We start from the raw sequence: 113178 nt of genomic DNA, 5'->3' as shown, positions 1-113178 counted from the left end.
CGCTGAACACGATCAGCAGCACGATCAGACTGGCAAAGGCCAGCAGCTTTTGTTGCGCAGCGCCGCCCATCAGCGATTTGCGCGGTCCGGTTGCAGTGCCTGTCCGTTCACTCATGCCGCCATTCCTTCGCTGTCGCGTTTCGTAGCCAGTTCCATGATTGCTTCCTGCGTCGTGTCGGCGGGCAGGAACCCGGTCAGCCGCCCCTCGCACATCACCGCGATGCGATGCGACAGCCGCAACACCTCGGGCAGTTCGCTGGAGATGACGATGATCGCCTTGCCGGTGGCGGCAAGCTCGTTCAGCAGCCGGTAGATTTCCGATTTCGCCCCGATGTCGATGCCGCGCGTCGGTTCGTCGAAGATCAGGATGTCGCAGTCCCGCAAAAGCCATTTCGCGATGACCACCTTCTGCTGGTTGCCACCCGAGAGCAGCCGCACCTCTTGCCGGTCGGAAGGGGTGCGGATGGCCAGTTTCGCGATGTAGTCCCGCGCGATCTGGCCAAGCTGCCGGTCGTCCAGCCGGCCCAGCCCGTCGGTAAAGCGCGACAGGCTGGCCATGGCGATATTGGCGCGCACGTCCATCGGCAGCGCCAGACCGTAATGTTTGCGATCTTCGGACAGATAACCGATCCCGGCACGGACGGCATCCTGAGGCGTGCGGATATCGACCGGGGTTCCGTGCACGATGATCTCGCCATTGTCGCGCGGGTCGGCGCCGAAAATCGCCCGGGCGACCTCGGTCCGGCCGGCGCCCATCAGGCCGGCGAAGCCAAGGATCTCGCCCTGTTTCACCGCGAATGACACGTCCTTCAGCTCACGCCCGCGGGTGATACCCCGGACTTCAAGCGCCACCGGCGCGTCGGACAGATCCGGCCTTTCGGCGCGTTCATCGCCAAGCTCGCGACCGACCATCATCGAGATGATCTTGCTGATCGGCGTATCGGCGGCCTCGACCGTGCCGACATATCTGCCGTCCCGCATCACCGTCACCCGGTCCGAGATGCGTTTGATCTCGTCCATCTTGTGGCTGATATAGATGATGCCCACGCCTTCGGACCGCAGGCGGCGGATGATGGTGAACAGCTCGGCAATCTCGGCGTCGTTCAGCGCCGCCGTCGGCTCGTCCATGATCAGGATGCGCGACCGATGCGACAGCGCCTTGGCGATTTCGACCATCTGCTGGCGCGCGATGGTCAGGCCGGCGACGGGGGTGCGGGGGTCCATGTGGATGTTCATCGATTCGAAGATCGCCGCCGCATCGGCGTTCAGCTTGCTTTCGTCCAGACGACCGAACGACAGCCGCGGCTCGCGCCCGATGAAGATGTTCTGCGCGACCGTCAGGTCCCGCATCAGCGCGAGTTCCTGATGGATGATGCCGATGCCAAAGCCCTGCGCCGCCGCCGGGCCGTCGATTTCGACCCGCAGCCCGTCCACCTCGATCGTGCCGCCATCGGGTTGATATATCCCCGACAGGATCTTCATCAGCGTCGATTTGCCGGCACCGTTTTCGCCCATCAGGGCGTGAACCTCGCCCGGGCGGAGATCGAATGAAACCTCGTCCAGCGCGCGAACGCCGGGAAAGGTCTTGGTTATCTTCGTCATTTGAACCAGATCCGCCATGCCGTATCCCTCCTCAGGCATTGCTTCGTGGTATTGACAGTTCAGATCGTCACGCCGCCATCGACAAGCATCGCCTGACCCGAGACAAAGCGGCTTTCGTCGGACAGAAGGTAGACCACCATAGGCACGATGTCCTCGACCGTTGCCAGCCGTCCCATGGGCTGGCGCGCAATGAAGTCCTTTTCAGCCTGCACCGGATCGGCCGCCGACGCAATGCGGCCGCGCAGGCTGGGCGTATCGACCGTACCGGGGCACAGCGCATTGCAGCGAATCCCGCGCGCCACGTAATCGGCGGCGATCGCCTTGGTCAGACCGATCACGGCGGCCTTGCTGGCGCCGTAGGCGGTGCGGTTGACGAATCCCTTCACCGACGAGGCCATCGACGACATGTTCAGAATGCTGGCGGTTCCGGTCTGGGCAGCGCGTTCCAGCATCCCGGGCAGAAGGGCGCGAATGGTCCGCATCATCGCGGTGACGTTCAGGTCAAAGGCGAATTGCCAGTCCTTGTCCTGAATATCCAGAACCGTGCCGTTGTGGACGACGCCGGCACAGTTGAACAGCCCGTCCAGCCCGCCCACACTGGCCGCAAGGGCCTGGATCGCGGCAAGATCGGTGACATCCAGAACCTGCGTCTCGATCCCGTCCAGACCGGCCAGCAGGTCGGCGTTCAGATCGGTCGCCAGAACCCGCGCACCTTCATTCGCGCAGGCGATGGCCGAGGCCCGGCCGATGCCCTGGCCCGCTGCTGTGATCAGAATGGATTTACCCGCCAAACGTCCCGACATCGATTCCCCCCAGTCGCCAGATCGTTGCAAATATGAAGGCACAATTTACCATTGAAGCGAAAACTGCAACCAAAAAATTGCTCGGCCGTCTGCGGAACAGACGGAACCGGGCCATATCCATGCCCTTGTCGCAGCGATCAAGGGTTTCCTGCACCCCGACACGTGGGCGCGCCGGCGGGCGTCAGGGAAGGATCACGCCCTTGCGAATGATGAAATTGCCATAGGGACGTTCTTCGCGGGTCGACAGCACCGCAAAGCAGGCTCGCGCCCGTTCATAGAAGGCGAAGCGTTCGATCCCCTTCGGGGTGGCGCCATGTTCGGCCAGCAGCGGGGTCGAGATGCCGACCGCGACCGGCACGGCCTCCGGGTCGCCGACCACCTGCATGGTGATCACCGGATCGGGCAGGAAATCGTCGATCGGGATCAGCGACAGGACCGCCTGCAAGGCGCGGCGCGCGTCGCAGTCGATCCGCAGCGCCTGACCATGGACCGTCGCCGCCGCGACCGAGGTGGCGGGAAAGTTGGCGTCGCAGATCGCGATTTCGTCGCCATGTCCCATCTGCGCCAGCACCCGCAACAGATCGGGGCTGATCAGCGGATCTATTCCTTTCAGCATCGGTGGCCGTCCTTTCATTTGCCGTCGGGTCGGTGGCGGGGAACCCCTGCCCTAATGCGTCGCCCCCTGTCGCGCGGCCGAGGTCAGCACGACCTGACGGGAATCGTCATCGGTGCGCAGATGCGGCTCTTCGACCTTCATGGTCAGCCGCAGGACGAACTCATCGCCTTCGGTCACCACCTCGACCTCGCTGTTCAACTGGGTCGCGAAGGCCTCGATCAGTTGGCTGCCAAGCCCGGTGCCCTCGGCCCCGGTATCGCCGGCGCCGATCGAGTTGCGGATCTCCAGCATGGCGGTGCCGTCGTCGCCTCGGCTGAGCCGTACCGAAACCCATGCTTCGGTTTGGCCTTCGGGCATGCTGACGTATTTCATCGCATTGGTGAAGGCTTCGGTCGCAAGAAGCGACAGGGGCACCGCCTGATCGGGCACAAGGGTCAGCGGCGCAAGATCGGTATCCAGGCGCAGCTTGCTGCCGTCATTCGCCGTCGCCGTGGCCATTTTTGAAATGATCTCGGACAACAGCCGATCGGCCTCGACCGCGTCCAGATGCTCGGCCTGATAAAGGTTGCGATAGATCGTGGCCAGACTGGACACCCGATCCTGCACCGAGCGCAGCACGCGCCGCGCGTCGGCATTGTCGATGGCGCGCGACTGCATGCTGATGATCGAGGCGATCAGTTGCAGGTTGTTCTTGACCCGGTGATGGACCTCTTTCAGCAGCACGGTCTTTTCGTCGACCGAGGCCTCAAGCTGTTCTTCATCGCGGATCAGGATCCGGGCCATATTGTGAAAGGTCTGGCTGACGTCCGCGATCTCGGCCGGGGCTTCGCGCAGGATCCGCGGCGGGGTGTCGCGATCGCCGACCGCAAAGCGGCGCATCTGGCCGCGCAATTCCCGGATATGCCGCAAAACCAGCCGGTCGACGGCGATATAGGCCACCACGAGCGATGCCGCCCAAAGGATAAGCGGCAGCAAAAGCACCGACAGGGCGGTGACAAAACCGCCCTGCCCGGCCTGTCCCGGGCTCCAGCTGCCAAGCGCATAGACCAGCCCCGGCACCACCGGAACCACCGAATAAACCCGCTGTTCGTCGTCGTTCGACTGGGCGCGAAAGGTCGTATCGGCCTCGGCGACCAGCGACACGAGGGTCCGGTTCACGGGCATGCTCTGCATCGGGTCGATACCCGGCTTGCTGTCCGAGGTCAGAATCTGGCCGCGGTCATTGAACGTCAGGATCCGCGCATCCTGCCCGGCGGTGTTGGTGACATGGGTCGATTCCAAGAGTTCGGTCGTCAACGAAATGGAGACGTAACCCAGCAACTCGCTGTCGCGATAAAGCGGCTGCGACACCACGATGACCGATTCACCCGAAATGATCCCCTTGGCGTTCGGGGTCACCATGGTCGCGGGCCGCTTGATGAAAGACTGATAATCGACTGACCCGGTCGCGTCGAAAGGCCCATCGGCGGTCGAACAGGTGACCTTGCCGTCAAGCGGCGTGAACCCCGCAGACGCATAGGTCGCCCCGCGCTGCTTGAAGGCGCGCAGCGTATCGGAACATTCCTCGGGCCGGTTCAAAAGCTCCAGAATGGCGGGGCCAAGGGCGTCGGCGGTGCCAAGCGCGCTTTGCAGCAACCCACGCTCGCCCGATGCGGCCGCCGAGGTCCGGCCCAGCAGCGCCACCTCACCGGCGCGCTGGACCTCGGCCGCCATATGCATGGTCTGGATGACCGAGATCAGCCCAAGCGGCAGAACCGCGACCGACAGCAAAAGCCCCAGACGAAAGCCCAGATGGCGCGTGAACTCGAAACTGTCGCGCAATCCTGCCAACGACCACATGAACGGTCCTTACTTGGGGAACTGTGTACTGGCCGACATCACTGCCATTGTTGCGGGATCGGTCATTTCCAGCTCTTCGCCTTCCTCAAGCTGCAATAGATCAGCAAGACGGCGGCGTCCACGGTTGGCGCGCGACTTGACGGTGCCGACGGCGACATTCGTCATCTGGGCGGCTTCCTCATAGGAAAAGCCCGAGGCGCCGACCAGAATCAGCGCCTCGCGCTGTTCATCGGGCAGTTGCGCGAAAGCGGCGCGGAAATCGTTCAGCGCCAGCCGGCCGTCGTGTTCGGGCCGCGTCGCCTGCCGCGCGGCATGGATACCGTCGGTATCGGAAACCTCGCGCCGGGTCTTGCGCCGGGCGGAATAAAAGGTGTTGCGCAGGATGGTGAACAGCCACGCACGCAAATTTGTTCCGGCCTGAAACTTGTCCATGTTGGTCCAGGCCTTGACGATGGTATCCTGCACCAGATCGTCGGCCGAGGCGGATTCACGTGTCAGGGACAGCGCAAAGGCGCGCAAGGCGGGAAGATGGTTGACAAGCTCGCCGCGCGGATTCGCCTCGGAACCCGCGTTTTCTGGCCGCGCTGCCGAATTGGTCATTCAACTTACTCCTGCTCGCGCAATTGCTCCAACAAAGCCAGAAACCGGTCAGGGACTTCCTGCACGGCATCCTGCTCATACACGCGGCGAAGGTTCTCGTCGATCTGTCGTTCGATGGCTGCCCGCTTGCGTTCTTCACGCTTGTTGTTCATTTATTTTAAGTCCCGGAAATCTTGTGCGCACCCACCGTAACATGTAGGTGACGGGAAAGGTTCCATTCAAAGAATATTTTTCCGAGGACGTGATGACAGTGCCTAATCAACCCAGCCTGGCCCAATCCATCGGACGAGAGTTGCCCTATTTGCGGCGTTATGCACGGGCACTGACGGGAAGCCAGTCTGCGGGCGACAATTACGCCGCCGCAACGCTTGAGGCCATTCTCAGCGACCGCTCGCTGATGGATGGCGACAATTCCCGGGTCGGTCTGTTCCGTGCTTTTCACGCCATCTGGCAAAGCTCGGGCGCCCCGGTGGTCGAGGAAACCGACAATCGCGCGGCACGCGCGCAAAAGCACCTTCAGGGTCTGACGCCCAACTCGCGCGAGGCGTTGCTGCTGCGCACCATCGAAGAATTGCGCTATGACGAAATCGCCAGGGTGATGGGCGTCGATCAGGCCGAGGCCGAGGAATTGGTGCAGATCGCGCTGAACGAAATGGGTCGCGCCCTGCGCGGCAAGGTCATGGTGATCGAGGATGAGACCATCATCGCCATGGACCTCAAGGGTATCGTTCAGGCCATGGGCCATGATGTGACCGGCATCGCCCGCACCCACGCGGCCGCGATCGAGCTTGCCACGAACAAGCGTCCCGACCTGATCCTTGCCGATATCCAGCTTGCCGACGGCTCATCGGGTATCGACGCGGTGGCCGAGCTGCTGGAAAGCCTTGGCGACATCCCGGTGATTTTCATCACCGCCTTCCCCGAACGGCTGCTGACCGGCGACCGGCACGAGCCCGCCTTCCTGATCTCCAAACCCTATTCCGAGGAGCAGGTGCGTTCCTCGGTCAGTCAGGCGATGTTCTTCGCCTCGACCGAGGGGCTGGGCGCGGCCTGATCGCCGCCACCGATCGCCAAGGCGATATTCAGGCGCAGAATTCAGGCGCAGACGGTTCCGCGATCCGGCGGACCCGCCTGCGCCTTCGTTATTGCCGCGCGACCCGGCCCGACAGCCACCCGGGGGCAAGATCAAAAAGGCCCTCAGCCTTTAAAACCCCAGTAGCTTCAAAAACCTTAGCGCCCGGCGATGCTTAAAGGACAGTGGCCCGACATCACCACGTCGTCGAACCACCATCTTCCTTGTCGAAATATCCCGGGGGTCCGGGGGCAGCGCCCCCGGCTTCTTAATCCACAGCCATCACGCAGCCCGGACCCGGCGTTCCGATCGCTGCGACCGGCACATACTGCGACCACGCGCGATCACGGCTCTGACTGCGCCAGCAGCGCGGCGTTACCGCCTGCCGCCGTCGTATCGGCGCACAGATGCCGCTCCAGCCCGACATGGCCGGCATCGGGCGCTGCGCTGATCAGGGGCAGGATCGGGCCCGGACGCGCGGCCAGCGCCTCGGCATAGGCGCGGGCGCGTTCCGCGTCGCCCCACCAGATCACCCCGGAGATGCCCTGCAATCCGGTCAGATCGGCGGGGGCAAGATCGCCGTCCACCGTCACGGCCACGCCACCCATGCCGCGCACCAGTTCCGCCTGCGCCTTCGCCGCGTCCAGACCGGGCCCAAGGCACAACAGCGGCGCGCGCTGGACCACGGTCAGGCGGTTCAACTCTCCGGTCGGGCCGGGCATGGTCTCCTCGGCGATCACGGCGGCCTTGGGCTGTCCGGAAAGCGCACGGCGCAGCGCCGCCAGATCGGCGGGCTTCGACCACTGGCCGGCCTGCCCGCCCGCTTTCGGTCGGGTAAAGCGGTTGAGATACTCCGGCCCCCCGGCCTTCGGCCCGGTGCCCGAGAGCCCTTCGCCGCCAAAGGGCTGGCTGCCGACGACCGCGCCGATCTGGTTGCGGTTGACATAGATGTTGCCGGCATGAACCCGGTCGACCATTTCCTGCACGCGCCCGTCGATGCGGGTGTGCAGCCCGAAGGTCAGGCCATAGCCGGTCGCGTTGATGTCGTCGACGACCCGGTCCAGATCCGCGGATTTGAACGTCGCCAGATGCAGGACCGGGCCGAAAACCTCGCGTTCCAGATCGGCGATGCCTTTGACGCGGATCAGCGTCGGCGGCACGAAGCTGCCCTTTGCCGGCGCGTCAAGCTGATGCAGCACCCGCCCCTCGGCCCGGGCCGCCTCGATATGGGCCGTGATCCCGGCCTTGGCGCTTTCGTCGATGACCGGGCCCACGTCGGTTTCCACCTGCCACGGATCACCCAGCCGCAACTGGTCCATCGCGCCGGTCAGCATCCGGGTCAGATGCGGGGCGACATCCTCCTGCACGTAAAGGCAGCGCAGCGCCGAGCAGCGCTGCCCGGCCGAGCGGAAGGCGCCGTTCACGATATCCCGAACCGCCTGTTCCGGCAGCGCGGTGCTGTCCACGATCATCGCGTTCAGCCCACCGGTTTCGGCGATCAGCGGCGCATCTGGGGCCAGATGCGCGGCCATGCTGCGGCGGATGATCCGCGCCGTCTCGGTCGAGCCGGTGAAGACCACGCCCGAGACGCGCGGATCGGCGGTCAGCGCCGCACCCACCACCTCGCCCGGCCCGGCCAGCAGTTGCAAGACATGCTCCGGCACCCCGGCCTGATGCAGAAGCCGCACGGCATGGGCGGCGATCAGCGGCGTTTCCTCGGCCGGCTTGGCCAGCACGCCATTCCCGGCCGCCAGCGCCGCCGCCACCTGTCCGGTAAAGATCGCCAGCGGGAAGTTCCACGGGCTGATCGCCGCCACGACCCCCAGCGCCGGCCGATCCAGCGCCGCTGCCCCGGTCGCGTAATAGCGAAGGAAATCCACCGCCTCGCGCAATTCGGCCACCGCGTCGGGCAGGGTCTTGCCGGCCTCGCGCGCCAGAAGCGCGAAGATCGCACCGGCATCGGCCTTATACAGATCGGCCGCGCGGTTCAGGATCGCGGCGCGTTCGCCGGCCGGGGCATCCCATGGGCGCACGGTATCCAGCGCCGCCGCAACCTCAGCCTTGGTGGCTTGCAGCTGGTGGCCCACGATTTCACCATTCGCCGGGTTCGTCACCGCGTCACCGTCAGCCTGCGGCACCGGCGCCGCGCGGTCGCGGGCGTCGAAAATCCCCGCGAGCACCCGGTCGTCGCTCAGATCGAAGCCCTGACTGTTTTCGCGGCGCGGCGCGAACAGCGCCCGGGGCAGCGGTATGCCGGGGTTCGCGACATCATTCCCCAGCGCCTCGACGGCGGTCAGCGGGCAGGCGGCGACCTCTTCGGCGGGAACCTCCTCATCCACGATCTGGTTCACGAAGCTGCTGTTCGCGCCGTTTTCCAGCAGGCGGCGGACCAGATAGGCCAGCAGGTCGCGATGCGCGCCCACCGGCGCATAGATGCGGCAGCGGGTGCCGCGTTCGTCCAGAACCAGATCGTGCAGCCGCTCGCCCATGCCGTGCAGGCGCTGGAATTCAAACGGGCGATCGCCGGCCATATGCAGGATCGCGGCGACGGTATGGGCGTTGTGGGTGGCGAATTGCGGATAGATCCGGTCGGTCATCCCGAACAGCCGCCGGGCGTTGGCGATATAGCTCGCGTCGGTGGTCTGCTTGCGGGTGAACACCGGAAAGCCCGGCATCCCCTCGACCTGCGCGCGCTTGATCTCGCTGTCCCAATAGGCGCCCTTGACCAGCCGCACCATGATCTTGCGGTCCAGCTCGGTGGCCAGCGCATAAAGCCAGTCGAGCACCGGCCCGGCGCGGCGGCCGTAGGCCTGCACGACGACGCCGAACCCGTCCCAGCCGGCCAGCCGGGGGTCGGCAAGAACCGCCTTGATCACCTTCAGCGACAGGACCAGCCGGTCGGCCTCCTCGGCGTCGATGTTGAACCCCATGCCGGCGCGGGCCGCCTGCGCGGCCAGATCGGCGACGACCGGCACCAGCTCGGCCATCACCCGATCCTCCTGCGCGACCTCATAGCGCGGATGCAGCGCCGAAAGCTTGACCGAGATGCCGGGGTTGTCCGCCACCTGATCGGATTGCGCCGCCCCCGCGATGGCCGCGATCGCCCGGGCATAGGCATCGCGATAGCGCGCCGCGTCCGCCGCCGTCATCGCCGCCTCGCCCAGCATGTCGTAGCTATAGGTAAAGCCGCGCGCCTCGGCCGTGCGGGCGCGTTTCAGCGCCGCGTCGATGGTCTCGCCCAGCACGAACTGGCGCCCCATTTCCTTCATCGCCCGGCCGACGGCGGCGCGGATCACCGGCTCGCCCAGCCGCCGCACCGCCGCGTGCAGATAGCTGGCGATCCCGGGCGAGGGTTCGTCCAGCACCCGGCCGGTCAGCATCAGCGCCCAGGTCGATGCGTTGACAAGGCTCGATGCCGATTCGCCCAGATGCTTGCCCCAGTCGCTGGGCGCGATCTTGTCCTCGATCAGATCGTCGATGGTATCGGCGTCGGGCACCCGCAAAAGCGCCTCGGCCAGACACATCAGCGCAATGCCTTCCTGCGTCGAAAGCCCGTATTCGGCCAGAAACATCTCCATCATCCCGGGGCGGGCGCTTTGGCGGATGCGGCGGACCAGATCGGTGGCATCCTCGCTGATCGCCTCGCGCTGGTCGGTGGACAGGTCGGCGGTGGCAACCAGTTGCCGGGCCAGATCGGCCTCGTCCGCGAATTTCGCGGTCTCGATGGCCGACCAAAGCGGGTCGCTTGCAGGGGCGCGCGGGGCATCAGACATGATCGGGGCATCTCCTTTGACGTTGGCTGGAATATAGCGCAGAGTCGCCAGACGATTGAGAGCGAAATTGGAAAAGATTTGGGCGATTCAACCAAAAACAGGAATGATGGCAGTCCGATCGAACTGGATCGTACCGACCGGGCCATTCTGAACATCCTTTCGGCCGAGGGCCGGATCCCGGTCGCCGATCTGGCGCGCCGGGTGGGGCTGTCAAAGACTCCGGTCGCGGCGCGGATCGCACGGCTTGAAACCGCGGGCGTCATCACCGGATACCGCGCCACGCTGTCGCCCATTCGCATGGGTCTGGCCCATGTCGCCTTTGTCGAGGTGCGGCTGTCCGACACGCGCGAGAAATCCCTTGCCGCCTTCAACCGCGCGGTGATGGCGATCCCCGAGATCGAGGAATGCTATATGATCGCGGGCGGCCACGATTATCTGCTGAAGGTGCGGACCCGGGACATTCAGGATTATCGCCGGGTGCTGGCGGAAAGCCTGTCGAACCTGCCGAATGTCGCCGCGACCACGACCTTTGTCGCCATGGAGGCGGTCAAGGAAAACGGCGCGCCCGCGGTCTAGGGGGCGGCGCTTTGCGCCGTTCCGGGTGTGGCGCTCAGCGCCGGCGGATCACATGGTCCGGGCGGCCCGGAACCGACAATTCCATCCGGTCGCGCGGCCCCGTCGCCACGAGTTTGCCGCGCGAGATCACCGTGACTCGCCGCGCCCGCAACCGCAGCGCCTCGACCGGATCGCCCGCGTCCAGCACCACCAGCGAGGCGCGCGCCCCGACCCGCAGACCGAACTCGTCCAGCCCCATGATCCGGGCGTTTTCCGCCGTCACCATGTCGAAGCAATGCCGCATCTCGTCGGGGTGGGTCATCTGCGCGACATGCATGCCCATGAAGGCCACGTCCAGCATGTCGGCGGTGCCCAGCGAATACCACGGGTCCATGACGCAATCCTGCCCCCAGCCGACCGTGATGCCATGGGCCAGCATCTCCTTGACCCGGGTCAGCCCGCGGCGCTTGGGAAATGTATCGTGTCGCCCCTGCAGGACGATGTTGATCAGCGGGTTCGGGATCGCGGCGATGCCGGCCTCGGCGATCAGCGGCAGCAGTTTCGAGACATAATAATTATCCATCGAATGCATCGAGGTCAGATGCGACCCCGCAACCCGGCCCTGCAACCCGTGGCGCAGGGTCTCGGCGGCCAGCGTCTCGATATGGCGCGACATCGGGTCGTCGGTCTCATCGCAGTGAATATCGACCCGCAAGCCGCGATCCGCCGCGATCCGGCACAACTGGCGCAGCGATTCCGCCCCGTCCTCCATCGTGCGTTCGAAATGCGGGATGCCGCCGACCACGTCAACGCCCATGTCGAGCGCGCGGATGGTCTGGTCGCGCGCCGCCGGGTCGCGGAAGAACCCGTCCTGCGGAAAGGCCACCAGTTGCAGATCGATCCGATCCGCCACCGCCTTCCGCACCTCCAAAAGCGCCTGCACCCCCTTCAGATCGGGGTCGCAGGTATCGACATGGCTGCGGATCGCCAGCAGCCCCTGCCCGACCGCCCAGTCGCAATAGCGCAGCGCCCGGTCGATCATCTGGTCCACCGTCGCGATCTTCTTCAGCTCGCCCCACAGCGCGATGCCCTCCAGAAGCGTCCCCGAGGCGTTGATGCGCGGGGTGCCATAGCTGAGCGTCGCGTCCATGTGGAAATGCGGATCGACGAAGGGCGGGCTGACCAGCAGGCCGGTGGCGTCGATGACGCGCCCGGCGGCGGCATCTTCCGGCAGGCTCTCGATCGCGGCGATGCGGTCGCCCCGGATGCCGATATCGGCCTGTCGCCCATCGCTCAGCCTGCCGCCGCGCACTATCAGATCGAACATAGCTGTTCCCCCTGGCCAGATCCGCCGGCACGTTAGGCGCAGAACCGGCCCCTTGCAACGCGGGACGAAATCGCCTTGGCTGGTGCCATCACGAAAGGGGGCGTTCATGCAGGTCTTTTTCAGCGAGGATCACCGCTTGCATTTCCCGCAGGCCGAGCTGTCGGGCGGTCAGTTCGTGACCCCCTACGAACGGCCAAGCCGGGTCGAGTACATCCTGCGGCAACTGCGCGAACGCGGCTTTGACCAGCCCGCCGATCCCGGTCCCTGCGACATGGCGCCGATCCGCGGGCTGATGGACCCGGGCTTTCTGCGGTTTCTGGAAACCGGCTGGGACGAATGGATCGCGGCCGGCATGAAGGGCGAGATGATCAGCGCCACCAACCCGGTGCGCCGCACCCAGATGGCCCGCGAGCCGCGCAACATCGACGGCAAACTGGGCTATTACTGTCTGGCGCAGGAAACCGCGATCACCGCCGGCACCTGGCGGGCGGCGCAATCCTCGGCCGCATCGGCGCAGGCGGCGCAGCGCGCGGTGGCCGAAGGCGCCGGCGCGGCGTTCGCCCTGTGCCGCCCGCCGGGGCACCACGCCACCGCCGACATGTTCGGCGGCTATTGCTTTCTGAACAACGCCGCCATCGTCGCCCAGATGTTCCGCGACGGCGGCGCCGACCGGGTCGCGATCCTCGACATCGACTTTCACCACGGCAACGGCACGCAGGATATCTTCTATGAACGCGGCGACGTGCTTTTCGCCTCGATCCACGGCGCGCCCGAGGACGCCTTTCCCTATTTCCTCGGCTATGCCGACGAAACCGGCGCGGGTGCGGGCGAAGGCGCGAACCTGAACCTGCCGCTGCTGCCCGGCGCCGGCTGGGACCAGTGGGGCAGCGCGCTGGACACCGCTATCGCCCGCATCCGCGACTTCGGCCCGCAGGCGCTGGTCGTGTCGCTGGGCGTCGATGCGTTCAAGGACGATCCGATCAGCTTCTTCAAGCTGGAAAGCGGCGATTTCACCCGTGCCGGCGCGGCCATCGCGCGGCTGAACCTGCCGACGGTTTTCTGCATGGAGGGCGGCTATGCGATCGAGGCGGTCGGCATCAACACCGTCAATGTGCTGGAGGGTTTCCTGAATGGCTGAGGTCACCGTAGCCGCCACCCAATTCGCCTGCGACTGGGACCTGCCCGCCAATCTGGACCGGGCCGAGACCGCCATCCGCGAGGCCGCCGCCCAAGGTGCGCAGGTGGTGCTGATTCAGGAACTTTTCGCTGCGCCCTATTTCTGCATCACCCAGGATCCGCGCTATTTCGGACTGGCCGCCCCGGCCGCCGAAAACCCGCTGATCGGCGGTCTGGCGGCGCTGGCGCGTGAACTGGGCGTGGTCTTGCCGGTATCTTTCTTTGAACGCGCCGGCCAAAGCCATTTCAATTCCATGGCGATGGTCGATGCGGACGGCAGCATCCTTGGCATCTATCGCAAAAGCCACATCCCGCAGGGACCGGGCTATGAGGAGAAATATTATTTTTCGCCCGGCGACACCGGCTTTCGGGTCTGGGACACGGCGGCGGGGCGGATCGGCGTCGGAATCTGCTGGGACCAGTGGTTCCCCGAATGCGCCCGCGCCATGGCGCTGCAAGGGGCCGAGATGCTGCTTTACCCGACCGCCATCGGGTCCGAACCGCCAGCCCCCGGCTATGACAGCCAACCGCATTGGGAAACCGTGATGCGGGGCCATGCGGCGGCGAACATCATGCCGGTGATCACCTCGAACCGGATCGGCACCGAACCGCAGGACGACCGCGAGGTGACCTTTTACGGGTCGTCCTTCATCGCCGACGAGCGTGGCCAGATCGTCGCCCGGGCCAGCCGCGACCGGGCCGAGGTGATCACCGCGCGCTTTGATCTGGACCAGATCGCCGCCCTGCGCCGCAGTTGGGGGCTGTTCCGCGACCGCCGGCCCGAGCTTTACGCGGATATCTCGGGCTACTGAGCCCGAGCCTACTGAGCCTGAGCCGGCCGGTTATTCGCCCACCACCAGCAGATCCTGCGGCGCGACGGTCAGGCGCACGGTCTCGCCCACCGCGGGGGGCGGGCGCTGCGAGCTGTTGAACGTGTCGAGGACAAAGGGGACGCCCGCCGCCTCGGACCGCAGCCGGATGACCGAGCCGAGGAAATCCACCGCCGTCACCCGCGCGTCGAAGTCGATGCCCGCGCCCTGCCCCAGATGGATCTGCTCAGGTCGCGCGGCAAGCGTCACCCGGCCGGCCGGCAGCGCCCGGCCCAGCACGCCCTCGGCGCCGGCAAAGCGCACCCGACCCTGCGACGGCTCCACCACCTCGGCGTCGATGACGTTCAGCGTGCCGACGAAATTCGCCGCGAAACGGGTCGCGGGGCGGTTATAGATCTCGTGCGGGGTGCCGATCTGGTCGGCGACACCCTGATTCATCACCACCACCCGGTCCGAGATCGACAGCGCCTCTTCCTGATCATGGGTCACGAAGATCGTGGTGATGCCAAGCTCGCGCTGGATGTTGCGGATCTCGGTCCGCAGGCTGACGCGGATCTTGGCGTCCAGCGCCGACAACGGCTCGTCCAGCAACAGAACCTGCGGGCGTGGCGCGATGGCGCGGGCCAGCGCCACGCGCTGCTGCTGGCCGCCCGAAAGCTGATAGGGATAGCGCCCGCCCATGCTGGGCAGCCCGATCAGCTCCAGCATCTCGGCCACGCGGCGGCCACGGTCGGCCCGGTTCATGCCGGCGATGCGCAGCCCGAAGGCCACGTTGTCGGCGACGGTCAGGTTCGGGAACAGCGCATAGGCCTGAAACACCATGCCGATGCGGCGCTGGTTCGGGCGCAGCGCGGTGACGTCTCTGTCGTCGATCACGATCCGGCCGCTGTCGGGCTGCTCGAACCCCGCCACCATGCGCAGGACGGTGGTCTTGCCGCAACCCGACGGCCCCAGCAGCGAGATGAACTCGCCCTTCTCGACGGCCAGCGAGAAATCCTTGACCACGTGATTGGCGCCGAAGGATTTTTCGAGATGTTCGAGGTTCAGAAAGCTCATTTGGGCTGGGCCCCCGGTTTGTAGGTGAAGCGGGTCACAAGCTGGATCAGACCCATGCAGGCCCAAGTGATGGCAAAGGCGATGACCGCCAGCGCCGCCGGCTCATAGGCGCGGTTGGCGCCCATCAGTTGCAGGTAGGGGCCAAAAGCTGGCCGGTTCAAAAGCGCCGCCATGGTGAATTCGCCGATGACGATGGCGAAGGTCAGGAAGGCGCCCGACAGCACCGCGACCAGCACGTTCGGCAGGATGACCCGGCCCAGTATGGTGATCCAGCCCGCGCCCAGCGACTGCGCCGCCTCGGTCAGGGTGGCGACGTCGATGGCGCGCAATCCGGTATCGACGGCGCGGTACATGTAGGGCAGCGACAGCATCGCATAGCCGAACATCAAGAGCATGTTGGTGCCGTTTGCCGAGCCGGTCAGCGGCAGCCAGCTGGAGGTGTTGTAAAGCCGGATGTAACCGAAAACGACGACGATCGCCGGGATGACCAGCGGCAGCAGGGTGATGAACTCGATCCACGGCCGCCAGCGCGGCAGCTTCAGCCGCACCCAATAGGCGGTGGGCACCACCAGCAGGACGCCGAAGACGATGGTCGCGATCGCCATGACGATCGAATAGGTGAAGGTCGCCTGAAACTGCGGATCGGCAAAGACCTTGCGATAGGCGTCGAAGGAATATTCGCCGCGCCGCATCCGCAGCGAAAACTCGAACGTGCCAATCAGCGGCAAGGCAAAGTAAAGCGCGCCGAGGATGAAGATCGTCCAGGACCAGAACCGGCTCATTTCACCCACCGTTCCGAGCGGCTGCGCAGCCAAATGTAGATGGCGTTGGCGATACCGGTCACCACGATCATCCCGAAGGCCATGGCATAGCCCAGATGCGGATCCTGAAGCACGTCGCCGCGGATCTGCGCGAACAGCATGATCGGCACGATGGAAAGCTGCGAGCCGGTCAGCGCATAGGCGGTTGCGACCGCGCCGAAGGCATTGGCGAACAACAGCGCGAAAGTGCCCAGAAGCGACGGGAACAGGATCGGCAGCGCCACCATGCGCCAATATTGCAGGCTGGTCGCGCCCAGCGATTGCGCGGCCTCGCGCCATTGCCGCCTGAGCCCGTCCAGTGCCGGGGTGATGATCAGGATCATCAGCGGGATCTGGAAGAACAGATAGGTCAGCGTCAGACCCCAGAAGGACAGAAGATTGAAGCCGAGCGCATAGATGTTGATGCCGAACCATTCGCGCAGCAGCATGGTGACCAGACCGACCCGCCCCAGCGTGGCGATGAAGGCGAAGGCCAGCGGCACGCCGGCGAAATTGGCCGCGACGCCCGAGAAGGTCAGCAGCGGTCCCCGGGTCCGGCCGGGCAGCCGCCCCAGCACCACCGCCGCCGCCATCAGGAACCCGATCAGGCAGCCAAGCAGCGATGACGCCAGCGACACCTTGATCGAGGTGGCGAAGCTTTGCACGATGCGCGGCGCGGCGAGGTTGCGCAGGTTGTCCAGCGTGAAGCCGCCATCGGCGTTTCGAAACGCGCCGACGACGATATTCATCGTCGGCAGAAGCAGGAACAGCAGCGCAAACAGAAGGAACGGCACCACGCCCAGCCAGTTCAGGCCGGGAAGCGCGCGGCTGGGGGCGGATCGCTGAGCCAAACGATATGCTTTCGTGAATGCCCGCCCCCGATCAAGACCGGGGGCGGGACGGATCGGTTCGGATGGGGGCTTATTCGGTGACGGCGGCGCCGACGACCTTGTCCCAGCCCTCGGTGACGGCGGCCTTGTTCGCGTCCTGCTGTTCGATGGTCGGGAAGACGGCCCTTTCATAAGCGGCGGCGGGCGGCATCTTGTCCAGCAGTTCCTGCGGAACCTTGCCGTTGGCGGACAGGTCGTTGAACCGGATCGGGTGGCAGTAGCCCTTGAGCCAGCCCAGCTGACCCTCGTCCGAATACAGGTATTCCATCCACAGTTTCGCGGCGTTCGGATGCGGCGCATAGGCGCTGATCGCCTGCACGTAGACGCCGGCCAGCACGCCCGAGGACGGCACCACGACCTCCATCGGGGGGTTGCCGTTCAGCGCGTCGCGCCAGGCCAGAAGGTTATAGTCCCATGCCATCACGATCGGGGTCGCGCCCTGGGCGATGGTCGCCGATTTCGCGGTGACCGGGACGAAATTGCCCGCCTTGTTCAGTTCGGCGAAGAATTCGAGCCCCTTTGCGGCCGAATCCTTGCCCGGCTCGGCGCCCTTGGCCATGCCCGAGCCCATGATCGCCAGGATCGCCTGGTTCGAGGACCGCGGATCGCCGGTCAGGGCGACCGAATTGGCGTATTCGGGTTTCAGCAGGTCGGACCAGTCGGCCGGCACGTTTTCAACCAGATCGGTGTTCACGCCAAAGGACATGACGCCGTAATAATCGCCGTACCAGAAGCCTTCGGCATCCTTGGCATCGTCCGGGATCGTGTCCCAGGTCGAGACCTTGTAAGGCTGGATCAGCCCTTCGGATTTGGCCTGCGGACCAAAGGCGAAACCCACGTCGATCACATCGGGGGCCTGCGGACCCTTGTTGTCCTTGTTGGCGCGGATCGCCTCGAGCTCGTCTCCGGAACCTGCGTCGGGGTTCAGCTCGTTCACGGTGATCTCTGGGTATTTCGCCTTGAACCCGGCAATCACGTCGCCATAGCCGCACCAGTCATGCGGAAGCGCGATGGTGGTCAGTTGACCTTCCGCCTTGGCCGCGGCTTCCAGCGCTGCCATGTCCTGCGCCTGAGCCGCCGAGGTCAGCGCCAGAACGGAAACAGCGCCGACGGCTAATAGTTTGAATTGCATGAGATCGACTCCAATTTTCGGTCCGCCCGGGATGGGCCCGACACGCACTTACCGGCAGATTGTAACGGCTTTGTTTCACATGGCCGCTGCCCGTCCAGAATCACGGGTCCTTTCGAAGGTTCGCCGAACCGAGCCGTCCTTGTCAAAATCTTTCGGCGTTATCAGCCGTTTCGCAACCGGGGGCTGAACACCAGAAGCGAGAGGATTTCGAACAGGATCGTCGCGCCGGCCTGCACGGTGTTGGTGGTGGCGTCATACTGGGGGGCGACCTCGACCATGTCGCCGCCGACGAAGTTCAGCCCCTTGAGACCGCGCAGCAGGGCCTGCGCCTCGCGCGTGGTCAGGCCGCCGATCTCCGGCGTGCCGGTTCCGGGCGCGAAAGCCGGGTCGAGGCTGTCGATGTCGAACGACAGATACGTCGGGCCGTCACCCACGACCTCACGCGCGCGGCGGATGATTTCGGGGATGCCCAGCGTCTCGATTTCCTCGGCATGAATGACGGTCATGCCCGAGGCATACGAAAACTCCCACAGATATTCGGAGGATCCGCGTATCCCGATCTGAATGGTGCGCGCCGGGTCCAGCACCCCGTCCAGAACGGCGTTGCGCATCGGCCCGCCGTGGTGGAATTTCGTGCCGTCGGTGATGCCCATGGTGTCGCAATGCGCGTCGATATGGATCAGCCCGACCGGCCCGTCCCGGCCGACGGCGCGCAGGATCGGATGGGTGACCGAATGATCGCCCCCGACCGAAAGAGGCACGACACCCGCATCCATGATCCGGTTGATATGCGCCTCGATATCGCGGTGGCTTTGTTCCAGATCATAGCGGCTGACAAAGGGCACATCGCCGATGTCACCGACCCGCAGATCATAAAGCGGCGCGCAGTCCAAAACATGCTCATAAGGCCCGATCCGCTCGATCTCGCGCAGCGCGCGGGGGCCAAAGCGCGCGCCGGGGCGGTTCGTCACCCCCAGATCCATCGGCAGCCCGGTCAGCGCGACCTGAAGATCGCCGAAATCCGGCGCGCTGTGATCAACCGGATGATGTTTCGCGTTCAGCAGCGTCGGAACGCCCGACCACGGCATGGCGCGGGTACCGGCCTTGTTGAACACCATTTCGGCGACGCGCTTGAACGGCGGATGCGTGATCCTGCCCGAGTTCTCGCCGTCGAAACGCTTGCGCAACTCGTCCAGGGTCGGTTTGCGATCGGCCATGTCATCCCCCAATTGCTTTCGGCGACTATCGGCCCCGGATCGACCCGGATCAAGCCTTGGCTTCGCAGCCCTTGCACAAGACGCGACCATCGCGCCCTGCGATCGTGGTGACGCCTGTCCTTGCCACCGGCGCAACGCTCTGATTTGTCTTGGAGCGCGCGCGGGAGATGAGGGAAAAATGACCGGCATCGGCTTTCTGGCACGTTACAAGGCGGCGATCTTCGATCTGGACGGAACGCTGATGGACAGCGAACCGGCGTGGGAGAAGGCCAAGCGCATCGTCGCGGACCGGTATGGTCTGCGGCCCACGCAGGCGCAGCTTGACGCGACGGTGGGGCGCAGTCTCGACGATTTTCTGGCCGAGGTGTTCGGCACCCGGAACCACGATGAGATGCTGGCCCGGCGCGAGGAAATCTTTGTCGAGGCCGACAGGCTTCTGCCCGGGATGCGCGTGCCGGTGCCCGGCGCCGCCGATTTCCTGCGCGCGGTGGCGGCGGCGGGGCTTCGCGTCGCGATCTGCTCGTCCTCGGCCCGGCGGCATATCGAGGGCGCGGTCAGGGAGCTGGGCGTCACGGCCGAGGTCAGCCTGATCGTCTCGGCGGCGGAACTCGCGCGCGGCAAGCCCGATCCGATGCCTTATCGGGTCTCGGTCGAGCGGCTGGGGCTTTAGTCCGGCGACGCTTTCGCGGTCGAGGATGCGGTGCCGGGCGCGATGTCGGCGAAGGGTGCGGGACTTTACACCGTCGCGGTGGGACCGGGATGCACCGGGCCGGCCTTCGGTTTCTGCGATCTGCAGGCCGAGAATTACGGCGACCTGCGCAGGCTGCTGACCGCTTAGCCGCCCGTCAAAGGCGGGCGGCGCATGCCGGGGTAATCCTCGGCCCGGTCCCAGGCGTGGCCCAGTGCCAGAACCGCCGCATCCGCCCCGATCGGCCCGGCAAGCTGCATGCCCATGGGCAGCCCCTCGGCCCCGAAACCAACCGGCATCGACACGCAGGGCAAACCGGCCAAAGTGACCGGCAGCACGACCTCCATCCACCGATAATAGGTATCCAGCGCCTTGCCACCGACCTCGGCCGGGTAACGCAGCGCCGCGTCGAAGGGCCAGACCTGAGCGGACGGCAGGGCGATGAAATCCACCTCATCGAACAGCCGGGCGACGCGGGCGTACCAGTCGCTGCGGATGGTGCTTGCCTCATAAAGCTGGGCGGTGGTGATCGACTGCCCCAGCTCGATTTCCCAGATCGCTTCGGGTTTCAGCAGCGCGCGCTTCGCGGGGTCGGCGTAAAGCGCGGCCCGTGACCCGGCGTTCAGAAACGCCCGCAGAACCCGCCACGACTCCCACAGCCGTTCGGCGGGAAAGGGCGGTGCAAGATCGACGATCCGGCACCCCATCGCGCCCATCCGGTCCAGCGCGGCGCGGCACAGCTCGACGATCCCCGGCTCGCAAGGGTAGGCGCCGCCCCAGTCGCCCAGCCACCCGATCCGCAGACCCGCGACCGGCGCGTCAAGCAGCGCCGGATAATCCTGCGCCGGCCGGTCAAACGGCGCACCGGCCGCCGGTCCCGCCATGACGGCCAGCAGATGGGCCATATCCTCGACCGTCCGGCCCATCGGTCCCTCGGTGGCCATCGTCGCCATGAATTGCTCGCCCGGGCCGCCCGCCGGCACCAGCCCCCAGCTTGGCCGGAAACCCCAGACGTTGCAGAAGGCCGCCGGGTTGCGCAGGCTGCCCATCATGTCCGAGCCGTCCGCAACCGGCAGCATCCCCGCGGCAAGCGCCGCCGCCGCGCCGCCCGATGAGCCACCGGCCGAACGTTCGGTGTTCCACGGGTTGCGGGTCAGCCCGAACACGTCGTTGAACGTGTGCGAACCAAGCCCCCATTCCGGCGAATTGGTCTTGCCGATGAAGATCCCGCCGGCCGCCCGCATGCGCGCCGCCACCAGATCATCCTCGTCCGGAACGAAATCCGCGAAGATGGGCGAACCCCAGGTCGTCCGCAGCCCCTTGGTCGCCAGCAGATCCTTGGGCGCAAGCGGCAACCCGGAAAGCCAACCCGTGGCGGGGCGGTCTGCCGCCGCCTCGGCCTCGGCCATCAGCTCGGCCCGCTGGCGCAGGCTGACGATGGCATTCAGCCGGGGGTTAAGTTCCTCGATCCGGTCCAGAAAACCCGCCATGACCGCGGGCGGGGTCAGCCGCCCGTCGGCGATCAGCCGCGACAGCTCGGACGCGGAAAGCGCCGTGATATCCTTGCCATCCTGCATGACTGTTCCCCGCTTCCAGATCCGGCCCGTGTCTGGTTATTCCACCGTCCCCATGTCCGCGCAACCTTTGCGGCGGCCGCAAGGTCGGCCACCGCTTTCACCATCATATCTATTCGTCGTTGCCGGTGAACGGCCGCTGTCCTAATCTGCCAGGAAACACATACAACCCGGGGAGAAAAATGAACACGTTCAAGATGAACCGCCGCACGCTTATCGGAACCGGCGCCGCCGCCCTGACCCTTGCCGGCCTTGCGCGCGGCGCCAGCGCCCAATCACCGATCAAGGTGGCGGGGATCTATACCGTCCCGGTCGAACAGCAATGGGTCAGCCGTCTGCACCTTGCCGCCGAGGCGGCCAAGGAACAAGGCATGATCGAATACACCTTTGCCGAGAATACCGCGAACACCGATTATCCCCGCGTCATGCGCGAATATGCCGAGGCCGGGACGCAACTGATCATGGGCGAGATTTTCGGGGTCGAGCAGGAAGCGCGCGAGGTCGCCCCCGATTATCCCGAAACCGCCTTCCTGCTGGGCTCGTCGCTGCCGCCCGATGCGGGCATCGCCAACCTATCGGTCTTTGACAACTATATTCAGGATGCCAGCTTTCTGTCTGGCATCATCGCCGGCGCGATGACCAAATCCGGCAAGATCGGCATGGTCGGCGGCTTCCCGATCCCCGAGGTGAACCGGCTGATGAACGCCTTCATGGCCGGGGTGCGCGAAACCCGTCCCGACGCCACCTTCCAGATCAGTTTCATCGGCTCGTGGTTCGATCCGCCCAAGGCCAAGGAAACCGCCTTCGCGATGATAGAGGCCGGCGCCGACGTGATGTATGCCGAGCGGTTCGGCGTATCCGACGCGGCCAAGGAAAAGGGCGTGCTGGCGATCGGCAACGTCATCGACACCCAGAAGGATTATCCCGACACGGTGGTCGCCTCGGCGCTGTGGAACTTCAGCCCGACCCTTGCCGCGGCACTGGAAAAGGTGACCGCCGGCACCTTCGCGGCCGAGGATTACGGCATTTATTCGACCATGCCCAAGGGCGGCTGCTCGCTGGCGCCGCTCGGCACCTTCGAGGGCAAGGTTCCGGGCGAGGCGATGACGCTGGTGGCCGAGCGCGAGGCCGCGATCAAGGACGGCAGCTTCAAGGTCGAGGTCAACGACGCCGAACCCAAAGCATCGTGACCAGCGGCGCGGACAATACCCCCCCGGCGCTGCGGCTCCGGGGGATTACCAAGCGTTTCGGCCCGTTGGTGGCGAATGACGATATCGACCTTGACCTGAACCGGGGCGAGATTCTGGCGCTGCTGGGTGAAAACGGCGCCGGCAAGACCACGCTGATGAATATCCTGTTCGGCCAGTATACCGCCGATCAGGGCGGCATCGAGGTCGACGGCCAGCCCCTGCCCCCCGGCAACCCGCGCGCCGCGCTGGCGGCAGGGCTCGGCATGGTGCACCAGCATTTCACCCTGGCCGAGAACCTGACGGTTCTGGACAACATCCTGCTTGGCACCCGCAGCCTTTGGTCGGCGGGGCTTGGCCGGCGCGCCGCACGCGCGCGGCTGGCCCAACTTGGCGCGGATTATGGCCTTTCGGTCGACCCTGACCGCCGCATCCGCAGCCTGTCCGTGGGCGAGCGTCAGCGGGTCGAGATCCTCAAGGCGCTGTGGCGCGATGCCCGCATCCTGATTCTGGACGAGCCGACCGCCGTGCTGACCCCGCAGGAATCGCAGGCGCTGTTCGCGACGCTGCGCCGCGCGGTCGCGCAAGGCATGTCGATCATCTTCATCAGTCACAAGCTGAACGAGGTCACGGCCGTCTCGGACCGGGTCGCGGTGCTGCGCCACGGCCGCAAGGTGGCCGAGATCGCGACCCGCGACACCGACCGCCACCGGCTGGCGGCGCTGATGGTCGGGGCCGAGATCGCCGCGCCCGACATCGCCCCGCATCCCTCGGGCCCCGCGATCCTGCGGCTCGACCGGGTCAGCACCGAGACCGGGCACGGCACGCCGCTGCGCGAGGCGACGCTGGACCTGTGCGCCAGCCAGATCACCGGGCTGGCCGGGGTCTCGGGCAATGGACAGGCGGCGCTGGCCGGGCTGATCGGCGGCAGTATCCGCGCCACCTCGGGGCGGATGACGATCGAGGGCGCGGCCCCCGCGGCATGGTCGCCGCGTGCCGCCCTTGACGCCGGCGTCGCCCGCATCCCCGAGGATCGCCACGCCACCGGCACCATCGCCGATTTCTCGCTGACCGAGAATGCGGTGCTGGAATCCCACGCCGCGCCGCCGTTCAGCCGTCGCGGCATTCTGGACCACGCCGCCGCCCGCGCCTTTACCGAAGGGCTGATCAAGGCCTATGACATCCGCTGCCCCGGTCCCGACGCGCGGATCCGGCTGCTTTCAGGCGGGAACATGCAAAAACTGGTGCTGGGCCGCGCGCTTGCCCCCGATCCGCGCATCGTGGTCGCGAACCAGCCGGTGCGCGGGCTCGACATCGGCGCGGTCGGCTTTGTCCAGCGCCAGTTGATCGCAGCGCGCGACCGCGGCGCGGCGGTCCTGCTGATTTCCGAGGATCTGGACGAGATCATGGCCCTGTCCGACGTGATCCACGTCATCGCCGGCGGCCGCATCTCGCCGCCTTTCCCGCGCGGCACGATGTCGGCGGCGGAGATCGGGCTGTGGATGGCCGGGCACGGGTTCGATCATGCGGCTTGAACCCATCGCCAACCCCTCGGCCGCGCGGCGTCTGGGGCTGCCGGCGCTGGCCATCGCGGCGACGGCGGCGCTGGGCATGATCCTTGCCGCCGCGGCGGGCGCCGATCCGCTGGCCACGCTGGGCCTGATCGTGAAGGGCGCGGCCGGTTCCAAACTCGCCGCGCTCGAGACGCTGAACCGCGCCACGCCGCTGATCTTCACCGGGCTTGCCGTGGCGGTCGCCTTTCGCGCCCGGCTGTGGAACATCGGCGCCGAGGCGCAGCTTTACGCCGGCGCGCTGGTCACGGTCCTGCTGGGCACCGGCGCGCTGCCCTTGCCGCAGCCGGTGCTTTTGCCAGTGCTGGCGCTTGCCGCGATGGCGGCGGGGGCGCTGGTGCTGCTGGGGCCGGTCATTCTGAAAACCCGCTTCGGCGTCGACGAGGTGGTGACCACGCTATTGCTGAACTTCGTGATGCTGCTGTTCGTCTCGATGCTGCTGGAAGGCGTGCTGAAGGACCCGATGGGCATGGGCTGGCCAAAATCCGCCCCCCTGATCCCCGAGGCGCGGCTGCCCCGGATCGTGACCGGGTTGCGCCTGCACTGGGGTTTCGCGCTGGCGCTGATCGCGGCCGTCCTGATCTGGCTGGTCCAAAACCGCACCACGCTTGGCTATCGGATGCGGGCCGTGGGCCTGAACGCCGAGGCGGCGCGCTTTGCCGGCATCCCGGTCAACCGGGTGCTGATCCAGACCGCGATCCTGTCCGGCGGGCTGGCGGCACTCGCCGGGTTTTCCGAGGTGGCGGGGCTGAAAGGCAACCTGACCTTGGACCTGTCGCCGGGCTTCGGTTACACCGGCATTGTCGTCGCCATGCTTGCCATGCTGAACCCGCTGGGCGTCGTGGTCGCGGCGCTGTTCGTCGCCGGCATCCAGACCGGCGCCGACAGCATGAGCCGCGCCGCCGGCGTCCCCACCTATCTGGCCGATCTGCTGCTGGCGGCGGCGCTTTTGTTCATGGTTCTGGCCATGCGACTGACCCGCTATCGGGTGAGGGCGGGATGAGCGCAATCTGGGACATTCTGATCACCACCAGCTTCTGGGTGGCGATGATCCGCATCGCCTCGCCGCTGATCTTCGCGACATTGGGCGAGCTGATCTGCGAACGCGCGGGCGTCCTGAACCTCGGGATCGAGGGGATCATGGTCGCCGGCGCCTTCACCGGCTGGTTCACCGTCTATCTGGGCGGCGATCTATGGTTGGGGGTGCTGGTCGCGATGCTGACCGGCATGGCCTTTGGCGTGATCCACGCCACATTGACCGTGCCCTTCGGCCTGTCGCAGCACGTGGTCGGGCTGGGGGTGACGATGCTGGCCTCGGCCAGCGCCTATTTCACCTATCGCCTCGCCCTGCCGCAGGTGACCGATCCGCCCCGGATCGTGCCGTTTCAGCCGTGGCCGGTGCCGGGGCTGTCCGAAATTCCGCTGATCGGCCCGGCGCTGTTCCAGCAGACGCCGCTGACCTATTTGGCCTACGGCGCCGCGATCCTGGTGGCGCTGGTCCTGTATCGCACGCCGATGGGCCTTGCGGTCCGGGCAGCGGGCGAGAACCCGCAGGCGGTGGCGGCGCAGGGGCTGTCGGTGACGGCGGTCAGGATGGGCGCGGTCATCGTCGGATCGGGGCTGATGGGCATCGGCGGGGCGTTCCTGACGCTGTCGGCCTTTTCGTCCTTCTTCTTCGAGATGGTGAACGGCCGCGGCTGGATCTGCATCGCGCTGGTCGTCTTCGGGGCCTGGAACGCCGGCAAGGCGGTGCTGGGGGCGATCCTGTTCGCCGCCTTCGACGCGCTTCAGATCCGGCTTCAGCAAACCCCGCTTGGGGCGCAGGTGCCCTATCAGGTGTTTCTGATGCTGCCCTACGTCCTGTCGATCGCCGCGTTGGTCGCCATGTCGCGCCGGGCCAGCGTACCGGCCGCGTTGATGACCCCCTTCAATCGGGGCGAGCGCTGACCGTCTCGACAAAGCCGTATTTCAGCAACCACAGAATCGCGCGTTCGACGGTCTGCCGGGACAGGTGCAATTCCTCCGCCAGCCATGCGGTATCGCGTGACTGACCGTCGCCGAGCCGGGCGGCGACCCGTTCCAGCACCTCGGCCGGCTCGGTCATCCGTTTCAGCCGGTCATAGGCGCGCAATTCGACCATCTCGGCCACGGACAGTGGCGCGCCGGGCCGAAGCCGATACAGGGTCAGATCGGCGGCGATCTGAGCCGAGGGATAGGCCGCGAACATCGACAGCGCCGGCGGTGCCGTGGGGATGAGCGCGCCCCGTTGGGGGTCGGCAACGCCCGAGGCGATGGCCCGGCGACGAACCGCGTCCTGTTCCGCCCACAGATCCTGCATGGCGGGCACGATCGCCGCCCAGTCGAACACCAGACGCGCCCGTTTTCGCCCGGCCGCGCCCATGCGCGCGCGCAAACCCGGATCGCGGGCCAGATCGGCGATCCGCGCCGCCATCAGCCCGATATCGATATGGGCCAGATCCGACGTCAGCGCGGTGTATTGCGGGTAGGCGTCGGTCCCGATCAGATAGCGCACTGCGGGACCTGCGCCGCCGCCTCGGCCAGCGCCAGATACAGCGGGATCGGGTTGAATTTCTCGGTCATCGACATGCGCGACAGGACCAGCGCCACCACATCGCCCGCAGGTATGCCCAGCGTTTTCCGCAGCGCCGGACCGTCCGTCGGCGCGGGCTGAAAATCGTCACAATTGATGCCAAGCGGCAGCACCGGCAGCATCGGCCGAAATTCCGGCCGGCGGCCAAAGCGCCGGGCGTGATAGTCGAGCGCCAGCCCGACCTGATGCTCGATTGCGGATTTGACGGCGCGCGAGGTGCAGATGATGGCATCCCAGGGCTCGCTGGGCTGGGTCACCAGATCGAAGAACTGCGTCATTACCGGAGCGGTCGAGATCGTATGGGTTATACCGCACAGCGCATAGGCCGTTTGCCCCGCGGCCATGCGCGCCCAAAGCAGATGCCCCAGACCCGGCGTCGGATAGTAAAGCGTCCCGATTTCGCGCATGGCGCGAAGATTGTGCATAAGCACGCCGCGCACCGGCCGCGCCTTTCCGGGCGCCGATTCCCCGGCGATGATTTTTGCGAATTGCTCGCGTTCGCTGCTGCGGTTCGTCACCGTTACGAATGCGTCGACATCGGCATTGCGGACGAACCCGCGCAGGAACGACTGTCCCGCCATGCGCCGCCCGTTCAGGCCGCACCCTGCCGGATCATAGGCGTCGGGGGTGAAAAACAAGGCGGCATTGCGCGCCGGATCTGCCAATTTCTGCGCCCTTTCGCCGTGCGTTCAACATTTTACCGGGCGGCGATGTTACCGGGCGACGGGGACCGGGGCAATCCGGCCGCGTCCGGGCGGGCGCGCGTTCGGTATCGCGCCCGCCCGGTGCCGGATTACTTCTGCAACTCGGTCCAGATCGCGGTCATGTATTCCCGCGCCGTGGGCGAGCAGCGGGGCAGGAACTTGCCAGCACCCGCCAGTTCCGCCGGAATGATCACCTCCGGGGCGTTTTTCAGGTCATCGGGCATGAACTCCTCGGACCCTTTGATGCCGTTTGCATATTTCGCAAAGGCCGAGATCATCGCCGCGTTTTCCGGCTCCATGATGAAATCAAGGAACAGATAGGCGTTGTCGACGTTTTCCGCGTCGGACAAAAGCGCGACGCTGTCCATGAACAGCGGGAAGCCTTCCTGCGGATAGCCATAGACGATGTCGGGGTTGGCCAGCCGCGCCCGCATGGTCGAGCCGTTCCAGTTCACGCTGGCCGCCATGTCGCCCGAGGCGAGCTTTTCGTTCACGCCATAGTTCATCGACATCCAGTTCGGCTTGGCCGCCATCAGCACGTCGCGGGCCTTGCGCCACTGTTCCTTGTCCTCGGTGCAGGGCTCGCCGCCCACATACATGATAGCGAGGCCCAGAACATCGTTCATCTCGGGCACGACGTTGATCTTGCCGACCAGTTCGGGCGGGACATCAAGAAACACCGCCGAAGTGTTGGGATTGCCCGAATAGACGCTTTTGTTGATGCCGACCCCGGTCGAGCCCCACAGCCACGGAATCGAGTATTTGCGGCCCGGATCCCATGCCACATCGACCCATTTCGGATCGATGTTGCCAAAGTTCTTCAACCGCGATTTGTCCAGTTCTGCGATCAGGCCCGCATCCGCAAATGTCTGGATGTAGTTGGCCGAGGGAACCACCAGATCAAAGCCATGGCCGCCGGCCTGAATCTTGGCCAGCGCGGTGTCGTTGCTGTCGTAATCGGTCAGCGTGACGTCGACGTCATATTCCTTTTCGAATTTCGCGATCATGTCGGGGCTGGTGTAATCGCCCCAGTTGTACAGGTTCAGCTTGCCCGCAGCCAGCGCAGGTCCGGCCGCCAGAATAAGGGCGGTGCATAGCAGGGTCTTTTTCATATCCTCTCCATCGGTTTTGGGCGGATCTCAGGTCCGCTTGCGGGTCAAAAAGAAAAATGCCGTCAGCAGGATCACCGTCAGGCCCAGCAGCATGGTGGAAATGGCGTTGACCTCGGGCGTGACGCGGCGGCGCATCTGGCCCAGCATATAGGTAGGCAGCGTGTCCTGTCCGGCGGATTTCACGAATTCGGTGATGACCACATCGTCAAGGCTGATGACAAAGGCCAGCATCGCGCCCGCCGCCACGCCCGGCGCCAGAAGCGGCAGGGTGACGTGCCGGAAGGTCTGCCAGCGGCTGGCGTACAGATCGGCGGCGGCGGTCTCCATCGTCGGGTCCATGCCTTCCAGCCGGGCCGAGATCGGCAGATAGGCGAAGGGAATGCAGAAAGCCGTATGGGCGGCGATAAGATAGCCCAAGCCCTGATAGCCGGTGGCGATCTTGATCGAGGCGAAAAAGATCAAAAGCGCCACCGCGCTGACGATCTCGGGCACCATCAGGGGCTGGTTGATGATCATATAGGCCGCGCCCCGCCCCCGCATCCGGCGGTTACGCACGATCCCCAAGGCCGCAAGCGTCGCAAGCGTGGTCGCGATGATCGAGGCCGAAAACGCGATGATCAGCGACCGGACGGTGGCGGATTTGACCGTCTCGTTCGCCCATGCGCTGCCGTACCAGTCCAGTGTCAGCCCCTGCCAGACCGAAACGGTGGGCGAGGCGTTGAAGCTGTAGACGACCAGCGTGATGATCGGCAGATACAGGATCACGAAGACGATGATCGCGACGGTCGAAAAGCCGGGCAGCGTGGTGACGGAAAAGCTGCGCCCGCTCATGATCTGGCCCCCCGGTCCATCGCCCGTACATAAACGGCCAGCGCCAGCGCCACGATCAGAAGCAGCATCATCGACAGCGCAGCGCCCAGCGGCCAGTTCTTGCCCTGGCCGAATTGCAGCTCGATGAAATTGCCGATCATCATGTTCTTGCCGCCGCCCAGAACGCTGGGCGTGACATAGGCCCCAAGCGAGGGGACAAAGACCAGAATCGAGCCCGCAACGATGCCCGGCCGGATGATCGGCAGGACGATCCGGCGCAGCACCGCCAGCCGGCTGGCGTAAAGATCATAAGCCGCTTCCAGAAGCCGCATGTCGAAACGGTCGATAGCGGCAAACAGCGGCAGCACCATCATCGGCAGATAGACATAGGCCATGCCGATCAGCACTGCGGTATCGGTGTAAAGCAGCCGGATCGGTTGCGAGATCACGCCCAGCTTCAGAAGCAGCGTGTTCATGATGCCTTCGTTGCGGATGATCTGGTTGATCGCGATGGTGCGGATCAGCAGGTTGGTCCAGAACGGAATGGTGATCAGGAACAGCCAGATCGTGCGCGCCGCCGGGCTGCGGGTGGCGATGAACCACGCCGTCGGCAGGCCAAGCAGAAAGGTGATGATCGTGGTCAGCACCGACAGCTTCACCGACCGCCAGAAGATCGTCAGATGCGCATCCGCCCATTGCAGCGTGTCATCAAAAATATCGCGGGTGACGAAGATGCTTTCCCATGCCTTGGTGGTGAAGGGCCGGGTCACGCCGGAATAGGCGCCGGGCGTCAGGAAGGAATAGTAAAGCACGATCAGCAGCGGCCCCGATGCCGCGACCAGCAGCACGATCAGCGCCGGGGTGACCAGAAGCCAGCTTCGCCGGTCCGCCTGCACCTGAAGTTGATCGCGCGGCTCGGCCATCATTCGGCCGCCAGAACCTGCGCCGCGCCGGGCGCGACGCCGATGGTGATCGCCGCACCCTCGTCCGGCAATTTCGCCGAGGCAGGCAGGCGCAGCACGATGCGGGTTCCGTCCTGCAACCGCGCGTAAAGATGGCTGTCGGTGCCGAAATAGACCGCGTTGGTCACCGTGGCCGGCATCGCGCCCGGAACCGACGCCCCCGCCGCCGAAAGCGCCAGCGATTCCGGCCGGACCGCCAGCGTCGCCGGACCGTCCGGAACGCCCGGATCGACGGCGATCCTGCCGCCGCCCGGCAGTTCCGCATAGCCGGCGGTGATCTGGGCCGGGATGAAATTGCTTTCCCCGATAAAGCCCGCGACGAAGCGGTTTCCGGGCCGGGTATAGATCTCGCGCGGGGTGCCGAGCTGCTGGACGCGGCCGGCCGACATGACCGCGATCCGGTCGCTCATGGTCAGGGCCTCTTCCTGATCATGGGTCACGAAAACGAAGGTGATGCCGGTCTCGTGCTGAAGCCGTTTCAGCTCGATCTGCATTTCCTTGCGCAGTTTCAGGTCAAGCGCAGACAGGGGTTCGTCCAACAGCAGCACCTTGGGTGCGGGCGCCAAGGCGCGCGCCAGCGCCACCCGCTGTTGCTGGCCGCCCGAAAGCTGCGACACCCGCCGACCGCTGAATTCGCCCAGCCGCACCAGATCAAGCATGGCCTGCGCCCGTTCCCGGGCCTCGGCCGCGGCCCGGCCCAGCATCTTCAGCCCAAAGGCCACGTTCTCGGCGACGGTCAGATGCGGAAACAGCGCATAGCTTTGGAACACGGTGTTGATGGGGCGGTGGTTGGGCGCAAGATTGGTGATGTCCTGCCCGTCCAGCGTGATGCGCCCCTCGGTCGGCGATTCGAAGCCGGCGATCAGTCGCAGCAGGGTGGTCTTGCCGCAACCCGACGGGCCGAGCAGGGTAAAGAACTCTCCCTTGCCGATGCCAAGCGATACATTATCCAGCGCTTTTACGGCATGTTGTCCCTGGCCGAACACCTTGCTGAGTTGCTGACAGTCAATGGCGGTTTGCACCCAGCATCCCCCGTGCATGTTGCTTGGGGACATGCTGCGTCAACAGGCGGCTATTTGGCAAGCATCTTGGCGATATGGCTGAAATCGCGCCGCTTTTCACCACAAGCGCGCGCCGCCGGGTGCACCCGGTCGGTCGGATGTCAGGTCAGCGAAAAGCTGTCGCCAAGATAGACTTCGCGCACGCGCTGGTCGGCGACGATGTCCTGCGTGGTGCCGGACATCAGGACGCTGCCGTCATGCAGGATATAGGCGCGGTCGACGATGCCAAGCGTCTCGCGCACGTTATGGTCGGTGATCAGCACCCCGATGCCGCGCGATTTCAGGTCGTGCACCAGCGCGCGAATCTCGCCCACCGCAATCGGATCGACCCCGGCAAACGGTTCATCCAACAGCAGAAACCGGGGGTTCGAGGCCAGACAGCGGGCGATCTCGGTCCGCCGCCGCTCACCCCCCGACAGCGCCATCGCCGGGGCGTTGCGCAGATGCGCGATCGAGAAATCGCCCAGCAATTCCTCCAGCCGGTCGCGGCGCCGATGCGGGTTGCGCTGAGTGACCTCCAGCACGGCCATGATGTTCTGCTCGACCGTGAGGCCGCGAAAGATCGACATTTCCTGCGGCAGATAGCCGATGCCCATCTGGGCGCGGCGGTACATCGGCAGGGCGGTCACGTCCTGCCCGTCGATGAACACCTGCCCGGCATCGGGGGCGATCAGGCCCGCGATGATATAGAAACAGGTCGTCTTGCCCGATCCGTTGGGGCCCAGAAGCGCCACCACCTCGCCCTGTTTCAGTTCGACCGATACATCGCGGATCACCGGGCGGTTGCGATAGGATTTGCGCAGCCCCTCGGCCCGCAGCCACCCCTGCAGGGACGGCCGTTCCCGCAAACGGGCAGGCGCGTCGCCATCAGCCATCAGTTACCGCCCGGTTGCAGGATACTGCGCACGCGACCCGAGACATTCGCGGTGCCATCGGCCAGATTGACCTGCATGGTTTCGCCGGTCAGGATGTTTTGCCCCTGGGTCAGCGTCACCCCGCCTTTCAGCGTCACGTTGCCGCTTGCGACGTCATAGACGCCGCTTTCGGCCTGGGCCACATCCTTGCCGCTGACCAGCGTGACATTGCCGGTGGCGTCCAGCGACTGGATCCGGCCCCGATCACCCTGCGCGTAAACCACCTTCACCTTGTCGGCCGTCAGCCGCATCGCCCCTTGTCCGATGACGACATTGCCGTTGAAGGTCGCGGTGTTGTCGGCCTGCTGAACCTGAAGGCTTTCGGCAGTGACCTCGACCGGGGCTTTGGTATCGGCCTTGATGCCGCCAAAGGCGACCTGCTGGGCCACGGCGGGGCCGGCGGCAAGGGCCAAGGCCAGGCAAATGATCAAAGGGCGCAGCATTGGGTGCCTCTCGGTTTCGGATCGGGGTTGGGATAACGCCGTCGGACGGGTCAAATCGGTCTGGTTTTCACGGTTGGTATATCAGTCGGACACCGCCATTCAAATCAAGAACATGCGTCGAAGCGCCCGATCCGTCCGCAGCCCCCGGCACCCGCGCCAGCCGCATGCCGCCGGCATGCACGGTGCCATAAGGCGCCTGCATGGCGACCGGACCGTCCGACGTGATCACGGCGGCATCCTTTTGCGCCTGCAGCTGCGGTGCGGTCAGCACATAGCCCGAGGATAAGGTCATCCGTACCGCGCCGCTCAGGTCGATCTGGCCGGCGCTCATGGTACCCTGACCGGCGCTGATATCCGCCGCAAGGCCGTCGGCGGCGCGCCATTCAAGGCGCAGCGTCTCGACCGCGCTGCCGTCGCCCTGATCGGGGATCGCCTTGGCCGCCTCGAGCGTCAGCTTGGCGCCGTCGGGCGTCACCCCGGCATAGCGGGGCGCGGTGATCTGGGGCGCCCGCGCCCGCTCCTCGACGTCGACGGTGGCATAGGGGATCGCGGCGTCGGGATCGGGCTTGCGCGACAGCATGAACAGCGTCGAAAGGATGACCAGCGCCGCAAGCGGCAGAAGCCAGCGCAACAGGGCGACGATGCGCGACCTCAGCGGCGTGGACGGGCTGCGCAATCCGCCGGGCGGCATGGCCTAAACTACCCCGGCGCGCAGGCAGTCGTGGATGTGCAGGATGCCTTGCGGGCCCCCGGTGTCACCGACCACGAACAGACAGGTGATCTTGCGATCCTGCATCTGCGCCAGCGCCGATTCAGCCAGAGCGCCGGGCTCGATCGTACGCGGGGCGCGGGTCATGACTTCGGCCGCGCGGTGATCCAGCAAGCCCTGCATATGCCGCCGCAGGTCGCCGTCGGTGATGATGCCGACCAGACGCCCGTCGGGGCCGGTAACGCCGGTCACGCCAAAACCCTTTTGGCTGATGGTCAGCAGCGCGTCGGCCATCGGCGCGTCCTCGGGGACCAGCGGCATGTCGTCATGCATCAGATCGGCCACCCGCGCCAGCCGCGCCCCAAGCTTGCCGCCGGGATGGAAGGTGCGGAAATGTTCGGGGGTGAACCGGCGATGCTCCATCAGCGCCACGGCCAGCGCATCGCCAAGCGCAAGCGTCATGGTGGTCGAGGTGGTCGGCACGATCCCCTGACCGCAGGCCTCGGGCGCGGGCGGCAGGATCAGCGCCACGTCCGACTGTCGGATCAGGGTCGAATCGGCGCGGCTGGCCACACCGATAAGCGGGATATTGAAGCGCCGGGTATGGGCGACGATATCGGCGATCTCGGGCGTCTCGCCGCTGTTCGACAGAACCATGACCACATCGCCCCCGGTCACCATGCCCAGATCGCCGTGGCTTGCCTCGGCCGGATGGACGAATTGGGCGGGGGTGCCGGTGCTGGCGAAGGTCGCGGCGATCTTGCGGCCGATATGGCCCGATTTGCCCATCCCCGAGACGATGACGCGGCCCTGCGCGCCCAGTATGGTCTCGACCGCGCGGTTGAAGCTGTCGCCCAGACCGTTCGCCGGACCATCGCCCAGACTATCGGTCAACAGGCCCAGCCCCTGCATTTCAGTCCCGATCACCCGCCGGGCGGTCTCGATATAGCTTTCCGCCATGCCTTCTTCCTTCGGTCTTCAGTGGCTGAAGATGTCGCGCTCATCACCCCAGCCCAGAAGGTCCAGATGGGCACGGGTGGGCAGAAAGTCAAAGCACGCCTGCGCCAGCGACAGGCGCCCCTCGCGCTCCAGCCGCTGCTCCAGCTCGGCCTTCAGCCGGTGCAGATACAGAACATCCGATGCCGCATATTCCTGCTGCGGCTCGGTCAGGGCGGGCGCGCCCCAGTCGCTGGTCTGCTGCTGCTTGGAGATATCGACGCCCAGCATTTCCTGTAGCAGATATTTCAGCCCGTGGCGGTCGGTATAGGTGCGGATCAGTTTCGACGCGATCTTGGTGCACCAGACCGGCGCGGTGACGACCCCGAGCGTCTTTTCCAGCGCCGCGATGTCGAAGCGGCCAAAGTGAAACAGCTTCAGCACGGCGGGATCGGCCAGCAACGCCGTCAGATTGGGCGCTTCGTGCTGGCCGCGCGCGATCTGCACCAGATGGGCGTTGCCGTCGCCGCTGGACAGTTGCACCAGACACAGCCGGTCGCGGCGGGGGTCAAGGCCCATGGTTTCGGTGTCGATCGCCACCACCGGGCCAAGATCGAGGCCGTCCGGCAAATCGCCCTGATAAAGTTGAATGGTCATATCGGCACCCTGTCGCGTCAGTTGGTTTTCCGGTCGAATCCGACCCGTTTTGGCGTGGCCAAGGGATTTTGGCCAGCCTTCATTCCAGACCCAGGCAATCGTCGCGCCCGTCCACGGCAATGGTCGCCGCGCCGTCCACGATCGCGGCCGAACGGCGGCGCTGATCCGGCGTCGGACGCGCGGCGTCGCGGGTCTTGGGCGAGGGCAGGACCATCGCCAGCCGCGCCGATTGCTTGGCCGTCAGCTTGTCCGGCGTGGTCCCGAAATATTGCGCCGCAGCCGCGTGAACCCCGAAAACGCCCGGCCCGAACTCGGCCACGTTCAGGTAAACCTCGACGATGCGACGCTTGGACCATGTGGCCTCGACGACCGGGGTCAGCAGCGCCTCCATCGCCTTGCGCGGCCAGCTTCGGCCTTGCCACAGGAACACGTTCTTGGCGACCTGCTGGCTGATCGTCGAGGCGCCGCGGGTCGAGCCGCGGTCGATGACCTTGCGGATCTCGGTCATGTCGAACCCCCAGTGGCGGCAGAAATTCGCATCCTCGGCCGCGACGACCGAGCGGACCATGCTGGGCGCAATGTCCTCGATCGGGGTCCATTCGCGGTCGATGCCGGGATAGTCGCGCTGTCCGGTCAGAATCGTCCATGTGGTGGGCGGGTTGACGAAGGCGCAGGACCCCACGATCAGCACCACCCCCAGCAACAGCCGCAGCGCGAGCCAGCGCAACCGCCGCCAGAAGCCGCGCCGGACCGGTCGAATCGCTTCTTCCGGCGCATTACCGCCCCGGCGACGGCGCGTCGGGGCTGCTGAGGGTCCATCAGCGTCGGTCAGGGGCTCGGCACGGCGGGGCATAAAGCCTCGTCTCATGCCGCCGGGCACCCCGTCAACCCTTGGGCGTCAACCCGTGCCGCGTCGGCCGTTACGGTCGCGAACCCCTATCTGTGGCGGCACTCAGGCCGCAGCCGGCGGCGGGGTCGGCGTGTGATCGTCGCCCGAAAGCGCCTCCCGCAGTTTTTCCTCAGCCTCGTTGCTCAGCGAGGTGCGCAGCACGCGGCCGTGCTTGTGCAGGCCTTGCAGCTTTTCCAGCACCTTGTCGGCGGTCATCTTGCGCACCAGCACGAACAGGGCCGATCCGCCGGGTTTCAGCGACTGCCCGACCTCGCGCATGAAATCGTCATTGATACCGATATCGGTGAACCGCCCCGCAATCGCCCCCGAAGCCGCGCCCACCGCCGCACCGATCAGCGGGTTCAGGAACAAAAGCCCGACCAGCGTGCCCCAGAAGGTCCCGCCCAGCGCGCCCGCTGCCGTCAGGTTCACCGCCTGATGCAGCTTGATGTCGTCCTGACTGTCGCGGGTGACGACAACGGCGTCCTCCATCTCGATCAGATATTCCTTTTGCAGCTTCACGAGTTCGGCGCGAAGCTCAAACGCCGTGGCTTCGTCATCGAAGGCGATCGCGATCAGTTCCGACATGATGATTCCCCTTTGGCTGCATCAGCATATGTCATGGCCGAAACGGTCTGAACCAAAGGCGGTTCCCACGAAACCGTCATATTTCTTGTATAAGCAGCCCCTTGTCAGCCGAATGCCGGCCAAGGCATAGGAAGGCCGACGCAAACAACCCGGATGATTCATGCGCATACTCGTTACCCTGATGCTGATGGCCGCGTTCGTGACCATGACCGTCTCGGCGACGCGTGCGGATATTTCGATGAAGTCCTGTACGTCGCAACTGCGCGCGCAAGAGGTTTGTTATGCCGCCGCGGTGCTGGTCGTCTCGAAAGACGGCCCGAAGAAGGGTGGCGCCTGTTGTGAGCTTGTGCTGACGCGCGACAGTGCACTGAACCCGCCGCAAGCGCAGATCCACCGCTTCGCCGGCGACCTTGCGCCCCGGCCCGGGCTTGTCGTCGCGGTGCCGCGTCCGCCTCCACGCGGCTGACTCCGAATTTTCCCATGTCCAACCCGGCCCCACGGGGTCGGACAACCATGCCTTGCGCCGGGAAGAAACCGGCCGCAATTTCGGAGTTTATCATGACCTTTCAAACCGATAACCACGCCACCCCGCGTCTGATCATCCCGGCGCTCGAGTCGGTCTATGCCACCCTTTCGCCGCTGGTCGTCACCTATATGCGCATCATCGCCGGCATCGCCTTTCTGGTGCATGGCTGGCCGAAGATCACCAATCCGATGGGCGCCGTCGGCATGGTCGAGAGCCTTGGCTTCTATCCGGGCGCGTTGTGGTCGCCGCTGCTGGCCGGAACCGAAGTTTTCGGCGGCATGCTTCTTGTGCTTGGGTTGCTGACCCGTCCCGCCGCCGTCGCCACCTCGATCGTGCTGTGCGTGACGACCTATTTCCACTGGATCGTCCGGTCCGAAGGTTTTCCCGGGGCGGAAAAATCGCTGCTCTGGCTGGGCCTGACCGCCTATTTCGCCGTGCACGGGGGCGGTCGCTATTCGCTCGACCGGCTTATCGGGCGTCAGTTCTGATCGCCGCACCCGCTGAAATGAAGAACGCGGCCCCGGGCGGGCCGCGTTTCGCATTCCGAAAAGGCCGTGCCCGGTCTGCCGGGCGTGGCCATCGTCGGTCACCTGGGCAGCGTCAGCCCGCGTTCCCTTCTTCCGGGGCGGTGCAGCCTTTATAGATCACCTCTTCCTTATCGCCGAGCCGGCTCAGCGTGGCTTCGGACCCTTTCGTCCACAGCTCCAACGCCCCGTCCGCCGACAGATAGCGCGCGCCCGACGCGGACTCGGCGATGGTCATCGGGATCAGCGTATCGTCCTGATACACAACCGCAAAGCTGTCATCGCCGGCGTTGATGAAACTGGCCTGAAACGTGTTGTCCCCTTCACAGGTGAAGGTCACCGTCGACATCGCGTCCTGCGCCATGGCGGCGGCGGGCACGGTCATCATCAGGGCTGCAACAAGAATACGCATCGAATCGTCTCCGTTCATGTTCGCCGTTTTGGCACCATGCATTGGCACCATTCGCCGGCCTGAGCAGGTGTAACGCCCGAAAACCGCCCCGACAACGTCGATAGGGGTGCCGATAACGGGCATGTGTCACATTGCCCCGACGGCGGCGCGAAGCCATACCCCGCCGATCTGCGCCCCCCGGTTACGATGACCGGCCCGACCGGAGCGTTTCGCCCGCGCCGCCGTGACCGCGCATGAAAACGGGGGCCGGATGGCCCCCGCTGATTTCATAACCGGCCGGCAGGGCTATTCCGCCGGGACCGCCGTCGCTTCTTCCGTTTCCATGATCGGATAGGGCAGCAGCGCCAGCATTTCCTTTGGGCAGACCTGAAGGAAATGCGTCTTTTCCTCGTCCCAGTTCTGCAGGATCTCCTCGGCCCGGCGGCTGCCGGTTTCCTTATGATGACGGGTGATCAGCTCTTTCAGCTCCGCTTCCCAATGCTCTTGGGTGACCGGGCAGGTGACCAGCGTCTCGGTGTTGATATAGTCGAGCGCCAGCCCCTCGGGGTCGTACAGATAGGCCATCCCGCCGGTCATGCCGGCGCCGAAGTTGGCCCCGATCCGGCCGAGGATGACCGCCACGCCGCCGGTCATGTACTCACACCCGTTCGAGCCGCAGCCCTCGATCACCACCTTGGCACCCGAGTTGCGGACGCCGAAACGCTCGCCCGCGCGACCGGCCGCGAACAGATGGCCAGCCGTCGCGCCGTAAAGCACGGTGTTGCCGATGATGGTGTTGTCGGCCGCGACAAGCGGGCTGATCATCGGTGGGCGGACCACGATGGTGCCCCCCGACAGGCCCTTGCCGACATAGTCATTGGCATCCCCCGAGACCTCGATCTTCAGGCCCGGCGCGGCAAAGGCGCCCAGCGACTGGCCGGCGCTGCCGGTCAGGCGGATGGTCAGATGGTCGGGTTGCAGCCCGTTGTCGCGCATCCCGAACTTCTGCACGATCATCGACGAGGTGCGGGTGCCGATGGTCCGGTGCGTGTTCCGCACCGCATAGGACAACTGCATCTTCTCGCCATCGCTGAAGAAGCGGTCGGCGTCGCGGATGATCTCGGCGTCCAGCGTGTCCAGCACGGCGTTGCGCGGCTTCGAGCGGTCGTAGACGATCTTGTCGCTGCCGTCGACGGTGATCAGCAGCGGGTTGAGGTCCAGATCGTCCAGATGCGCGGCGCCCCGGCTGACCTGAGTGAGCAGGTCGGCGCGGCCGATGATCTCGTCCAGCGAACGGGCGCCGATTGAGGCCAGAATCTCGCGCACCTCCTGCGCATAGAAGGTGATCAGGTTCACCACCTTGTCGGCCGAGCCGTTGAACATCGCGCGCAGGCGTTCGTCCTGCGTGCAGACGCCGACCGGGCAGGTGTTCGACTGGCATTGCCGCACCATGATGCAGCCCATTGCGATCAGCGCGGCGGTGCCGATGCCATATTCCTCGGCCCCCATCATCGCCGCCATGACGATGTCGCGGCCGGTGCGCAGACCGCCGTCGGTGCGCAGCGTCACCCGCTCGCGCAGGCGGTTCATGGCCAGAACCTGATGCGCCTCGGTCAGGCCCATTTCCCACGGCAGTCCCGCAAACTTGATGCTGGTCGCGGGGCTGGCCCCGGTGCCGCCATTATGGCCCGAGATCAGGATCACATCGGCCTTGGCCTTGGCCACGCCCGCCGCGATGGTGCCGACGCCCGAGGACGCCACCAGCTTCACGGTGATCTTGGCGCGCGGGTTGATCTGCTTCAGGTCATAGATCAGCTGCGCCAGATCCTCGATCGAATAGATATCGTGATGCGGCGGCGGCGAGATCAGCGTGACGCCCGGCGTCGAGTGGCGCAGCCGCGCGATCAGCTTGGTCACCTTCATGCCGGGCAACTGGCCGCCCTCGCCGGGTTTCGCACCCTGCGCCACCTTGATTTCCAACTCCTCACAGGCGTTCAGATATTCGGCGGTGACGCCGAACCGGCCCGAGGCGACCTGCTTGATCTTGGCCGAGGGGTTGTCGCCGTTCGGCAGCGCCTTGTGATGCGCCGGATCCTCGCCCCCCTCGCCCGAGTCGGACTTCGCTCCGATGCGGTTCATGGCGATGTTCAGCGTCATATGCGCCTCGGGCGACAAGGCGCCAAGGCTCATCCCCGGCGTCACGAAACGCTTGCGGATCGAGGTGATCGATTCCACCTCCTCGATCGGCACCGGCTTGCCCAGCGGCTTGATGTCCAGAAGATCGCGGATGTGGATCGGCGGGTTGGCCCGGATCGCGGCGGTGAACCGCTTCCATGTGTCATAGCTGGCTTTCTCGCAGGCCAGCTGCAGAAGCCGCATGGTATTGGCTTCCCAAGCGTGCTTCTCGCCCGAGCGGCGGGCCTTGTAGAACCCCCCGACCGGCAGCAGATCGGCGCCGTCCGAGAAGCCCTTGGCGTGGATTTCCTCGAGCTTTTCTTGAAGGCCGTGCAGACCGATGCCGGAAATGCGGCTGTTCATGCCGGGGAAATATTCCGCCACCATGGCGCGGGACAGGCCCACGGCCTCGAAGTTCAGGCCGCCGCGATAGCTGGACAGGACCGAAATGCCCATCTTGGCCATGATCTTCAGCAGCCCGGCGTCGATCGCGTCGCGGTAACGCCGCATGTTCTCGATCAGCGACCCTTCCAGCAGGCCGCGCCCGATCCGGTCGGCGATGCTGTCTTGGGCCAGATAGGGGTTCACGGTGGTCGCGCCGCAGCCCAGCAGGACCGCGAAATAATGCGGGTCGATGCATTCGGCGGAACGCACGTTCAGCGAACAGAAGGTCCGCAGCCCCTTGCGGGTCAGCCAGCTATGCACCGCGCTGGTCGCAAGGATCATCGGCAGACCGATGTTGTCCGGGCCGATGTTCTCGTCGCTGAGCACCAGATGCCCGGCACCCGAGCGCACCGCGTCCTCGGCCTCGGCGCGGATACGGGCCAGGCATTCGCCCATGGCTTCGGGTCCGGCGCCATCGGCGAAGGTGCAGTCGATCTGCGTCACCGCATCGCCGAACTGCGCCATCATCGAAGCGAATTCGGCATTGGCAACGAAGGGTGTCTCCAGCAGCAGGATCTCGGTCTGCGTGCTCGATTCGTCCAGCACGTTCTTGAGGTTGCCGAACCGGGTCTTGAGCGACATCACCCGGGTTTCACGCAGGCTGTCGATGGGCGGGTTGGTGACCTGGCTGAAGTTCTGCCGGAAGAAATGCGACAGCGGCCGGTATTGCGCGGACAGCACCGCGGGCGGCGTGTCGTCGCCCATCGAGGCCAGCGCCTCCTTGCCGTCCTCGGCCATCGGGGCAAGGACCGATTCCAGTTCCTCGATGGTATAGCCGGCGGCGATCTGGCGACGGCGCAGCTCCTCGCCCGAGAACCGCGATTCCTCGGGCAGGTCGCGCATGATGTCGGAAAGCTGAACGACCTTTTCGATCCATTCGCCGAACGGCTGGCTGGCGGCCAGACGGTCCTTGATCTCCACGTCGTTGTAAAGCCTGCCGTCCTGCATATCGACGGCGATCATCTGCCCCGGGCCAAGCGCGCCTTTTGCCCGCACCGTGGCCTCGTCAACCGGGACCATGCCGACCTCGGACCCCGCGATCAGCAGGTTGTCGGCGGTCACGACATAGCGCATCGGGCGCAGACCATTGCGGTCAAGCCCGCCGCAGACCCAGCGGCCGTCGGTCATGGCCAGCGCCGCCGGGCCGTCCCATGGCTCCATCACCGCGTTGCAATAGGCATACATGTCGGCCCATGCCTTCGGCATGTCGGTGGTGGCCTTGGACCACGCTTCCGGCACCAGCATCGTCTTGGTCATCGGCGCCGAACGGCCCGAGCGCACCATCACCTCGAACACCGCATCAAGGGCCGCCGAATCCGACGATCCCGCCGGGATGATCGGCTTGATATCCTCGGCCATCTCGCCAAAGGCGTTGCTGGCCATGCGGATTTCATGGCTGCGCATCCAGTTGGCATTGCCGCGCAGGGTGTTGATCTCGCCGTTATGGGCCAGCATGCGGAAGGGCTGGGCCAGCCACCATTGCGGGAAGGTGTTGGTCGAATAACGCTGGTGATAGATCGCAAAGGCGCTCTCGAAGCGGTTGTCCTTGAGGTCGGGATAGAACTCGGCGACCTGCTCGGCCAGCATCATGCCCTTGTAGATGATCGACCGGCAGGACAGAGAGCACATGTACAGACCGGCGATCTGCGCCTGAATCGCCGCCCGCTCGATCCGGCGGCGGATGACGTAAAGTTCGCGCTCGAAGGTCTCGCGGTCGATGTCCTTTTCGCAGCGGATCAGGATCTGCTCGATCTCGGGGCGGGTGGCGTTGGCCTTTTCGCCCAGAACGGCGGTGTTCACCGGGACATGCCGCCAGCCATAGATGTAATGGCCCATCCGCAGCACTTCGGTTTCGACGATCGTCCGGCAACGCTCCTGCGCGCCGAAATCGGTACGCGGCAGGAACACCTGCCCGACGGCGATCAGCTTGTCGTGGTCGGGCTCATGCCCCGTGCGGCGCACCTGATCGTAGAAGAACGGCACCGGGATCTGGACATGGATGCCCGCCCCGTCACCGGTCTTGCCGTCGGCGTCGACCGCGCCGCGATGCCACACCGCCTTCAGCGCGTCGATGCCGTTTTCCACGACCTTGCGGCTGGGCTTGCCGTCGATCGAGACGACAAGACCCACGCCGCAGGAGGAATGCTCATCCTCGGCCCGGTACATGCTGTTTTCCGCCATCCATGCGCGGCGGGCCTCTTCGGCGGACGTCCAGTTCTCATCAACAACGGCCATGGGCTTCTCCTAGTCGGACGTGGCGAGGCTTGGGGGCTGGCTTAGCAGCCCCTTGCAATCGGGGTTGAACACCCGGGCCGTCGAGGCCGGGAATCTGGCAAGTTTCTCGGCTGCGCGGGTGGGGCGGGGCACAAGACCGCCGCCGCAATTCGGACATTTGCCCAGTGCGGTGGCGCAATCCGGGCAGAACGTGCATTCGAAGGAACAGATCAGCGCCTCGGCACCCGGCGGAAGCGCGATGTCACAGCATTCACAGGATGGGCGCATCTCAAGCATTATTACCTCCGGGCATGTTCACCATCTGCATGTCGCAGTCGTATTGCGGGGTCGTATCGCCAAATCCGCGCTCACCGGGTTTGATGAAGGTGACCGGGCTGTCGTTGGTGGTCTCGTTCAGGCCGGTCCAGTCCTTCGCGCGCTCGATGCCGCCGTAAAAGCGGCCGTCCTTGCGGCTGATGAACTGGTTGCCCGTACGCTCCCACAGCACCTGACCGGCGCTGTCGGAGGTGGTCAGCGAAAATTCGGTCTGCTCCAGCGTTTCGCCGTCGATGACCATGGTCTTGCCGGTCAGCTTGTCATAGCCGACGTGATGCAACCTTTCCCCGGTCTCGGACTCGGTCCAGAAATCGAAATCGTCGCGCCCGGTGCTGAGCAGCGTCGAGAACGAGGCTTCATCGGCATTGCCGGACGCCAGCCGGTCTATGATCCCGGTACGGGGATCCTGGGTTTCGATCCAGCGGGTTTCCTTGTCGATCAGGCTGATATGCTTTGGACCGTCGGGCCCGAAATAGGTGGTGCGCATGTCGCCCGGATTATCGCCCGCGCAGGTATAATGCTGCGCCACCGTGCAACTGCGCGACTGGACGGTCATGTTCAGGGTGCAGCCCTCAGGCGGGGTGAACACGCCCGCAGACACCGCGCCCGGCGCCACAAGCGCAAGGATCAGGGCGGCAAAACCCGCCGCCGGCCCGAGGTCGATGGATACGTTGCGCATCATCTCTGCCTACCCCCTTTACTCGATCCGTTTACTCGGCCGCGAACCGGGCCGCGCCGGTCAACTGTGCCGCGATCTGCTCGGCCGCCTCGCGCCCGTCGCGGATCGCCCAGACGACCAGACTTGCGCCGCGCACGATATCGCCGACCGCATAGACGCCCGGAAGGCTGGTCTGATGGGTCTGGTAATCGGCCCGGACCGTGCCCCAACGGGTGACTTCCAGCCCGTCGACGCCCCAAAGACGCGGCAGATCCTCGGGCTCGAAGCCAAGCGCCTTGATCACCAGTTCGGCGGGTTCGTCGTAATCCGCGCCTTCGATGATCTCGGGCGCCTGCCGACCCGAGACGTCGGGCGCGCCCAGCCGCATCTTTTGCACGCGCACCGCCGAAATCACCGGCTGTTCGACGCCGCCCACGTCGATTTCCTCGTCGCGGCGGGCCTCGCCGGTCACATGACCCGCGAAGGACAGGGGCGCCGAGAGCCATTCGAATTCAACGCCTTCCTCTTCGGCGTTCTGAACTTCGCGCTGGCTGCCCGGCATGTTGGCGCGGTCGCGCCGATACAGGCATTTCACCGATAGCGCGCCCTGACGGATCGCGGTGCGCACGCAATCCATCGCGGTGTCGCCACCGCCGATGACCAGCACGCGCTTGCCGCGGGCATCCAGTTCACCGTCCTCGAAATCGGGGACGGTGTCGCCGAAGTCGATCCGGTTGGAGGCGGTCAGATAGTCCAGCGCCCGCACCACGCCCGGCGCGGCGGCGTTGTCGATGTCCAGATCGCGAGTCTTGTAGACGCCGGTGGCGATGATCACCGCGTCATGCTTGCCGCGAATGGCGTCAAAGCTGAGATCCTTGCCGACATTGCAGTTCAGGACGAATTCGACACCAGCCTCGGCCAGTTGTTCGTTCCGGCGGGTGACCACGTCCTTTTCCAGCTTGAAGCCCGGGATGCCATAGGTCAGCAGGCCGCCCGCGCGATCGTGGCGGTCATAGACCGTGACCTGAAACCCCTGCCGGCGCAGATAGTCGGCCGCCGCTAGGCCACCCGGGCCGGCGCCGATGATACCGACGCTTTCGCTGCGCTCCTGCGCCGGACGACCCGGCTTGACCCAGCCGTTTTCCCACGCGGTGTCGGTGATGTATTTCTCGACCGCGCCGATCGTGACGGTGCCGTGGCCGGATTGCTCGATCACGCAATTGCCTTCGCACAGCCGGTCCTGCGGGCAGATGCGGCCACAGATTTCGGGGAAGGTATTGGTGGCCTGCGACAGGTGATAGGCCTCCTCCAGCCGCCCTTCGGCGGTCAGCCGCAGCCAGTCGGGAATATTGTTGTGCAAGGGACAATGCGACTGGCAATAGGGCACGCCGCACTGGCTGCAACGGCTGGCCTGCTCGGCCGCTTTCGCCGCCGCGAACTCACGATAGATTTCGTGAAAATCGTCCGAACGTTCGGCCGCATCCCGCTTTTCCGGCATCTGCCGCGGAACGGTCACGAATTTGAGCATGCGTTGCGTGGCCATGAGCTGCGCGTCCTTCCAAAATCAGGCAGAATCCCCTCACCCCAATAAACCATGGGGATTTCGATTAAAAGTCAGTATTGCTGACCTATATAGGGATTATTTTCGAGACTCGAGGCTAGGTCGTCAAAATTCTGAAGATTTTAGGTCAGCACAAGTTACCCAAATACCAGCAACGCTATGATACTCAAGGATCCAACGATAATCCGCCACCACCCGAAAAGCGCATAGCCATTGCGCGAGACATAGCCGAGCAGCCAGCGCACCACCACCACGGCGGCCAGAAAGGCGCAGATGAACCCGATGACGATGTCGGTCAGCGCCGCGCCGTTCAGGATGTCGCGGTTCTTCATCAGGTCATAGGCAAACGCCCCGACCATGGTCGGCATCGACAGATAGAACGAAAACTCGGCCGCCGAACGCTTGTCGGCGCCAAGCGCCAGCGCACCGACGATCGTCGCGCCCGAGCGTGACACCCCCGGGATCATCGCAAGACACTGGATCACCCCGATCTTCAGCGCCATCAGCAGCGGAAACTGTTCGGCATCGGTATAGCGGGGCGCGATCGCCAGCCGGTCGACCCACAGCAGCACGATGCCACCCAGAACCAGATTGACCGCGATCAGCATCGGGGTCTCGAACAGGACGGTCTTGATGAAATCATGCGCCAGAACGCCCACGATCACCGCCGGCAGAAAGGCGACCAGCACCGCCAGAATGAACCGCCGCGCTTTCGGATCCCGCGGCGCCGATGTGAACAGCGTCCAAAGCCGGTGCCCGTAGACCCCCAGAATGGCAAGGATCGCGCCAAGCTGGATCATCACCTCAAAGGCGCGACCGGGGCTTTGAAAGCCCAGAAAATGCCCCGCCAGAAGGATGTGCCCGGTCGAAGAAACGGGGATGAACTCGGTCAGCCCCTCAAGCAGCCCCAGAAACGCGGCCGTCAGCGCCTGAGAATCGCTCACGAATCTGAACGCAGGTTTTTGGCAGAGGCCTTGATTTCCGCATATTGGCCCGAGTCGCGATAGGGCCATAGATATTCGGGCAGGATCGAGTCAGAGGCGACCGGAGTGATCCCGAACGGCTCAAAGCCGCCGGTGACGGCCAGCCGGGCATCCTTATCGTCGACCATTTCGGCGAAGGCGGCCGGGGCGATATGTTCGGTCGGAAGCGGCGGGGCGTTGTTGCCGTCGCGGGCCACGTTATCCCTTGTCTGCAGCCGCACCTGATCGCGGGTCAGGATCTTGTTCTTGAACAGCTTGCCGGTCACCGTCGAACCGAAATCCAGCGCCCCGCCGATGATCCCGGCCAGCCAGCGCGGCAATCCGATCACCAGCCGCCGATGCCCGGTCACGGCAAGCACCTGATCGACCACCTGCCGCATGGTCATCACGTCGGGGCCGCCCAGTTCATAGACGCCGGCCGGCACCTTGCCCTGCAATCCGGCCGAAACCGCGCGGGCCACATCCTCGACATAGACCGGCTGAACCTTGGTGCCGAGACCCGGGACCAGCATCACCGGCAGGTTGCGCGCCATCGTCCCCAACCGGTTATAGAAGGTGTCGCCCATCCCGAACATCACCGTCGGGCGCAGGATCACCGCGTCGGGCCGCGCCTCGCGCACCGCGATCTCGCCCCGGCCCTTGGCCGCGGCATAATGGCTGTCGCTTTCGGGGTCGGCGCCGACGGTCGACACATGCACAAAAGCCGGGACGCCCGCCTGCCGGGAAAGCCGGGCGATGCGGCCCGCGGCCTTGTCATGGACCGCATCGAAGGTGTTGTTGCCCGCCGGCAGCTTCACGTCGACGCAGTTTACCACCGCATCCGATTCGGACATCGCCGCAAGAACCGAAGCATCGTCGCGCACGTTGCAGAAGATCGGGCTGACCTGCCCGACCGCGCCATAGGTGCGCACGAAAAGCGCCTCGTTCGGGCGACGCACCGCGATGCGGACCCGGCACCCCTGCTGCGCCATGATCCGGGCCACTTGCCGCCCCAAAAACCCCGAACCGCCGAAGATGGTGATCAATGTGGACATGGGAGCGCCCCTTTTTCGTTACGGCATTTGCCTCTCTGATAGTCCAATCCGCCCCGCGCGGGCAAGGCGGAATGGGTCGACCGGCCTTGCAGCTCCGCCGATCATCAAAAGAATGCATTTTTCGATCGGCGCCCGTTGACACCCCCGAAGCGCCCGTCTAAATGCACCCCTCACGGCACCTGCCCAGGTGGCGGAATTGGTAGACGCGCACGGTTCAGGTCCGTGTGCCGCAAGGCGTGGAGGTTCGAGTCCTCTTCTGGGCACCATAGCCGATTGACAAACACCTGCTTTTGCAGGTGTTTTTCATTTTCGGTCCCTGATTTTCCCCGATCCCGTCCGTTAGCGTGGACGCTTTCGGCATAAATCTGCTGCTGATGTTACGTTACGTCACTTAACCGCCGCCCCCTGTCGAACCCAGTGTCGACTCGCTTTCCGACTATGTATAGGTTTTTCGCGTAAATTTTATGCAAAATCCGTATTTTTTTGGTTGCCACGAAAAGGATCGGCAGGGATGGCCCGCGTAGACCTCATCAAGAACGGTAATTTCGAACAGAGCCTGGTCGGAACCTGGACCTACGTCGATCCGGAACGCGGCTACCAAAGTCAATATCTGGGTGGCACCAGTCAAAACCGCGTGCTCGAAATGGACGGAACGTCGAAATCCGGTCAAGTCACATCCTACTCTCAGAGCTTTGATATCGCCAAAGCGACCACCGGAACATTAAGTTTCAAAACAGGAATCCGGACCAGTCTTTCCACCGGGGCGGGTGAGGGTTTTCGCGTCACGATCACCGACGCGTCCGGAAAGAAGATTTTCGACCAGCTCATCACACCGACAAACAAGAGCCTGGAAACGCTCACCTTCGATAACGTCAAATTTCCCGCCGCCGGCACCTATACGATAAAATTCACCGAGGAAGGCGGGAACACCAGCGACGGTCAGGGCGCGCTTCTGGACGACGTGTCCCTGATGGTCTGCTTCGCAAGCGGAACCCAGATATTGACCAGTTCGGGTCCGGTTTCCGTCGAACACATCAGGCGGGGCGATGTGGTGGTCACCAAGGATCGCGGCGCGCGTCCGGTCCGCTGGATCGGATCGCGTCACTTTGACCGGGCGTTTCTTGAGGCGCATCCCAATCTTTACCCGATCCGCATCGCGGCCGGCGCACTGGGTGAAGGCGTCCCGGCGGCCGACCTTCTGGTTTCCCCGCAGCACCGCATTCTGGTCAAGTCAAAGATCGCGCAGCGGATGTTCGGCTGCGCGGAGGTTCTGGTCGCGGCAAAGCAGCTTACCTGCATCGAGGGGATCGACATCGCCTTGGATCAGCGCGGTGTGACATATCATCACATGTTGTTCGATCAGCATGAGATCGTGTTCTCGAACGGCGCGGAAACGGAGAGCCTTTTCACCGGGGACGAGGCCCTGAAATCGGTCGGTGCCGCTGCCCGGGATGAGATATTCACCATCTTCCCGGAACTGCGGGATGGGGCCGACCGTCCGGCTGCGCGGCGGGTGATCCCCGGTCGTCTGGCGCGCAAGCTGGCCGCGCGTCACCATGCGCATGGACGGGATCTGGTTGCATAAACCGGGCTGACCGGCGGTGATACCCGGCCGGTTTCCGTCTGGAAACAATCGGTTTCCCAACGAAGGGGCCCCGCAAAGGCATGTTTTGAAGCGCGGCCCATCGCCGCGCTTTTTTTCAGAGAGATACGGGCCGCGCGCGATCAAACGCGCCGGCACGCGCGCCGCTACATCGCCCGGGTCACGCCGCCATCCACGCGCAAGGACTGCCCGGTGATATAGCTGCTGTCCTCGGACAGAAGAAACGCCGCCGCCTTGCCCTGTTCCTCGGCCCGCGCAAGCCGGCCCAGGGCGGACATCTTCGCGTATTTCTCGGGCAGGTCGAGACTGTCGGTGAAGCCGGGCAGCAGGCAGTTCATGCGGATGTTGGCCGGCCCGTATCGGTCCGAATAGAGCTTGGCGAAGGACGACACGCCGACCCGGTAGACGCTGGAGGTCGGGAAGCTGAGGCTGGGTTCGAAGGCCGAAAACGTGGTGATACAGACGATGGAGCCGCCGCCCTGCGCCTCCATCACCGGGGTGACCAGCCGCGCCGTGCGCACAACCGGCATGATCACCATCGCATTGGCCTTTTCCCAATCGGCGTCCGGGATCTCCAGCAGGTCGCCCTTGGGCGGTCCGCCGACATGGATCAGCACCGCGTCGATCCGGCCATAGCGTTCCGTGGTCAGGTCGAACAACCGCCGGATATCGTCGGCATTCTCGGCGCGGCCGCTCAGCCCCACGCCGCCCAGTTCCGCCGCCAGCGTCTCGGCGCTGCCCGAGGGCGACATCAGCGCCAGCCGATAGCCGCGGCCGTGCATCTCGCGCGCGGTCGCGGCACCCATGCCCCGGCCGCCACCGATGATCATACAAACTTTTTCAGCCATTTCGTCCCCTCGCATCCCGGGCCTGCGGTCACGCCGCGTCATGCCAGCCTGTCAGCCGTGAACGATCTGCGCAACCGCGACCGCAGCGGCCCAAGGCCGGCGCGCCGGTCACACCGCCCCCAGCAACCGCCGCGCATCCAGAATAGCGGCATGGGTGTTCCGCGCCGCAACCGCATCGCCGATACGGAACAGCCGGAACGCCCCATCGGGGTTCGGGTCGAGCCGCTGGGGTCGGTTTGCGATCAGCGCCTCATGATCGACGGCGCCACGGTTCGACGACAGCGGCTTCAGCGCGAAATACAGCTCATCCAGCGGCATGGTGCCGTGATTGACCACCACCTGATCGACCTGCCGTTCCTGCTGACTGGGGCCGTAATCGCTGCCCAGGCTGGCCCGCAGACCGTTGCCGTCGCGCGCCACGCCCCGCAGCCGCCATGTCAGCGTAAAGCGCACGTCAAAAGGTTGCAGCGCGCGGATATAGGGCACCAGATTCATGCCCATGACCTCGGGCGCGAAGGTGCGTTCGGGCGTCACGATCTCGACCCGCGCGCCGGCCTCGGCCAGCATCTGCGCGGCCTGAAGGCCGGCGTTATCGCCGGCGTCGTCATAAAGAAGCACGTTCGATCCGGGCCGGACATCGCCCGACAGAATGTCCCATGCGGTGACCGTCAACTCGTCCCCCTGCGTCAGGTCGCAGCCCTGCGCGATGCCGCCGGTGGCGATGATGACGACCTGCGGATCGGTTTCCAGCACGTCGCCCGGCTCGGCATAGGTGTTGAAGCGGAACGCCACCCCGAGCTTCTCGCATTGCGCCAAGCGCCAGTCGGCGATCGCGATCATCTCGCGCCGGCGCGGGCTTTGCGCGGTCAGGCGCAACTGGCCGCCGGGCTGTGCCGCCGCCTCGAGCACCGTCACCGCATGGCCACGCAAAGCTGCCACACGCGCGGCTTCAAGCCCGGCCGGCCCGGCACCAACGATCGTAACCCGCAGGCGGTCCGACGCCGGCTGAACCTGTTGCGGCAACGTCTCCTCGCGCCCCGAGGAAGGGTTGTGGATGCAAAGCGCCATCTCGCCCTGATAGATCCGGTCTAGGCAGTAATTCGCGCCGACACAGGGCCGGATGTCGTCCTCGCGCCCCTCGACCAGCTTGCGGACGATATGGGGGTCGGCGATATGGGCGCGGGTCATGCCGACCATATCGAGAAGCCCCGAGGCGATGGCATGGCGCGCGGTCGCCACATCGGGAATGCGGGCGGCGTGCAGGACCGGCATGCCGGTCCGGGCACGAACCTTGCCGGCGAAATCCAGATGCGGCGCCGACGCCATGCCCTGAATCGGGATCACATCGGTCAGGGCGGCGTCGGTGTCGATGCGGCCGCGGATGACGTTCAGGAAATCGACCTGACCCGAGTCGCGCAGGCGCAGCGCGATCTGCATCCCCTCGGTTTCGGAAATCCCGCCCTCGACGGACTCGTCGGCGCTGAAACGGGTGCCGAGGATGAACTCGGGTCCCACCCTTTCGCGGATCGCGGCGATCACCGCGTCGCCGAAACCCATGCGGGCGGCAAGATCGGCGCCGCCCCATGGCGCGTCCATGTCGTTGGTGCGGGGCGACCAGAACTGGTCGATCAGATGGCCGTAGCATTCAAGCTCGATCCCGTCGAGACCGGCCGCCTGCATCCGTTCGGCCGCGTCGGCGTAATCGGCGATGATGCGGTCGATGTCCCAATCCTCGATCCGTTTCGGAAAGGCGCGATGCGCGGCTTCGCGGGCGCGCGAGGCCGAGACGATCGGCAGCCAGTCGGCGGTATCCCAGCGCGTGCGCCGGCCCAGATGGGTCAGTTGGATCATCACCGCCGCCCCGGCGTCGTGGCATTCGTCGGCGAGGTCGCGCAGCCATGGCACGATCTCGTCCTTCCAGCACAGCAGATTGCCGAAGGCGGGCGGGCTGTCGCGCGAGACCGAGGCCGAACCGGCGGTCATGGTCAGCGCCACCCCGCCCCGCGCACGCTCGGCATGATAGGCGCGATAGCGGCCTTTCGGCATCCCGTCCTCGGAATAGGCGGGTTCATGCGCGGTGATCACCAGCCGGTTCCGAAGCGTCAGATGCTTCAGCCGATAGGGGGTCAGCAAGGGATCTTCGCGCATCCGGGAACCTCGCGGCGGACAGCATGTCAGGCGCCCCGGATGTTACGGGCGCAACGCCGCCGGCACAATCCGGTGACGGCGACCTGCGGGCGGTTGAATCCGCGATCATGCGGGGCTAGTCAAAGGGCATTCAGCCAAAGGCCCGCCATGAACTCATCCGCCCCCGCGCCCACCCGTCTTTATCACGTCGCGCTGTCGCCGTTCTGCCGAAAAGTCCGGCTGACGCTGGCCGAAAAGAAGATCGAGGTCGAGCTGGTCGAGGAAAAATACTGGGAGCAATCGCCCGAGCTGTTGCGCCGCAACCCCGCCGGCAAGGTCCCGGTGCTGCGCCACGAAGGCAAGATGATGCCGGAAAGCCAGGCGATATGCGAATATCTGGACGAAACCGTTCCGCAGCCGCCGCTGATGCCCCGGCAGGCCAGCGAGCGCTACGAAGTGCGCCGGCTTTGCGCATGGTTCGACGACAAGTTCAACGCCGAGGTCACCCAGCCGATCATGCATGAACGGGTGTGGAAGAAAGTCCAGAATCTCGGCTATCCCGACAGCGCCACGATCAAGAACGGACTGAAGGCGATCAAGGTTCATCTGGATTACATGACCGCCTTGCTGGAACAGCGGCGCTGGCTGGCCGGCAACAACATGACGCTGGCGGATTTCGCGGCGGCGGCGCATCTGTCCTGTCTCGACTATATCTCGGACGTGGACTGGGACCGCTCGAACACGGTGCGGGACTGGTATGCGACGATCAAGTCGCGGCCGGCGTTCCGGTCGCTGCTGGCCGACCAGATGCCGGGCGTCAAGGCCTCGCCCCAATATGCCGAGCTGGATTTCTAGGCGGCGGCCGGGGGCGCTGCCCCCGGACCCCCGGGATATTTCCACAAGGAAGAATGCGTTCGGGCGCCCCGGGTGGCGGCGATGAACCCCTTACGCGGCATCACGCTCAAGATCATGTCGGCGGTCGCCTTCGTGGTGATGGCCTCGCTGGTGAAACAGGTGTCCGGCACGATTCCGGCCGGTGAGGCGGTGTTTTTCCGGTCGCTGTTCGCGATGCCGGTGATCTTCATCTGGCTGGCCATGCGGGGCGAGGTGCGGGGCGGGATCAGGACGGTCCGGCCGATGGGCCATTTCTTTCGCGGTTTTGCCGGAACCGCCGCGATGGGGTTCGGCTTTGCCGGTCTTGGGCTTTTGCCGCTGCCCGAGGTCACCGCCATCGGCTATGCCTCGCCGCTGCTGACCGTGGTTTTCGCGGCCATGTTCCTGAACGAAACCGTGGGGCCGTTCCGTATCGGCATGGTGCTGGTCGGTCTGGTCGGCGTGATCATCGTATTGTCGCCGCGTCTGGGCGTCGCCGGAGGCGATCTGACCACGGCGCAGATGCTGGGCGCCACGGTCACGCTGATGGGCGCGGTCTGCGGGGCGCTGGCGCAGGTATTCGTGCGCAAGATGGTCGCGGTCGAGAAAACCTCGGCGATCGTGTTCTGGTTTTCCTTCACCTCGGCGGTCCTGTCGCTGGCGACGATTCCGTTCGGCTGGGCAATTCCCGGCCCGCTGACGCTGTGTCTGCTGATTCTGACCGGGCTTTGCGGCGGGATCGGGCAGATTCTGCTGACCTCCAGCTATCGTCATGCGGATGCCTCGCTGATCGCGCCGTTCGAGTATTCCTCGATGCTGTTTGCGCTGATGATCGGCTATTTCGTCTTTGCCGAAGTGCCCACCGCGGCCATGCTGATCGGCGCCGCCATCATCATCGCCGCCGGGATCGGGATCATCCTGCGCGAGCGCTATCTGGGGCTGAACCGCGCCGATCAACGCAAATCAACGACGCCGCAGGGGTGATATTCCGGCGAATCGGGGCTATATTGCCCGGACGGAGGATATTTCATGATCAAGAAATCCAAAGCTCCCGAGGCTGATCCGCGTACCCGTCACTATACGTCCGACGAATATCGCGAGGGCCCGCATCCCGCCATCGAGACCCTGTCGCGCCGCCCGCATGAGCGCCCCGCCGACAGCCGCCGCGCGGCGGAATATCTGCGTATCGAGCGCGGTCAGACGACCTGAACCACGGCCCGGCTGACCGGCCGGGGCTGCGACAAGAAAAAAGGGAAGGCGCGCGCCTTCCCTTGCCGTTCTGGTCTGGGCGTGCCGGATCACGCCCGGACCAGCTTTTCGTAATCGTCCGAGATCTTGCGGGTCATCTGGCCGACCTGGAAATTCCAGTCGCCGATCTGGCCGACCGGGGTCACCTCGGCGGCGGTCCCGGTCAGGAAGCATTCCTGAAAACCGTCCATCTCTTCGGGTCTGATGCGGCGTTCATGCACGGGGACGCCATTGTCCTTGAGCATCTGGACGATGGTCTGCCGGGTGATCCCGTTCAGGAAGCGATCGGCCAGCGGCGTGTGAACCTCGCCATCCTTGATGAAGAAGATGTTGGCGCCGGTGGCTTCGGCGACATACCCCTCCCAATCCATGAACAGCGCGTCCGAGCAGCCTTTGGCTTCAGCGGCATGTTTGGACATGGTGCAGATCATGTAAAGACCGGCGGCCTTGGCGGCAGTGGGGATGGTTTCGGGGCTGGGACGCTTCAATTTGGCGATGTCGAGTTTCGCTCCCTGCCATTTGGCGTCGCCGTAATAGCTGCCCCATTCCCAGGCGGCGACGGCCATGCGCACCGGGTTCCGGCGCGCCGAAACGCCCATGTCGTCGCCCGACCCCCGCCACATCACCGCACGGACATAGGCATCGGTGAAGCCGTTGGCCTTCAGGACGGCTTCCTTCGCGGCGTCGATTTCATCGGCCGAATAGGGCGATTCCATGTCCAGAAGCCGGGCCGATTCGATCAGGCGTAGCGAATGTTCATGGCCTTTGAAGATCTTGCCGTTATAGCAGCGCTCGCCCTCGAAGACCGAGCTGGCATAGTGCAGCGCATGGGTCAGGATATGCACCTTGGCGTCACGCCAGTCGACCAGTTCGCCGTCCATCCAGATCTTGCCGTCGCGGTCATCATAAGAACCGGCCATGTCTTTCCTCCTGACATCTAGGCTTTTCGATTATTGCGCATTCGTGCCGCACGATTGCAGAAAATTGCGCGGTATGGCTTGACCGCTAGCCCCAGAGTATCAGAATGTCAACATCGCTGCCATAATGGCGGCCATGCAGAAAATGCGGGGGCGGAAATCATGGTGCAGGGTGCGCGAAGTGTATCGGCAGGCGCGGGAATAGGCAGCGGCGAGGATCTGCTGTTCCTGACCGATGACCAGTTGCGCAAGGGTATCGAGGCGATGTTCTTTGCCTATCGCGCCTTTACCGCCGACCCGGATCTTATTCTGGCCGAGATGGAATACGGTCGCGCGCATCACCGCGCGCTGCATTTCATCAATCGCCAGCCCGGCCTGACCGTCACCGCCCTGCTGGAAGTTCTTGGCGTCACCAAGCAATCGCTGAACCGCGTGCTGCGGACACTGATTGAGGACGGGCTGGTCGAGAACCGCGTCGGCCGGCGGGACCGTCGCGAAAGGCTGCTGTTCCTGACCGATCGCGGCACGGCGCTTGAACGGCGGCTGTCGGAAGCCCAGCGGGTGCGAATGCGCGCCGCCTATCGCGCCGCCGGGCCGCAGGCGGTTCACGGCTTTCGTCAGGTGCTGGAGGCGATGATGGACAATGCGACCGCGCGCCAATATCTGGCGATGAAGGATCTGCCGGACGATGCTTCGGCAAAGCAGAAGTAACCAAGGCGCAAGACCGGGGGCCGGTGATGAGCGAATCTCAGGCGACGGGGGCACCTGCCGAAAAAACGGGGGCACCTGCCGACAAATCCGCGGCGGGAATGACCGGCGCGACCGCCGGCGGGCGCGAAACCCATCTGCTGATCGTCGATGACGACGAACGCATCCGCGCGCTGTTGCGAAAATTTCTGATTCGGAACGGGTTTTTCGTGTCCTGCGCCCGGGATGCCGCACAGGCCCGCCGGTTGCTGGCCGGGCTGGAGTTCGATCTGATCGTGCTGGATGTGATGATGCCGGGCGAGGATGGCATTTCCCTGACCCGTGACCTGCGCCGGCAGATCTCGACGCCGATCCTTCTGTTGACGGCACGGGGCGAGACCGCCGACCGGATCGAGGGGCTGGAATCGGGTGCCGACGACTATCTGGCCAAGCCGTTCGAGCCGCGCGAGCTGCTGCTGCGAATCGCCGCCATCCTGCGGCGCATGCCCGCCGCCGATCACCGGGGCCCGAAGTTCCTGAACCTTGGTCCGCTGCGCTACGACACGGAAAAGGGCGATCTCTGGCACGGCGAATCCCCGATCCGGCTGACCGGCACCGAACAAACCTTGCTGCGCCGGCTGGCCCGGGCGCCGGGCGAGGCGGTGAGTCGGGCCGAGCTGATCGAGGAGCTGGGCCGCGACTCGGCCCCCGACCCCGCCGAGGCCGAGCGCAGCGCCGAACATAACTCGGAGCGCGCCATAGATGTGCAGATGACCCGTCTGCGCCGCAAGATCGAGCCGGATCCGCGCGAGCCGCGCTATCTGCAAACGGTGCGGGGGACGGGTTATATGCTGGTCCCCGACTAGGCCGGCGGCCCGGGCGGCGGTGTGACCGCCGCGCCACCTGCGTCTATTTGGCCCGGTTTTTGCCTTGGTCCCGGCTGGACTGACGCGGAATTGAACGCTACAAACGCCCCGCAAGGCTGCGTTTTCGCGGCCGGATCGGAATATCGGCCAGCCGCGGCGGTTAGGTGCTGCCCGGCCCGCAATGGAGAACAAACGTGTCCGACGGAGAAGATCACCAAGGCACCCGGAGGGACTTCCTCTTTTATGCAACGGCTGGCGCGGGGGCGGTTGCCACCGGCGCGGCCGGTTGGGCGCTGGTTAACCAAATGAACCCCTCGGCCGACGTGCTGGCGCTTTCGTCGATCCGCGTCGATGTGTCCGCAGTGGAACAGGGCACACAGCTTACCGTGAAATGGCTGGGCAAGCCGGTCTTCATCCGCCGTCGCATGCCGGCCGAGATCGAGGCCGCGCGCGCCGTGCCGCTGAGCGATCTGATCGACCAGAGCGCCGAGAATGCGAACAAGCCCGACGAACCCGCGACCGACGAAAACCGCGCCATGGACGAGGCCGGTGAATGGCTGGTCATGATCGGCGTCTGCACCCATCTGGGTTGCGTGCCGATCGGCAATGGCGCGGGTGATTTCGGCGGCTGGTTCTGCCCCTGCCACGGCTCGCATTACGATACTGCCGGACGGATCCGCAAAGGCCCCGCGCCGCAGAACCTGCATATTCCGGTCGTTGCCTTCGACGGCGACACAACCATCGTCCTGGGCTGAGGGGAAGCGTAACATGTCCGGTATCCCGCACGATCATTACGAACCCAAAACCGGCGCCGAGCGCTGGTTGCACCGCCGTCTGCCGATCGTCAGCCTGATCTATGACACGCTGATGATCCCGACCCCGAAGAACCTCAACTGGTGGTGGATCTGGGGCATCGTACTGGCTTTCTGCCTGGCCCTGCAAATCGTCACCGGCATCGTTCTGGTGATGCATTACACCCCCCATGTCGACATGGCCTTCGCCTCGGTCGAGCACATCATGCGGAACGTGAACGGCGGCGCGGTGCTGCGCTATCTGCACGCGAACGGCGCCTCGCTGTTCTTCTTTGCCGTCTATGTCCACATCTTCCGCGGTCTTTTCTACGGTTCCTACAAGGCGCCGCGCGAAGTGACCTGGATCATCGGCATGCTGATCTATCTGGCGATGATGGCGACGGCATTCATGGGCTATGTGCTGCCCTGGGGGCAGATGTCCTTCTGGGGTGCGACGGTGATCACCGGCCTGTTCGGCGCCATCCCCGGCGTCGGACCGTCGATCCAGACCTGGCTTCTGGGCGGACCGGCGGTCGACAACCCGACGCTGAACCGTTTCTTCTCGCTGCATTATCTGCTGCCCTTCATCATCGCAGCACTGGTCGTGGTCCATATCTGGGCGTTCCACACCACCGGCAACAACAACCCGACCGGCATCGACGTACGGCGCGGCAGCAAGGAAGAGGCCGAAAAGGACACGCTGCCGTTCTGGCCCTATTTCGTGATCAAGGACCTGTTCGCGCTGGCCGTGATTCTGGTCGTGTTCTTCGCCATCGTCGGCTTCATGCCGAACTATCTGGGTCACCCCGACAACTATACCGAGGCGAACCCGCTGGTGACGCCGCCGCATATCGTGCCGGAATGGTACTTCCTGCCGTTCTACGCGATCCTGCGCGCCTTTACCGCCGATGTCTGGGTCGTGCAGCTGGTCAGTTTCCTGTCCTTCGGCATCATCGACGCCAAATTCTTCGGCGTGCTGGCGATGTTCGGGGCGATCCTGGTGCTGGCGCTGGTGCCGTGGCTGGATACCAGCCGCGTCCGCTCGGGCCGGTACCGTCCACAGTTCAAGTGGTGGTTCGGGCTGTTGGTGATCGATTTCGTTATCCTGACATGGGTCGGCGCGCAGCCGCCCGAGGGGATCTATCCCTATATCTCGCTGGCTGGTGCGGCCTATTGGTTCGCCTATTTCCTGATCATCCTGCCGCTGCTTGGGGTGACCGAAAAAGCTGATCCGATGCCCGCCACGATCGAGCAGGATTTCAACGAACATTACCGGGCCAAGGCCCATCCGGCCGAGTAAGGAGCCGCTAACATGTCCCTGAGAAAAGTCTCGCTCACGGCCGTTGCGGCCCTTGCCCTGGCCAGCGGCGCCGCGATGTCGCAAACCGCGACCGACAACGCGACCCCGCCAGCGGTCGTGCCACCGGCAACTGCCCCGGCGACGCCTGCCCCGGCAACGCCCGCCCCGGCGGCTCCGGCGGCTCCGGCCCCGGGTGCTCCCGCTCCGGCGGCACCTGCTCCCACAACACCTGCCCCGGCGGCCGAGACGCCCCCGGCGCAGACCCCGGCTGCCCCTGCGGCTCCTGCGGCCGAGGCACCGGCAGCCCAAACCCCAGGCGCCGAAGCACCGGCACCGGCCGAAACCGCTCCTGCCGCCGAAACGCCTGCCGCTGATGCGCCGGCAACGCCCGCAGCACCTGCCGCCGAGGCCCCTGCTCCCGCCGCCGAAGCGCCTGCGGCTGACGCGGCACCTGCCCCGGAAGCACCTGCGGCCGAGGCGCCTGCCACTGACGCGGCCCCTGCCGCTGAAGCTCCCGCGGGTGACACCGCTCCGGCTGCCGACGCGCCCGCCACCGAAGCACCGGCGACGGATGCGGCCCCCGCTGCGGAAGCCCCGGCTGCTGAAGCACCTGCCGCCAACGCGGCCCCGGCTGCGGAAACCCCCGCGGCCGAAGAAAACGCGGCGACCAACGCGGCCGACGCCGCTGCCGAGACGGATGAGGGCAAAGCTGCGGCCGACGTGGCGGCGACCGACACCGCCAAAGGCGCCGAAGCCGAGGCAGCCTCGGCCGCCGAGGAAGCGGGTGGCGAGACAGCAGGCGGTGAGGAAAGCCATACCACCGACGTCGCCTTTCCCTTTGAAGGCCCGTTCGGGCGTTACAACAAGGATGACCTTCAGCGCGGCTTGCAGGTCTATACCGAGGTCTGTTCGGCCTGCCACGGCCTGCAATATGTCCCGCTGCGGACGCTTGGCGATCGCGGTGGCCCTGAACTGCCCGAGGATCAGGTCCGCGCCTACGCTGCCAACCTGACGATCGAGGACCCCGAAACCGGCGAAGAGCGCCCGCGTATCCCCGCGGACAGCTTCCCCACCGTCGCGGTCGTCGACGGCACCGGCCCGGATCTGTCGCTGATGGCAAAGGCGCGCGCCGGCTTTCACGGGCCTTACGGCACCGGGATCAGCCAACTGGTCAACGGCATCGGCGGCCCGGAATACATCTACTCGATCCTGACCGGCTATACCGGCGAGACGAAGGAAGAGGCCGGCGCGACCTTCTATGAGAATACCGCCTTCGCGGGCGGTTGGATCAAGATGCCGCCGCCGCTTGCGCCCGAAGGCGGCACGGTGACCTTTGCCGGCGAAGTGCCGAACGACCTGAACTCCGAGGCCTATGCGATCTCCAACTTCCTGATGTGGACGGCCGAGCCGAAGATGATGGCCCGCAAGCAATTCGGGCTGGTCTCGGTGCTGTTCATGATCGTGCTGGCCGCGCTGCTTTACTATACGAACAAGCGCATCTGGGCGCCCTACAAAGGCAAGCATTCCGAACAGTGACGGGCCTGCCCCTGAACCACCGGAAAACATAACGCGCGCCCCGCCCGAAACGGGGCGCGTTTCACATTCGGCGCAAGGCGCAAGGCGCGCGACCGCCGCAGCCGGCAGAATCGAGGGCCGATATGACCGTCTATAACCTTGGCTCGATCAATATCGACCACATCTATGGGCTGAAGCATCTGCCGCAGCCGGGCGAGACGATCAGCTGTGACAGCTACCGCGAGGGTTTGGGCGGCAAGGGTGCGAACCAGTCGATTGCGGCGGCGCGCGCGGGTTCGAACGTCATCCATGTCGGCGCAATTTCGGCCGCCGATAACTGGATCACCGCGCGGATGTCTGACTATGGCGTCGATACGACCGCCGTCCAGCGGTTGACCGGCACGACCTCGGGGCATGCGATCATCCTGCTTGACGATGACACGGCCGAGAATTCGATCGTCCTGCACGGTGGCGCCAATCTGGCGATCGAACCGCAAGGGGTCTCTGCCGTGCTGGCCGGCATCGGCCCCGGCGATACGCTGCTGTTGCAGAATGAGACGAATTTGCAGGTCGAGGCCGCCGGTCTGGCCAGGGCGGCCGGCGCACGGGTGATCTATTCGGCCGCGCCCTTCGATATTCGCGCCGTCCGGGCGGTGCTGCCCCATGTCGATATCTTGGCGATGAATGAACACGAGGCCGAGGATCTGGCCGCTGCGCTTGACGGCGATACCCCCGAGGTCGTGGCGATGCTGGTCACGCGCGGGGTCAAGGGCGCCGAATACCGAGAGCTTTGGACCGATCAGGTGACCGAGGTTCCGGCCTTCCGGGTCAAGGCCACCGACAGCACCGGCGCCGGCGATTGTTTCGCCGGCTATTTTGCCGCCGCCACCGATCAGGGTCTGGAGATCGAGCCGGCGTTGCGTCTTGCCGCGGCGGCGGCGGCGCTGAAGGTAACGCGCCCCGGTGCCGGCGACGCGATACCCACGCGCGAAGAAGTCGAAACCTTCATGAAGGAATACGGATGAACTGGCTTTTCGCCCCCGCCCCGCAACCGTCGCTGCCGATCGCGGGTGAAGCGACGCTGTTCCCCGTGCACCGGGTGTTCTGCGTCGGGCGCAACTATGTCGAACATGTGCTGGAAATGGGCAATGAGGTCGACCGGGAAGCGCCGTTCTATTTCACCAAATCGGCCTATGCGGTAAGCCCGCCCGGCAATGTCGCCTATCCGCCCGGCACCAGCGACCTGCATCACGAGGTCGAACTGGTTCTGGCCATCGGCGCGCCTTTGTTCCGGGCCACGCCGGAACAGGCGCGCGCCGCGATCATCGCCTATGCCGTCGGGCTTGACCTGACCCGGCGCGATTTGCAGGCGCAGGCAAAGGAAAAGCGGCGCCCATGGGATACCAGCAAGGATTTTGAGCAATCGGCCGTCATCGCGCCCTTGTCACGCGCGACGCCCGGCCCGGATATCCGGCTGTCAGTGAACGGGACCCTGCGGCAGGAATCGGGCATCGACCAGATGATTTTCGGCCCGGTCGAGCTGCTTTGCCACCTGTCGACGCTGTATCACCTCGAACCCGGCGATCTGGTGATGACCGGCACGCCTGCGGGCGTCGCGCCCTTGGTGGTCGGCGATCAGGTGCGTGCCGAGGTTGACGGGCTGCCCCCGCTGGAGATCACCGTCACCGGCTGATCCGACGCCCGCAAACGCTGGACGCAGCAAGTGCGGGCCGTTCCGGTTAAACGCTAGCCCAGCGCATAGCCGGTGCCGCGCACCGTGCGGACCGGGTTTTCGCCGCCATGCGTCATCAGCACCTTGCGCAGGCGGCCGACATGGACGTCGATCGTGCGGGTGTCGACATAGATATCCCGGCCCCAGACCCGATCCAGAAGCTGCTCGCGGGTCCAGACCCGACCCGGCTTTTCCATAAGCGTGGCCAAAAGCCGGAACTCGGTCGGCCCGAGGTGCAGCGGCCGGCCGGCGCGAAAGACCCGGTGTTCCGCCGCATCAAGGATGATGTCCTCGTAACTGATGCGCTCGCCCATGGTGGTGGGGCGCGTCCGGCGCAACTGGGTGCGCAGCCGCGCCATCAGTTCGACGACCGAATAGGGTTTGACGACATAGTCGTCGGCGCCGGTTTCCAGCCCGCGCACGCGGTCCGATTCCTCGCTGCGCGCCGACAGCATGATGATCGGGATGTTGCGCATTTCGGGATCGGCCTTGATGCGGCGGCAGATCTCGATCCCCGACACATTCGGCAGCATCCAGTCCAGCACGACCAGATCAGGACGTTCTTCCTGAACCAGCAAAAGCGCCTCATCGCCGGATTCGGCAACCACGACGGTAAAGCCCTCGGCCTCGAGGTTGTACCGCAGCACCTCGCGCTGCGCGCCTTCATCCTCGACAACAAGTACACAGGGTTGTTGAACAGACATGGGCGATCAGCTTCCGATCGTGCCGGATTTGGCGGGGGCGACGCTGTCGGTCTTTGGCCGTGGATCGTCGGGCAATTCGCCGGTGACCAGATAGATCACCTGTTCGGCGATGCCGGTCGCGTGGTCCCCCATCCGCTCGATGTTCTTGGCGATGAAATGCAGGTGCATGCACGGCGTTATGTTGCGCGGATCCTCCATCATATGGGTCAGGAACTCGCGGAACAGCGCGTTATACATCTGGTCGACTTCCAGATCGCGGGCGCGGACATCGGCGGCAAGCGCAGCGTTGCGGTGGATATAGCTGTCCAATGCATCGTTCAGCATCTGCTCGACTGCGCCGGCCATGCGGCGGATCGCGCCGGCCGAGCCATTGACCACCGGCATGTCGGACAGGACATGGGTGCGTTTGGCGATGTTCTTGGCGTAATCGCCCACCCGCTCCAGCGAGGCCGATATCTTGATCACCGACAGGGCCAGCCGCAGGTCCGAGGCGGTGGGCGCGCGGAGCGCGATCAGCCGCGCGGCCTCTTCGTTGATCTGGGTCTCCAGCACGTCGATGGCGCGGTCACGCTTGCGGACCTCGGCGGCGAGTTCATCGTCGCGCCCGTCCAGCGCCAGCGCGGCATCGCGGATCGAGGCCTCGACCATGCCGCCCATCTTGACCACAAGCGCCTGAACGGCCTCAAGATCGCGGTCGAAGGCGGAAAGGATGTGCTTTTGATCGGTGTTCATCTGCTGCTTACCCTTTATCAGCCGATCCGGCCAGAGATATAGCTTTCGGTCCGCGGATCCTGCGGGTTTGTAAAGATCTGGTCGGTGTCGCCGAACTCGACGAGGTTGCCCAGATGGAAGAAGGCGGTCTTCTGACTGACCCGTGCCGCCTGCTGCATCGAGTGGGTCACGATAACGACCGAGAAATCCTGCCGCAACTGGTCGATCAGCTCTTCGACCTGCGCGGTGGCGATGGGGTCCAGCGCCGAGCAGGGTTCGTCCATCAACAGAACCTCGGGCGCAGTGGCGACGGCCCGGGCGATGCACAGGCGTTGTTGCTGACCGCCCGACAGTCCGGTGCCGGGCGCGTGCAGGCGGTCCTTGACCTCATTCCAAAGCGCCGCGCCACGCAGCGCCTTTTCGACGATTTCGTCGGTTTCGGCCTTGTTGCGGGTCAGGCCGTGGATGCGGGGACCGTAAGCTACGTTGTCATAGATCGACTTCGGGAACGGGTTCGGCTTTTGAAACACCATGCCGACCTTGGCGCGCAGTTGCACCGGATCCACGCGGCGATCATAGATATCCTCGCCGTCCAGCAGGATGCTGCCTTCGACGCGGCACCCCGCGATGGTGTCGTTCATCCGGTTGATGCAGCGCAGGAATGTCGATTTCCCGCAGCCCGACGGCCCGATGAAGGCGGTGACGGTCTTGTCGAGGATATTGACATCAACATCCTTGATCGCGTGGTTCTGGCCATAGAACACCTGAACCTTGTTCGCCTTTATTTTCGGGGCATCTTCGATACGGGCCATGCGGTCGATCCTGGCGACGTCGTTCATTTCAATTCTCCGATCCACGTTACCACCGGCGCTCGAACTTGCGACGCAGAACGATGGCAAGGATGTTCAAAAACAGCAGGAAGATCAGCAACACGATGATCGCCCCCGAGGCGCGCTCGAAGAATGCCGGGTCGGCGCGTTGCGTCCAGTTATAGATCTGCACCGGCAGGGCCGACGCCGGATCGAAAAGACCCTCCATCGGCGGCGCGGGATAGTTGCGCACAAAGGCGACCATGCCGATCAGCAACAGCGGCGCGGTTTCCCCCAGCGCCTGCGCCAGCCCGATGATGGTGCCGGTCAGGATACCCGGCATCGCGAGCGGCAGCACATGGTGAAAGATCGACTGCATCCGGCTGGCCCCGACCCCCAGCGCGGCATCGCGGATCGAGGGGGGCACCGCCTTCAGTGCCGCCCGGGTCGAGATGATGATCGTCGGCAGGGTCATCAGCGTCAGCACGAGGCCACCCACGATCGGCGCCGATTGCGGCAGGCCGACGAAATTGATGAACAGGGCAAGTCCCAGAATACCGAACACGATCGAGGGCACCGCCGCCAGATTGGCGATATTCACCTCGATCAGGTCGGTAAGCCGGTTTTTCGGCGCGAATTCCTCGAGGTATATCGAGCTTGCGACACCGATCGGCAGCGCCAGACACAGCACAACCATCATCATATAGAACGACCCGATGATCGCGACGCCCAGACCCGCGGCCTCGGGACGTTGATCCGAGGCGTCGGGGGCGGTGATGAAATCGGTGTTGAAGCTGGTTCGGACAAACCCCTTGGCCTTCAGCGCCTCGGCCAGTTGCAACTGCGCCGGCGAAGTGTTCGAGTCCTTCGCCGCGCTTTCCATGGTGACGCGGCCCTTATAGAACCCGTCGATACGGCCGTTGGTCAGCGCGTCAAACTCGATCGTCTGACCGATCAGTTCGGGGTCGGCCAGAACCTTGGCCCGCAACTGCGCCGGCGCTTCTTTCGAAAGGAAGCCCGAAATATCCTTGGCCGACAGGTCGGGAACGCTGACCCCGGCACGCTGAATCTCGGCCTCCAGCGCCTGTTCCAGAACCTTGCCATAGGTCAGCGTCAGAACCTTGGCCATCTGGGCGGGATCGCGGTTGCCGTCCTTGTCCAGCATCTGGGCCGAAAGCTCGACCGGGATCACGATCCGGGTCTGGCGAAACGCGCTGAGGCCGCCGCCAAGGATCGAGATCAGCAGCAACGCCAATGCGATCAGCGCGACCGCGATGGCGACGATCCCATAGATGCGGAACCGCTTTTCGGCCGCGTTACGCCGGCGTGTACGGGCATCGACGGCAAGCAGCGATCTGGCCACTTGCGGCCGGGCGGCGGGCGCGGGGTGCAGGGCCGCATCGGTCATTCGTACTGCTCCCGGTATTTGCGGACGATGTAAAGCGCGACGATGTTCAGCGCCAGCGTGATGACGAACAGCGTCAGGCCAAGCGCGAAGGCGACCAGTGTCTCGGGCGCGGCGAAATCGGTGTCGCCGGTCAATTGGCTGACGATCTTGACGGTGATCGTGGTCATAGCCTCGAACGGGTTAAGATCCATGCGGGCCGAGGCGCCCGCGCCCAGAACCACGATCATCGTCTCGCCGATGGCGCGGCTTGCGGCCAGCAGAACCGCGCCGACGATGCCTGGAAGTGCTGCCGGCAGCACCACGCTGCGAATGGTTTCCGAAGGCGTGGCGCCAAGCCCAAGGCTGCCGTCGCGCAACGATTGTGGCACGGCGTTGATGATGTCATCGGACAGCGAGGACACGAAGGGGATGATCATGATCCCCATCACCAGACCCGCCGTCATGACCGAACTGCCCGAATCGCCCAGGCCGAGCGGCTGAGCGAAATAGTCGCGCAGCATGGGTCCCACCGTCATCAGGGCGAACAGGCCATAGACGATGGTCGGGATGCCGGCCAGCACCTCGATCAGCGGCTTGACCACGCCCCGCACGCGCGGGCTGGCGTATTCGGACATGTATATCGCGGCGAAAAGGCCGATCGGCACCGCCACCAGCAGCGCGATGGCCGAGATATAAAGGGTGCCCCACAAAAGCGGCAGGATGCCCAGATCGGAATTGCCCTGAAAATTCGGCGCCCAACTGGTGCTGAGGAAGAACTTTTGCCACGGGTACTGGCGGAAGAACTCGGCCGATTCGAAAACCAGCGACAGAACGATACCGACCGTCGTCGCGATGGCGATCAGCGAGCACAGGATCAATACGCCGCGCACCAACCGCTCGAACATGTTGCGGGCGCGGAAGCCGGCGTCGATCCGCGTGAAGGCCCAGACGGCGGCCAATATGGACAGGCCCACCACCACGGCGGCCAGAATGACGCGGCTGATATCGGTGATATTCAGCAGCCGGGCCAGTTGCGGCCACAGGATCAGTGCCGCAAAGCCGGCGATCCCCGCCAGAAGTGCTGCGAACATCCCGTGATAAACCGGTCGGGAATGCAAAAGCCGCGTGTCACCAGCAACCGCAGCGACCGCGCGTCCCCGGCCAAGGGCGAAGGCGACCGCCACCACGGCCAGAATGGCAAGAATGATCCAGAACAGCGACATTTGGTCCCCTGCGGATGCGTCGAACGGGTGCGAGAGCCTGCGCTCTCGCACCCGGCCGTATCAGTTCATCACCTGCTCGTCGGCGACGGCGGCCTGAGTCTTGGCCAGCTCGGGGTCGGAAACCAGACCATAGGCGGCCAGCGGACCCTCGGGACCCGCCATCTCGTCCGACACGAAGAACTCGGCGAATTCCTTCAGGCCCGGGACCTGACCGATATGGGCTTTCTTCACATAGAAGAACAGCGGACGGGAAACCGGGTACTCGCCCGACGCGATGGTCTCGGTCGAGGGAACGACGCCGCTCATCGTGGCGACTTTCAGCTTGCTGGTGTTGTTTTCATAGAAAGACAGACCGAACACGCCGATGCCGTTCTTGGCGCTGTCGATGCGGGCCAGCGTCTCGGTATAGTCGCCGTCGATGTCGACCGCTTTGCCATCGGTGCGCAGCGCGGTGCAGGCTTTGGCGGCTTCGTCCTTGTCGGTGACGATCTTGGCGATCTCTTCCTTGGCTTTCGTTTCCTCGCAGCCGGCGGCGATCACCTTTTCCTCGAACACTTCACGGGTGCCGTGCTTGGTGCCCGGAACGAAGGCCAGGATTTCCTGATCGGGCAGGTCGGGATTCACTTCGTTCCACTTGGTCACCGTGTTCGGCACCAGTTTGCCGTCCTTCACGACATTGGCGGCCAGCGCCTTGTACCAGTCGGCCGGGGTGAATTTGAAATCGTTGCCGTTGATGTCGCTGGCAAAGACGATGCCGTCATAGCCGATGCGGACTTCCATGATGTCGGTCACGCCGGCGGCGGCACAGGCTTCACGCTCGGAATCCTTGATCGCGCGCGAGGCATTGGCGATGTCGATGGTGCCCTCGCCCACGCCTTCGCAGAATTTCTTGAGGCCGGCGCCCGAGCCGCCCGATTCGACCACCGGGGTCGGGAAGTCGGTGTTTTCACCGAACGCCTCGGCGACGATGGTCGCATAGGGCAGAACGGTGGACGAGCCAGCGATCTGGATCTGGTCGCGCGCAGCGGCCATTCCGGCCGACATGGCAAGCAGAGCGAATGCCGAAACGGCGAGCTTTGCGGATTTCATGGATCTCTCCTGAATTTCTCATTGACCGGGAATCGGCCTGCCCGATGCCTACTGCCGGTCCATGTCGCTTATGCGACAGGTTCATGACAATTTTATGACGCTGCACGGCTCAGTATGGAACGCGCCGGACGCGTCGCTCTTGCCCATGACCATTGTCTTTGCGGCAAATGTTCACGATATTCCCCAAATGCGCGGCGATTCCATCCTGCATCCCACCCCGGCCGGGCTGTATTGCCCGCCGGGTGGATTCTATGTCGACCCGATGACGCCGGTTGACCGGGCCCTGATCACCCATGGCCATGGCGACCACGCGCGGGCCGGCCACGGCAGCGTGCTGGCGACGCGGGAGACGCTGGACATCATGGCGATTCGCTATGGGGCGGATTTCGCCGGTGCCACGCAGGCCGCCGAAGGTCCGGTCCGGATCGGCGCGGTCACCGTCCGCTTTCACCCCGCCGGCCATATACTCGGCTCGGCCCAGATCGAAATCATCCCCGACCGCGGCCCGACCATCGTCATATCGGGCGATTACTGCCGCACCCCGAACCCGGTTTGCGCGGCATGGGAGCCGGTGCCCTGCGAGATATTCGTGACCGAGGCGACATTCGGCCTGCCGGTCTTTCATCATCCCGACCCGATGACCGAGGTCGGCCGCCTTTTGTCCAGCATGGCCGAATTCCCCGAGCGTCCGCATGTGATCGGCGCCTATGCTCTGGGCAAGGCGCAACGGCTGATCGCGCTGGCGCGGCAGGCCGGGCATGATGCCCCGATCGCCATCCACGGCGCGCTTGAAAAACTTTGCGCCTATCACGTTCAGCAGGGCGTTCCGCTGGGTTCGCTGATCCCGGCAACCGCGGATTCGGTACCGGCGCAATTGATGATCGCCCCGCCGGGCAGCTTCGAAAGCCCATGGATCCAGCGATTCCGCGATCCGGTCATCGGTTTCGCCAGCGGCTGGATGCAGATCCGCGCCCGCGCCCGCCAGCGCGGCGTCGAACTGCCCTTGATGATCAGCGATCACGTCGACTGGCCGCAGCTTACGCAGACCATCACCGAGCTTTCTCCGTCAGAGGTCTGGATCACCCATGGCGCCGAAGAGGGGCTTTTGCGCTGGTGCGAGCTTACCGGCGTTTCGGCGCGGCCCTTGCGGCTGGTCGGTTACGAGGATGATCCGGAATGAAGGCGTTTGCCCGATTGCTGGAACGGCTGGCCTTCACGCCGGCGCGCAATGCTAAGCTGCGCCTGCTGCGCCATTATCTGGAACAGACGCCCGATCCCGATCGCGGCTTTGCGCTGGCCGCGTTGACCGGCGATCTGCGACTGCGCACGGTGACGCCCGGATTGCTGCGCGGTCTGGTGTCCGAGCGGGTCGATCCACAGCTTGTCGCGCTGAGCTATGATTTCGTCGGTGATCTGGCCGAAACCATCGCCTTGGTCTGGCCTGGTGGCGGCGACGAGGATCTGGCGCTGGCCGATGCGGTCGGCATGCTGGAAAAGACCGGCAAATCGGGGTTGCCGGCCGCCATCGCCGCGCAGCTTGACCGGCTGGGTGCCTCGGAACGGCTGGCGCTGCTGAAATTGGCGACGGGGAACATGCGTGTCGGTCTGTCGGCGCGGATGGCCCGGATGGCGCTGGCCGAGATGGGCGCCCCGACCGTGACCGAGATCGAAGAGGTCTGGCACGGCCTGACCCCACCCTATCAGCCGCTGTTCGACTGGATCGCCGGCGCCCCGCGCCCAAGCGCCGCCGCCCTTGCGCCGTTCCGGCCGGTGATGCTGTCCACCGCGATCGATCTGGACGGTTTGCGACCGCTGGACCCCGGCGCGTATTTCGCCGAATGGAAATGGGACGGCATCCGGGTTCAGGCGGTGTCCGACGGCGGCGTGCGACGGCTGTATTCCCGCACGGGCGAGGATATTTCAACGGCTTTTCCCGATGTGATCGACGCAATGAATTTCGACGGCACCGCCGACGGAGAGCTTCTCGTCCGCCGCGCCGATGCCGTCGCCAGCTTCAACGAATTGCAGCAGCGGCTGAACCGCAAGACCGTCAGCCGCGCCATGCTGGAAAGCCATCCGGCGGGACTGCGGATCTATGACCTGCTGATCTGGCAGGGGCGCGACCTGCGCGATCAACCGCTGACCGAACGCCGGGCCGCGCTTGAAAACGCCGATTTCGGCTCGGACCGCATCGACATCTCTCCGCTGCTGGGTTTTGCCGATTGGGACGAACTCGCCGCCCTGCGCGCCGACCCGCCCAGCGGCGTTATCGAGGGCGTGATGATCAAGCGCCGTGACAGCACCTATGTCGGCGGCCGCCCGCGCGGCCCTTGGTTCAAATGGAAACATGATCCCCGTGTGGTCGACGCCGTGCTGATGTATGCGCAACGGGGCCACGGCAAACGCTCGGGTTTCTACAGCGATTTCACCTTCGGTCTGTGGGACGGGGCGGCGCTGGTCCCCGTCGGCAAGGCCTATTTCGGTTTCACTGACGACGAATTGCAGCAGCTTGACCGTTTCGTCCGCCAGAATACGACCGAACGTTACGGCCCGGTGCGTGCCCTTGCCCCTTCGCTGGTGGTCGAGGTCGCGTTCGAGGGCATCAACCGCTCCTCGCGCCACAAATCCGGCGTGGCGATGCGGTTTCCCCGGATCAGCCGCATCCGCTGGGACAAGCCGGCGGCCGAGGCTGACCGGCTGACCACGCTTGAGGCGATGATTGATGCGGGCCGCGCGGACCCGGCCGGCGACGCCCAGCCGTTGAAACCGATCGGTTAAGGGGGTTGTCGATGCGGCGAATATTCGCACGCCTTTCTTGTGCCGCACCGCTGATCGGGAAGGTCGGAACCACAGACCCCGGAAATTTTCCGGATGGGTGCCAAAGCGATTTCGGACAGGTCACGCGTTCCGTCGCGCAAGTCCGCCACGCCGCCGCGATTGTGACCGATTGCCGGCATAACGCCTGCGCGATGGCCCGAGGGGCCGCGTTGCGCGACGCGGGGCCGGGCTGTACCACCGCCGAATGGTCTCAACGCGGCATCCGGGCATGACAGGCGAACGGCGCAGCGGCACCGCGGCCTCGGCAGGTCTGCCCGCTGCCTTTGCGCAGTGGTTTTCGGATCGCGGCTGGACGCCGCATCCCTATCAACTCGCCCTGCTCGACGCGGATCGGGACAGTCTGCTGATCGCGCCGACCGGCGGCGGCAAGACGCTGGCCGGATTTCTGCCGTCGCTGATCGCGCTGCGGAATGGCGGTCAGGGGCTGCATACGCTTTATGTCTCGCCGTTGAAGGCGCTGACCGCTGATATCGGCCGCAATCTGGCGCGGCCGGTGGCCGATCTGAACCTGCCCATCCGCATCGAGGATCGGACCGGCGATACCGCGAACGCGAAACGGCAACGACAGCGCACCGACCCGCCCGATATTCTGCTGACCACGCCGGAAAGCCTGGCGCTGATGCTGTCCTATCCCGAGGCGCCGCGCATTTTCGGCAATCTGCGGCGGGTGGTGATCGACGAATTGCACGCGCTGGCGGAAAACAAGCGCGGCGACCAACTGATGCTGTGCCTCGCGCGGCTGCGCGGCCTGTCCCCCGATCTGGTCGCCACCGGCCTTTCGGCCACGGTCGAGGATCCGCAGGCGCTGGCCGATTTCATGGGCGGCGCGGCGATCCTGCATGCCGACCCGGGCCCCGATCCCGATATCGCCATGCTGCCGACCGCGCGACCCGCGCCTTGGTCCGGCGGGGGCGGCCATTACGCGATTCCCGAGGTTCTTGAACAGATCCGCGGCGCCAACACCACCATCATATTCATCAATACCCGCGCCCAGGCCGAACTGTTCTTTCAGGCGCTATGGGCCGCGAATGAGGACAACCTGCCCATCGGGCTGCACCATGGCAGCCTGTCGCGCGAGGCTCGCGAAAAGGTCGAGGCCGCGATGGCCGCGGGCAAGCTGCGTGCCGTGGTGGCCACCGGCAGTCTGGATCTGGGGATCGACTGGGGCGCGGTCGATCTGGTGATACAGGTCGGCGCACCCAAAAACGTCAAGCGTCTTGTCCAGCGTATCGGCCGGGCCAATCACCGCTATAACGCGCCATCCCGCGCCCGCATCGTCCCCGCGAACCGGTTCGAGGTCATCGAATGCGTGGCCGCCCTTCAGGCCGTGGCCGAGCGCGATCTGGACGGAGATCCGCGTCCCCCCGGGCCGCTGGACGTCCTGTGCCAGCATATTCTGCTGACGGCCTGTTCGGGCCCTTTCGATGCCGACCGGCTTTTCGCCGAGGTCAGGACCGCCGGTCCCTATGGCAAACTGTCCCGCGCCGCTTTCGACGACTGTCTGGATTTCGCCGCGACCGGCGGCTATGCGCTGCGGGCCTATGATCGCTGGCAAAGGCTGATGCTGCGCGACGGGCATTGGCAGTTGCGCGATCCGCGGGCCGCGCGGAACCTGCGCATGAACATCGGCACCATCGTCGATACCGAGATGACGCGGGTCCGCCTGCGCAGCGGCAATCTTCTGGGCGAGGTCGAAGAGGGTTTCGCCGCCAGCCTCGTGCCCGGCGATACTTTTCTGATAGGCGGCCAGACGGTCCGCATGGATGCGCTGCGCGAACTGTCGCTTGTGGTCACGCCGCAGCCGTCGCGCAACCCGAAAATCGCCGTCTATTCGGGCACCAAGCTCGCGATGTCGACGCAGCTTGCGCATCGGGTCCTGTCGCTGATCGGCGACCCGGCGCGCCATGCCGAGCTGCCGCCCGATACGCGGGAATGGCTTGCGGTTCAGGGCCGGATGAGCAGCCTGCCCCAGCCGGGCGTGCTGTTGTGCGAAACATTCCCGCACGCCGGCCATAGCCATTTCGCCGTATACGGCTTTGCCGGGCGCAATGCGATGCAGACCCTTGGCCTTCTGCTGACCCGCGCGATGGAGCAGGCGGGACTCGGGCCGCTGGGGTTTCTGTCGACCGATTATGCGCTGCTGATCTGGTCGGTGGATCCGGTGACCGACCCCGCACCGCTTCTGGACCGCGAACGGTTGCGTCACGGGCTGGATCAATGGCTTGGCGATAACGCGGTCATGAAGCGCACCTTTCGCAATGTCGCGACGGTCGCCGGCCTGATCCAGCGCAACCTGCCGGGCGCGCGGAAATCGGGGCGGCAGGCGACGTTCTCAAGCGACATCCTGTATGACACGCTGCGCCGCTATGACCCCGATCACCTGCTGATGCGGATCACGGCGACCGAGGCCGGGCGCGGATTGGTCGATTTCGGCCGGATCGAGGAGATGCTGGACCGCTCACCCCTGATCGAACACCGGCGGCTGGACCGCGTGACCCCGCTTGCCGCGCCGCTGCTCTTGGAGGTCGGGCGGGTGCCGATCAAGGGGCAGGGCCGCGAACGGCTGGCCGAAGCCGAGGCCGCGGCGCTGATGGCCGAGGCGGGGCTGGCATGAGCGACGGCTATGCGTTCGATTTCCACGGCTTGCGGCTGGTGGCGCGCAGCTCGGGGGCGCTGTGGTGGCCGGAACGCCGCTGGCTGATCGTGGCCGACCTGCATCTGGGCAAATCCGAGCGCATGGCGCGGCGCGGCGGCGCATTGCTGCCCCCCTATGAAACCATGGTCACGCTGGAACGGCTGACCGAGGAAATCGCCGCCACCACCCCCGCTTGTGTGATCAGCCTTGGCGATGCGTTCGACGATCTGCAGGCCGCCGGTGGTTTGCCCGACGAAAGTTGCGCGGTGATTTCGGGTCTGGCGCGCGGGCGCGACTGGATATGGGTTCAGGGCAATCACGATCCCGGCACGCCCAGCGGTCGTTTACCCGGCCGGGCGGTCGACGCGATCGCCATCGGCGCGGTGACGCTGCGTCATGAACCGGGCCCCGGGCCGGATATTGCCGGCCATTTCCACCCCGTCCTGCGTTTGGCCGGAGACCGGCGGCGGGCCTTTCTGATCGGCGCCAATCATCTGATTTTGCCGGCGTTCGGGGCCTATACCGGCGGCATGGATGCCCGCCTTCCGCCATTGTGGCGGCTGGTTGCCGGTGGTTTGGGCGTCGCCTGCCTGCGCCGCGCGGTGCCCGTTCCCTTGACGCAGGGGTGATCTAAATAAATGCTGCATTGCAGCATTTATGATGGAATTCGTCGTGTAGTGTCCTATCTTGAACAGGATTGCTGCGTTGCAGCGAATAGAAGGAGATTTGTCATGAACGGCAATCTGCCATCTCTGACGGATATTTATGATCGGATGCGCAAGCTGGGTTCGCCCATCGAGGCGAGCAATCTGGTGCGCGATACGTTGGCCGCAAACGGCATAACCACGCCCGGCCTGCCCGGCGTGACCGCTGAGCCCACGGATATGGAGCGGATGCATGCGGAAACGGCCCATGGCAGCCGCGACTATCTGATCTTTCGCCCGGCGAAACCGGCCGACAAGCCGGCGGTCGTGGTGATGTTGCACGGCTGCACCCAGAACGCGGCGGATTTTGCGCTCGGGACCGGCATGAACGCCGCCGCCGACAAGCGGGGCGCCTATGTGATCTACCCCGAGCAGGCGATCGAGGCGAACCCGATGCGCTGCTGGAACTGGTTCGAGCCGGCCAATCAGGTGAAATCGGGCGAATCCGCGCTTTTGGCCGAACTGATCGCGCACGCGCTGAAGGCCGAAGGGCTAAGCAACGCGGATGTCTTTGTCGCCGGCATGTCGGCGGGCGGCGCGATGGCCGCGATCCTTGCGAACAGCTATCCGCGCCGGTTCCGGGCGGCCGGGATTCACTCCGGGCTGCCGGTGGGTGCTGCGGCTTCGGTCGGCGGCGCGATGGCCGCGATGAAATCGGACCATCCGCAGGGCGCGGTGCCGGCGTCGGTGCCGCTGATCATCTTTCACGGCGGCGCCGACCGCGTGGTCCATCCGGCCAATGGCGAAAAGCTCGCCGATCGCATCAAGGGTGGCGCGGTCTATCGCGGCCGCCCGGCCAATGGCCGGCGCTGGAGCGCGCGCAAATCCGATGCGGGCGAGATCTGGCTGGTCGACGGCCTGGGCCACGCCTGGTCCGGTGGCAATGCGCAGGGCAGCCATACCGATCCCGACGGCCCGGATGCCAGCGCCGAGATGCTGCGTTTTTTCTGGGAACACCGGGATCGGGTCTGAACCGCATGAAAAAGCCCGCGGGAAACCATCTCGCGGGCCATTCCTTGTCGATGAACCGCCGATCAGAAGCGGAAGTTCACGCCGACCTTGATGTTGTGATAATCCGGGGTCGCGCGGGTCGCGAGACCGCTGGTGCCGTTCAGCTCGGTCTTGCCGAAGTTGGCGTATTCATACTCACCGGTGATCGACATCCGCTCGTTGATCATCTTTTCAACGCCCAGACCGACGATATAGCCGGTTTTGCTGAACGATTCGTTGATGTTCGCCACGCCGGCGGGACCGGTACCCTCGACCGAATAGTCGAACTTGCCGCGGGCGATACCGCCGATACCATAGACCAGCAGGCCGTTGTCCATGGCGCGGCCGATCTTGCTGCGCAGTGCCAGAACGTTCTTGACCTTCATGCTGCCGTCATAACCGTCGGTGCTGAAGCTGTCCTTGACATTGCCGCCCTCGATGCCGAGTTCGGTGCCGAACACCCATGCATTGCGCTGCCAGCGGTAACCGGCGCGAATACCGCCGTTCAGACCGCTCAGTTTCAGCTTGTCGACGTCATAGGAAGCGCCGCCGGCATTGGGTGACAGGCCGACCCGGTCGTCGCCGCTGAACGCATAACCCAGCGTACCGCCGACATAGCCACCCTGCCACATCGGCAGCGCGGGCGCGACTTCAACGATCGGGGCAACTTCTTCGACGGCGGGGGTGAACCCACCGGCCACCGCACCACTGCCGACAACCGATGCCGCCGCGGCAGCAAACACCATAGCATTCAGGCTAGTTTTGACCATCTCGAAAACTCCTTAAGCGTAACGCCCATGCAGCGGAGCCGAGTTCGGCCTTCCGCCCATTTAGGCCACAATACAATTTCGTCCCTATTGAAACAATAATATTGCCGATAACGTCCGTTTTACCGGGCAACAAACCGGGCGGCGCGGCAGAAAGGTCACATACAACCCGCAGTTGCGGCCGGTTTTTCATTAAATATCAATGTTTTCAACCGACAGGGCATTTTGCTGAATGAACTCGCGCCGGGGTTCCACGACGTCGCCCATCAATTTTGTGAAAATATCATCGGCATCGGTCACGTCTTCGACCCGGACCTGCAGCATCGTCCGCGCCACCGGGTCCAGCGTCGTCTCCCAAAGCTGGTCGGGGTTCATCTCGCCCAGACCCTTGTAGCGTTGCAGGGAAAGCCCCTTCTCACCCTCAAGGAAGATCGCCGAAAGCAGACCCAGCGGGCCATAGATCGGCATCTCGCGGTCCTTGCGGACCAGTCGCGCGGGTTGGGCATACACCTCTTGAAGCTGGGCGGTCATGCCGCCAAGGCGGCGCGACTCGCCGCTTCGCAACATCGCGCCATCCAAGACCCGCACTTCCTCGACGCCGCGAAGCTGACGGGACATGCGGATCCCGTGATCCTGCGTCGGCCTGCCGGACCAGCCGCGTTCGTATTCCTCGGCGATCTGGTCCAGACGGCGCGCCAGCGCGTCGGCCACGCCTTGCGCATCGGCATCGACCGCACCCGGCAAAAGCGCCCCGGCGATGGCGGCCTGTTCGGTGATATGCATCGGATAATGGTTCGGATAGGCCCGCAATGCCCGCTTGGCGGTGCGCGCCTCTTCGACGACGCGGGTCAGATCGGCGCCGCTGATCTCCTCGCCCGAACCAAGCCGAAGAACCGCGCCTTCGACGCCCTGCTGGACCAGATAATCCTCAAGCGCGGCTTCGTCCTTCAGATAAACCTCGGACTTTCCGCGGCTGACCTTGTAAAGCGGCGGCTGCGCGATGAACAAATGCCCCGCCTCGATCAGTTCCGGCATCTGCCGGAAGAAGAAGGTCAGCAGCAGCGTGCGGATATGGGCGCCGTCGACATCGGCATCGGTCATGATGACGATCTTGTGGTAGCGCAGCTTGTCCAGATTGAACTCGTCACGGCCGATCCCGGTCCCCAGCGCGGTGATCAGCGTGCCGATCTGTTCGCTGGACAACATGCGGTCGAAACGCGCCCGTTCGACGTTCAGGATCTTGCCGCGCAGGGGAAGCACGGCCTGATTCTGGCGCGAGCGCCCCTGTTTGGCCGAACCGCCGGCCGAGTCACCCTCGACGATGAACAATTCGCTTAGCGCGGGGTCTTTTTCCTGACAATCGGCAAGCTTGCCGGGCAGGCTGGCCACGTCCATCGCGGTCTTGCGCCGGGTCAGGTCACGGGCCTTGCGGGCGGCCTCGCGGGCCAGCGCCGCCTCGATGATCTTGGCGGTGATCGCCTTGGCTTCCAGCGGGTTTTCCTCGAACCACTCGGCCAGTTTCTCGCCGACAAGGTTCTCGACCGCCGGGCGCACCTCGCTCGAGACCAGCTTGTCCTTGGTCTGGCTGGAAAATTTGGGATCCGGCACTTTCACCGACAGCACGCAGGTCAGCCCTTCGCGCGCGTCATCCCCGGTAAATTCGACCTTTTCGCGCTTGGCGATACCCGAGCTTTGGGCATAGTTGTTGATGGTCCGGGTCAGGGCGGCGCGGAAGCCGGCCAGATGGGTGCCGCCATCGCGCTGCGGGATGTTGTTGGTAAAGGGCAGCACCGATTCATGATAGCTGTCGTTCCACCACATCGCGACCTCGATGCCGATGCCGCCGCGTTCGCCACGGATAAAGATCGGGTTCGGCATGACCGGCTGTTTCGAGCGGTCGAGATAGCGGACGAACTCCATCACCCCGCCCTCATAGAAAAGCTCGCTGCGCAGAGGTTCGGCGGGGCGTTCGTCGATAAGAACGATGCGCACGCCCGAATTCAGGAACGCCAGCTCGCGCAGGCGGTTTTCCAGCGTCTTGAAGCTGTAATCGAGATTTGAAAACGTGCCGGTCCCGCCGTTCCCGCGCTTCGAGGCCAGAAACCGGACCTCGGTTCCTTTCTCGCCGGCCGAATCCTCGTTCACGACACGCAGATGCTCGACCGTGTCGCCGTTTTCGAACCGCGCGAAATATTCCTTGCCGTTGCGCCAGATGCGCAGCTCCAGCCAGTCCGACAGCGCGTTGACGACCGAAACCCCGACCCCGTGCAGACCGCCCGAAACCTTGTAGCTGTTCTGATCGAATTTGCCGCCGGCATGCAGCTGAGTCATGATGACCTCGGCCGCGCTGACCCCCTCGGTCGGATGCATGTCAACCGGAATGCCGCGCCCGTTGTCGCGCACCGAAACGCTGCTGTCGGCGTGGATCGTCACGGTCACTGCGGTGGCGTGACCGGCCAGCGCCTCGTCAATGCCGTTATCCACGACCTCATAGACCATGTGATGAAGGCCGGAGCCGTCATCCGTATCCCCGATATACATGCCCGGCCGCTTGCGAACGGCCTCTAACCCCTTAAGAACCTTGATGGAATCGGCGCCGTATTCTTGCGGCTGCGCGCTGCTGTTTGTCATGCCTGGATGTTCCCGTATGTCGCCGCAACATATAGTGATTTAATTCGGCAAAGTCACGGGAAAGCCACATGATTTCGCGGTATTCCTTTGCCTTGTCACGACAAGCTGTTCAATCTGGCCCGCAAGGTTGAATATTACCCATCTGACCCTTGCTGGAACCGGTTATGCGCGTGCTTAAAGTATTGTTGTTGCTCCTTGCCTCGCTGGCGCTGATCTGGTTCGCCGGCCGAATGATTTTCGCGGTTCCCGGGACCGCCGGTCGCGCGCCCGAAGCGGCGATTCCGTTTGATCCGGCAACGACACTTGGTCCGCGCGCGGTCGAGGCCCAAAGCGAGCATCCCGGCGAAAGCGGCGTGATCCCGATCGCGGATGGGGTCGAGGCGCTGCACAGCCGGATCGCGCTGGCCGACGGCGCCGAGCGTTCCATCGACACCATGTATTACATCTGGCATCAGGACACGTCGGGCCTGTTGTTGCTGGATTCCCTGCGCAATGCCGCGTTGCGCGGCGTCCGGGTGCGGTTGCTTCTTGATGACAACGGCATTTCGGGACTGGACCAGACGCTGGCGGGGCTGGACGCCCTGCCGAATTTCGACGTGCGTATTTTCAACCCCTCGACGGTTCGGCAACCGAAGGGTCTTGGCTATGTGCTGTATCCGCTGCGCATGAACCGCCGCATGCATAACAAGGCGTTCATTGTCGATGGCGCCGTCGCCATCGTCGGCGGCCGCAACATCGGGAACGAATATTTCTCGGTCGGGGACGAGCCGTCCTATCTTGATCTCGACGTGCTCGGCGTCGGCACGGTGGTCAGCGATACCGCCACGATCTTCGACGAATACTGGAATTCGGAACCCGTTCTTGCGCTGGATCAGGTCATCGCGGGGCCGGGCGATCTGACCGAATTCGACGCCAAGGTCGCCGAAGCCAAAGCCTCGGCAGAAGGCGTGGCCTTCATGAAAAGCAGCCAATCCGCCGCCGACCGGATCGCCGCGGGCGAGGCGCCGCAGCTTGAGTGGTCGAAGGTGCAGGTCGTGGCGGACGATCCGGTGAAAGGCACCGGCTTCATCAATCGCGATCAGCTCATGATCTCCAGGCTCGGGCAGATCCTCGGCGGCGTGAAAACCGATCTTGATCTGATCTCGGCCTATTTCGTGCCCGGCAAGACCGGCACGGCCTTTTTCACCCGGCTTGCCGGTTCGGGGGTCAAAATCCGCATCCTGACCAATTCGTGGGAGGCGACGGATGTCGCCATGGTCCATGCGGGCTATGTCAAATACCGGCGCGAGTTGCTGGAGGGCGGGGTTCAGCTTTACGAGTTGAAGCGCAATGGCGACGCACCGACCGGCGAGGCCGAGCTTGGGCCCATCGGCTCGTCGGGGGCGTCGCTGCACGCCAAGACGTTCTCGGTTGACGCGGCGCGGGTTTTCATCGGCTCGTTCAACTTTGACCCGCGTTCGGCCCTGCTGAACTGCGAGATGGGGTTTCTGATCGACAGCCCGACGATCGCGCAGCGCAGCAGCGACGGGCTGACCGATTTTCTGGTGCCGCGCAGCTATGAGCCGGTCTTGCAGGACGGCGATATGGTCTGGCTCGACCCCGTTTCTGGCGCCGCGCCACAGGTCGTCGCCAGCGAACCCGGGCTGAATTTCGGGGATCGTTTGCTGGTCTATGTGCTGAATATTCTGCCGATCGAGTGGCTGCTTTAACCCGACGGCAGGGTCAGCGAACCGTCGCTGTCCAGCGGCCAGAAAGGATTCGTGGCGATTTCCCAGACATGCCCGTCTGGATCGCTGAAATAGCCGGAATACCCGCCCCAGAACACTTTTTCGGGCCGCTTCAGCGGTGTCGCGCCGGCCGCAATCGCGGCATCGAACACGGCGTCGGTCTCGGCATCGTCGGCGCAATTCTGCGCCAGCGTCATTGCGCCGGTACCAAGTTGCGCATCGGCCCGGCCCTGATCGGCGGCCAGATCGGAGATTCCGAACAGCGCCAGCACCGCGCCGTTCATCTGAAAGAAAAGAACCCCCTCCTGCTCGGGCTGGTGCGGGGTCCAGCCCCAGCCTTCGTAAAAGCGGCGGGCGCGCATCATATCCGCGACGCCCAAGGTCACCAGCGTTACCCTTTGGCGGGGAAAAGCCATCATGGCGTCCTTTCGGTTGCTGCCGACACGGCATCCTCGCGTCGGATCTCGACCATGCGCGCCCGGTCGGAAAGGCTGTCGAACAGCTCCGGCCCGGTTCCGGTCAGGAACGCCTGCGCGGACAGGGCGGCGATTTCATCATACAGCATCGCGCGGCGGTCCCCATCCAGATGGGCGGCGACCTCATCCAGCAGCAGAACCGGAATCTCGCTGGCCAGGGCCCGCGCGTTGGCAAGAATCAGCGACAGCAAAAGCGCCTTTTGCTCGCCGGTCGAGGAAAGCGCGGCCGGCATCTCCTGCGGTCCCCAATGGGCGCCCAGATCGGCGCGATGCGGGCCGGTCAGACTGCGGCCGGCGCCCATGTCCCGGGACCGGAACCGCGCCAGACGCTCGGCGATGCTGTCGGGCGCGGGGTCGTCGGCAAAACCTTCGCCCGGCAAAAGGGTCAGGGTGGCGGCGGGAAACTGGGTCATGCCGTCGGCCTGCGCCCTGGCGATCAGATCGATGGCGTCCAGCCGGTGGCGGGTTATTGCCGCGCCGGCATCGGCCATCTGCGATTCCAGCGCGCGGTACCATGCCGGATCCTGAACCTGATCGCGCAGCAGGCGATTGCGTTCCCGCATGGCGCGGTCATAGGCGAGACTGTCCTCGGCGTGGCCGGGGATGAACGACAGCGTCAGCCGGTCCAGAAACCGCCTCCGGCCTTCGGGTGCCTCGGTCCAAAGCCGGTCCATCGCCGGCACCAGCCAGATCACCCGCAGGACATCCCCCAGCGCGACCTGAGTGCTGGGCTTTTCGTCCAGCGTCACCTCGCGCACGCCGCCATCGGCCGCGCCGGTCGCGATGTCATGGTCATCGACGCGGGCCCGGATGCGCCAGCCCGCACCGACACCCTGCCGGGCCTGATCGGCGGCGCTGGCGCCACGCAGCCCGCGCCCCGGCGCCAGCATCGACAGTGATTCCAGAATATTGGTCTTGCCCGACCCGTTAGCGCCGTAAATCGCCATGGGCCGGGAATCCAGCTCCAGCCGCAGGCTTTCCCATGACCGGAACTGAGACAGGCGCAGATGGGTAAGCGTCAAACCCGCATCGGCATGACGACATAGACCGCCGAAGTATCGCCGCCCTCGCGCATGAGCGTCGGATCGCCCGAGCCGTTGAACAGAAAGACCGCGTTCTCACGATCGACCTGACTGGCGATTTCCTGCAAATACTTGGCGTTGAACCCGATCTCCAGCGGCTCGTCGGAATAGGCGACCGCCAGTTCCTCTTCGGCGGCGCCGGCGTCGGGGGCGTTCACCGAAAGGATCAGCCGGTCTTCGTCCAATGACAACTTGACGGCGCGAGAGCGTTCGCTGCTGACCGTCGCCACCCGGTCGACCGCACGGGCGAAATCGGCGGCGTCAACCTCCAGCCGGCGGCTGTTGGCGGTGGGGATCACCCGGGTGTAATCGGGGAAAGTGCCGTCGATGACCTTGGATGTCAGGGTGATCGTGGGGGTCGCGAACCGGATCTTGGTTTCGCTGACCGACACGGCGATGGCGGCATCATCCTCGTCCAAAAGCTTGCGCAGTTCGGCCACGGTCTTTCGCGGAACGATCACGCCGGGCATGTCGGCGGCACCTTCCGGCAGGGCGGCGTCGATGCGCGCCAGCCGGTGCCCATCGGTCGCCACGCAGCGCAGCACCGCCCCATCCTCGCCGGTCGCGACATGCATATAGACGCCGTTCAGGTAATAGCGGGTTTCCTCGTTCGAAATGGCAAATTTCGCCTTGTCGAACAGGCGGCGCAGAACCGCAGCGTTGGCCGAGAAATTGGCGGTATATTCGCTGCTGGCCATGACCGGAAAATCTTCGCGCGGCAGCGTCGCCAGCGAAAAGCTGGACTTGCCCGCCTGCACGCCGAGACGTCCGTTGGCCCCGTCAAGCGTCAGGTTGACCAGCGCGCCATCGGGCAGTTTGCGGACGATTTCATGCAGCATCTGGGCGTTCACGGTGGTCGCGCCGGGCCGCTCGACATGCGCGGCGGCCTTGTCGACGATCTCGGTGTCCAGATCGGTGGCGCGGAAACTGACGGAATCCGGTACCGCCTCGATCAGGACGTTCGCCAGAATCGGAATGGTATTGCGCCGTTCCACCACCGACTGCGCCTGCGCCACGGCCTTGACCAGCGCGGCCCGCTCGATCGAGAACTTCATGCTATCCCCCACATCCCATCTATGGCATTGAATCTATCAGCTTGAAATCAATGCCCGCAACCACTGAGCTATGCAAGCACTCAGGCTTGCAACAGGCGTGACAGCAGGTCCAGATCCTCGGAGAGTTGCCGGTCGTTGTCACGCAATTCCTCGACCTTGCGCACGCCGTGCATGATGGTGGTGTGGTCCCGCCCGCCGAACCGCCGGCCGATTTCCGGCAGCGAGCGGCTGGTCAGTTGCTTGGCAAGATACATCGCCACCTGCCGCGGACGCGCCACCGCCCGCACCCGCTTGGGCCCGATCAGATCAGCGAAACGGACGTTGTAATGTTCGGCCACCCGACGCTGAATATCCTCGATCGAGACGCGGCGGTCGCTGGCGCGCAGGATGTCGGCAAGGCATTCCTGGGTCAGATCCAGCGTGATCTCGCGGCCCACGAGGCTTGCAAAGGCGTAAAGCCGGGTCAGCGCGCCTTCCAGCACCCGCACGTTCGAGGTGATGCGATGGGCAAGAAACTCCAGCACGCCGGGCGCGATCTGCAGGCCGGGATACTGGGTCAGATAGTGATCGACCTTGGATTGCAGGATCCCCAGACGCAATTCGTAATCGGCCGGATGCAGATCGACGATCAGCCCTGATTGCAACCGGCTTTTGATCCGATCCTCAAGGTCCTTGATCTCGCCCGGCGCGCGGTCGGCCGAAATCACGATCTGCTTGCCCTGGTCGATCAGGAAATTGAACGTATGGAAGAATTCTTCCTGCGTGCTGTCCTTGCCGGCGATGAACTGGACGTCATCGACCATCAGCACATCGACGTTGCGGAAGATTTCCTTGAACCCCATGGTCTGGCGTTCACGCAGCGCCTGAATGAAACGGTACATGAACTGTTCGGCCGAGAGGTACAGGACCTTCTGATCCGGGCGGCGGGTCATGATCTCACGCGCGATGGCGTGCATCAGATGGGTCTTGCCCAGACCCACGCCGCCGTAAAGGAACAGCGGGTTGAAGGTAACGGGACCGCCATCGGCCACGCGACGCGCGGCGGCATGGGCAAGCTCATTCGGCTTGCCGACGACGAAATTCTCAAAGGTAAAGCGGCTGTCGAGCGGCGCCGTGGGCAGGTCGGAATCCGGGGCAGCCGGCTTGCGCACCCGCGGCACGCTTTGGCGGGGGGCGGCCTTGCCCGGCGCGGCCGAGGCGGCGACGACCTTGATGTTCAGCCGCGTCACCGTCCCGTCGGCGTCCTTGAGACCCCGGAGGATGTTTTCAGCGTAATGCCGCTTGACCCAGTCGCACATGAAGCGCGTCGGGCAGGTAATCTCGGCCTGTCCGTCCTCGATCTTCGCCAGCCGCAAGGGCTCGATCCACGTGGTAAAATTGCTGGCACCGATCCGCTTGCGCAGTTCTTCTTGTGCCCGCCCCCAGATGTCTTCCATCTTAAAGCCGCCCAGTCGTTCTATGTCCCCAACCCCCGCCGGCAACGTCCGACGGGACAACGATTCCCCCGACCCGGCCAACGGGTGGCGGCCATGCGAAACGGCAACATTATCCCGAGCCCGAACGGCGCTAAGCCGACGGGCCGCTTCCTGCGACCGGTTCAGTGGCCGGACAAAGCCCCCCTGATCACCGGTGGCAGCCGGTAAGATCGGGTAAGCCGGACGGCGCGGCAAACAGCTTGCCTGTTCTTCCATCCCTGCCCCGGCGCGGTCCGATCTGGCAGAATCGAAACGGCTGTCGGGCTGTCATGTCCCATGGCGAGTGAATCGCTAAAGACACGCTAGCAACTTCGCGATCAGAGTCGCAAGGGAACTTAATGCTTGACAGCGGATTCTATCAAACGAATCTCACGAAACTGTCACAGTGAGATAAATCGTTTAAATTCAATGGTCTGGCTGTGGCAGAATAGAAACGGCGCACCCCAGACGGGATGCGCCGCGCAATCAGTCAACTGCGACGATATCAGGCTGCCGACAGCGCCTTGATGCGGGCCGAAAGGCGCGACATCTTCCGCGCGACGGTATTTTTGTGCAGCACACCTTTGGTGATACCGCGCGCCATTTCCGGCTGCGCGACCTTCAGCGCCGCGGCGGCGGCCGAAGCGTCACCCGTACCCAGAGCTTCCTCGACCTTGCGGATGAAGGTGCGGATGCGCGAGCGGCGCGCCTTGTTCACGGCAGTGCGGCGCTCGGTCTGGCGTGCGCGCTTTTTAGATTGGGGCGTATTGGCCATTGTTGCTGTTCCGATCAGATTCGGTAAATTCTTGAAGCCGCGCTTCTAGTCCGGGAACAGACCCAAGTCAACATGGCGACTGGTGATTCTTTCAGCCCGGATTCATCGCAGGCGCGCCATCTGCGACCATTCTGTCACATGACCCACACGCTAGCGTCGTCCGGGCCTATTTATCGCGGAATTGCGGCTCGCGCTTTTCCAGAAAGGCGGCCATGCCCTCTTTCTGGTCCTCGGTGGCGAACAGCGCGTTGAATACCCGGCGCTCGAACAGGATCCCCTCGCGCAGAGTGGTTTCATAGGCGCGGTTTACGGCCTCTTTCACCACCATGACGGCGATCTGCGACTTGGCGGCGATTTTCCGCGCCGCACCGATCGCCTCGTCCATCAAAGCCGCGGCCGGCACCACGCGACTGACAAGACCGGCGCTTTCGGCCTCGGCGGCGTCCATGAAACGGCCGGTCAGGTGCATGTCCATCGACTTCGCCTTGCCGATCGAGCGGGTCATGCGTTGCGTCCCGCCGATCCCGGCCACCACGCCAAGGTTGATCTCGGGCTGGCCGAATTTCGCGTTATCCGCGCAGATGATGAAGTCGCAGGCCATCGCCAACTCGCAGCCCCCGCCCAGCGCATAACCGGACACCGCCGCGATGATCGGCTTGCGCACCCGGGTGATCGCATCGAATTGGGTGCCGAACATTTCCTCGGTGAACATGTCGACGAAATTCTTTTCCGACATTTCCTTGATGTCGGCCCCGGCGGCAAAGGCCTTCTCGCTGCCGGTCAGAACGATGCAGCGCACTTTTTCGTTCTTGTCCGCCGCGCCCAGCGCATCGGCCAGCTCACCCAGAAGTTCAGAGTTCAGGGCGTTCAGCGCCTCGGGCCGGTTCAGCCGGATTACGGCGACATAGTCCTCAATTTCGACGATCAGCGTCTTGTAAGCCATCTGCCCAGCGTCCTTCTGGTCGGTTTCCGTGCCGCGATCTAGCAGCAAGGCGCCGATATTGCCAGCTATCGCAGCATCTCGCGACGCCTAGCGTTGGCAGACCGGGCAATAATAACTGCTGCGCCCGGACTGGACGATCCGGCGAATCACGCCGGCACAGCCGGGCGTGGGACAAGCGGCGCCTTCGCGATCGTAAACCCGGAACGCATGCTGGAAATAGCCCAGCTCGCCCGTGGTCTGCCGGTGGTCGCGCAGGCTCGAGCCGCCGGCGGCGATCGCCTCGGTCAGGACGTCGCGGATATGGCCGACCAATGCCGCCAGCCGCGAGGCGCCAATTCTGCCGGCCGCGCGCCGGGGGTCAATACCGGCACGGTGCAGCGCCTCACTGACATAGATATTGCCCAGCCCCGCCACGATCCGCTGATCAAGCAGCATCGCCTTGATCGGCGCCCGCCGTTCCTTCAGCGCCGCCGCCAGCGCCTCGGCATGGAAATCCGCGCCCAGCGGCTCGGGCCCAAGGTGGCGCAGCAGCGGATGCGCGGGCTCCGCCCCTTCGGCGATCAGATCGACCATGCCGAATCGCCGGGCATCGTTGAACGTGATCGTCGCACCATCCTGCATCTGCCATTGCACATGGTCATGGCGGGGCAGAATGGCCGGGTCGCGGTGGTAATCCGCCGTCGGCCGCGCCTCGATCAGCAGCCGGCCGGACATGCCGAGGTGCAGCAGCATCGATGCGCCGCGATCCAGATCGGCAAGGATGTACTTCGACCTGCGGCGCAGCGCGGTGACCCGCGCGCCGGTCAGGACCTGCACCAGATCAGGCGGCAAGGGCCAGCGCAGATCGGGCCTGCGCACCTGAACGGATGCGATCACCCGCCCCTCCATGACCGGGGCAAGACCGCTGCGGACGGTTTCGACTTCGGGCAGTTCTGGCAATCCGTTCTCTTTCGTCGCATTGTGCCGCGTCACGTGACATGACAGATGGCGGGTAGAGCCGCGCAGGACAAGACAAATGACCGACAAGACTGGAAAATCGACCCATTTCGGCTTTCGCTCGGTGTCCGAGGACGAAAAGGCGGGGTTGGTGCATGACGTCTTTTCCTCGGTCGCCGCCCGCTATGACGTGATGAACGACCTGATGTCGGTCGGTGTTCACCGGATCTGGAAATCCGCCATGATGGACTGGCTGGCGCCGCGCAATGGCCAGCGGTTGCTGGATGTGGCGGGGGGAACCGGCGACATATCCTTTCGCTTTCTGGCGCGCGCCCCGCGCGCCACGGCGACGGTCTGCGACATGACCCTTCCGATGCTGGTCGAAGGGCGCAAGCGGGCCGAGGCGGCCGCGCTGGCAGACCGGCTTGAATGGGTCACGGGCGATGCGATGGCGCTGCCTTTCGCCAATGACAGTTTTGACGTCTACACGATCTCGTTCGGCATCAGGAACGTCACCCGGATCGCCGACGCGCTGTCCGAGGCGTTTCGCGTGCTGCGCCCCGGGGGCAGGCTGATGGTGCTGGAGTTCAGCCAGTTGCCGGTTCCGGCGATGCAATGGGCTTATGACCGCTATTCCTTCAACGTCATTCCCGCCCTGGGCCAGGCCGTCGCGGGGGATCGCGACAGCTATCAGTATCTGGTCGAATCGATCCGGCGTTTCCCCGATCAGGAAACCTTTGCCGCAATGATCCGCGATGCCGGATTCGCGCGGGTCGCCTGGCGCAACCTTTCGATGGGGATCGCCGCGCTTCATTCTGGCTGGAAAATCTGAGCGATGCGCGGTCCCCATAACCTTTGGCGGTTGATTCGCACCGGCGCGACATTCGAGCGGACGGGCGCCATGCGTGTGGCGCTGGATGCGGTCGATGCGCCGCGCGGATTGCGGATCGCGGCGCGGGTCATCGGCTGGCCATTCGCGTGGCTTGGCTATACCGGCGATCCCGACCTGCCCCCGGTCACCCGCGCGCTGACCGCGCTTGGCCCCGCCTACATCAAATTCGGGCAGATTCTTTCGACGCGGCCGGACGTGGTCGGAACCGAGCTTGCCGGCCAGTTGACCGTGCTTCAGGACCGGCTGCCACCCTTTCCGACCCCCGTCGCCCGCGCCGTGATCCAGTCCGAGCTTCGAGCCCCGGTCGACGCGCTTTTCACCGAATTCAGCGAACCCGTCGCCGCGGCCTCGATCGCGCAGGTCCATCGGGCACGCCGCGCCGACACCGGGCAGGAAGTCGCGGTAAAGATCCTGCGCCCGGGCATTGAAGCCGCATTCCGCCGCGACATCGACGCCTTCTATTTCGGCGCCAGCCTGATCGAGACCCTGTCGCCCGCCAGTCGGCGCTTGCGGCCGCGTGATGTGGTCAATCATTTCGCCTCGGTCGTGGCGGGAGAGCTTGATTTGCGGCTCGAGGCTGCCTCGGGCTCGGAGTTCGCCGAGAATACGCGCAATGATCCCGGGCTCATCGTGCCGAAACCGCATTGGTCGCTGTCGGCGCGTCGTGTCCTCGCCTCGGACTGGGCGGGCGGGATTCCGTTGGGCGATGTCGCCGCAATCGAGGCCGCCGGCCATGATGTTCAGGCCCTGGCCACGAATGTCTTGCAGATGTTCCTGTCCCATGCGCTGCGGGACGGGCTGTTTCACGCCGACATGCATCAGGGCAATCTGAAGGTCGCCCCCACGGGCGAGATCGTCCTTTATGATTTCGGCATCATGGGCGAGATCGACGAATACACCCGCCGCGTCTATGCCGAGATCCTGTTCGGCTTCATTCAGCGCGACTACGACCGCGTCGCCCGCGTTCATTTCGAGGCGGGTTATGTGCCGCGCGACCGCAATATCACCGATTTCGCGCGGGCGTTGCGCGCGGTGGGTGAGCCGATTTTCGGCGCCGACGCCAGCCGCATCTCGATGGCCAATCTGCTGTCCTATCTGTTCGAGGTGACCGAACGTTTCGGAATGCAGACCCGGACCGAGCTGATTCTGCTGCAACGGACCATGGTGGTGGTCGAGGGCGTGGCGCGTTCGCTTTATCCGCAGATCAACATGTGGCAGGCCGCCAAGCCCGTGGTCGAGGAATATGTCCAGGCCAGTCTTGGTCCCCGCGCCATGGCCCGCGATCTGGGCCGGATCGCGCAAACCATCTCGCGCAACGGGCCGTTGTTGCCGGAACTGATCGAGCGGTCGATCTGGCGGATGCGGGATGAGGACACCCAGCCGAAAGCGCAGAACCCGTTTTCGTGGCGATCCGCGCTGCTGGGGGCCGGTCTGGTCGCCGCGGGGGCGGTGCTGGCGCGTTTGCTGTTTCTGTGATGCGGGGCGGCTTTTGTGACGCAAGGCGGCGCTGACACCGCGGCGCCGCACCCCCGGGACCCGCTGGTTGGTTCGAGCCCCAAGCTCCTGTCGGGGCACGTCGTCCTTCGATGGCGAGAGGCCGGATGCACCTTCGCCAAGGAGAAAAGGCAAGCTGAAGGGCGAACTTGCCGAATCCGGGGGCTTTGGCCCGAAGCGCCGTTGCCCGCGAATATCCGTTTCGGATCGGGAGTGTTTCCGGCCGATCGTCCCATTCGACCCGACGCGATTTGAAAAACCCGGCGCGCTTTGGATGCTCACAGCGGGTCGCGCAGCCCCGTGACCGCTGTCGCGGGCGCCGTGCTGCCGCCGGCAAAGGTGACCCGCACCTGGCCATCGACAACCTCGGCCTCATTGATAAGGCCGTATACCGGCACGTCCGAGGTCGAAAGCAGGCTGCCCTTCGAATAGCTTTCGATCCGGAAGGCATATTGCCCATCGAGCAGTTTTTTGCCCGATTGATCCCGACCGAACCATTCGACCTTGCCACTGCCGGTTCCGATTTCTTCACGGCTCACGGCTTTACCGCTGGCGTTCACCGCCACCAGAATGACCGAATCGGCACCCGACGCGGGCTGGATATCCAAGGTGAGCGGACGGTCCGTGAAGGTCATGGGGACGGCGGCCTTGCCTTCCTTTCCGATCCAGCCGGTCAGATGCGGCAGCGTCGTTCCCATCTGCCCGGCCAAGCCCTGCAACAGTTCATTGGTGCGGACCTGCTGCTCGACCCCCGAGAAGGTCGCCAGTTGCACCGCGAAATCGGAACCCTCCATGGGGTTCAGGGGGTCCTGATTCTTGAATTGCGTGGTCAGCATCTTCAGAAAAGTCTCAAAATCGCCGCCGGCAAACCCGGCTGCGGCTTTACTGTCCTTCGCTGAGGCCGCTGCATTCGTCTGACCCGGACCGGCATTGATGCCGCTTGCTGGCGTAACGCCCATATCAATCGCCCTTCATATCCTGATATCTATGCCGGCACCCGGCGTGATCGGCCGGCCCTGCCGTGGTGCAACCGGTGCAGGCGCCGCCGCGATCGGCGGTTCGGTGGAACCGGTATTCTGCGCGGTTTCGGCGCCTGGGCCGCGTCCCTGACCGTTATTCGAATGATGAAAGCTGAGTCCGGCGCCGGAAAGCCCCTGATCGCGCAGATCCCGAAGGAGATCGTCCGCATGCCTGCGGATCATGTCCAGAGTTTCGGGGCGATCAACGGTGACCGCCAGATGTGGACCACGCTCGGTCTGGGAGATGACGAAACGCACGCTGCCCAGCTCTTCGGGCGCGAGGATAAGCTCGACGCTGCCGTCCTTCATTTCGCGCATCGCGTGGGCGATCTGATCACGGACCGCTGCGCCGGGCGGCGCATGAACGACGGTGATTGCGGCGTGCGAACGTTGGCTGGCCGTCATTTTCAACGCCGGATCGGTCAAATCCGCCCGGTCCGCCGAAAACGCAGCGGCCTCGACATCCTGCGGCGAGATGGGCGGCCTATCGGGATCGGCAGGCTCGCGCGAGGACGCGGGCTCGGCGCCAGGCACCTCGGCCTCGGAGGTCATCGCCGCCCCCGTCGCCGCCGCTTCGGTTCGCGAAACAGCGATCATGTCCGCCGGCCCTGGCGTTGCCGGTGGCCGAGCGAAGTTCGTCCTTTCGAAATCGCCGCGGTGCGGCTGCGAGACTGCGATGCGCGCGCGCGATTCGTCCGGTCGGAGATTCTGCTTGCCCGGCCCCATCGGCGGCGTGACGCTCTCAAACCGGGCTCCCCGTTCCACCCGCGATTCGACCTCAGCTGCGGGTTCGACGAGCCTTTCGGCCTCGGGGGGACCGGCCGCATGATTGCTGGGGTGGCTCACAACGTCCAACACGGCCGCGACGGGAAAAGCATTCTGTCGATCCAGAACCGACGAGCTATTCGCTTGGCGGACGGCAGGCTGAAGCATTCTGTCCAACGGTTCCCGTACAGCGCTCGCGCGATCGGACGCCGCAACGTCCGGTGTAGAACGGTTTTCAATGGCTTCGACGGGACGCTCCACGATGTTGATCGCAACGTCTCGGCCCGCTGTTGATCCGATGTGGCCGACAACCTCACGCGTCGCGCCGTCCGCAAGCTGCGGATGCGTGGGCTGAGGTTCGGCGGATGCCGGTTTGGGTACCGCTGCAACCGGAATCACATTGCTGAAATCCCCAACGCGAGCTGGTGCTCCATGATCCTCCCCGCCTTCAGCCATCATCGAAAGCGCCGGCGGCACGGTCATCGGAAACCGCAGCGAATCGCCACCGGACGCATCATCGCCGATCGACGGTTGCGGCAGCCGCGGCACCCCCGTGGCCCTATCCGCCCCGAGATCCCTGGCCATTTGAACGTCAGCGCCAACCGCTACAGCGCGGGGCAACTGGTCGACCGCAATATCGGGCTGTGGCAAGGGGCCTGCGGGTCCATCGGAATTTCCAACTTCCGCCTTCGGCTCATCGTCATCCACGCGTTGATAAGTGTTTTCATCATCCCCCACGCGGTCGACAGAATCACCTTCCGCGCCAAGCACCGACGGCGCGGCGCCCGTTGATATCGTTGTGCCGGTCGCATCCGCATCTATATCCGCGAAAAGCAGGGCGAATTCCGCGCCGTGAGGTTGCGCTGCGACAGACCCGGCCCCGCGCATGGGTGAGATCGAAAGGATATCGAGCGGAACGAAACGCATCATCATAGCGATCCAGGTTGAAAATTCGGCGTGCTTTCCCTTCGCTACCATGCGCCGGTTACCAAATATTTACCGCCGCATGCTAATTCCGTCTCATCAAACATATCATGCGGTGAAAATCAAAATGCTGGTGAATAATTCGTTAATAGCCCAATCCAAAACATCCGCGCCCCAAAAAGTTTCGGACAAGCTGGAACAAGCGTTTCTGGAACAAATGTTGTCCTATATCACCCCGGCAGATTCGGGTGAATTCGGCGGTGGTGTCGGTGAGGATCAGTTCAAATCATTCCTGTTGCAGCAACGCGCCGCGGATCTTTCGCGTTCGATCGACCTTCGGCTGATCAAGAACGACGGCGACCCGAAATGAGCACCGAATCGATTCTGGCCAATGCCCGCAAAAACCTGATCTCCGGTGATGCCGAAGCCGCGCTGGCGTCGCTGACGCAGCTATCGGAACACCTTGAAAAGACAAAATTTGAACCATCGCAATTGCCCGCGCTGCGGTCAGAGCTCGGGCGCCTGCACGGCTTGGCCGAAGCAGCGATCGAAGGCCACGCGCGCGCGAAAGAGACTGTTACCGAGATTCTCGCCCTCGCCGGCATCCTCAAAACCTACGACGAGACAGGGCGCGAAACGATTCACGCCACCTCACCCCGCGTAACCGGTAAAATTAATCACAACTTTTAAAAACAAGCCGATTGCCGGACAGCCGGTTATTTACTACGGCTTAATCACTCCCAGGGTAATTCGGTTCGGCGTGAAATACGCGGGCTCAACCCCGGACGGTCAGAACGGCCTTGCACACCATGACATGGTAAATCTCACGGCGCAAAGCGCTTAACACGTATTAGGAGGACAAAATGTCCAGTATTCTGACCAACAACGGTGCGATGTTCGCCCTTCAGACCCTGAAAGGAATCAACACCAACCTGGCCAAGACCCAAGACGAAATTTCGACCGGCAAATCGGTCGCCACGGCGAAGGACAACGCCGCAATCTGGGCGATCTCCAAGGTGATGGAGGCCGATGTCAGCGGCTTTCAGGCGATCTCCAGCAGCCTCAGCCTGGGTGGTTCAGCGGTCGGCCTTGCGCGTACCGGTGCCGAACAGGTCACCAAATTGCTGACCCAGATGCGCGACACCATCATCAACGCCAAAAGCGCCACCAACGACCCGGCCAAGCTGCAAAACGACGTCACCGCCTTGCGCGACCAGATCGCGACGGTTGTGAAAGGCGCCCAGATCAACGGGCTGAACCTGCTGGACGGCTCGGCCGGTACATCGGTCAACTTTCTTTCGTCCATCGACCGCAGCAACGGCACGGTTACCGCCTCGAACATTTCGGTTGCGACGCAAAACCTCTCGATCGGCACCTACACCGCCAAGGCGGCGCTCGCCGGCTCGGAAGGGCAAACGGCGACCGGGGATGCGGCATCGTTCTTTCTTGACGCAAATGACACGACCGCGAAGGGCCTTGTCATCGACTCGTCGGTGACCTTCGCCGTGGGCGACAGCATCTCGGTGTCGATTGGCGGCAAGAACGCGAGCTATACCGTGACGGCGTCCGATGCTGCCGCGACCACCCCGGCGGACCTTGTTGCGATCGGCCTGAAAAATGCCATCGACAAACTGGGAATCTCGGGGCTGTCCGTCGACTACGATAGTGCATCGCCGGGGGCGCTGGCGTTGACGAATCTGGGTGGCGACGATCTGACGGTCGCGGCGCAGTTCAAGAATGCCGGCTCTGGCGGTCTTGGCCTGCTTGCCAATATCGACGTCTCGACGGCGGCCGGTGCGCAGTCCGCGCTTACCAATATCGAAAGCATGATGCAGACCGCCATCGACGCGGCGGCCTCGTTTGGCTCGGTTGGAAGGCGGATCGAAATCCAGTCCGACTTCCTGTCGAAACAGACCGACTCGCTGAAAAGCGGTATCGGCTCGATGGTCGACGCCAATATGGAAGAGGCGTCCGCCCGCCTGCAGGCGCTGCAGACCCAGCAACAACTGGGGATCCAGTCCTTGTCGATCGCCAACCAGGCCCCGCAAAGCATCCTTTCGCTGTTCCGCGGTTGAAAATGACCGGGGCGCGCGCGCGCAACCACGCGCGCCCCGACCTTAAGTGAAGCCAAGATTTATGCAGGGAAACAGAACGTTGAACGCAGCTGTCCATCACGAACCGAATAGCCGCTTTGGGGTTACCGAAGTGCGCACCGACCGGGATAACGAATACGAAGCCTTCGCGCGGGCAACGCGTCAGTTGCAACGTGCCCAAGCTGAGAACGACCCTCAGCAACAGGTTCGCGCGGTCCACACCAATTCCCATCTTTGGACGATTCTGGCCAACGACTTGTCGAATCCCGGCAATATGCTGCCCGATCAGGTCAAGGCGGGGCTCTTGTCGCTCGCCCTGTTCTCGGTTCGCCATGGGCTGAAGGTCATGAATCAGGGCGCCGAAATTTCTTCGCTGATCGACGTCAACCTGACCATCATGCGCGGACTTCGCGGCGAAGGGGGGCGGTCATGACAAGCCTTGTTCTGAAACTGGCGCCGAACGAACGGGTGCTGATCAACGGTGCGGTCATTGAAAACGGCGATAAGCGCGCCAGGATCTCGATCCGTACCGCAAACGCCAATATCCTGCGGCTCAAGGACGCGATCCACCCGGATCAGGCGCAAACGCCGGTCTCGCGGGTTTGCTATATCGCGCAGCTGGTTCTGTCGGGCGACGCGGATCCGGCTCAAGGTCGATCCCAGCTTTTAAGCGGCATCGAACAACTGACCCATGCGCTTGATGACCCGGACAGCCGGAAGATACTGTCCGCCGCAACGGAAGCGGCCCTTTCCGGCAATATTTATCAGGCGATGCGGCAGCTGCGTCTGCTTTTGCCACGCGAGGCGCGGCTGCTCGCATTGGGCCAGCCATGAGTTTTCAGGTCTCGGTCGGCGCAACTGGTTACGCCGGCTGGAAAATTCTTCAACGCACGCGCGACGCCCAGATTTCCGCAATGTCGCGCGAGCCGGCAATCGTCAGGTCGCGGGCCTATGTGGCCGAAAAACTGCCCTCGATCGCCTCGGCCGAACAGTTGGTCGGCGATTATCGGCTGCTGCAGGTCACCCTTGGGGCTTATGGCCTCGAGGTTGATCAGAAGAACAAATTCTTCGTGCAGAAGGTGTTGGCGGAGGGTGTTACGGGTGAGGGCGCCTTTTCCGCCCGTTTGTCCGACAAACGCTACGCGGCCATGGCGCGAGAATTCGCCTTCGATACCGACACGCCAAACACCACCGATGCCGCATTCGCCGACAAGCTGTTCAGCCAGTATCTGGACCGCGAATTCGAAAGGCGCGTCGGCGAAACAGACCAGAACCTGCGTCTGGCACTGAACGCCCAGCGAGAGGTGGCCAACCTCGCCGCCCGACCTTCCAGCGACAATACCAAATGGTACGAAATCCTTGGCAACACGCCGCTGCGCAAGGTGTTTGAGGGCGCATTCGGATTTGGCTCGAACTATGCCAGGCTGCCGATCGACCGGCAGTTGGCCGAATTCAAGAACAAAGCCCAAAGCATGTTTGGTTCGTCCGAAGTGGCCAGTTTTTCGAAACCCGAAAACCTCGACAAACTCATCAAGACCTATCTGGTCCGGTCGCAGCTTACCGGTGGCGTTACCCAGTCGCCCTATTCGGCCGCACTATCGATTCTGAAGGGGTGACCGGGCGCCAGTCTTGCCCGGTCCGAACACCACAGCACTGGCCGCCGCCGGGCTGGCGATACGTCTGAAATGGGATCGGACATGCGACCGCTGAGATAGGACCCGACATGGGACCGGTGACATGGCACCTGTGACATGGAATCGTAACGAATGGCCGCATCCTCGGCGCTCGGTCCAGATGCCGACCGTTCCAACCTTTTGACGCAAAGGCACACTGGGTCGCATCGCCGCCGGACAATTGCCGGCGCCTCGCGGGTCTTCTCCCAAATCTCGCTGCCGCTCGGTCCGATTGTCCTGTTCTCCCCGCGGGCCGCCGCTATGTCCTTGCGTCCGGGTTTGGCATGGCTATAACCCCCAACGATTTGCCACAGAGAATTGCGGGGCTGGACCATGCCGAAAAGAAACGACTTGAAGTCGATCCTGATCATCGGCGCCGGCCCCATCGTGATCGGCCAGGCCTGCGAGTTCGACTATTCGGGCGCCCAGGCCTGCAAGGCGCTGCGCGAGGAAGGTTACCGGGTCATCCTGGTCAACTCGAACCCCGCGACGATCATGACCGACCCCGAAATGGCCGACGCGACCTATATCGAACCGATCACCCCGGAAATCGTCGAGAAAATCATCGCCAAGGAACGCCCGGACGCGATCCTGCCGACGATGGGCGGCCAAACCGGCCTGAACACCGCGCTGGCGCTGGACGATGCCGGGGTCCTCGCCAAATATGATGTCGAGCTGATCGGGGCCCAGCGCGCCGCCATTGAAATGGCCGAAGACCGCAAACTGTTCCGCGAAGCGATGGACCGGATCGGACTTGAAAACCCGCGCGCCACGATCATAGCCGCCCCGAAACTGGCCAATGGCCGCTATGACATCAACGCCGGCGTCGCGGCGGCGGTCGACGCGCTGGAAGAGATCGGCCTGCCCGCCATCATCCGCCCCGCCTTCACGCTGGGGGGCACCGGTGGCGGCGTTGCCTATAACCGCGAGGATTATGAGGCGATCTGCCGTTCGGGTCTGGACGCATCGCCGGTCGCCCAGATTCTGGTCGATGAATCGCTGCTCGGCTGGAAAGAATATGAAATGGAGGTCGTGCGCGACCGCGCCGACAACGCCATCATCGTCTGTTCGATCGAGAACGTCGACCCGATGGGCGTGCATACCGGCGATTCGATCACCGTCGCCCCCGCCCTGACCCTGACCGACCGCGAGTATCAGCGGATGCGGAACGGCTCGATCGCGGTTCTGCGCGAAATCGGCGTCGAAACCGGCGGCTCGAACGTGCAATGGGCGATCAATCCGGCCGACGGCCGCATGGTGGTGATCGAGATGAACCCGCGGGTCAGCCGTTCCTCGGCGCTGGCCTCGAAAGCCACCGGTTTCCCGATCGCCAAGATCGCCGCGAAACTTGCCGTCGGCTACACGCTGGACGAGCTGGACAACGACATCACCCGCGTGACCCCGGCCAGTTTCGAGCCCTCGATCGACTATGTCGTGACCAAAATTCCGCGCTTCGCCTTCGAGAAATTTCCCGGCAGCAAGCCCGAACTGACCACGGCGATGAAATCGGTAGGTGAGGTCATGGCCATCGGCCGCAGCTTCCATGAAAGCCTGCAAAAGGCTCTGACCAGCATGGAAAACGGGCTGACCGGCCTGGATGAGATCACCATCGAAGGCGCGGGCGATCAGGATCGCGCCGCCTATATCGCCGCGCTGTCAAAGCAGACGCCTGATCGCATCCGGATCATCGCCCAGTCGATGCGGGCCGGGATGACGGATGACGAAATCCACGCCATCACCGCCTTCGACCCCTGGTTCCTTGCCCGCATCCGCGAGATCGTCGAGGCCGAAAACGAGGTGCGCCAGAACGGCCTGCCCAGTGACGTCGACGGCCTGCGAAAACTGAAAATGATGGGGTTCAGCGACGCCCGTCTGGCGACGCTCAGCGGGCAGGACGAATCCGCCGTTCGCCGCGCCCGGCGGGCGCTCGATCTGCATCCGGTGTTCAAGCGCATCGACACCTGCGCCGCCGAATTCGAGGCGCAGACACCTTATATGTATTCGACCTACGAGGCCCCGGCGATGGGCGATGTCGAAAACGAGGCGCGCCCCAGCGACCGCAAGAAGGTGGTCATCCTCGGCGGCGGTCCCAACCGGATCGGTCAGGGGATCGAGTTCGACTATTGCTGCTGCCACGCCTGTTTCGCGCTGACCGAGGCCGGCTATGAAACGATCATGATCAACTGCAACCCGGAAACGGTCAGCACCGATTATGACACCTCGGACCGGTTGTATTTCGAGCCGCTGACACTGGAGCATGTGCTGGAAATCCTGCGGGTCGAGCAAGAGAACGGCACGCTTCACGGTGTCATCGTGCAATTCGGCGGTCAAACGCCCTTGAAACTCGCCAATGCGCTGGAGGCCGAGGGCATCCCGATCCTTGGCACGACGCCGGATGCCATCGACCTGGCCGAGGATCGTGAGCGGTTCCAGAAGCTGCTGAACGACCTTGACCTGCGCCAGCCGGTGAACGGCATCGCGCGCAGCGACGAGGAAGCCTTTGATATCGCCGCGCGCATCGGTTTCCCGCTGGTGATCCGGCCGTCCTATGTGCTGGGTGGCCGCGCGATGGAGATCGTGCGCGACGACGCTCAGCTCAAGCGTTACATTACCGAGGCGGTGAACGTATCGGGCAGAAACCCGGTGTTGCTGGACAGCTATCTGTCCGGCGCGATCGAGGTCGATGTCGACGCCCTGTCCGATGGCAAGACCGTCCACGTCGCGGGCATCATGCAGCATATCGAGGAAGCCGGCGTCCACTCGGGGGACTCGGCCTGTTCCTTGCCGCCGCATACGCTTGACCCCGAGACCATCGCGGAATTGAAGCGTCAGACCACGGCGATGGCGCTGCGCCTTGGCGTGGTCGGGTTGATGAATGTGCAATTCGCGTTGAAAGACGGCGAGATCTTCGTGCTGGAGGTCAACCCCCGCGCGTCCCGCACCGTGCCCTTCGTCGCCAAGGCCACGGACAGCGCCATTGCCTCGATCGCCGCGCGGCTGATGGCGGGCGAACCGATGGCGAACTTCCCCGCCCGGCAGCCCTATCCCGAGGGCGTCGGCCCCGAGGATGATCTGCCCTTCGCCGACCCGCTGACCCTTGCCGACCCGAACACCCCGTGGTTCTCGGTCAAAGAGGCGGTGATGCCCTTTGCCCGTTTCCCCGGTGTCGACACGCTTCTGGGCCCCGAAATGCGCTCGACCGGCGAGGTCATGGGATGGGATCGCAACTTCCCCCGCGCCTTCCTGAAAGCGCAGATGGGGGCGGGCACGCATCTTCCCTATGCCGGCCGGGTTTTCATCTCGGTCAAGGATGCCGACAAGACGGCCGAACTGGCTCAGGCGGCGCGCGATTTGATCGACATGGGCTTTTCGATTGTCGCGACCAGCGGCACGGCCGAGTTTCTGGCAACATCCGGCGTCAGCGCCGAGCGAGTGAACAAGGTCTACGAAGGCCGTCCGAATATCGTCGATCGGCTGAAGAACGATGAAATCGCGATGGTTCTGAACACGACCGAAGGTGCGCAGGCGATCGCGGATTCGCGCGAGATCCGGGCGGTCGCGCTGTATGACAAGATCCCCTATTTCACCACGGCGGCGGGCAGTATCGCGGCGGTGGCGGCGATCAAATCGCGTGAAGAGGGTGAGGTCGGGGTCCGGTCGCTACAGGCGTGACGCGGCGCGCAACACCTCGCGGCATCCTTACGCGGCGCGGTCGCCGATCCGCGCGCCCCCCCGGCCGGAGCGGGCGGTTTTGCATCATCGCGCCCCGGGGGCCGGCGGTGTCGCGGCATCAACTGACGGCGACAAGAACCGCACCGCCGGCGATCATGGCCACACCGGCCCAGGCGCCTGCGGAAAGCCTTTCGCCAAGAAACGCCACGGCGATGATGGCCACCATGACGACGCTCAGCTTGTCGATGGGTGCCACCTGCGATGCCTGCCCAAGTTTCAGGGCGCGGAAATAGCAGATCCAGGACAGACCGGTGGCCAGCCCCGACATGACCAGAAACATCCATGTGCGCGCCGAAAGGCTCGCCGGCGCCTGCCAGTGGCCGCTCGCAACCACGATGACACCCGCCGCCAGAAGGATGATGATCGTGCGGATGAAGGTCGCGAAATCCGAGTTGACGTTCTCGATTCCGATCTTGGCGAAGATCGCGGTCAGCGCGGCGAACCCGGCCGACAGAAAGGCCCAGAACTGCCACGAATCGACGTATTTCATGCCGTTATGCCTTGTTTGGTTGCAGCGATATGGTTTGCCGGGCGGCAACCGTGCCGATCAACGGTCGCCGGCCGATAGTCTTCATGGGCGCTGCCCTTCGCGCCGGACGGACCGCGGGCACCGGCTTTCCGGTCCCGGCCAAGGCGCCGGGGCCGGGATTTCGCGGCTTATCCCTTCATCGCGGCCTTCATCGTTTCCGCCAGACGCAGGGAAAGCGCGGCGATGGTCAAGGTCGGATTGGCCGTTGCCGAAGTCGGAAAGGTCGAGGACCCGGCAATGAACAGGTTCTCGTGGTCATGGCTGCGCAGATCGCCGTTCACGACCGAGGTCTTTGCGTCCGTCCCCATGCGCAGCGTGCCGATTATGTGACCCGCGCCCTGCGAGCCGTCGAAATGGTAGACGGCACTGACACCGAGCATGTTGAAAATCTCGGTATGGGCCTTGACCGCCTCGGCCATGCCTTTGCGCACATAGTCGTCGACCGTATAGTTGATCCGGGGCAGCGGAACGCCGAACTTGTCCTTTTTGGCCGGATCGAGGGTCACGCGGTTTTCGGGAGACGGCAGTTGTTCGACCAGCGAGGCCAGCCGGATCTGCCGGGCGGTCTGGTCGTACAGCGCCTTGTTCAGCTCATCCCCGCGCATACCCTTCAACGCCAGCTCAGATGCGGTCGAGATCGGCGCGCCCGTCGGCCATGACCAGCCGTCATTGCCGATTTCGATGCGGAAAGCGCCGCGATCCTTGCGGAACTCACCATCGCGCAGATTTTCGATCCCCGAGGTCGACAGCGGCCCGCGATAGGGGAAAAGCGGCTCATTCGACTGGGCCCAGGAAAGCTGGGTGGGATGGTCCATCAGGTTGCGCCCGACCTGATCCGAGCTGTTGGCGACGCCGTGCGGCGTGCGATCACTGACCGAATTCAGCAATAGCCGCGGGCTTTCAATCGCATGGGCCGCGACCAGATACAATTTCCCGGTCGCGGTTCCGGTCGTGCCGTCCCATTGCGTGAATTTGATGCCGGAAACCTTGCCGGTTTCATCGACTTCGATCGCCGTCGCGATGGTGCGCGGCACGATCTCGGCCCCGGCGCCCGTGGCGATCGCCAGATGGACGGTCGCGTCATACTTGGCCTGAATCGGGCAGATCGGGATGCAACTGTTGTTGCCGCAGCACGCCGGCCGGTCGCCACCGACCGAGTTTCGCGCCTGCGGGGTGGCCGCGACGCGATAGGCGCTGCCCTCCAGCGCCTTGACGAACGCCTTGTCCAGATAGGTCTGAACGATGGCCGGCATCGGATAATCGCCGGTCCGGGGCGCCCCGAGATCGGCCTTCGCGTCGCCGGAAACACCCAGTTCCGCTTCGGCCCGATCATAGAACGGGGCCAGATCGTCATAGGTGAACGGCCAGTCCTCACCCATGCCATAGGTCGTTTTCAGCAGGAAATCCTTTGGCACAAAACGCAGGCTTGTGCCCAGCCAATGCCATGTGGTGCCGCCCACGACCTTGATGTAACTGGACCCGAAACTGTCGGGTCCCTGCTGCTGGTAATAGGCGCCGATATCGGCGACCACCGGGTGCAGCACGTTTTCATCCAGCGGATAGGCGGATTCGGGCGTCTTGATCGGGTTGTTCCAATAGGTGTCCACCGCGGTGCTGCGGTCGACTTCGTCCCCGGCTTCCAGAATGGTGACCTTGATCCCGGCTTTGGCCAGTTCCGCCGCGACCAGGGCGCCGGATACGCCGGACCCCACGATCACGACGTCGGTTGTGATATCATTCGCCATGCTCGATCCTCCGCCCTACTGCGCCGCCGGGGCATCGCCCCAATAGCCGTATTCGTCACCGCATTCCGCCCACGGCTTGGTATAGCTCATCGCCGGCCACATCAGCGCGTCCGTGAAGCTGGTGACCTTTTTGCCGTCCGGCGTAAGGCCCGTATACCAGGCGGCGACCAGTTGGTTCGCCGTTTCCGTCTGGCCCTCCTTGGCGGGGTCGGCCACCACCGCCGCCAGCTTGTCACCCATCCCGAGATCGAGGAAGCCTTGCAAAACCAGCTTGCCCATGTCCGCATCGGGCTCGAGACCGCCGATCAAGGTCTTGGAACTGGCCATGAATGCGTCAAAGTCGATGGCGGTCGTGGCAGCGGACTGGGCGGTCGCGGGTCCGGCCAGCGGCACCCCGCCAATCCGCGCGGCACCCAACAGGGCCATGACCGAGACGAAGCTCCGTCGGGAAAGGGTGATGGGCGAATGCATGGCTTTTCTCCTCATAGCGATTTGGCTGGTGTCGGGTCTCGCCACGCTGCGCCGCCGTAAAGACACCGCGCCTTGCAGTCGCATAAGGCGAAGCCGCGACATGGTGGAACGCCGCCAGAGGCTGGGGGTTCCGGGAAATTTGCCTTTAGTTTCGGGGAAATACGAAAAGATGTCCACCGCCGATCTGGACAGGCGGCGCCGGGCTGCGGATGATCCGGGGGCAATCCGGATCGGCGACAGGAAACGATCCTACGCCAGCGCCGGGCCTTGCCGCGATACGTGAAACCGGACTGTATATGGATATGACAAACCCGCCTGAAACCCAGACCGATCGGCACGACAGCGGTTGGTTCGCACCGTCCGGCCTGTTCTCCGAGGGAGAGATCCTGCGCAATCACGCGATCCACGCCGCGGACGGGCGGATCGACGCCGTGGCCGCCATCGCCGATCTGCCCCAGACCACCCGCCCGCGTCCGCTTGCGGGTATCCTCGCCCCCGGCGCGGTGGATTTGCAGGTCAATGGCGGTGGCGGCATCCTGTTCAACACCAGCCCGACCCGCGCGGGGTTAGGCCAAATGGTCGATGCCCATCGCCGCCTTGGCACCGCCCGCATATTGGCGACGGTGATCTCGGACACCGAAGCCGCGACCGAGGCGGCGGTCGCCGCCGTCTGCGACAACTGGGGCCTGCCGGGGCTGGCCGGCATCCATATCGAGGGGCCGCATATCAGCCCGGTAAAGCGCGGCACCCATTCCGCCGCCGTGTTGCGGCCCCTGTCCGATCACACGCTCGGCCTGATCCGGCGGCTGCGCGAAATGGACATCCCGACGATGATCACCCTCGCCCCGGAAGTCGTGCCTCCCGCTCAGATCCGTACCCTCGCGGATCTGGGCGCCGTCGTGTCGCTTGGCCACAGCAACGCCAGCTTTGCGCAGGCTTGCGGCGCGCTTGCGGCGGGGGCGAGCTGTTTCACGCATCTTTTCAACGCGATGTCGCCTTTCGGCAGTCGCGAACCCGGCATGGTCGGGGCGGCACTGGCCGGCGATGCGGCGGTCGGCTTTATCTGCGACGGCCATCATGTCAGCGACGACACGCTGAAAATCGCCCTTTCGGTCAGCGGCGCGACGGATCGTTTTTTCCTTGTCTCGGACGCGATGCCCACCGTCGGCGGCCCCGAGGCGTTCGCGCTTTACGGTCAGCCGATCCGCGTCTCCGATGGCCGGCTGATCAATGCCGAAGGGGCCTTGGCGGGCGCCCATGTCTGGATGACGGCTGCGATGACGCGGGCGCGCAATGTGCTGGGTCTGCCGACCGAAACGGTGCTGCGCATGGCGATCACCCGCCCCGCTGCGCTTATGGGCCTGCGCGACGCGGCGGCGCTGCGTGGCCGCCCTTTGGGGGATCTTGTGGTCTGGGACGAGGATCTGCGCAGCTGTTCGGCCCTGACGGATATTCTGGCATTCGACCAGGACGGACAGGTCCGCAGTGCAGCGACCACCGGATGAGGCATTCCGTCGTTACAGCTCAACGATCGGCCCTTTCGGGCGCGGACCGGCGACCATGACCCGCAGGTTCGTCAGTAACCGCGAAGCGCGGCGGCTGTTTCTGGACCGGCACCTTCTGCTCCGGCCCGGATCGGGGCCGGGGCGGGGTGACGATCTGGTCGGGGTGCTGGACGATTTGGGCTTTGTGCAACTGGACAGCGTCAATACGCTGGCACGGGCACATGATCTGATATTGTGGTCACGACGGGGGCGATACCGGCCCCGGGCGCTTGAACAACTGGTGGCTCGCAACCGCGCGGCCTTCGAGCATTGGACACATGACGCCGCCATCATCCCGATGCGATTCTACCCGATGTGGGGGCTGAAATTCGCCCGCGACAAACAGCGCATGGACCGCAATTGGCCGAAATGGCGGCGCGAGGGCTGGGCCGATGAAATCGACACGGTGCTGCGACACATCGCCGACCATGGCGCAGCCTCGTCGCTGGATGTCGGCGAGGGAGAGCCAAGAAATTCGTCCGGCTGGTGGGACTGGCACCCCTCGAAGTCGGCGCTGGAATATCTGTGGCGTTCGGGTCAATTGGCGGTCTGTCATCGCAAGGGGTTCCGGAAATTCTATGACCTCGCCGAAAGGGTGATCCCACCGGAACATCTGGGCAGGCAGATGGATGCGGCCGAAACGGTCGATTGGGCGATGTCGGCGGCTCTCGACCGGCTCGGCTTCGGCACCAGCGGAGAGCTGGCCGCCTTTTTCGACATCGTCACGCCGGCCGAGGCGCAACTATGGTGTGCCGAGGCGCTTGCGACCGGGCGGATCGTCGAAATTGATCTGGAGCTCGCCAACGGCACGCGCCGCCGCAGCTTTTCGACCGAGGCGTTGCTTGAACAGATCACCGCTTTGCCCGAACCCTCCGGCAGGGTCCGCCTGCTGTCGCCGTTCGATCCCGCCCTGCGGGACCGGGCGCGGGCCGAGCGGTTGTTCGGTTTCCGCTACCGCATCGAAATCTTCGTGCCGGCACATCGGCGAAGTTACGGCTATTACGTGTTCCCGGTGATGCAGGCCGACCGGCTTATCGGGCGCATAGACGCAAAACGCGACGGCGACACGCTGCGGATCGACGCGTTCTGGCCCGAGTCCGGGGTCAGGTTCGGCAAGGCCCGGCATCTTGGGCTGAAGGCCGAGCTTGAACGGCTGGCCGGCCTGACCAACGTCAGCCGGCTGGATTTTACCGACGGTTGGCTGCGCAGTTGATCACCGCTGGCTGCCGGCATGTTCCTGCGCGACACGCGGCCGGCCAATCGCCGGTGCGCAGGATTGTCCGGGTTGAGCGTGTTGCGGGATGCGAACCCGAACAGGAAATGGCGATGACCTTCCGCAAGGGCGAACTCAGCCGGTCGGCGCCTGATCAACCATCGTAATCAGGTCCCGCACCGCCTCCAGCGTCGCCCGGTCCCGGGCCGCCAGCAGCGAGCCCTGACTTTCGCCGGGCCGATAGGCGCTGCCGTCCAGCATCTCGGCCGCGCCGCCCGCCTCGGTGGTGATCAGGACACCCCCGGCGTGGTCCCAGCATTTGGCGGTGGCGCTGAGCAGGAAATCGACGCTACCCTGCGCCAGCAGCCGGTATTCGTGGCAGGAACAGCGCAGCGAGCCGACACGGGCAAGTTGGCGTTCAGCGGCAAACATCGCCTTGCGGCGGTCGGCATCGAACAGCCAGATCGGGATCATGCCGAACAGTTCGCTGGCCGGGCGCGGTGGCCGGGGTGCAAGGCGCAGAGGGTGGCGGCCGTTGTGCTGCAACCAGGCGCCGGTGCCCAAACCCGCCTCGACCCAATCATCGTTGAGGGGATCGTAGTGGATGCCGAAAACCGTCCGGCCGTCCCGCACCACCGACAGGATCATACCAAAGACCGAAAGGCCATTGGCATAGTTCCAGGTGCCGTCGACGGGGTCGATGATCACCGTCAAATCGGCATCCGCGATCCGCGACGGCAAAACCGGGTCGGCGGCGGCGGCTTCCTCGCCCACCACAAGCGCGCCCGGAAAGATATGCGCGACCGCTTGGGTAAGGCTCGCCTCGGCGGCCAGATCCGCAGCCGTAACCAGATCGTCGGCGGCACTTTTGGTGGCGATGTCGGCGGGCGACAGCGCGCGGAAACGCGGCAGCACATGATCGCGCGCAGCGCGCCGGACAGCCTCGATCAGGGCGCTGCGCTCGGCATCGGACAGGGTCATGCGGAGACCCCTTCGCTGCGGATCGGGGCCGGATCGGCCAGCCGGCGGCCGGTGACCGCGTCGAACAGATGGACCGGCGCCCCGGCGAAGGAGACGTGCAGACGCTCGCCCGGTTCGGGGCGGCGCTCGGGCGGGGTCATGATGCGCAGCGGCTGCCCGTCCTCCAGATGCGCGGCCAGAACGTGATGGCCGCCCAGATCCTCGACGTAATCGACCACTACCAGCTCGCCCGCATCGCTCAGGCGGATGGTCTCGGGGCGGATGCCGACGGTGACCGGGCCGTTTACCTCGCCCCGCGCCAGCACGCTGCCGCTGGCCAGCCGCACCTGTCCGTCCTCGGCCATGGCGTCCAGCAGGTTCATCGGCGGTGCGCCGATGAAACCCGCGACGAAGGTCGAGGCGGGGCGGCGATAGATCGCCTCGGGCGTGTCGAACTGTTCGATCCGGCCCTTGTTCAGGATCAGGATGCGGTCGGCCAAGGTCATCGCCTCGACCTGATCGTGGGTGACGAAGATGCTGCTGGCACCGATGCGGCGATGCAGGGCGGCAAGCTCCATCCGGGTGCCGTGGCGCAGTTGCGCGTCAAGGTTCGACAAGGGTTCGTCGAACAGCATGACCGAAGGCTCGCGCACGATGGCGCGGGCGATGGCGACGCGCTGGCGCTGACCGCCCGACAATTCGCCCGGTCGGCGGATCAGATAGTCGCCAAGCGCCACGGATCGCGCGGCCTCGGCGATGCGGCGGTCCCGCTCGGCCCGCGGAACGCCGGCGATCTTCAGCGCATAGCCGATATTCTCGGCCACCGTCATGTGGGGGTAGAGCGCATAATTCTGAAACACCATCGCCACGCCCCGGTCGCGCGGCGCCAGATCCTGCACCTCGCGCCCGTTCATCAGGATGCGGCCCGAGGTCACCCGCTCCAACCCCGCCAGCAGATTCAGCAGCGTGGACTTGCCGCAGCCCGAGGGGCCGAGGATCACGGTGAACTCGCCCGCGCCCAGGGTCGCGTCGAGACCTGGCAGGACAAGGTTGTCGCCATAGGATTTGGTCAGCGCGTCGAGGCGGATTTCTGCCCCTGTCGTGGCCTGCATCGTCATTTCTCCGTCAGGGTCAGGCCGCGCACGATGAATCGCTGCAGAAAGGCGATCATCAGAAGCGGCAGGATGGACACGACCACGGCCCCGGCCATGATCAGCGGATAATCGGGCACCTGTCCGTCGCCCTGCGGTGACAACCGGGCAAGGCCGACGACCGCCGTCTGCATCGCCGGCGTCGAGGAGGCGAGCAGCGGCCACAGATACATGGTCCAGCCGCCCAGAAACATCAGGATGAACAGCGCGGTCAGGTTGGTGCGCGCCAGCGGCAGGGCGATGTCGATCATGAAACGGAACCAGCCCGCCCCGTCCATCTGCGCCGCCTTGACCAGATCGCCCGGCAGGGTGCGGAAGAACTGCCGTATCATGAAAACGCCGGTTCCGGTCGCCAGCGCCGGCAGCACGATGCCGGGATAGCTGTCGAGCAGATTCAGTTGCAGATCAACGGGCGCGCCGAAGAAAGCCGCGATCATCGCGTTGATGCCGGTGGCGTTCAAAAGTCCGTTCACCGGCATCGCGACGTTCGAGACCACCTGATAGGTGGTGACGACCCGCAGATCCAGCGGCAGCAGCACCGTGCCCATCAGCACCGCGAATACGATCCCCGCATAGCGCACGCGAAAGAACACCAGCCCGAAGGCGGTGACGAAGGCCAACGCGCATTTGAAGCCCGCCACCATTAGCGCCACGATGAAGCTGTTCACCACCTGCGCCGGGATCGCGGTGGTGGTGAACAGGCGGCGGATGTTTTCGATCAGATGCGTCCCCGGCACCGGCGAGATGCCCGAGCGGACAAAGCTGTCATAGCTTTGGCTGGCGGTGATCAGGGTAAAGACCAGCGGCCCGAGGATGAACAAAAGCCCCAGTGCCAGCACGATGCCGGCGGTACGGTCGATGCCGCGGGTGTTCTCGACGATGTCACCGCTCATAACGCACCTTCTTTTCAAGATACAGGAACTGGAAGGCGGCGAGGCACAGTACGAACACCATCAGGATCGCAGACTGAGTCGCCGCCCCCGACAGGTCATAGCCTTTAAAGCCGTCCTGATAGATCTTATAGACCAGCAGCCGCGTGGCGCCGCCGGGGCCGCCTTGGGTCATGGTGTCGATCAGCGCGAAGGCCGAGACGACGGATTCGGTAAATTCCAGCACGAAGGTCAGGAACAGCTGCGGCGCGATCATCGGCAGTTGCACATCGCGGATCCGCCGCCATGGGCTTGCCCCGTCGATGGCCGCCGCCTGCGTCAGGCTGCGCGGCACCGCTTGCAAGCCGGCAAGCAGGATCACGAAGTTGAACGGGATGCCGTTCCAGACATGGGCGATCAGCAGCATGATAAAGGCGTCGGTTCCGTCGCTGCCGGGGTTCCACAGGCCGGGGAAAAGCCCGTTCAGCGGCGCCATGATGCCGACGAAGGGGTTGAAGATGAAGGCGAAGACCACGCCGATGGACGCCCCCGCGATCCCCTTTGGCCAGATCAGCACGTTCCGCGCCGTGTTCGACAGCGGCACCATGCGGTCGGCGGCCAGCGCAAGGATCAGCGGCACGATGATCGCCAGAGTCGAGCCGAAGACCATGAAAACCAGCGTCCGCCATGCCGCATCCCAGAAGATCGGGTCGCTCAGCACCCGAGCATAGTTCTGGAACCCCACGAACTCGGAACCACCGCCGAAGGGACGCTCCAGCGTGAAGGACCACCAGAATGACAGGTAGACCGGGATATAAAAGAACAATGCCACGATCAGCAGCATCGGCAACGACAGCCAGAACGGCGTCCAGCGCCCGGCGAAGGAAGGGGGCATGACCGGCCTCTTACATGGGTGAAAGGGCCGCCCGGTGATCGGGGCGGCCCTTCGGATGCATCACGGCAGTTCGACGCCGCTATAGGTCTGCTGGAACCGGCGCAGCAGCTCGTCGCCCCGCGTCTTGGCGTTGTCCAGCGCCGCCTGCATGGTCTGCTCGCCACTGAAGGCGCGCTGGGTTTCCTCTTTGAAGATGTCGCGGAACTGGACATAGAAGCCCAGCCGGATGCCGCGGCTGTTTTCGTTGCCGGGCTGGTTCAGCGATTCCATTCCAGCCTCGATCGAGCCGAAAGCGGGGTCGGTCAGCAGGTTCTGTTCCCGCATCACCGCCATGACATCGTTGGTGACCGGGACGAATGCCGCCTCACGGATCAGGTTGATCTGCTGTTCCGGCTGGCGGACGAAATTCAGGAATTCGCCGGCCGCCGCGACGGCCTCGGGGTCGTGGCCCTTCATGATCCACAGCGAACCGCCGCCGACGAAGGTGTTCTTGCGCTCGGTGCCTTCATAGACCGGGGCCATCCCGACCAGAACCTTGTCGCCAAGCGCCTTGTAGGCGGCGCTGTAATTCGCGGTCGAAGCCTCCATAAAGGCGCATTCGCCGGCGTTGAAGGCATCGCTGAACGTGCCCGCGCGGGTTTCGGGGTCCAGCTTCACCAGCCCCTCGTCATGCCAGGCGGCGAGGTTGGTCAGATGCTGCGCCGGCAGGCCCTGATTGATCAGATATTCCGCGTCCAGCCCGTCATAGCCGTTGCTGCGGCTGGCGATGGGCGCGCCGTGGCGGGCCGCCACCTGCTCCAGCACCCGCCAGGGATGGCCGTCGGTCACATAGGGGCATTCGACGCCGGCGGTCTTCAGCTTGCGCAGCGCCTCGACCAGCGCCTCGTAGGTCTGGGGCAGCGCGTCGATCCCGCCCTTCGCCATCATTTCCTTGTTGCCGTAGAACACCACCGTCGAGGCGTTATAGGGCTGTGAATAAAGCTGGCCCTTGGACGTCTCGTAATAGGATTTCGCGCCGGTGACATAATTGCTCCAGTCGACGTCCGGCAGCGCCTCGGCCACCGGCTCGACCGCGCCCGACAGCATCAGGTCCAGCGTGCCCGCGTCGAAGAACTGGATCAGCACCGGATGCTGTTTCGCACGAACCGCCGCGATCGCCTTCTGCATGGCGGTGTCATAGGAGCCCTGCCCGACACAGGTGATCTTGTGTTCCGTCTGGCTGTCGTTGAAGGCCGCGCAGGCGTTCTGGATCGCGGTCTCGGCCGCGCCGGTATTGCCGTACCAGAACTGGAAATCCACGGCCGCTGCGGGGCCCATGCCCGCCAGCAGCAGGGCGGCGGCAAAAGGCAAAGTGACTGGTTTCATCGAACCCTCCTATTGACCGCCGGCAGCACCGGAGGCCATCATCAAGACGCCGATTTATCATCCTTGATGAGTAACAAAACTATGACAGCGGGCCATGAGTCAAGCATAATTCTTCCGTCGACAGCACGGATTTCCTGGGCTACTCTTATTTTAATATCCAATATGCGTATTAAATAGCATGTCAGCCAGCAAACCGCCCCTTCCCGCCGCGCCCACGCAGCAAACCGACGGATCGGCGATTCGCGATACGGTGACCGGCAGCGAACGGCAGATTCTGCGCCAGATCTGGCGCCAGCCGGGCATCTCGCGGGTCGAACTGACCCAGCATTCCGACCTTGCCCAGCAATCCATTCACCGGCTGGTCGATGGGCTATGCGCGCGCGGTATCGTCGCCATGGGGCCGCCCGTCCCGGGCACCGGCCGCGGCAAGCCCAGCCCAACCCTGCGGCTGAACGGCGCCCATGCCTATACGGTGGGCATATCGGTCAATGTGAACGTCATCGACATCTGCGTGATGGATCAGTCCGGTCGGATCCTGGCCGAGCGCGCGATGCCCCGCGATCGCGGCATGGAGGAGGAACTGGGCCGCATCCGCGCGGTCATCGCCACCCTTGGGGCCGAGCTGAACCTGGACGAATCGCGGCTGTTCGGCATCGGCCTTAGCATCGCGGGCTATCACGTCGGGGGCACCCAGATGAACGCCGCCCTGCCGCTTCACGACTGGTCGCTGATCGAGTTGGGGCCGCTTATGTCGGCGCGCTTCAGCAAGCCGGTCTGGGTCAACAACGGCGGCAATACCGCGGCGCTGGCGGAAAACATGATGGGCATCGGCAATCACGTGCGCACCTTCGCCTATCTGTCGTTCAACTACGGCTTCGGCGGCGGGCTGATCCATGACGGAGAGCTTTTGACCGGCGGCTTCGGCAATGCCGGTGAATTCGGTGGCATGTTCGACGAAACCGACCGCCCGCTGCGTCCGGCCCTGCAATTGCTGGTCGAACATCTGGCGGGTTACGGCGTCGAGATCCCCTCGATCACCTATCTGCGCGAACGCTTCGACCCGAACTGGCCCGGCGTCCGGGAATGGATCGAGAAGGTCCAGCCCGCCCATATCCGCATGGTCAACGCCATCATCGCCGTGATCAACCCGCAGGCCATCGTCTATGGCGGGCAGATCCCGCCCGCGCTGGCCCAGATGCTGATCGACGGCATCCGCATCTTCAGCGAGGCGCGCTATGGCGTCGCCGCCCCGCGCCCGAAATTCATCATCTCGCAGCTTGGCGGCACCGCCTCGGCCATCGGCGCCGCAATGGTTCCTCTGAAGGAAGGATTCTACTGATCATGTCCGGCACGTCCGATCTTTCGCCCATCACGCTTTCGGACCACACGGCCGCCCGGAAGCCGGCCGTCCCCACCGGAATCGGCAGCAAGTTCACGGCCGACGGTCGCGCGCTGATCTACCGTGGCAATACGATCCTGTCCCGACTGCCGGCGGCGCATCCGCTTTATGGGTGGGTTTCGGATTTTCTCGACAGCCTGCGCGCAAATCCGGTCGCCGCCAAGCTTGCCGTGTTACCGGCGTCGAGCATGCATATGACCATTCTCGGCATCGCCAACGACGCCATGCGGTCGCCGGGCCCGTGGCCGGCCGATCTTGCGATGGACGCCTCGATGGATGACTGCGATGCTTTCGTCCGCCGCCGGCTTGGCCAGTTTCCGGGCATCGAGCAGCTTCATTTCGATATGCGGCTGGGTGATCTGGTCATCGACAACGCGGCATTGGGCTTTCATCTGATTCCGCGAACCGCCGAAACCGAGGCGCAGATGCGTGCGCTGCGCAACGATCTGGCCAGCCATTTTCAGGTTCGGCGCCCGGGCCACGACGGTTTTCAGTTCCACCTTGGGATCGCCTATCTGCGCGACTGGCTGACCCCGGACGATCAGCAGGCGCTGGCCCGGATCCTCGCCTCGGCGGTCGAACGGCTCACACCGCAGGCCGCAACGATACGCTTTCCGACCCCGGAGCTTTGTTCGTTCCAGACCATGCTGGAATACCGAACCCTGGCGTAATTTCCAGCCGAAACCGACCAACGACGAAGCGCATGACAGTGGCGCGTTGCGCCGTGTGCTGAACAGCCAGGCCGCCGTAGCTTGCCGAACATGTGATCGTAAACATGTGACCATATCGGCGCGATACATGCGCGTTACGCGGCGTTATCGAGGGCCGCCTCTTTTACCTGAAGAATGGGGGAAGTATCTGCACTGACTTGGTAAATAGTGTAGGATTTTGACTGACATGGGAACCTCGACTGTCGACTGGCTTTGGATGGGCAATCAGAGTGCGCTCAACTCCAACACAAGAACCCCTCCGACTGATGCGGAAATCCAGAGCGTCGTGGGGCTGACCCGGGAAGGCTCCAAAGAGATCATACCGACCAAGCTGACGGGAACGACCTATTCCAGCAACTCAACGCGACCTGGCGAATGGTTTCTGCCGAAATACCACCTGCAACAAAAAGGGGTCTCTGCCCCCGACTCGGTATTCGACTATACCTCTCCGACGACGGGTCAGCCCGTGACCAATGTCACGCTGAACTACTTTGCCGTCGTGCAAATCGACATTCTCACCCCGGACGGGACGACTTCAAGCTATCCTGCCGTGGTTGTGCAGCTAAGCAATGGCGACATATTCCTGCGCCCGTCTGCAGCCGCGCGTGACGCGCTGGACCAGATCAAAACGCTGCAAAAAATCACGGTCGTTTCGGCGACTGGGTTCGTTGGCAACCCTAGGTCATGTTGACAAATGGCGGATCCAGAGACGGATGGACGTGATATCAATGAAGCCGAGGAA

The 113178-nt window shown here is 64.5% G+C and carries 106 protein-coding genes and 1 tRNA gene (1 of these 107 only partly in view); 44 read left to right on the top strand and 63 right to left on the bottom strand.

Annotated elements, in window-relative coordinates; all coding sequences use genetic code 11:
- The 7 genes from ACFSCT_RS08665 to ACFSCT_RS08635 form a co-directional block, all read right to left on the bottom strand.
- A protein-coding gene (locus ACFSCT_RS08665; RefSeq protein ID WP_379141927.1) for an ABC transporter permease crosses the window boundary here: on the bottom strand, window positions 1–115 show its start. The gene continues 890 nt to the left of window position 1, outside the view; the window shows 115 of its 1005 coding nt (coding positions 1–115); its start codon is at window positions 113–115; its stop codon lies beyond the left edge, outside the window.
- A complete protein-coding gene (locus tag ACFSCT_RS08660) occupies window positions 112–1602 on the bottom strand; it encodes a sugar ABC transporter ATP-binding protein (RefSeq protein WP_379141925.1) in 1491 nt (496 codons plus the stop codon). Before ACFSCT_RS08660 ends, ACFSCT_RS08665 begins: the two co-directional genes overlap by 4 nt.
- 59 nt (window positions 1603–1661) lie before the next feature.
- Entirely contained in the window at window positions 1662–2405 is a 744-nt protein-coding gene (locus tag ACFSCT_RS08655; protein ID WP_379141923.1) for an SDR family oxidoreductase, read from the bottom strand.
- Between the two features lie 181 nt (window positions 2406–2586).
- Window positions 2587–3021: an RbsD/FucU family protein gene (locus ACFSCT_RS08650; RefSeq protein ID WP_379141921.1), complete on the bottom strand. Its 435-nt coding sequence runs from the start codon at window positions 3019–3021 to the stop codon at window positions 2587–2589.
- Between the two features lie 51 nt (window positions 3022–3072).
- Window positions 3073–4860 (bottom strand): sensor histidine kinase, encoded by a 1788-nt coding sequence (locus ACFSCT_RS08645; protein WP_379141919.1) that lies wholly within the window; start codon window positions 4858–4860, stop codon window positions 3073–3075.
- 9 nt (window positions 4861–4869) lie between these two features.
- The gene (locus tag ACFSCT_RS08640) at window positions 4870–5460 is read right to left on the bottom strand and encodes an RNA polymerase sigma factor (protein ID WP_379141917.1); all 591 of its coding nucleotides are present in this window, start codon (window positions 5458–5460) and stop codon (window positions 4870–4872) included.
- A 5-nt stretch (window positions 5461–5465) separates the two neighbouring features.
- Window positions 5466–5612: a NepR family anti-sigma factor gene (locus ACFSCT_RS08635; RefSeq protein ID WP_379141915.1), complete on the bottom strand. Its 147-nt coding sequence runs from the start codon at window positions 5610–5612 to the stop codon at window positions 5466–5468.
- A 92-nt stretch (window positions 5613–5704) separates the two neighbouring features.
- Here ACFSCT_RS08635 and ACFSCT_RS08630 point away from each other — a divergent pair, with 92 nt between their 5' ends.
- Window positions 5705–6514 (top strand): response regulator, encoded by an 810-nt coding sequence (locus tag ACFSCT_RS08630; protein WP_379141913.1) that lies wholly within the window; start codon window positions 5705–5707, stop codon window positions 6512–6514.
- A 362-nt stretch (window positions 6515–6876) separates the two neighbouring features.
- On the opposite strand, the gene putA is transcribed toward ACFSCT_RS08630, so the two are convergent.
- The gene (gene putA / locus ACFSCT_RS08625) at window positions 6877–10305 is read right to left on the bottom strand and encodes a bifunctional proline dehydrogenase/L-glutamate gamma-semialdehyde dehydrogenase PutA (RefSeq protein ID WP_379141912.1); all 3429 of its coding nucleotides are present in this window, start codon (window positions 10303–10305) and stop codon (window positions 6877–6879) included.
- A gap of 78 nt (window positions 10306–10383) precedes the next feature.
- Here putA and ACFSCT_RS08620 point away from each other — a divergent pair, with 78 nt between their 5' ends.
- Window positions 10384–10881, top strand: a complete 498-nt coding sequence (locus tag ACFSCT_RS08620) for an Lrp/AsnC family transcriptional regulator (RefSeq protein WP_379141910.1) — start codon at window positions 10384–10386, stop codon at window positions 10879–10881.
- Between the two features lie 34 nt (window positions 10882–10915).
- Here the strand turns inward: ACFSCT_RS08620 and ACFSCT_RS08615 are convergent, their stop codons facing one another.
- On the bottom strand, window positions 10916–12187 hold the full coding sequence (locus ACFSCT_RS08615) for an amidohydrolase family protein (RefSeq protein ID WP_379141908.1): 1272 nt from the start codon (window positions 12185–12187) through the stop codon (window positions 10916–10918).
- 106 nt (window positions 12188–12293) lie between these two features.
- Between ACFSCT_RS08615 and ACFSCT_RS08610 the strand changes: the two genes are divergently transcribed.
- Complete coding sequence (locus ACFSCT_RS08610) at window positions 12294–13325, top strand: histone deacetylase family protein (RefSeq protein WP_379141907.1); 1032 nt, start codon at window positions 12294–12296, stop codon at window positions 13323–13325.
- A complete protein-coding gene (gene aguB / locus ACFSCT_RS08605; RefSeq protein ID WP_379141905.1) occupies window positions 13318–14175 on the top strand; it encodes an N-carbamoylputrescine amidase in 858 nt (285 codons plus the stop codon). Before ACFSCT_RS08610 ends, aguB begins: the two co-directional genes overlap by 8 nt.
- Window positions 14176–14205: 30 nt before the next feature.
- Here aguB and ACFSCT_RS08600 read toward each other — a convergent pair whose 3' ends face one another.
- The 5 genes from ACFSCT_RS08600 to speB all read right to left on the bottom strand — a co-directional run bounded on the left by ACFSCT_RS08600 (window position 14206) and on the right by speB (window position 19288).
- The gene (locus tag ACFSCT_RS08600) at window positions 14206–15249 is read right to left on the bottom strand and encodes an ABC transporter ATP-binding protein (protein ID WP_379141904.1); all 1044 of its coding nucleotides are present in this window, start codon (window positions 15247–15249) and stop codon (window positions 14206–14208) included.
- Window positions 15246–16031, bottom strand: coding sequence for an ABC transporter permease (locus ACFSCT_RS08595; protein WP_379141902.1), 786 nt, complete (start codon window positions 16029–16031; stop codon window positions 15246–15248). The genes ACFSCT_RS08600 and ACFSCT_RS08595 overlap by 4 nt, the downstream gene beginning before the upstream one ends.
- Window positions 16028–16900, bottom strand: coding sequence for an ABC transporter permease (locus ACFSCT_RS08590; RefSeq protein ID WP_379141900.1), 873 nt, complete (start codon window positions 16898–16900; stop codon window positions 16028–16030). Before ACFSCT_RS08590 ends, ACFSCT_RS08595 begins: the two co-directional genes overlap by 4 nt.
- A gap of 70 nt (window positions 16901–16970) precedes the next feature.
- Window positions 16971–18071 (bottom strand): ABC transporter substrate-binding protein, encoded by a 1101-nt coding sequence (locus tag ACFSCT_RS08585; protein WP_379141899.1) that lies wholly within the window; start codon window positions 18069–18071, stop codon window positions 16971–16973.
- Window positions 18072–18232: 161 nt separating this feature from the next.
- Window positions 18233–19288 carry an agmatinase gene (gene speB, locus ACFSCT_RS08580; RefSeq protein WP_379141897.1) on the bottom strand — a complete coding sequence of 352 codons (1056 nt, stop codon included), beginning with the start codon at window positions 19286–19288 and terminating at the stop codon, window positions 18233–18235.
- A 178-nt stretch (window positions 19289–19466) separates the two neighbouring features.
- Here speB and ACFSCT_RS08575 point away from each other — a divergent pair, with 178 nt between their 5' ends.
- Both ACFSCT_RS08575 and ACFSCT_RS08570 read left to right on the top strand, forming a co-directional pair.
- On the top strand, window positions 19467–19958 hold the full coding sequence (locus ACFSCT_RS08575; protein ID WP_379141895.1) for an HAD family hydrolase: 492 nt from the start codon (window positions 19467–19469) through the stop codon (window positions 19956–19958).
- Window positions 19959–20000: 42 nt separating this feature from the next.
- A complete protein-coding gene (locus tag ACFSCT_RS08570; RefSeq protein WP_379141892.1) occupies window positions 20001–20126 on the top strand; it encodes a hypothetical protein in 126 nt (41 codons plus the stop codon).
- Here ACFSCT_RS08570 and ACFSCT_RS08565 read toward each other — a convergent pair.
- Window positions 20123–21553: an amidase gene (locus tag ACFSCT_RS08565; protein WP_379141891.1), complete on the bottom strand. Its 1431-nt coding sequence runs from the start codon at window positions 21551–21553 to the stop codon at window positions 20123–20125. The two genes, ACFSCT_RS08570 and ACFSCT_RS08565, sit on opposite strands and share 4 nt — an antisense overlap.
- A 179-nt stretch (window positions 21554–21732) precedes the next feature.
- On the opposite strand from ACFSCT_RS08565, the gene ACFSCT_RS08560 reads away from it, so the two are divergent.
- From ACFSCT_RS08560 to ACFSCT_RS08545, 4 genes are read left to right on the top strand one after another with little or no spacing between them, the layout of a single operon-like run.
- A complete protein-coding gene (locus ACFSCT_RS08560) occupies window positions 21733–22740 on the top strand; it encodes a BMP family protein (protein ID WP_379141890.1) in 1008 nt (335 codons plus the stop codon).
- Window positions 22737–24272, top strand: coding sequence for an ABC transporter ATP-binding protein (locus ACFSCT_RS08555; RefSeq protein ID WP_379141888.1), 1536 nt, complete (start codon window positions 22737–22739; stop codon window positions 24270–24272). The genes ACFSCT_RS08560 and ACFSCT_RS08555 overlap by 4 nt, the downstream gene beginning before the upstream one ends.
- On the top strand, window positions 24262–25311 hold the full coding sequence (locus tag ACFSCT_RS08550; RefSeq protein ID WP_379141885.1) for an ABC transporter permease: 1050 nt from the start codon (window positions 24262–24264) through the stop codon (window positions 25309–25311). Before ACFSCT_RS08555 ends, ACFSCT_RS08550 begins: the two co-directional genes overlap by 11 nt.
- Window positions 25308–26255 (top strand): ABC transporter permease, encoded by a 948-nt coding sequence (locus ACFSCT_RS08545; RefSeq protein ID WP_379141883.1) that lies wholly within the window; start codon window positions 25308–25310, stop codon window positions 26253–26255. Before ACFSCT_RS08550 ends, ACFSCT_RS08545 begins: the two co-directional genes overlap by 4 nt.
- Here ACFSCT_RS08545 and ACFSCT_RS08540 read toward each other — a convergent pair.
- From ACFSCT_RS08540 to ACFSCT_RS08480, 13 genes are all read right to left on the bottom strand, one after another.
- Window positions 26236–26841, bottom strand: coding sequence for a hypothetical protein (locus tag ACFSCT_RS08540; RefSeq protein WP_379141880.1), 606 nt, complete (start codon window positions 26839–26841; stop codon window positions 26236–26238). The genes ACFSCT_RS08545 and ACFSCT_RS08540 overlap by 20 nt on opposite strands.
- Window positions 26829–27584, bottom strand: a complete 756-nt coding sequence (locus ACFSCT_RS08535) for a hypothetical protein (protein ID WP_379141878.1) — start codon at window positions 27582–27584, stop codon at window positions 26829–26831. Before ACFSCT_RS08535 ends, ACFSCT_RS08540 begins: the two co-directional genes overlap by 13 nt.
- Window positions 27585–27712: 128 nt before the next feature.
- Window positions 27713–28735 (bottom strand): extracellular solute-binding protein, encoded by a 1023-nt coding sequence (locus tag ACFSCT_RS08530; protein WP_379141876.1) that lies wholly within the window; start codon window positions 28733–28735, stop codon window positions 27713–27715.
- A gap of 27 nt (window positions 28736–28762) precedes the next feature.
- Window positions 28763–29566 carry an ABC transporter permease gene (locus ACFSCT_RS08525; protein WP_379141874.1) on the bottom strand — a complete coding sequence of 268 codons (804 nt, stop codon included), beginning with the start codon at window positions 29564–29566 and terminating at the stop codon, window positions 28763–28765.
- Entirely contained in the window at window positions 29563–30468 is a 906-nt protein-coding gene (locus tag ACFSCT_RS08520; RefSeq protein WP_379142236.1) for an ABC transporter permease, read from the bottom strand. Before ACFSCT_RS08520 ends, ACFSCT_RS08525 begins: the two co-directional genes overlap by 4 nt.
- Window positions 30468–31529 (bottom strand): ABC transporter ATP-binding protein, encoded by a 1062-nt coding sequence (locus ACFSCT_RS08515; RefSeq protein WP_379141873.1) that lies wholly within the window; start codon window positions 31527–31529, stop codon window positions 30468–30470. The genes ACFSCT_RS08520 and ACFSCT_RS08515 overlap by 1 nt, the downstream gene beginning before the upstream one ends.
- A 140-nt stretch (window positions 31530–31669) precedes the next feature.
- Window positions 31670–32443, bottom strand: a complete 774-nt coding sequence (lptB, locus tag ACFSCT_RS08510) for an LPS export ABC transporter ATP-binding protein (protein WP_379141871.1) — start codon at window positions 32441–32443, stop codon at window positions 31670–31672.
- A complete protein-coding gene (gene lptA / locus ACFSCT_RS08505) occupies window positions 32443–32925 on the bottom strand; it encodes a lipopolysaccharide transport periplasmic protein LptA (RefSeq protein ID WP_379141869.1) in 483 nt (160 codons plus the stop codon). Before lptA ends, lptB begins: the two co-directional genes overlap by 1 nt.
- 67 nt (window positions 32926–32992) lie before the next feature.
- Window positions 32993–33616: an LPS export ABC transporter periplasmic protein LptC gene (gene lptC, locus ACFSCT_RS08500; protein WP_379141867.1), complete on the bottom strand. Its 624-nt coding sequence runs from the start codon at window positions 33614–33616 to the stop codon at window positions 32993–32995.
- A 3-nt stretch (window positions 33617–33619) separates the two neighbouring features.
- Entirely contained in the window at window positions 33620–34594 is a 975-nt protein-coding gene (locus ACFSCT_RS08495; RefSeq protein ID WP_379141865.1) for a KpsF/GutQ family sugar-phosphate isomerase, read from the bottom strand.
- Window positions 34595–34612: 18 nt separating this feature from the next.
- Window positions 34613–35227, bottom strand: coding sequence for a ribonuclease D (locus ACFSCT_RS08490; RefSeq protein WP_379141863.1), 615 nt, complete (start codon window positions 35225–35227; stop codon window positions 34613–34615).
- A 79-nt stretch (window positions 35228–35306) separates the two neighbouring features.
- Entirely contained in the window at window positions 35307–36095 is a 789-nt protein-coding gene (gene mtgA, locus ACFSCT_RS08485; protein WP_379141861.1) for a monofunctional biosynthetic peptidoglycan transglycosylase, read from the bottom strand.
- Between the two features lie 84 nt (window positions 36096–36179).
- A complete protein-coding gene (locus ACFSCT_RS08480; RefSeq protein ID WP_379141860.1) occupies window positions 36180–36704 on the bottom strand; it encodes a DUF1269 domain-containing protein in 525 nt (174 codons plus the stop codon).
- 160 nt (window positions 36705–36864) lie between these two features.
- Between ACFSCT_RS08480 and ACFSCT_RS08475 the strand changes: the two genes are divergently transcribed.
- Window positions 36865–37170, top strand: a complete 306-nt coding sequence (locus tag ACFSCT_RS08475) for a hypothetical protein (RefSeq protein ID WP_379141858.1) — start codon at window positions 36865–36867, stop codon at window positions 37168–37170.
- A 92-nt stretch (window positions 37171–37262) separates the two neighbouring features.
- A complete protein-coding gene (locus ACFSCT_RS08470) occupies window positions 37263–37718 on the top strand; it encodes a DoxX family protein (protein ID WP_379141856.1) in 456 nt (151 codons plus the stop codon).
- A 112-nt stretch (window positions 37719–37830) separates the two neighbouring features.
- Here ACFSCT_RS08470 and ACFSCT_RS08465 read toward each other — a convergent pair whose 3' ends face one another.
- The 7 genes from ACFSCT_RS08465 to ACFSCT_RS08435 form a co-directional block, all read right to left on the bottom strand.
- A complete protein-coding gene (locus tag ACFSCT_RS08465) occupies window positions 37831–38166 on the bottom strand; it encodes an MliC family protein (RefSeq protein WP_379141854.1) in 336 nt (111 codons plus the stop codon).
- 285 nt (window positions 38167–38451) lie between these two features.
- The gene (gene gltB, locus ACFSCT_RS08460; protein ID WP_379141852.1) at window positions 38452–42999 is read right to left on the bottom strand and encodes a glutamate synthase large subunit; all 4548 of its coding nucleotides are present in this window, start codon (window positions 42997–42999) and stop codon (window positions 38452–38454) included.
- Window positions 43000–43008: 9 nt separating this feature from the next.
- Window positions 43009–43275 carry a DUF1272 domain-containing protein gene (locus tag ACFSCT_RS08455; protein WP_379141851.1) on the bottom strand — a complete coding sequence of 89 codons (267 nt, stop codon included), beginning with the start codon at window positions 43273–43275 and terminating at the stop codon, window positions 43009–43011.
- Window positions 43268–43996: a hypothetical protein gene (locus ACFSCT_RS08450; protein WP_379141849.1), complete on the bottom strand. Its 729-nt coding sequence runs from the start codon at window positions 43994–43996 to the stop codon at window positions 43268–43270. The genes ACFSCT_RS08455 and ACFSCT_RS08450 overlap by 8 nt, the downstream gene beginning before the upstream one ends.
- A gap of 28 nt (window positions 43997–44024) precedes the next feature.
- Window positions 44025–45515, bottom strand: a complete 1491-nt coding sequence (locus ACFSCT_RS08445) for an NAD(P)-dependent oxidoreductase (protein ID WP_379141847.1) — start codon at window positions 45513–45515, stop codon at window positions 44025–44027.
- 155 nt (window positions 45516–45670) lie between these two features.
- A complete protein-coding gene (locus ACFSCT_RS08440; protein WP_379141846.1) occupies window positions 45671–46477 on the bottom strand; it encodes an undecaprenyl-diphosphate phosphatase in 807 nt (268 codons plus the stop codon).
- Window positions 46474–47550 carry a complex I NDUFA9 subunit family protein gene (locus tag ACFSCT_RS08435; RefSeq protein WP_379141843.1) on the bottom strand — a complete coding sequence of 359 codons (1077 nt, stop codon included), beginning with the start codon at window positions 47548–47550 and terminating at the stop codon, window positions 46474–46476. The genes ACFSCT_RS08440 and ACFSCT_RS08435 overlap by 4 nt, the downstream gene beginning before the upstream one ends.
- Before the next feature lie 181 nt (window positions 47551–47731).
- Between ACFSCT_RS08435 and ACFSCT_RS08430 the strand changes: the two genes are divergently transcribed.
- Window positions 47732–47816 (top strand) — tRNA-Leu (locus tag ACFSCT_RS08430).
- Window positions 47817–48061: 245 nt separating this feature from the next.
- Window positions 48062–49135, top strand: a complete 1074-nt coding sequence (locus tag ACFSCT_RS08425) for a Hint domain-containing protein (RefSeq protein ID WP_379141840.1) — start codon at window positions 48062–48064, stop codon at window positions 49133–49135.
- A 164-nt stretch (window positions 49136–49299) separates the two neighbouring features.
- On the opposite strand, the gene ACFSCT_RS08420 is transcribed toward ACFSCT_RS08425, so the two are convergent.
- Together ACFSCT_RS08420 and ACFSCT_RS08415 are read right to left on the bottom strand one after the other, a co-directional pair.
- Window positions 49300–50001 (bottom strand): SDR family oxidoreductase, encoded by a 702-nt coding sequence (locus tag ACFSCT_RS08420; RefSeq protein WP_379141838.1) that lies wholly within the window; start codon window positions 49999–50001, stop codon window positions 49300–49302.
- Window positions 50002–50109: 108 nt separating this feature from the next.
- Window positions 50110–52149: an oxidoreductase gene (locus ACFSCT_RS08415; RefSeq protein WP_379141836.1), complete on the bottom strand. Its 2040-nt coding sequence runs from the start codon at window positions 52147–52149 to the stop codon at window positions 50110–50112.
- Window positions 52150–52296: 147 nt separating this feature from the next.
- Between ACFSCT_RS08415 and fzlA the strand changes: the two genes are divergently transcribed.
- From fzlA to ACFSCT_RS08400, 3 genes are all read left to right on the top strand, one after another.
- Window positions 52297–52983, top strand: a complete 687-nt coding sequence (gene fzlA, locus ACFSCT_RS08410) for an FtsZ-binding protein FzlA (RefSeq protein WP_379141834.1) — start codon at window positions 52297–52299, stop codon at window positions 52981–52983.
- Window positions 52984–53064: 81 nt separating this feature from the next.
- Window positions 53065–53985 carry a DMT family transporter gene (locus ACFSCT_RS08405; RefSeq protein ID WP_379141832.1) on the top strand — a complete coding sequence of 307 codons (921 nt, stop codon included), beginning with the start codon at window positions 53065–53067 and terminating at the stop codon, window positions 53983–53985.
- Between the two features lie 45 nt (window positions 53986–54030).
- Window positions 54031–54210 carry a hypothetical protein gene (locus ACFSCT_RS08400; RefSeq protein WP_379141830.1) on the top strand — a complete coding sequence of 60 codons (180 nt, stop codon included), beginning with the start codon at window positions 54031–54033 and terminating at the stop codon, window positions 54208–54210.
- 89 nt (window positions 54211–54299) lie between these two features.
- Here the strand turns inward: ACFSCT_RS08400 and ACFSCT_RS08395 are convergent, their stop codons facing one another.
- On the bottom strand, window positions 54300–55169 hold the full coding sequence (locus ACFSCT_RS08395) for a branched-chain amino acid aminotransferase (protein WP_379141828.1): 870 nt from the start codon (window positions 55167–55169) through the stop codon (window positions 54300–54302).
- Between the two features lie 159 nt (window positions 55170–55328).
- On the opposite strand from ACFSCT_RS08395, the gene ACFSCT_RS08390 reads away from it, so the two are divergent.
- From ACFSCT_RS08390 to ACFSCT_RS08360, 7 genes are all read left to right on the top strand, one after another.
- A complete protein-coding gene (locus tag ACFSCT_RS08390; RefSeq protein ID WP_379141826.1) occupies window positions 55329–55877 on the top strand; it encodes a MarR family winged helix-turn-helix transcriptional regulator in 549 nt (182 codons plus the stop codon).
- A gap of 98 nt (window positions 55878–55975) precedes the next feature.
- Window positions 55976–56719 (top strand): response regulator, encoded by a 744-nt coding sequence (locus tag ACFSCT_RS08385; protein WP_379142234.1) that lies wholly within the window; start codon window positions 55976–55978, stop codon window positions 56717–56719.
- Window positions 56720–56913: 194 nt separating this feature from the next.
- A complete protein-coding gene (petA, locus tag ACFSCT_RS08380; protein WP_379141824.1) occupies window positions 56914–57474 on the top strand; it encodes a ubiquinol-cytochrome c reductase iron-sulfur subunit in 561 nt (186 codons plus the stop codon).
- Between the two features lie 13 nt (window positions 57475–57487).
- Window positions 57488–58810, top strand: coding sequence for a cytochrome b (petB, locus tag ACFSCT_RS08375; protein ID WP_379141823.1), 1323 nt, complete (start codon window positions 57488–57490; stop codon window positions 58808–58810).
- A 12-nt stretch (window positions 58811–58822) separates the two neighbouring features.
- Window positions 58823–60346, top strand: coding sequence for a cytochrome c1 (locus ACFSCT_RS08370; RefSeq protein ID WP_379141821.1), 1524 nt, complete (start codon window positions 58823–58825; stop codon window positions 60344–60346).
- Window positions 60347–60468: 122 nt separating this feature from the next.
- On the top strand, window positions 60469–61350 hold the full coding sequence (locus ACFSCT_RS08365) for a ribokinase (RefSeq protein ID WP_379141819.1): 882 nt from the start codon (window positions 60469–60471) through the stop codon (window positions 61348–61350).
- On the top strand, window positions 61347–62018 hold the full coding sequence (locus ACFSCT_RS08360) for a fumarylacetoacetate hydrolase family protein (RefSeq protein WP_379141816.1): 672 nt from the start codon (window positions 61347–61349) through the stop codon (window positions 62016–62018). The genes ACFSCT_RS08365 and ACFSCT_RS08360 overlap by 4 nt, the downstream gene beginning before the upstream one ends.
- A gap of 53 nt (window positions 62019–62071) precedes the next feature.
- On the opposite strand, the gene phoB is transcribed toward ACFSCT_RS08360, so the two are convergent.
- Genes phoB through ACFSCT_RS08330 form a run of 6 tightly spaced genes read right to left on the bottom strand, consistent with a single transcriptional unit; the run spans window position 62072 to window position 67980 of the window.
- On the bottom strand, window positions 62072–62761 hold the full coding sequence (phoB, locus tag ACFSCT_RS08355; RefSeq protein WP_379141814.1) for a phosphate regulon transcriptional regulator PhoB: 690 nt from the start codon (window positions 62759–62761) through the stop codon (window positions 62072–62074).
- Window positions 62762–62767: 6 nt separating this feature from the next.
- Complete coding sequence (gene phoU / locus ACFSCT_RS08350; protein ID WP_379141812.1) at window positions 62768–63493, bottom strand: phosphate signaling complex protein PhoU; 726 nt, start codon at window positions 63491–63493, stop codon at window positions 62768–62770.
- Between the two features lie 17 nt (window positions 63494–63510).
- A complete protein-coding gene (gene pstB / locus ACFSCT_RS08345; RefSeq protein ID WP_379141811.1) occupies window positions 63511–64311 on the bottom strand; it encodes a phosphate ABC transporter ATP-binding protein PstB in 801 nt (266 codons plus the stop codon).
- Window positions 64312–64330: 19 nt separating this feature from the next.
- Window positions 64331–65689, bottom strand: a complete 1359-nt coding sequence (gene pstA, locus ACFSCT_RS08340; protein WP_379141809.1) for a phosphate ABC transporter permease PstA — start codon at window positions 65687–65689, stop codon at window positions 64331–64333.
- Complete coding sequence (pstC, locus tag ACFSCT_RS08335) at window positions 65686–66891, bottom strand: phosphate ABC transporter permease subunit PstC (protein WP_379141807.1); 1206 nt, start codon at window positions 66889–66891, stop codon at window positions 65686–65688. The genes pstA and pstC overlap by 4 nt, the downstream gene beginning before the upstream one ends.
- Window positions 66892–66951: 60 nt before the next feature.
- Window positions 66952–67980 (bottom strand): substrate-binding domain-containing protein, encoded by a 1029-nt coding sequence (locus ACFSCT_RS08330; protein WP_379141805.1) that lies wholly within the window; start codon window positions 67978–67980, stop codon window positions 66952–66954.
- 187 nt (window positions 67981–68167) lie between these two features.
- Here ACFSCT_RS08330 and ACFSCT_RS08325 point away from each other — a divergent pair, with 187 nt between their 5' ends.
- The 5 genes from ACFSCT_RS08325 to ACFSCT_RS08305 all read left to right on the top strand — a co-directional run bounded on the left by ACFSCT_RS08325 (window position 68168) and on the right by ACFSCT_RS08305 (window position 75129).
- Entirely contained in the window at window positions 68168–69160 is a 993-nt protein-coding gene (locus ACFSCT_RS08325; protein WP_379141803.1) for a ligase-associated DNA damage response exonuclease, read from the top strand.
- Complete coding sequence (locus ACFSCT_RS08320) at window positions 69157–70758, top strand: cisplatin damage response ATP-dependent DNA ligase (RefSeq protein WP_379141801.1); 1602 nt, start codon at window positions 69157–69159, stop codon at window positions 70756–70758. The genes ACFSCT_RS08325 and ACFSCT_RS08320 overlap by 4 nt, the downstream gene beginning before the upstream one ends.
- A 268-nt stretch (window positions 70759–71026) precedes the next feature.
- Window positions 71027–73432 (top strand): ligase-associated DNA damage response DEXH box helicase, encoded by a 2406-nt coding sequence (locus tag ACFSCT_RS08315; protein ID WP_379141800.1) that lies wholly within the window; start codon window positions 71027–71029, stop codon window positions 73430–73432.
- Complete coding sequence (gene pdeM / locus ACFSCT_RS08310; RefSeq protein WP_379141798.1) at window positions 73429–74082, top strand: ligase-associated DNA damage response endonuclease PdeM; 654 nt, start codon at window positions 73429–73431, stop codon at window positions 74080–74082. The genes ACFSCT_RS08315 and pdeM overlap by 4 nt, the downstream gene beginning before the upstream one ends.
- Window positions 74083–74184: 102 nt before the next feature.
- Window positions 74185–75129, top strand: coding sequence for an extracellular catalytic domain type 1 short-chain-length polyhydroxyalkanoate depolymerase (locus tag ACFSCT_RS08305; RefSeq protein ID WP_379141795.1), 945 nt, complete (start codon window positions 74185–74187; stop codon window positions 75127–75129).
- 62 nt (window positions 75130–75191) lie between these two features.
- On the opposite strand, the gene ACFSCT_RS08300 is transcribed toward ACFSCT_RS08305, so the two are convergent.
- Window positions 75192–75917: an outer membrane protein gene (locus tag ACFSCT_RS08300; protein WP_379141794.1), complete on the bottom strand. Its 726-nt coding sequence runs from the start codon at window positions 75915–75917 to the stop codon at window positions 75192–75194.
- A gap of 189 nt (window positions 75918–76106) precedes the next feature.
- Window positions 76107–78545, bottom strand: coding sequence for a DNA topoisomerase (ATP-hydrolyzing) subunit B (gene gyrB, locus ACFSCT_RS08295; RefSeq protein WP_379141793.1), 2439 nt, complete (start codon window positions 78543–78545; stop codon window positions 76107–76109).
- Window positions 78546–78709: 164 nt separating this feature from the next.
- Between gyrB and ACFSCT_RS08290 the strand changes: the two genes are divergently transcribed.
- Window positions 78710–80254, top strand: coding sequence for a phospholipase D family protein (locus ACFSCT_RS08290; RefSeq protein ID WP_379141790.1), 1545 nt, complete (start codon window positions 78710–78712; stop codon window positions 80252–80254).
- Here ACFSCT_RS08290 and ACFSCT_RS08285 read toward each other — a convergent pair.
- From ACFSCT_RS08285 to mutM, 7 genes are all read right to left on the bottom strand, one after another.
- Entirely contained in the window at window positions 80251–80688 is a 438-nt protein-coding gene (locus ACFSCT_RS08285; protein WP_379141788.1) for a VOC family protein, read from the bottom strand. The genes ACFSCT_RS08290 and ACFSCT_RS08285 overlap by 4 nt on opposite strands.
- Entirely contained in the window at window positions 80688–81770 is a 1083-nt protein-coding gene (gene recF, locus ACFSCT_RS08280) for a DNA replication/repair protein RecF (RefSeq protein WP_379141786.1), read from the bottom strand. The genes ACFSCT_RS08285 and recF overlap by 1 nt, the downstream gene beginning before the upstream one ends.
- Window positions 81767–82885, bottom strand: coding sequence for a DNA polymerase III subunit beta (dnaN, locus tag ACFSCT_RS08275; protein WP_379141783.1), 1119 nt, complete (start codon window positions 82883–82885; stop codon window positions 81767–81769). Before dnaN ends, recF begins: the two co-directional genes overlap by 4 nt.
- A gap of 80 nt (window positions 82886–82965) precedes the next feature.
- Window positions 82966–84321, bottom strand: coding sequence for a chromosomal replication initiator protein DnaA (gene dnaA / locus ACFSCT_RS08270; RefSeq protein ID WP_379141780.1), 1356 nt, complete (start codon window positions 84319–84321; stop codon window positions 82966–82968).
- Between the two features lie 523 nt (window positions 84322–84844).
- Window positions 84845–85114: a 30S ribosomal protein S20 gene (rpsT, locus tag ACFSCT_RS08265; RefSeq protein ID WP_379141778.1), complete on the bottom strand. Its 270-nt coding sequence runs from the start codon at window positions 85112–85114 to the stop codon at window positions 84845–84847.
- 166 nt (window positions 85115–85280) lie between these two features.
- The gene (locus ACFSCT_RS08260) at window positions 85281–86057 is read right to left on the bottom strand and encodes an enoyl-CoA hydratase (protein ID WP_379141775.1); all 777 of its coding nucleotides are present in this window, start codon (window positions 86055–86057) and stop codon (window positions 85281–85283) included.
- Window positions 86058–86144: 87 nt separating this feature from the next.
- Window positions 86145–86996 carry a bifunctional DNA-formamidopyrimidine glycosylase/DNA-(apurinic or apyrimidinic site) lyase gene (gene mutM, locus ACFSCT_RS08255; RefSeq protein ID WP_379141773.1) on the bottom strand — a complete coding sequence of 284 codons (852 nt, stop codon included), beginning with the start codon at window positions 86994–86996 and terminating at the stop codon, window positions 86145–86147.
- 76 nt (window positions 86997–87072) lie between these two features.
- Between mutM and ubiE the strand changes: the two genes are divergently transcribed.
- The gene (gene ubiE / locus ACFSCT_RS08250; RefSeq protein WP_379141771.1) at window positions 87073–87825 is read left to right on the top strand and encodes a bifunctional demethylmenaquinone methyltransferase/2-methoxy-6-polyprenyl-1,4-benzoquinol methylase UbiE; all 753 of its coding nucleotides are present in this window, start codon (window positions 87073–87075) and stop codon (window positions 87823–87825) included.
- A 3-nt stretch (window positions 87826–87828) separates the two neighbouring features.
- On the top strand, window positions 87829–89361 hold the full coding sequence (ubiB, locus tag ACFSCT_RS08245; protein ID WP_379141770.1) for a 2-polyprenylphenol 6-hydroxylase: 1533 nt from the start codon (window positions 87829–87831) through the stop codon (window positions 89359–89361).
- 296 nt (window positions 89362–89657) lie between these two features.
- Here ubiB and ACFSCT_RS08240 read toward each other — a convergent pair whose 3' ends face one another.
- Together ACFSCT_RS08240 and ACFSCT_RS08235 are read right to left on the bottom strand one after the other, a co-directional pair.
- Window positions 89658–90338, bottom strand: a complete 681-nt coding sequence (locus ACFSCT_RS08240; protein ID WP_379141769.1) for a flagellar hook capping FlgD N-terminal domain-containing protein — start codon at window positions 90336–90338, stop codon at window positions 89658–89660.
- A 12-nt stretch (window positions 90339–90350) separates the two neighbouring features.
- Window positions 90351–92093 carry a flagellar hook-length control protein FliK gene (locus ACFSCT_RS08235; protein WP_379141767.1) on the bottom strand — a complete coding sequence of 581 codons (1743 nt, stop codon included), beginning with the start codon at window positions 92091–92093 and terminating at the stop codon, window positions 90351–90353.
- On the opposite strand from ACFSCT_RS08235, the gene ACFSCT_RS08230 reads away from it, so the two are divergent.
- From ACFSCT_RS08230 to carB, 7 genes are all read left to right on the top strand, one after another.
- Window positions 92050–92457, top strand: a complete 408-nt coding sequence (locus ACFSCT_RS08230) for a rod-binding protein (RefSeq protein WP_379141765.1) — start codon at window positions 92050–92052, stop codon at window positions 92455–92457. The genes ACFSCT_RS08235 and ACFSCT_RS08230 overlap by 44 nt on opposite strands.
- Window positions 92454–92777, top strand: coding sequence for a hypothetical protein (locus ACFSCT_RS08225; protein ID WP_379141763.1), 324 nt, complete (start codon window positions 92454–92456; stop codon window positions 92775–92777). Before ACFSCT_RS08230 ends, ACFSCT_RS08225 begins: the two co-directional genes overlap by 4 nt.
- A 173-nt stretch (window positions 92778–92950) precedes the next feature.
- A complete protein-coding gene (locus ACFSCT_RS08220; RefSeq protein WP_379141762.1) occupies window positions 92951–94162 on the top strand; it encodes a flagellin N-terminal helical domain-containing protein in 1212 nt (403 codons plus the stop codon).
- 79 nt (window positions 94163–94241) lie between these two features.
- Window positions 94242–94613, top strand: coding sequence for a flagellar biosynthesis regulator FlaF (gene flaF, locus ACFSCT_RS08215; protein WP_379141760.1), 372 nt, complete (start codon window positions 94242–94244; stop codon window positions 94611–94613).
- Entirely contained in the window at window positions 94610–95014 is a 405-nt protein-coding gene (flbT, locus tag ACFSCT_RS08210; protein WP_379141758.1) for a flagellar biosynthesis repressor FlbT, read from the top strand. Before flaF ends, flbT begins: the two co-directional genes overlap by 4 nt.
- Window positions 95011–95796 (top strand): DUF1217 domain-containing protein, encoded by a 786-nt coding sequence (locus tag ACFSCT_RS08205; RefSeq protein ID WP_379141756.1) that lies wholly within the window; start codon window positions 95011–95013, stop codon window positions 95794–95796. Before flbT ends, ACFSCT_RS08205 begins: the two co-directional genes overlap by 4 nt.
- A gap of 390 nt (window positions 95797–96186) precedes the next feature.
- The gene (gene carB, locus ACFSCT_RS08200) at window positions 96187–99525 is read left to right on the top strand and encodes a carbamoyl-phosphate synthase large subunit (protein WP_379141755.1); all 3339 of its coding nucleotides are present in this window, start codon (window positions 96187–96189) and stop codon (window positions 99523–99525) included.
- 118 nt (window positions 99526–99643) lie between these two features.
- Here the strand turns inward: carB and ACFSCT_RS08195 are convergent, their stop codons facing one another.
- The 3 genes from ACFSCT_RS08195 to ACFSCT_RS08185 all read right to left on the bottom strand — a co-directional run bounded on the left by ACFSCT_RS08195 (window position 99644) and on the right by ACFSCT_RS08185 (window position 102330).
- On the bottom strand, window positions 99644–100075 hold the full coding sequence (locus tag ACFSCT_RS08195; RefSeq protein ID WP_379141753.1) for an EamA family transporter: 432 nt from the start codon (window positions 100073–100075) through the stop codon (window positions 99644–99646).
- A gap of 167 nt (window positions 100076–100242) precedes the next feature.
- The gene (locus tag ACFSCT_RS08190; protein ID WP_379141751.1) at window positions 100243–101859 is read right to left on the bottom strand and encodes a GMC family oxidoreductase; all 1617 of its coding nucleotides are present in this window, start codon (window positions 101857–101859) and stop codon (window positions 100243–100245) included.
- A 15-nt stretch (window positions 101860–101874) separates the two neighbouring features.
- Entirely contained in the window at window positions 101875–102330 is a 456-nt protein-coding gene (locus ACFSCT_RS08185) for a sugar dehydrogenase complex small subunit (RefSeq protein WP_379141750.1), read from the bottom strand.
- A 296-nt stretch (window positions 102331–102626) separates the two neighbouring features.
- Between ACFSCT_RS08185 and ACFSCT_RS08180 the strand changes: the two genes are divergently transcribed.
- Both ACFSCT_RS08180 and ACFSCT_RS08175 read left to right on the top strand, forming a co-directional pair.
- Window positions 102627–103835 carry an N-acetylglucosamine-6-phosphate deacetylase gene (locus ACFSCT_RS08180; RefSeq protein WP_379141748.1) on the top strand — a complete coding sequence of 403 codons (1209 nt, stop codon included), beginning with the start codon at window positions 102627–102629 and terminating at the stop codon, window positions 103833–103835.
- A 55-nt stretch (window positions 103836–103890) separates the two neighbouring features.
- On the top strand, window positions 103891–105087 hold the full coding sequence (locus tag ACFSCT_RS08175; RefSeq protein ID WP_379141747.1) for a winged helix-turn-helix domain-containing protein: 1197 nt from the start codon (window positions 103891–103893) through the stop codon (window positions 105085–105087).
- A 135-nt stretch (window positions 105088–105222) separates the two neighbouring features.
- Here ACFSCT_RS08175 and ACFSCT_RS08170 read toward each other — a convergent pair whose 3' ends face one another.
- Genes ACFSCT_RS08170 through ACFSCT_RS08150 form a run of 5 tightly spaced genes read right to left on the bottom strand, consistent with a single transcriptional unit; the run spans window position 105223 to window position 110327 of the window.
- Window positions 105223–106068: an inositol monophosphatase family protein gene (locus tag ACFSCT_RS08170; RefSeq protein ID WP_379141745.1), complete on the bottom strand. Its 846-nt coding sequence runs from the start codon at window positions 106066–106068 to the stop codon at window positions 105223–105225.
- Window positions 106065–107159 carry an ABC transporter ATP-binding protein gene (locus ACFSCT_RS08165; protein WP_379141743.1) on the bottom strand — a complete coding sequence of 365 codons (1095 nt, stop codon included), beginning with the start codon at window positions 107157–107159 and terminating at the stop codon, window positions 106065–106067. Before ACFSCT_RS08165 ends, ACFSCT_RS08170 begins: the two co-directional genes overlap by 4 nt.
- 2 nt (window positions 107160–107161) lie before the next feature.
- Window positions 107162–108091 carry a carbohydrate ABC transporter permease gene (locus ACFSCT_RS08160; protein ID WP_379141741.1) on the bottom strand — a complete coding sequence of 310 codons (930 nt, stop codon included), beginning with the start codon at window positions 108089–108091 and terminating at the stop codon, window positions 107162–107164.
- Window positions 108081–108962 (bottom strand): carbohydrate ABC transporter permease, encoded by an 882-nt coding sequence (locus tag ACFSCT_RS08155; RefSeq protein ID WP_379141739.1) that lies wholly within the window; start codon window positions 108960–108962, stop codon window positions 108081–108083. Before ACFSCT_RS08155 ends, ACFSCT_RS08160 begins: the two co-directional genes overlap by 11 nt.
- A 60-nt stretch (window positions 108963–109022) precedes the next feature.
- Window positions 109023–110327 (bottom strand): extracellular solute-binding protein, encoded by a 1305-nt coding sequence (locus ACFSCT_RS08150; protein ID WP_379141738.1) that lies wholly within the window; start codon window positions 110325–110327, stop codon window positions 109023–109025.
- 178 nt (window positions 110328–110505) lie between these two features.
- On the opposite strand from ACFSCT_RS08150, the gene ACFSCT_RS08145 reads away from it, so the two are divergent.
- From ACFSCT_RS08145 to ACFSCT_RS08135, 3 genes are all read left to right on the top strand, one after another.
- On the top strand, window positions 110506–111666 hold the full coding sequence (locus ACFSCT_RS08145) for an ROK family transcriptional regulator (protein ID WP_379141736.1): 1161 nt from the start codon (window positions 110506–110508) through the stop codon (window positions 111664–111666).
- Window positions 111667–111668: 2 nt separating this feature from the next.
- On the top strand, window positions 111669–112397 hold the full coding sequence (locus ACFSCT_RS08140) for a DUF1868 domain-containing protein (RefSeq protein ID WP_379141734.1): 729 nt from the start codon (window positions 111669–111671) through the stop codon (window positions 112395–112397).
- Window positions 112398–112623: 226 nt separating this feature from the next.
- On the top strand, window positions 112624–113127 hold the full coding sequence (locus tag ACFSCT_RS08135; RefSeq protein WP_379141733.1) for a hypothetical protein: 504 nt from the start codon (window positions 112624–112626) through the stop codon (window positions 113125–113127).
- Window positions 113128–113178: the final 51 nt, after the last annotated feature.

It is taken from the genome of Paracoccus pacificus, assembly GCF_042680785.1.
Classification (GTDB): Bacteria; Pseudomonadota; Alphaproteobacteria; order Rhodobacterales; family Rhodobacteraceae; genus Paracoccus; species Paracoccus pacificus.
This window is presented reverse-complemented; position numbering and strand designations above follow the sequence as displayed.

Coding starts and splice junctions, on each gene's coding strand:
- speB (WP_379141897.1), bottom strand. CDS start 19,288: ATGGCCGATCGCAAACCGACCCTGGACGAGTTGCGCAAGCGTTTCGAC.
- ACFSCT_RS08305 (WP_379141795.1), top strand. CDS start 74,185: ATGAACGGCAATCTGCCATCTCTGACGGATATTTATGATCGGATGCGC.
- ACFSCT_RS08445 (WP_379141847.1), bottom strand. CDS start 45,515: ATGGCCACGCAACGCATGCTCAAATTCGTGACCGTTCCGCGGCAGATG.
- ACFSCT_RS08420 (WP_379141838.1), bottom strand. CDS start 50,001: ATGGCTGAAAAAGTTTGTATGATCATCGGTGGCGGCCGGGGCATGGGT.
- lptC (WP_379141867.1), bottom strand. CDS start 33,616: ATGCCGCCCGGCGGATTGCGCAGCCCGTCCACGCCGCTGAGGTCGCGC.
- aguB (WP_379141905.1), top strand. CDS start 13,318: ATGGCTGAGGTCACCGTAGCCGCCACCCAATTCGCCTGCGACTGGGAC.
- ACFSCT_RS08145 (WP_379141736.1), top strand. CDS start 110,506: ATGTCAGCCAGCAAACCGCCCCTTCCCGCCGCGCCCACGCAGCAAACC.
- ACFSCT_RS08290 (WP_379141790.1), top strand. CDS start 78,710: ATGCGCGTGCTTAAAGTATTGTTGTTGCTCCTTGCCTCGCTGGCGCTG.
- ACFSCT_RS08205 (WP_379141756.1), top strand. CDS start 95,011: ATGAGTTTTCAGGTCTCGGTCGGCGCAACTGGTTACGCCGGCTGGAAA.
- carB (WP_379141755.1), top strand. CDS start 96,187: ATGCCGAAAAGAAACGACTTGAAGTCGATCCTGATCATCGGCGCCGGC.
- ACFSCT_RS08455 (WP_379141851.1), bottom strand. CDS start 43,275: ATGCTTGAGATGCGCCCATCCTGTGAATGCTGTGACATCGCGCTTCCG.
- pdeM (WP_379141798.1), top strand. CDS start 73,429: ATGAGCGACGGCTATGCGTTCGATTTCCACGGCTTGCGGCTGGTGGCG.
- ACFSCT_RS08415 (WP_379141836.1), bottom strand. CDS start 52,149: ATGCGCGAAGATCCCTTGCTGACCCCCTATCGGCTGAAGCATCTGACG.
- gltB (WP_379141852.1), bottom strand. CDS start 42,999: ATGGCCGTTGTTGATGAGAACTGGACGTCCGCCGAAGAGGCCCGCCGC.
- ACFSCT_RS08325 (WP_379141803.1), top strand. CDS start 68,168: ATGCGCGGCGATTCCATCCTGCATCCCACCCCGGCCGGGCTGTATTGC.
- gyrB (WP_379141793.1), bottom strand. CDS start 78,545: ATGACAAACAGCAGCGCGCAGCCGCAAGAATACGGCGCCGATTCCATC.
- dnaN (WP_379141783.1), bottom strand. CDS start 82,885: ATGAAGTTCTCGATCGAGCGGGCCGCGCTGGTCAAGGCCGTGGCGCAG.
- ACFSCT_RS08165 (WP_379141743.1), bottom strand. CDS start 107,159: ATGCAGGCCACGACAGGGGCAGAAATCCGCCTCGACGCGCTGACCAAA.
- ACFSCT_RS08550 (WP_379141885.1), top strand. CDS start 24,262: ATGCGGCTTGAACCCATCGCCAACCCCTCGGCCGCGCGGCGTCTGGGG.
- ACFSCT_RS08480 (WP_379141860.1), bottom strand. CDS start 36,704: ATGTCGGAACTGATCGCGATCGCCTTCGATGACGAAGCCACGGCGTTT.
- pstA (WP_379141809.1), bottom strand. CDS start 65,689: ATGACCGATGCGGCCCTGCACCCCGCGCCCGCCGCCCGGCCGCAAGTG.
- ACFSCT_RS08330 (WP_379141805.1), bottom strand. CDS start 67,980: ATGAAATCCGCAAAGCTCGCCGTTTCGGCATTCGCTCTGCTTGCCATG.
- ACFSCT_RS08175 (WP_379141747.1), top strand. CDS start 103,891: ATGACCCGCAGGTTCGTCAGTAACCGCGAAGCGCGGCGGCTGTTTCTG.
- ACFSCT_RS08315 (WP_379141800.1), top strand. CDS start 71,027: ATGACAGGCGAACGGCGCAGCGGCACCGCGGCCTCGGCAGGTCTGCCC.
- ACFSCT_RS08570 (WP_379141892.1), top strand. CDS start 20,001: ATGTCGGCGAAGGGTGCGGGACTTTACACCGTCGCGGTGGGACCGGGA.
- ACFSCT_RS08320 (WP_379141801.1), top strand. CDS start 69,157: ATGAAGGCGTTTGCCCGATTGCTGGAACGGCTGGCCTTCACGCCGGCG.
- putA (WP_379141912.1), bottom strand. CDS start 10,305: ATGTCTGATGCCCCGCGCGCCCCTGCAAGCGACCCGCTTTGGTCGGCC.
- ACFSCT_RS08190 (WP_379141751.1), bottom strand. CDS start 101,859: ATGGCGAATGATATCACAACCGACGTCGTGATCGTGGGGTCCGGCGTA.
- phoU (WP_379141812.1), bottom strand. CDS start 63,493: ATGAACACCGATCAAAAGCACATCCTTTCCGCCTTCGACCGCGATCTT.
- ACFSCT_RS08650 (WP_379141921.1), bottom strand. CDS start 3,021: ATGCTGAAAGGAATAGATCCGCTGATCAGCCCCGATCTGTTGCGGGTG.
- ACFSCT_RS08370 (WP_379141821.1), top strand. CDS start 58,823: ATGTCCCTGAGAAAAGTCTCGCTCACGGCCGTTGCGGCCCTTGCCCTG.
- ACFSCT_RS08230 (WP_379141765.1), top strand. CDS start 92,050: ATGGGTGAGATCGAAAGGATATCGAGCGGAACGAAACGCATCATCATA.
- ACFSCT_RS08225 (WP_379141763.1), top strand. CDS start 92,454: ATGAGCACCGAATCGATTCTGGCCAATGCCCGCAAAAACCTGATCTCC.
- ACFSCT_RS08470 (WP_379141856.1), top strand. CDS start 37,263: ATGACCTTTCAAACCGATAACCACGCCACCCCGCGTCTGATCATCCCG.
- ACFSCT_RS08465 (WP_379141854.1), bottom strand. CDS start 38,166: ATGCGTATTCTTGTTGCAGCCCTGATGATGACCGTGCCCGCCGCCGCC.
- ACFSCT_RS08365 (WP_379141819.1), top strand. CDS start 60,469: ATGACCGTCTATAACCTTGGCTCGATCAATATCGACCACATCTATGGG.
- ACFSCT_RS08630 (WP_379141913.1), top strand. CDS start 5,705: ATGACAGTGCCTAATCAACCCAGCCTGGCCCAATCCATCGGACGAGAG.
- ACFSCT_RS08475 (WP_379141858.1), top strand. CDS start 36,865: ATGCGCATACTCGTTACCCTGATGCTGATGGCCGCGTTCGTGACCATG.
- ACFSCT_RS08170 (WP_379141745.1), bottom strand. CDS start 106,068: ATGACCCTGTCCGATGCCGAGCGCAGCGCCCTGATCGAGGCTGTCCGG.
- ACFSCT_RS08655 (WP_379141923.1), bottom strand. CDS start 2,405: ATGTCGGGACGTTTGGCGGGTAAATCCATTCTGATCACAGCAGCGGGC.
- ACFSCT_RS08525 (WP_379141874.1), bottom strand. CDS start 29,566: ATGAGCGGGCGCAGCTTTTCCGTCACCACGCTGCCCGGCTTTTCGACC.
- phoB (WP_379141814.1), bottom strand. CDS start 62,761: ATGTCTGTTCAACAACCCTGTGTACTTGTTGTCGAGGATGAAGGCGCG.
- ACFSCT_RS08235 (WP_379141767.1), bottom strand. CDS start 92,093: ATGATGCGTTTCGTTCCGCTCGATATCCTTTCGATCTCACCCATGCGC.
- ubiE (WP_379141771.1), top strand. CDS start 87,073: ATGACCGACAAGACTGGAAAATCGACCCATTTCGGCTTTCGCTCGGTG.
- dnaA (WP_379141780.1), bottom strand. CDS start 84,321: ATGGAAGACATCTGGGGGCGGGCACAAGAAGAACTGCGCAAGCGGATC.
- ACFSCT_RS08405 (WP_379141832.1), top strand. CDS start 53,065: ATGAACCCCTTACGCGGCATCACGCTCAAGATCATGTCGGCGGTCGCC.
- ACFSCT_RS08520 (WP_379142236.1), bottom strand. CDS start 30,468: ATGGCCGAGCCGCGCGATCAACTTCAGGTGCAGGCGGACCGGCGAAGC.
- ACFSCT_RS08450 (WP_379141849.1), bottom strand. CDS start 43,996: ATGATGCGCAACGTATCCATCGACCTCGGGCCGGCGGCGGGTTTTGCC.
- ACFSCT_RS08490 (WP_379141863.1), bottom strand. CDS start 35,227: ATGACCATTCAACTTTATCAGGGCGATTTGCCGGACGGCCTCGATCTT.
- ACFSCT_RS08545 (WP_379141883.1), top strand. CDS start 25,308: ATGAGCGCAATCTGGGACATTCTGATCACCACCAGCTTCTGGGTGGCG.
- ACFSCT_RS08260 (WP_379141775.1), bottom strand. CDS start 86,057: ATGGCTTACAAGACGCTGATCGTCGAAATTGAGGACTATGTCGCCGTA.
- lptB (WP_379141871.1), bottom strand. CDS start 32,443: ATGGCTGATGGCGACGCGCCTGCCCGTTTGCGGGAACGGCCGTCCCTG.
- ACFSCT_RS08400 (WP_379141830.1), top strand. CDS start 54,031: ATGATCAAGAAATCCAAAGCTCCCGAGGCTGATCCGCGTACCCGTCAC.
- ACFSCT_RS08300 (WP_379141794.1), bottom strand. CDS start 75,917: ATGGTCAAAACTAGCCTGAATGCTATGGTGTTTGCTGCCGCGGCGGCA.
- ACFSCT_RS08180 (WP_379141748.1), top strand. CDS start 102,627: ATGGATATGACAAACCCGCCTGAAACCCAGACCGATCGGCACGACAGC.
- ACFSCT_RS08240 (WP_379141769.1), bottom strand. CDS start 90,338: ATGGGCGTTACGCCAGCAAGCGGCATCAATGCCGGTCCGGGTCAGACG.
- ACFSCT_RS08360 (WP_379141816.1), top strand. CDS start 61,347: ATGAACTGGCTTTTCGCCCCCGCCCCGCAACCGTCGCTGCCGATCGCG.
- ACFSCT_RS08640 (WP_379141917.1), bottom strand. CDS start 5,460: ATGACCAATTCGGCAGCGCGGCCAGAAAACGCGGGTTCCGAGGCGAAT.
- ACFSCT_RS08385 (WP_379142234.1), top strand. CDS start 55,976: ATGACCGGCGCGACCGCCGGCGGGCGCGAAACCCATCTGCTGATCGTC.
- mtgA (WP_379141861.1), bottom strand. CDS start 36,095: ATGAGACGAGGCTTTATGCCCCGCCGTGCCGAGCCCCTGACCGACGCT.
- petB (WP_379141823.1), top strand. CDS start 57,488: ATGTCCGGTATCCCGCACGATCATTACGAACCCAAAACCGGCGCCGAG.
- ubiB (WP_379141770.1), top strand. CDS start 87,829: ATGCGCGGTCCCCATAACCTTTGGCGGTTGATTCGCACCGGCGCGACA.
- ACFSCT_RS08160 (WP_379141741.1), bottom strand. CDS start 108,091: ATGAGCGGTGACATCGTCGAGAACACCCGCGGCATCGACCGTACCGCC.
- fzlA (WP_379141834.1), top strand. CDS start 52,297: ATGAACTCATCCGCCCCCGCGCCCACCCGTCTTTATCACGTCGCGCTG.
- ACFSCT_RS08435 (WP_379141843.1), bottom strand. CDS start 47,550: ATGTCCACATTGATCACCATCTTCGGCGGTTCGGGGTTTTTGGGGCGG.
- ACFSCT_RS08560 (WP_379141890.1), top strand. CDS start 21,733: ATGAACACGTTCAAGATGAACCGCCGCACGCTTATCGGAACCGGCGCC.
- ACFSCT_RS08565 (WP_379141891.1), bottom strand. CDS start 21,553: ATGCAGGATGGCAAGGATATCACGGCGCTTTCCGCGTCCGAGCTGTCG.
- pstC (WP_379141807.1), bottom strand. CDS start 66,891: ATGTCGCTGTTCTGGATCATTCTTGCCATTCTGGCCGTGGTGGCGGTC.
- lptA (WP_379141869.1), bottom strand. CDS start 32,925: ATGCTGCGCCCTTTGATCATTTGCCTGGCCTTGGCCCTTGCCGCCGGC.
- ACFSCT_RS08530 (WP_379141876.1), bottom strand. CDS start 28,735: ATGAAAAAGACCCTGCTATGCACCGCCCTTATTCTGGCGGCCGGACCT.
- ACFSCT_RS08610 (WP_379141907.1), top strand. CDS start 12,294: ATGCAGGTCTTTTTCAGCGAGGATCACCGCTTGCATTTCCCGCAGGCC.
- rpsT (WP_379141778.1), bottom strand. CDS start 85,114: ATGGCCAATACGCCCCAATCTAAAAAGCGCGCACGCCAGACCGAGCGC.
- ACFSCT_RS08395 (WP_379141828.1), bottom strand. CDS start 55,169: ATGGCCGGTTCTTATGATGACCGCGACGGCAAGATCTGGATGGACGGC.
- ACFSCT_RS08495 (WP_379141865.1), bottom strand. CDS start 34,594: ATGGCGGAAAGCTATATCGAGACCGCCCGGCGGGTGATCGGGACTGAA.
- ACFSCT_RS08140 (WP_379141734.1), top strand. CDS start 111,669: ATGTCCGGCACGTCCGATCTTTCGCCCATCACGCTTTCGGACCACACG.
- ACFSCT_RS08195 (WP_379141753.1), bottom strand. CDS start 100,075: ATGAAATACGTCGATTCGTGGCAGTTCTGGGCCTTTCTGTCGGCCGGG.
- ACFSCT_RS08150 (WP_379141738.1), bottom strand. CDS start 110,327: ATGAAACCAGTCACTTTGCCTTTTGCCGCCGCCCTGCTGCTGGCGGGC.
- ACFSCT_RS08595 (WP_379141902.1), bottom strand. CDS start 16,031: ATGAGCCGGTTCTGGTCCTGGACGATCTTCATCCTCGGCGCGCTTTAC.
- ACFSCT_RS08220 (WP_379141762.1), top strand. CDS start 92,951: ATGTCCAGTATTCTGACCAACAACGGTGCGATGTTCGCCCTTCAGACC.
- ACFSCT_RS08645 (WP_379141919.1), bottom strand. CDS start 4,860: ATGTGGTCGTTGGCAGGATTGCGCGACAGTTTCGAGTTCACGCGCCAT.
- ACFSCT_RS08390 (WP_379141826.1), top strand. CDS start 55,329: ATGGTGCAGGGTGCGCGAAGTGTATCGGCAGGCGCGGGAATAGGCAGC.
- ACFSCT_RS08155 (WP_379141739.1), bottom strand. CDS start 108,962: ATGCCCCCTTCCTTCGCCGGGCGCTGGACGCCGTTCTGGCTGTCGTTG.
- ACFSCT_RS08185 (WP_379141750.1), bottom strand. CDS start 102,330: ATGCATTCGCCCATCACCCTTTCCCGACGGAGCTTCGTCTCGGTCATG.
- ACFSCT_RS08135 (WP_379141733.1), top strand. CDS start 112,624: ATGGGAACCTCGACTGTCGACTGGCTTTGGATGGGCAATCAGAGTGCG.
- ACFSCT_RS08285 (WP_379141788.1), bottom strand. CDS start 80,688: ATGGCTTTTCCCCGCCAAAGGGTAACGCTGGTGACCTTGGGCGTCGCG.
- ACFSCT_RS08660 (WP_379141925.1), bottom strand. CDS start 1,602: ATGACGAAGATAACCAAGACCTTTCCCGGCGTTCGCGCGCTGGACGAG.
- ACFSCT_RS08575 (WP_379141895.1), top strand. CDS start 19,467: ATGACCGGCATCGGCTTTCTGGCACGTTACAAGGCGGCGATCTTCGAT.
- pstB (WP_379141811.1), bottom strand. CDS start 64,311: ATGAACGACGTCGCCAGGATCGACCGCATGGCCCGTATCGAAGATGCC.
- ACFSCT_RS08635 (WP_379141915.1), bottom strand. CDS start 5,612: ATGAACAACAAGCGTGAAGAACGCAAGCGGGCAGCCATCGAACGACAG.
- ACFSCT_RS08585 (WP_379141899.1), bottom strand. CDS start 18,071: ATGCAATTCAAACTATTAGCCGTCGGCGCTGTTTCCGTTCTGGCGCTG.
- ACFSCT_RS08425 (WP_379141840.1), top strand. CDS start 48,062: ATGGCCCGCGTAGACCTCATCAAGAACGGTAATTTCGAACAGAGCCTG.
- flbT (WP_379141758.1), top strand. CDS start 94,610: ATGACAAGCCTTGTTCTGAAACTGGCGCCGAACGAACGGGTGCTGATC.
- ACFSCT_RS08615 (WP_379141908.1), bottom strand. CDS start 12,187: ATGTTCGATCTGATAGTGCGCGGCGGCAGGCTGAGCGATGGGCGACAG.
- ACFSCT_RS08600 (WP_379141904.1), bottom strand. CDS start 15,249: ATGAGCTTTCTGAACCTCGAACATCTCGAAAAATCCTTCGGCGCCAAT.